We start from the raw sequence: 115343 nt of genomic DNA, 5'->3' as shown, positions 1-115343 counted from the left end.
ATTCCAGCGTCCTTCGTTCCTTGGAGTTTCCTGTGCCGTCGAAACCGAGGTCGTGAATGTCATATCTCCCCTCTGCGTTCCTGTATGCCCCCGTCACAGGTGTGCATATGCTCATGTCTATCTGCCATATTGTGAAAGGCGCAAAGCACGAGCTGTCCAGATATTCCCTCATTCCGTGGTAAAAATCATGGACGCCGCCGGCAAAAAGGGCATCGAGAAGTTTTTTAGGAAATATCATTATCCGCTTGCTCCGACTCAAGCACGGGGTCAACCGCCTCGTGCAGCTTTTCCAAAGGCACTCCGAGCGCGAAAGCGCAGTCCGAAATGGTGTCTTCCAGTGTTTCTGGGTCTTCTATGTTTTTGTGCATCTGGTTCGCGAAATAGAGTATCTGGCTGAAAGCGTCCCTGCTCATATGGTGGTGGTGGCGCACAGCCTCGGCAATGTCCTTCATGACAGCCCATTTTGTAAGCACAAGTTCGCCAACGGCGCAGTGGTCTGTGCCGAGTTGGTTGCGTTCATCCTCAATCGTAACCGCCTCTTTAACGAGGAAATCAACTATGACCGTCTTGCCCATGTCGTGCATAAGCCCTGCCAGATAGAGAGCATCCTCGTCCTCTCCCGTCAGCTTAGCTATGGTTTCGCAGAGCCTCGCAACCACAAACCCGTGCTGCCATATCTTCTGACCTGTTGTTTTCAGCAGACTGAAGTTTTTATTATAAAAAGACTCCGTGGATACCGCCAGCGCAAGGTTTTTAACAGTGTTAAGCCCAAGAAGCACCGTCGCGCGGTCTATGCTGGATATCTCCTGACGCACCCCGTAAAACGGGGAGTTCACAAGTTTTATTATGCGGGAGCTGAGCCCCTGATCCTTTTTTATCTGATCAACGAAATCCTTTATCCTTGTCTTGTCGTTGCGGGTGAGCCGAACAAGCTCCCTTGCAAGGGAAGGCAGCGGCGGAATGTTCTCCGCCTTGGCTATTATTTTCGCTTTCAGAGTGTCGAATCCGCTGCCGTTAGCGGCCGTTGTCTGTATGTTCCCCTGAAACATCTTTTTAACTATCTCATCAGGTTTCAGAGGGGGAAAGAAAATGCCGGATATCTTAAAATCCGTAAGTGCATCAAGAAGCTGTCTGTCTTTCTTTGTTATATAAAAAAAAGTCGGTACAGGAAATTTTTTCGGGAGTCTGAACAGCGTCTGGGTTTCCGCTATCTCTATGACGCAGCAGTCCGCATTTTTGTCGGAGGTTATCTCTCCATGCCCCGCCAAAGCTGCCTGAAACAGATTTCTGCTCTCCTGAGAGCCTATGAACAAAACCCGCATCATGTCCTGCTTTTTATAATATCTATAAGCTCTTTGGGACTGAAAGGCTTGGTAAGGTATTCATCTGCTCCCGCCTCTCTTCCCTTTTTAATATCGTCGGATTCAGCCATAGCTGTGAGCAGCACAACAGGTATGGACGCAAGCTCCTTTATACCTTTAATCTCCGCACACGCCTCAAGTCCGGTTTTCTCCGGCATCATAACGTCCAGCACTATGATGTCGGGAACCAGCTCCTTTGCCATGTCAACCGCCTGCTGACCGTTACCCGCCTCATAAACATCGAACCCGCTCTTTTTCAAATGCAGCGACACCACTTTGCGGAGGCGAAGCTCATCATCGGCAATTAATACTCTCATCTTGGAACCTCAAAATAATGGAAGTTTTGTCGTAACTCATCACGATACCGGTTCTTTCAAAAATCTCCGCAAAAATGGCAAAAATAGGCTGTATCTCGTTATATCCCTTATCGGGTAGAATATATATTTTGTTTGAATCATGGGTAATTTTCAGCTCATCTTTTGAGGAGGAAAGCCCCTCCTGCAAAAGAATCTGGAAAAGGCTTTTAAATGAATACGCGTCGCAGAGCACCTTTACGCCTTTGAGATGGCTTGTCACGGCCGCCCCCTCTTCCGACACGGCATTTTTGACATAAAGTTCAATCAGATGGCTGATGTCCATCTCTTCAATCTCTATGCCGTGGGGTTTCCCAAGCACATGATTAAAGCAGACACTCATGCCTCTGTCGTATATGTCGAGCAGATAGCCGGATTCCATTATCATGTCAGTCATGGACTTGTCCGTAAGCCCTTCGGCAACGGCATCCAGCATCGCAACGACAACGGATGTGCACGTTCTTATATGGTGGGAAAAATACCGGTATGTAACATCCAGACGACGCTCAATATCCGAAGATGAAGTCATCCGCACTCCTTATAAATTTCCACACGGCAAAAAATAAAAGCCGCGGTTAACAGCATAGTAAAATTATTTTACACGAATTTTCAGTAAAATGCTCGGAATAATTTCAGGCTGCGGCACGCATTTACATCTGCATGGAAAAACTTACCGCCCCGAAACTCTGATATCTGCTGCCCTGTTCCTCAAACTCGCGCGAACGCATCACCTGAGTGTAGCCCAAACGATATTCGCGCCACGAAGCGACGACGCCGAACTGGACGTCCATGACAAAAGGTTCCCTGTCCGCACTGGCACTGTCGCGAAAGGTATTGCCGTCTATAAATATATTACGTGCGACAGCCCTGCCGTCCGCCCCGGCGAAAACATACCACCGGAACCTGTTCTCAGGCACGAAAAAACCGGAACCGGGCATACTGGGCTGTATCCTCGGCGGACCGTAATCAAGGTCAGGCTGCTGACCGTAGCGAACCATAAACCCTGTATTTGCATAGGTGAATATGTTGCCGAACGCACCGCCCATATGGGGAGTAACATCCATAGGAAATCCGAACGCGCCGTTTGTTATGAGACTGCGCCAGTTCCGCTGGTACATCAGTATGAACCCCGGTTCGTCCTTCAACTGCCCGTCCCAGCCCTGCGGGTTGTCGGAGCCGATAAGCCTGTGCACCGCCTTCTGTGTGGGTTCCGCAAGGGACGAAGGACCGACCGTTCCGATGCTCAGTTCAAGCTGGTCAAGACGTTTACCGTCTTCGGCAATAAGTCCGACGGAGCCGTAAAGCCATCCGGCATATGGCCTGTCTCCCTCCGGAGGATCCTCCTGCGTTATGCTTTTCGGAGTATACATGTTCTGCCCGACGGCATAGCTGGTTCTGACAGTAAATTCCTCCGGAAAAAGCGGGAAAAGACGTGCCGCCTTCCGCGCAAGACTGCTGCCGCCGTTCGGCGCGCTGAGCCACGAAGCCCTTATACCGTTAGTGTAATATCTGTCGCTGTGAAATATGTCGTTTTCCGCCACCAGACTGAAAGTCCCCTTTTCCTCCGCATATGCGGAAGCGGAAACCAGAATGACAAAAAACAATATCAAAAGTCTGAACAAAAAATACCCCCGCTTTAAATAACGGGGGTATTTTAACATCATATTCATGAGTCTTCCAGAGGATTAATCTATCGGGCTGGACACCCTTTAAGCCCCTTCAAAGAAGCATCGTCCGCTTCAAACCTGAACTCCAGAGCGCCGTCGGTCTTCTTACCAAGATTATCAACGGCATACTTTGAAAGCACAGCCGCTGTCTCTGAAAGTTCACCGTCGCGGGTAAATATCTTACCCTGCCATACGGGCGGCTTGTCCGTATTTCCGGCAGCAAACAGCTTTATGTCCAGATAGCTGGTATCCTTCTCGCCGGAAACGTCACGCCCCACAGCGGTGCCCAGAGAAAATCCCGAACCCAGACCGCCGGAAAACATCCCTATACCGCCGCCGACACTGAATCGCGGCTCAGCCGGTGCGTTGCCCGGAATCACCCCGAACACTGGCGTTATAGCATAAGCCGGATTACGCGTATCTCTTCTCCAGCCTGTGCAGTTCAACTGCGCCTCAAGCACGCCGACGTATTTCATCATCTCAAGATCTGTTTTTATATTCGCAGGAAGTGCGAAATCGTAGGTTTTGTTTCTGAAAGTTTCCTGTCCGCCGTATCCCGTAAGGTTCACATCATACTTTGAAGCGCACCCAAAAAGGACGGACATTACTATTATAAATGTGATTACTTTAAACATACGGTTCTCCTTAAATACTAATTTAAGAAGCTAACCGCACAATACAAGACTAATGTAGTCTGATTCAAGCTCCGGCTAGCAGTCTCTCAGTTTCTTCAAGAGACGGCATACCGTCCTGCGCACCGGGTTTCGTAGTGGAGATAGCGGCAGCGGCGTTCGCAAAGCGTACCGCATCAATCATCGAAAGCCCTCTGCCAAGTCCGAAAGCAAGCCCCGCGTTGAACGTATCCCCTGCGGCGGTGGTGTCAACTGCGGTGACAACGAATCCCTCAACATGAGTAAGAGTGCTGTCCGCAAAAACATATGCGCCCCTGTTCCCCGCCTTCAGCACCGCAGTTTTGACACCCATCTCTATAAGTCTCTGTCCGGCGGCGGCGAATCCCGCCTCGTCCGCCGGTTTGACTCCGGTTAAAATCTCCGCCTCTGTCTCGTTCGGCGTGATTATATCGACATATTTAAGAAGCTCACCGCTTATCGGCACTGCAGGCGCAGGGTCAAGAATGACCACAGTTCCCGCCTCCGAAGCGCTCCTTGCCGCCTGAACAACCGCGTCCATGGGCACCTCCAACTGTAAAAGCAGATAGTCAGAGCCTTCGATTATTCCGCGGTTTTTCAGTATGTAATCCTTATCAACCTTAGCATTGGCACCCGGCACAATTATTATGGAGTTTTCACCCCTGCCGTCCACCGTGATTACAGCAATCCCAGTTGATGTTTCCGCTCTCTCAACACCTCTGGTGTCAACACCCAGCCGTTTGAAATACGCCAGATAATCATCTGCATAGATATCGTTTCCGGTCATGCCCACCATGGCAACGTCCGCGCCCAGCTTAGCAAGGGCAACAGCCTGATTAGCCCCCTTACCGCCTGTAAAGGTGCTGAAACGCTCGCCGTACATGGTCTCTCCCGGTTTGGGGAATCTTGGAGTCTTTGTAACAAGGTCTGTGTTTATGCTCCCCGCCACGCAGAATCTGCTCATGCCTCTTCCTCCCCGATAAGGTTTCTTACGCTTCCGCGCTCCACAACCTCACCGCCGATGACCGTCTTTTCATAAGGCATCCCGCTGCCCTCTTTTATCCTCTGCACAAGTATGCGAACCGCCTTTGTACTGATGCTCCTTTTTGAAACGTCCACAGTGGTCAGCGGCGGCTCCGCCATTGCGCTCATGGGCAGATTATCATAACCCGCTACGGAAATATCATTCGGAATTGAGTGCCCCGCCTCTTTCAGAGCGCGCATACACCCCAGAGCTATGATATCGTTCACACAGAACAGCACCGAAGGGAGTTCCTTCTGTTTTTTAAGCAGAGTGCGCATGTCCTCGTATGCGCCTTCATAGGTCGATTCCACCGTGAATACCATATCCTTGCGTAATTTATGCCCGAAATGCTTCATAGCTTTTTCGAAAGCATCCAGACGCTGCTGAAAGTTTATCGTCTCTATGCGTCCGGTAACTATTCCTATTTCGCTGTGCCCCATGCGGGTCAGATACGACATCATGTTATAAACCGACGACGCGTTGTTCATATCAACGAAGTCATACGGCATGAACGGACAGAAAATATCTATAAAGACCAGAGGAATATGGATTTTTAGAAAATGCTCCACATCCGCCTCGTCAAGCTCAGTTCCAAGAATCACGGCACCGCTTGCGAAAGAGTTGTTAACATAGCCTGTTATCTCCGAAGGGTCGAACCTGTCGAAGACCGCCACCTCAAGGGAATAGCCCTTTTTCGAAGCCTCCATCTGCGCACCGTTGATATAGTCCGCCACGAAAGCCTGATGGTTCATGTTAAGTATATGTCCGTGTTTGACAATATTCACAAAGAGGATGGTCTTGTGCCGTCTGTTCAGCCCGCTGTCCGTGGTACCTTTGTACCCGTGTTCCCTTGCGATGCGGAGCACACGCTCTCTCGCCGCGGGACCGACCCCTGTTTTTCCGTTCAGCACCAGAGAAACTGTGCTGACAGACACTTCTGCCATTTTAGCTATTTCGGTTATTGTTATATTTTTTTTCATATTTATTACTAAAATTTACACATGAGCAAATGCTGCCATAGATTTTTCAAATACCTTTTATAATCGCGCATTATGCTCACTGCCTATATTTCTTATTATAGCATATTTCAGTGAACGGCAACTAAAATTTTAGTAAAATTTGCTAATATTTTTACTTGATATCTTACAGCGCTCTGGTATTCTTAATGTTATAGAGGGTGACATGAAAAAAGGAAAACTGCTCAACAGCCGTATTTCGGCGGTCATTTCCGAAATGGGACACACCGACACTATAGTTATTTCCGATGCCGGACTGCCCATACCAGACAGCGCGGAACGCATCGACCTTGCCCTTTGCGCAGGAGTGCCTGATTTCGTCACCGTCCTTAAAACCGTTCTCGAAGAACTTCAGGTGGAACAGTTCACAATCGCCTCTGAAATCTTTGACAAAAATCCAGATGTGGAATCGGCAATAAAAGACATGCTGAAAGGCGCGAAGATGAATACAGTTTCCCATGAGGAGTTCAAAAAACTCACAAAAACCGCGAAAGCCGTTATCCGCACAGGGGAATGCACCCCCTATGCAAACGTGATACTTCATTCGGGGGTGGTGTTCTGATGTCCGGTTCACCCGTTCTGCAAATGAAAAATATCTGTAAATCCTTCCCCGGCGTAAAGGCGCTGGACAACGTATCCCTGAACATCTACTCAGGCGAGTCCATGGCGCTTCTGGGCGAAAACGGAGCCGGTAAATCCACTCTCATGAAGATACTCAGCGGAGTCTATACGAAAGATTCCGGCGAAATGATTTTCAAAAGCAAGCCCCATACACCAAAAGACCCCAAAGACGCCATGAACAAGGGTATTGCCATAATCCATCAGGAGCTTAACCTTATTCCCGAACTCACCGTTGCAGAGAATATTTTCATCGGACGGGAGCCTGTGAACGCTTTTCTCAAGGTAAAATATTCACAAATGAACGCCGAAGCCAAAAGGTACCTTGAACAGCTCGGCGAAAAGACCTCGCCCACAGCAAAGGTATCCTCCCTCAGTGTCGGACAGGCACAGATGGTTGAGATAGCAAAGGCGCTCTCCATGAACGCGGAAGTGATAATCATGGACGAGCCTACGGACGCGCTCACAGACGTTGAAACGGAAAATCTTTACAAGGTCATCCGCAGCCTGAAAGCAGAAGGAAAGGCGCTCGTATACATATCCCATAAACTCTCCGAAGTTTTTGACGTGTGCGACAGGGCAACCATCCTTCGGGACGGAACCTTTGTTGACGAGAAACCCGTTTCGGAACTTGACGAGGAGAAAATAATTCAGCTCATGGTGGGGCGACCCATCAGCGACAGATACCCTAAATGCGACTGCAAAGCAGGAGACGTGGTCTTCACAGCGGAAGGACTGACCAACAGCCGTATCACCGACGTATCGTTCAGCATCCGAAGCGGCGAGGTTGTCGGCATAGCGGGACTTATGGGTTCCGGCAGAAGCGAGGTCGCAAAGTCTATATTCGGTGAAATGCCGCTGAAAAAAGGTAAAATCTCCCTCGCAGGCAAAGAATTGCGCATAAATCACCCATCGGAAGCCATCAAAAACGGGATTTCATACGTTTCCGAGGACAGAAAACAGCTCGGTCTTATCATCGGAATGACCATAAAGGAGAACATCACCCTTCCGGCACTGAAAAAATTTCAGACCGCCCTTTCGAAGATTTCCTTCGGAAGAGAGGAGGAGGTCTCCAAAGAATATATAGATATGATGTCCATCAAGACCACGGGACCATCCCAGAGGGTTGTAGACCTCAGCGGCGGCAACCAGCAGAAGGTTGCCATTGCAAAGGGACTCGTCACGGCACCCAAGGTGCTCATTCTCGACGAACCCACCCGCGGAGTGGATGTCGGCGCGAAAAAAGAAATCTATGAGCAGATAAATCTCCTGAAAGCGAAAGGAATGTCAATCATTCTAATCTCGTCAGAAATGCCCGAAGTCATAGGCATGAGCGACCGCATACTCGTCATGAGCGCGGGACGCATAGCCGGCGAGGTTTCCGGTGCGGAAGCCACTCAGGAGAACATAATGAAACTCGCCATAAGCAATATAAAGAACGCCGTATAGATTCGGAGAAGTTATGAAAATAGATATGAAAGACGTTTTGAAAAGGTCGCGCCCGCTCCTTGGGCTTATCATCCTCTCGGTGATAGTGTCGCTCATCAGCCCCGACTTTCTCACCGTCAGCAACATACTGAACGTTATGCGCCAGACATCAATAAACGCAGTCATAGCGGCGGGCATGACATTCGTCATCTTAACCGGAGGCATAGATCTCTCCGTCGGTTCTATTCTGGCTCTATGCGGCGCCATAGCTGCGACTATGATATCCAGCGGATTCGGCGTTGCGGCAACGGTTTTCGCCACTCTTGCACTGGGTATACTTCTGGGCGTTCTGGCAGGTATCGCCATCACAAAGGGCAAAATCCAGCCGTTCATAGCTACTCTTGTGGCAATGACCCTTCTGCGTGGCGCGACACTCGTGCATACTGACGGCAAGCCCATCTCCACAGGTTACGACGCGGCTGCTGACGCTTTCGCATGGTTCGGCACCGGCTACGTCTTCGGAATACCCGTTCCAGTCATACTCATGATAGTCGTCTTCCTTGTCTCCCATTATGTTCTTAAACACACCCGTTTCGGGCGCTACGTTTACGCCATAGGAGGCAACGAGGAAGCGTCAAGGCTTTCAGGCGTGCGGGTGGACAGGATAAAAATAGCCGTTTATGCGCTGTGCGGGTTGGTTTCGGCAATCGCCGGCATAATCCTCACTTCAAGACTCTCCTCTGCTCAACCCACAGCCGGAGCGGGATACGAGCTTGACGCAATCGCCGCAGTGGTTCTCGGCGGAACAAGCCTTGCGGGCGGCGTAGGTACGATATTCGGCACCTTCACAGGTGCGCTTATCATAGGCATACTGAACAACGCGCTCAACCTTCTCAATGTTTCCTCGTATTATCAGATGATTGCAAAAGGTGCGGTGATACTTATCGCCGTTCTTATGGATAGAAAGAAGTAACGGGACCGTTTCGTCGCCGACGCGGCAGTCCCATTTAAGGAGTGACGTATGAAAAGATTATTTGCTATTTTCGCAGCCCTCATGGTCATCCCCTCCATGATGGCATTTGCGGCACAGAAGACTGTGGGTCTCGTGGTCTCCACGCTGAACAACCCATTCTTTGTGACACTTAAAGACGGTGCAGTTGGCGAAGCAAAAAAAGCCGGCATCAACCTTATAGTTCTGGATTCACAGAACGACCCTGCAAAAGAGATCGCAAACGTTGAAGACCTCCTGTCTAAAGGCGTTGCGGCAATACTCATCAACCCCACAGATTCCGACGCTGTGGGCAACGCAATCAAAATGGCAAACAGAGCAAAAATCCCCGTTATCACACTCGACAGAGGCGCTAATGCCGGAACAGTAGTTTCACACATCGCCTCCGACAACGTTGCAGGCGGCAAAATGGCAGGGAAATTCATCGCCGATAAACTCGGCAAAAAAGGAAACGTTGTCGAGCTTGAAGGAATACCCGGAACATCCGCAGCAAGAGACCGCGGCAAAGGCTTTAACGAAGCGCTTAAAGGTTCGGCTGTCAAAGTTGTTGCACGTCAGGCGGCAGATTTCGACAGAACAAAAGGTCTGAACGTAATGGAGAACATCCTCCAGTCACAGCCCAAAATAGACGCAGTTTTCGCACATAACGACGAAATGGCGCTCGGTGCTCTGCGCGCTGTTCAGGCGGCTAAAAAGAATATAATGGTAGTGGGATTTGATGCGACAGATGACGCTGTTAAAGCTGTTAAAGACGGCAAAATGGCGGCTACAGTTGCACAGCAGCCCGCATTCATCGGCGCGAAAGGCGTTGAAACTGCAAAGGCAGTACTTGAAGGCAAAAAAGTTCAGGCATACGTCCCTGTTGGTCTGAAACTCATCGTAAAATAGTAAGGTATTGCAAACACCATACTTTTAAGAGGCGGTCAGGCGACCGCCTCTTTTCATTTGTAAATCTATTTGAGTACTTCTTTCCTGTGAGCAATGCGAAGGGCAAGAACTATAAGCTCATCATCCTGAATATCACATATGATACGATAATCCCCGACTCAGTAACGACAGAACTGACACATTGAACCTGCCAGCTGCTTTCCTAAAGATTTTGGGTTATCTGAAACAGAAAGACGTTCTCGCAGGAATTTAATTATCCTGACAATAACTTGCTTGTCCAGCTTTGCAAGTTCTTTTTCTGCTGTTACGGTCAGCTTGATTTTATAAGCCAAGGCGCTTCTCAACCTCTTCCAAAGCTGAAACATCCTCTTTGCTTTCCAATACTCTGCGATAAACTGTCTCAGCAGTATAGATGTCTTCAATGTCTTCCGGATAGTTTTCCAGCGCTTCACGAACATAGTAACTTTTGGGTCTGCCTGTCTGCTCTGCAAGGGCAGTGAGTCTGTTATCTATTTCATCCGGCAACCTTACGGTCAGCATATTTTCACCTCATGCCTGTATTATATGTAATACACATATGCTGAGTAAGGCTATCTTTCATTTTATCTCTTTTATAACTTTGTCCAGTTCGGCATCCGTGATGCGCACGGGGGGCATCACAGCCAGTTTATTAACGCTTCTGGGGTTCTTTATCCACTCCCGCAGGCGCTTTTCCGTCCAGTTTTTTTCGCCCGCAGGCAGTACGGACGGTACAAAATATTTAGTGAGCAGACCGGAAAGGTTAGCCCCCTCAATACCCGTCCCTTTTCCGCCGCCGCTTCTGGTTATCATTCTGTGACAGCCGCCGCAATGCTTTTCAAACGCTCCTTTTTTCGCGGGCGTGATATACGCGACATACGGCTCGTTCGCCTTTTTCGGCTGTTTCGATGCGGCGTTCAACAGATAGAGTATCACAAGCCGCCTCTCCCCATCGTTAAAGTGGAAATCGGGCATATATTCGTTAACGTTTTTCAGTTTATCGTCCAGATATTCGCCAGTGTATTTCATGGCGGACGCGTTAAGGTCTGCGGCGGCTGTTCCGCCCTCCGCACCTATGGCGTGGCATCTGCGGCAGGCTGAATCAGACACTATCTTTTCGCCTGCGGAAACCGATTTTTTATCCGTATAAAATGACGAGTATTTCGCAGTTATCAGCCCTGCATGGGCGACGTTTTCGCGGGATGAGCGCATCTCGCCTCTGTGGCACGCCGAACAGGTACCTACCTCAGTATAGTGCGGCTCATGGCATTTCACACACGCGAAAACCTCCGCGGCGGACATCAGAAATATCAGTAATAAAAAGGCACGAGCTCCCAATTCGCCCCCCTGAAATATACTGCAATTATTGTCAGCACAAGTATAAACACCGTTAACACAAGCATGGACACCCACACGGGTTTTCCGCTTCTGCCGAACCAGACGGCGCGTTCAGTATGCTCTTTATTAAAAGACGGAAGAAAATAGCAGAGTATAAAAACCACGGCAACGGCGTTGAACAGCGAAGCGCGCCAGCTCACAACTTCCTGAATCCACAGCAGGAACCATGCACTTTTTGCGGGGTTCGGCGGCGAAGCGGGATCAGCCGGAAGTTCCAGCGGGCTTTTGAATATCACAGAAAGCAGGATAGCGGCAGCAACTGCGGCAAACGATATGATAAGAGAAAACCGCACGAGCTGTTCGCGGGATTTCACCTTTTCAGGCTCAAGCATTGGCACAAGTCCGCCGTCCCTGCGGATATTATAAAGATGCGCCGACAGCAGCGTCAGCGTGATGGTCGGCAGAAAGACTATATGCAGAGCGAAAAAGCGCAGAAGGGTGAGCCGCCCGCCAACGTCGTCAGGCATCAGCAGATTTTTAAGAAAAACGCCTGCGGGCAGGGTGTTCATCAGTTCCATGCCTGTTTTGGTTGCCCAGAAGGAGAGCTGATCCATAGGCATAAGATATCCTGTATAAGCCTCGAAAACTATAAGCCCGAATACTATATAACCAAGCTGCCAGTTCTTTTTCCGCGCGGCATAAACACCTGTAAACACTGTTCTTAACAGGTGCAGTGCAGCAAAAACCAAAAGCATGTGGGAACACATGCGGTGGAGCGACCGGATAAAGGCTCCGCCAGCGACGTGCTCTTCAAGAAACATGACGGAACTGTATGCTGCCGTAGTTTCGGGGGAATAGTAAAACAAAAGCAGCACGCCCGTCAGCCCAAGCAGAACGAACAGGGCGGTGCATATTATACCGAGATACCCTGTTTTACGGAAAAGCAGGGTGTCTTTATTAAACGTTACGGGGAAGAGGTGGGCAAAAAAGCGGGATATCATACCGCGCTCCTGCGGTAGACCGTTACCTTGCCGTCCTTCTCCTCTGCGGCGAACACCGCAAGTCTTTTCACCGCAGGTCCTTTGATAACATCGCCGTTAAGTGCAAAAATACTGCCGTGGCACGGACATGCGAATCTGTCTCCGTCCAGCGCAACGGTACAGCCCAGATGGGTGCAGGTCAGAGACATAGCGGTTATCTTTCCGTCCAGCTTCATCACGGCGGTCTGTTTGTCCGAAAATATCAGCGCGCCGCCTTCGGGCACCTTCGCGCTTTCGATGCTTAAAATAACGTCACCGCCCTCAACATCGGGGGTCAGAAACCTGTACAGACCGAAAGCCGCAAATGCTCCGCCTATGAAAACGGACAGTTTTTTGATGAAACCGCGCCTGGTGACGCTTTCAGCAAGGGGCATGAAAGAACCTCTGATTTTTTGAATATCATAATATAAATAATTGAAAAACGGGAGCCTTTTTGAAGACTCCCGTCCGCCGTAAAAACCTACTGGATATAGTCCGTAAACTTCTGGGTATAAACCCCTGCGTGGACTATAAGGAAACGCAGGAAATAGCCTCCCAGAAGTACCAAAGCCTCGAAAAAGATCAGTTTTCCGCCTGTAACGTGCATCTTTCCGCTTTCGCCTAGGCCGAAAACGACAGCCGGAACAAGCAGACCGAGAAACACAAGCACAGCCCAGAACTCGATGGCAAATTTGCCGCTGAGAAGGCTCTTTGCGGAATACTGCATCTCCGGCACGCCCTGCATGGCGATGAGGAACATGCCGAACAGAAGAAGAATCTCAAGCACTATCAGATAAAAGTGGGTAGTCTCTATCTTGTGCATACTGTCTTCCGTTTTGAAAGCCAGCTCGCGCACTATCATAGCTCCTGAGATACCTGTGGATGTCGCGGAGATTATGAACAGGATAGGCAGAGACGTCTGGTGCCAGAAGGGGATTGCCCTAAGAACACCGAGCAGAACCGCCGTGTACCCTGCAGTACATATCCCCGTGAGGATAAGCATCCATTTTATCCATTTGCTGCTTCCCATACCGTCAACGAGCTTAGGCAGCCAGCCGCCCATGAAGCGCAGCAGTCTTGAAAGTCCGAGGTTGTACATCGCGTACAGCATCGAAAAAATTATGAAAAGTGTCAGTATACCCGTACCCCATGATATAGCCGACGTGGGGTTGACGAACAGAAGGATGAGCAGCCACGGCTTCCACATACCCTGTCCGAGGTCTATGTACAGAAAGAATATACCTATCGCAACCAGCGGCATACCTATCACGCTCGCCGATTTTATAAACGAAATATATTTCTCTCTGTCATACATATCCGCCAATACAGCCGCAACTATCGAACCCGCGCCGACTCCGGCGAGGAAAAGATAAACGGCGATATACCATTCAAATGCTTCCTGAAAAACCATACCGCCCTCCTACTTCTGCACGTAATAGATATTCGGCTCTGTGCCGAGGTCCTGACGCAGTTTCCACACCTTATAGTGTTTCTCCGCGGCATCTCTCAGCAGAGCGGATATTTCGCTCTTGGGGTCGTTAACGTCCCCGAAGACCCTGACGTTGCCGGGGCAGGTTGTAACACATGCGGGGGCAAGTCCTTCAGCTATTCTGGGCAGGCAGAAAGTGCATTTCTCCGCCACGCCTAGTTCGTGGTTAAAGAATCTCGCGTCGTAAGGACACGATACTATACAATATTTACAACCGACGCATATCTTCTGATTGATGGACACTATGCCGTCTTCCCTTTTATAGCTTGCCTTTGTGGGGCATACGGTGACACAGGGCGCATCGTCGCAGTGGTTGCACTGGTGGGGAAGGAAGTGCAGCCTCAGCTTGTCCGTGTAGTCGGGGCTTTTGCCCGTGTCTATGTGGGTGCGGAAATCTTCGTCCGGAACATGCCATTCCGCTTTACACGCCACCATACAAGCCTTGCAGTCTACACAGCGGTCAACAATATATGCCATTGCGTATTTCTTTTTCATCTTTGCATCCCCCTTATGCCTTTACAACTTTGACGAATCCGTTATGGAAGCCTGCCGAGCCGCTGACGGGGTCTGTCACGTCCGATGTGAAATCGGAGTCTCGCGCGCCCACACCAACCACTCTGGTCAGCATCTTGCTTACGGAACCGAAGCCATGGGGAATGAATATGGCGTCTCTGTGGATATAGTCCACAACCTTTGCCTTGCACGGATTGCTCTTCTTTTCACCTTTGACAATGCAAACGTCGTCGCCGTTTTTAATGCCGAGGTTCTTCGCGCGCTCGCTGTTTATCCACAGCTCAACCTGAGAATGGTGCAGGGCAAGCAGCCAAGCGTTGTTCTGTGTTCTGGCGTGGGTGTGGAAGCTGAGACGACCGAACAGAAGCCTGAACTCATCTCCTTTGGGCATGGGAGGCGCTTCATAAGAGGGCAGAGCCTCGTAACCCAGATCGCTCATCATGCTGCTGAAAAGCTCCGCTTTGCCGGATGGCGTGTGGAACTCAGGTTCAGCGCCGGAAGCCACAGGGAAGGGGTCTCCCTCTGCACCAACGAGGCATCCGTGTTTCTTCATGTTTGCCTCTGTGAGACCGATGGAGTCAAGAAACTCTTTATTATACTCGCGTACATCCATGAAATGGTTTTCATAGCCCATTGCTTTTGAAAGCCGCGCCGCAATTTCCCAACCGCCCAGAGTGTCGTACAGAGGCTTGACTGCGGGTTCGCGATACTGGATGTAACCGCTCTTTCTCGATGTGATGATTATAGGGTCATACCTTTCCAGATATGTGGATTCCGGCAGAACAACATCTGAATACCATGCGGTATCCGTCATGTATATCTCACAGGTTACGATAAGCTCGCTCGCCTTGATAGCCTTTTCCACGGTCTCCGTACTGCCCTGGTTATGGAACGGGTTGCAGCCGTAAACGAACATCCCCTTGAGAGGGTGTTTCTGTTCGGCGATAGCCTGCATCATTTTGTTCGCAAGACCAAGGTCTGTTGACGCTATGGGGAAATCAGTACCTGCGCCGTCGGCTCTGTCCGCCTCAACACGTTCAAGGTCGTGAACCATATGGGGCTGGTCGAGTTTCAGAGGGACGGGTCTGTATATACCGCCCGGCTGTTCCCAGTTGCCCATAAGAGCGTTAAGAATTGCGATTGCCCTTACAAACTGGGTGTCCGTACCGTATCTGGTAAGACGGCGCCCGGGGTGGATATAGCAGTGGGGTGCTGCCGCACAGAGTTTTTCTGCGGCTTCGATAATATCTTTTTCGGGTATCTCGGTTATCTCGGATGCCCATTTCACGGTATAGGGGCGGACGTGCTCGCGCAGTTCCTCCAGACCGGAAGTGTAGTTTTCAACGAAATCTTTGTTATATATCTCTTTTACGAGGATATAGTTTATCATCGCCAGAAGCAGAGCTGTGTCCGTTCCGGGTTTGATCATCATAAACTTGTTGGATTTTGCAGCGGTTTTGCTGTATCTGGGGTCAACATAGATAACATAAGCACCATTTGCACAGCCGTTTATGAAATCCTGAAGCTCGCCGACGTGGAGAGCCTCCGCTATGTTACGTCCGAGGAGCATGATACATTTTGCGTTCTCGGAATCCACAGGTTCTTTTCCGCCGACAGGTTTTCCGTATGTAAGCGCCCAGCCGATATCCCTGCTTCCAGTACACTGGGAATAAGAAGGGATACATATATTTGGAGAGCCCATTATATGAATAAGATCAACAAATGAGTGTTCACCGGAACCATGGGCAAAAAGAGTAAACGTTTCAGGACCGTACTTAGCTTTAAGCGCGTTCGCTTTTTCAGCGATATACTTAATCGCTTCGTCCCATGAGACTTCTTTGAACTGACCTGACCCTCTTTCACCCGTGCGGATGAGAGGCTTTTGCAATCTGTCGGGGTCGTAAAGCTGGAAAACGCCGGAGTTGCCCTTTGCGCAAAGTTTTCCGAAGTTGCTGGGGCAGTCCTTCTGTCCTTCCAGTTTCGCTACTTTCCCATCGACAACCTTCGCCGTGAGGCCGCACTTCCAGAAACACATTTCGCACCAGTTTTGGGCGTATGTAATTCCGGATGGGGTAGAGTGCTCAACCTCTCCTGCGACAAGACTGAGTGACGGCAGAGTCGCCGCCGCCGCACCAGCGGCAAGGGTTCCCTGTATAAACCGCCTGCGGGAGATTTTGCTTTTCATCTTGTGTCCCTCTTGATTTTTGCGTGATGAGGGACATTTGTATCTTGCTTGAACTAAATACAATAATAAACATACCAGTGGATTTGTCAATAGTTATAAGTAAAGAATATGAAGTAAAAATACTGTATACAATTTTACTTTGAATTAAATCGAAATATAAAAGAATTAGAAGATATCAGACTCTCAAGTATTGTATAGCAAATGCCAATACATAAATATGGTTTCCATATTCATCACTATTTCCCTGCACTTTCCACAACGTCTGTCACCTGGCGCCATTTTTTCATGGACGCTTTCTTATATTCCTTATTTTTGTTCACAATTCTTTTGTATTCAGAATCATTTATAAATCGACCATTCACAACCTTGAACCCTTTGAAATTGTAAAAACTGTCAAAAGGCAGTCCGTCCTTATCTGTGAGATAGAGCCTGTCCTCTTTCCGCTCCCGCATCAATCTGCGTTCGTCTGCGTGGCAGCTCTCGCACATCACGGTTTCCCGCCTCACAGTATGGGGAAAAACAGCTCTGAAATCAGCCGAAAGCATCTCGTTGTCTCTGCCGACAACCTTGTCATCCTTAATATGAGTGACAAAAGCTATGTATTGCGGGCGCAGCGGCGAATATTTTTTTCGCGCGTTCACACCTATTGGGAAATCAGCATATTGCTTGGTGTGACTGCTCTTTGCATAATCGAGGTGAGGGCGCTTTACCCATCTGAAATACTCCGCAAATTTAGTATTCTGCAAATATATCCAGAAGGTGCCGTACTCCTGATTAGCCCATGCGGAGTGGCATGTGTAACATTCCATGCGGCTGTGCTGGGGTATCGAGTGTTCCACGGATGAATTTTTGTTCATAACATGGCAGTCGGTGCAGGTTTTTGAAAAGGTTCTGCCCTCCGCAAGACTCTTCATGGAGTGACATTCGCCGCACTGCATCCCCTTGGTGTGGTGCACGTCCGGCAGCATGGAGGCATATTTGCCCCCCTTGTGCTCCTTACCCCTTGAGTAGCGTTCATGGTCTTCACGCTGTCCGTATCCGCTGTATTCTATGCCTGTATAATAATCCCTGTGGCACTCCTGACAGTTGTCGGTCGAAGGCTTCTTTATCGTGTGAGGATTTCCGCCGTCGTGACAGTTCATACAGCTCTGCACATGGCAGTTCTGACAGTTCTTATTCCAGAACTGTCCGTCAATGCGTCCGTATGTCTTCTTCACATAAGCCTTTTCAGCGCTTCTGTGCACCATAGGGTTTTTCAGTATTCCTGAGTATTCCTTATGACAGTTAAGGCATCCCTTAGCCGAAACGGAGAAGTCCGCAGCTTTATCGTAATGCTCCTTATTGGGAGCGTGGCAGGTTTCGCACTTCTGCTTTCCGTGCACCCCCGCAACCCTTTCCTTATGGCAGGCGGCACAGTTTTTATCGCTTTTTTCCAGCGCAAAACTGCTTTCAGCGAAGCAAAGGCTTATGCACAGGGTCAGAAAGAACACTGTCGTATGAAAACTTTTTGCCATATATCCTGCCTTCTCCTTTTTCGTGGCACACAATGCACTGGTTCGCACGAACCATGGAAGCCAGCTCATTGTTGTTCAATATCCTTGAATGGTCGCGGACAACATCGGATATCACATCCTGTTTGCCGCCCTTTATGCTGTACAGCGAATCCAGCGGTTTATCGCACTTATCGCACAGATACGCGCTGTTGATGTTCTTTTTACTAACGGAAACAAGACCCTGACCATAGCCGGCGAACGCCAGTTTCCCATGGCACGTTTCGCAGCTTACCGCTTTTTTGCCTGTGTTGTGGCTGTAAAACGGTGCAAATTTGAAATTCTTTTCGCCTCTGTAGTTAAAGACGTAATCGTCCATAACCATCTCGCCCTTTTCGTCCATAACAGTCAGAAACGTCTGACAGCCTGGAGTTACAGGTGATATCCTCCCGCGCTGGTTAACTCCCAGAGGAAAAGGGAACAGGGTGCGGAAATCCTCTTTTTCACTGAACGAGCCGAAGGTGTCCTCCCCCTTTATAAGATCGGTCATCTTCTCGCTCTTGTCGTATGAAGTGTGGCATCCGTAGCACTGGACAACGGTATTTGAGTGGCATGTGTAACACTCCATCCGGTCGTGACCGTAAACACCGTGGTTGTCCTTGCCCTTAACCGTCTTTATCTCTATGCGCTTGCCCTCGCGCTTTGTGTACAGATAATATTTCCCGTTCTCTTTGCGCACGTTGGAATACATGCGCCCTTTGGAGGTGAGCACCATCTCGTCACCGTAATTAACCCTGAACGCATAGTTCTGCGATTCGCGGACAGGTCTGCTGTTCTCCTTCGTAACCTTCTGCGTTTTCGGAAGCTCTTTTTCCGTGCCGTGGCAGTCCTCGCAGGCGGTCTCTATCTGCATGTACATGTTCTCGTACATATATCCGTCGCCCATCATATCCGCGGAGGTGTGGCAGTCGATACACTCCATACCGAAATCGAAGTGGATATCCGCCTGCATGTGTCGGACGTTTCGCACACCGTCTATCAGATCCGGTCCCGGATAGCCGTCCTTCGTGGGCACAAGTGAGTTGTTGCCATCGTAAAAGCCTTCGTAAGAAAGAGCTATGCGCCCGCTTCTGTTGTGGCATGTGAGGCATACGTCGTTTGACGGAAGTGCCGATATCTCGTGTTTCTCAGGATAGGGTCCCTTGCCGTGGATACTCTTGTCGCCGCCTTTGTATGTGCCCTCAACAGAGTGGTTGAAGTGGCAGGCGGAACAGCCGGAAGAGTGGTGGGCGCGGTAGCCCTCCAGCTTGTCATAGCCAACGTGGCAGGCAGCACAGAATTTTCTGTAAAGCTCGCCGGAAAGCTCCTCAAGCTCCGCAACGGACGGTCTTTTCTGCGGATTGCCCTCCGCGTCGAACCCATCCGCACCGTGGGTGCTGTACAGCTTGCCTTTATAGTCGTCCCACGCCTGCTGTGAGTTTTTTATCATTCCGGTGGCGGTGTACATCAGTGTTCTGGAGACCCGCTCAAGCTGATACTGGTGACACTGACCGCAGGTCTTGTCCCAGACGGAAGGATCGCCGGGATTGCGCCCGCCAAGCATATCAGCATGGGCAACGGTCTTGTCCGCAGCCTTAGGGTCGCCTCCGTGGCATTGTTCGCATGGGATCTCATGATTCTTCGAGGGATATTCTATCCCCGCATGGCAGTTTTCGGACATACAGCCGACGACTGTCTTACCTGTGTGATAGAACCCGAAATACACAAACGCCGCAGCGCACACTGTCAAAGAAATTCCTGCAATTATGTATTTCAGCATCTGCCCACCAAAAGTTTTTTCTGATTATATGAGAAGTTGAATGGAAAATAAAGCGGGGCATAAAGCCCCGCCGAAAATAGATCAACAGCCTTGAAGTTTGAAGCCGGGTTTGCCGCCGACAGCTTCCACCTTCACTGCGTCGCCAGCCTTAACATCAATTGCGCTGTCCAGCTTAATGGTGATGTTAGTTCCGTCAACGCTTGTAACCTTACCTTTGGAGGATTTTGCAGCAGCGATCGCTATTCCCGCTGTAACAACCATCACTGCCAGCACGATAATTCCGAGTTTCTTTTTCATTTCTTCATCTCCTTTTGCTTGTTTTCAATTAGAATCTGACCTGCATATACAGTTCTACAGTATCGAAATCCTGTGAGTTAGTATCCGAACCGACCTCTTTGTCAAAGTCTGTTTTAGAATACTGAGCAGTCAGTTTAATTTTGTCTTCATCAATGTAGTAGTTCACACCGGCAGCCATGAAATCCACAGAGTTGTCTTCGTAACCGTTAAGTTTTGCGAAGTCGAAAGAATCGTAACGTCCGAAGAACTGCACTTTGCCGGGACCGACGTTAAAGGGAAGCATATAGCCGGCTTTAACATAGTAACCGTCACGCTGACCGTTCAGACCGTATGAGTTAACGTCTGAGTCTGTGCTTTTGTATGCGTCGTCGAAATCTACGTCAAGATATGCTGCAGACAGTGTGAATACGCCCGCTTTTGTGGGGAGTTCACCGAAGATATCATATGAATATGCTTTGTAGTCTTTCGCATCTTCAAGGTTGTCCACGTCAGCGTACACAGCATCAGCTTCATACTGATATGAGGCGCCCGCTGTCAGGACTGTTTTCTGACCGAAATATGTGCCTTTGTAGCCATAACCGGACTCTTTGTCAAAGAAAGAGAAGTGAACACGACCGGTATAGCGGAGGTTTGAACCGGGATCGGGTGAACCTTCAGAAGCATCACCTGTACGACCTTCCTGAATTTCGCCTCTTACCTGTATCATGTCGTCAAGGAACTCGGCGCGCGCACCGATACCTTTGTCACGGCTTGTTTTAAAGGGTGCGTATACAAAGAACGAACGGTCGAGTGTCAGAGGGTTGAAACATCCTTCAAGGTTTTCCCTTGTGAGTGAGTGTTTGAACTTACCAAGCACTATATCAAAGTTCTCATAGGGGGTATATCTGATCTGGGCATCCAGAAGATAGAAATTCTGGCTGTCGTCGTCAGATATGTCAACGTACAGAGGGTTGATGTTTTTGTCCTCAACATACTCTGTCTGAACATAAAAGCTCAGCTGATCGTTATATGTTCCGATGAAACCGATTCTGTTCCTTCTGAAGTTGAACTCGTTGGTGTCATCCTCGCCTGTGTCACCGCTGCCTGTGTTTCTTCCTGTGTAGCCGAACTGTGCGTCATAGAAGAACTGCAGATATTTTCCGTCGCCAAGATCAATCGGTTTGAAGGCGAAGGCGCTTCCCGCGCACATAAGCATCAGCATAAGTACTGTTAATATTTTTGTCTTAAACATAATTACTCTCCGTTTTTAATCAGCAAGAACCGCCGCCACCGCCAACGTTGGTGACTGATTCGTCAGAACTGCCTGTACTGCGTTTTTCAAGATACTCTTTGTCGATATCGTTAAGCATTTTGCCGTCGAAGTCCGTGTCCACGCTTACAGGGCTGTTGCAAACATTTGTTGTTGTGTATTCCCTGCACCAGAACTTGGTAGCATAGGTCAGGAAAGTTGTTTCGTTGGTGATTGTGGTGTAAGGTGTCGTGTTGAACTCAGTGAATTTACCCTGTGCATAAACAGCACCCATGGGGCTTCTGTCGGTATAAACACTCCACTGGCTCCATGAACCGTCGAACATTGCAACATTTTCGTTGCCTGTAAGCGAGGGAAGTATCTCTTTCGCAAAGTAGAAAGCGGGCGCAGCAGCGTTACCGGCTGCGCAGTGAGTGATTATCTTTTTAGTTTTCAGAAGTTCATAAGCTGCAGCTCTTTTCTCTTCTGTTGTTGTGAGGTTCGCAAGAACCTTGCCTATACCGTCTGTGGTGCTGAGACCGTTTGTGGGGTCTATCATAGCGGTAAGCAGAGCGTCAAGAATTACGTTGGGGTCTTTATAAGCGCCGCCGGTGTAAAGGTTGCCCTGACCATAGAAGAATCTGTTTTTGGCAATCTTGCTTCCTGCGTTGCTATGGCTTCCCCATGAGTCCCATATTATGGCTGAATCATCTTCGAGAGATTGAATCACATCTTTAATGGTTGCTCTTGCTGAAGAGTGAAGCTGGGGCAGCTTGTTAACGGAAAATGTGCCTTCTTTTGCTGCTGCGTAGTTAAGAGAAACTGCGGCAGTAGCAACATCTGTTACGTTTCCGTCAAGTATTTTAAGTTTTGACTCAGGAAATCCCCAGTAGTAGAACATCTGCCAGACTCTTGCAAGTCCTGTGTTTATACCGGTTTTCTGAGCGAAAACGATAACAGTGTCCTGATCTGCGCCGATTTTTGAAAGGATGGTATCCACCATTTCACCGGTAAGAACCATTGATGCTGCTGTTCTGTTATCTACAGTTTTGGTGGTATCAGAAGGGTTAACTCCGTTATACGCTTCGGACGCATTCAGCGGACCTTCGTCTCTTGTGTAGCTGTTATAATAGCCCACATCGGCGCCCTTGTAAGAACCGGGAATAGTCTTGTCAGTGCCGAAAGTTGAGCTGATGTCAATGATAACAACAGGCTCTCCCGCATCAGTTTTAAATCCGTTTGCGATCCATGTGTCAAGAGTTGCCACGCTGACGTTTGTGTCAGCTTTCTGGTCGTAACCTGTCCACCAGGAATAAAGGGGGGGGTTGTTTTCAACAGAGGTGTCTACCGAGCCGCCACCTCCGCCACATGCTGTCAGTACCGCCAGCGAAAAGGCAATGACAGCAGCTACCGCAAGAAAGCGGTACTTTCTCAATAAAGAGTGCTTCATAAAATCCTCCAATTCAGGCAAATGCCCATACGTGTTACTGGTTTTGTTCAAGTTCAGCCGGATACAAAATGTCCTGATCACGCTTTTAGTTACGAACCACTCAGGGCGAAGGTTCACGCAACTGACCCCCGCCCGGATTTATATGCTTGTTCAAATTCAAGCATACGAAAATCTTACAGTCAACAAAACTTGGCATATGCCCAATACGGTTAACTCCTGTTATTCCATAGATTTAGATATCTGAATGTTCTTATGTAAGGCTGTTTTGGAGGGGCATATGCCTATAAGGACTGATTACGTCTTTTTAAAAAGTATGAAAGTTTTTTTCATGTTCAGACCGGATGAATATTTCAAACAAAAAATTTTCTGAATAAAATAAAAAAAACCATATGTGTTTCTGAATAAAGAAATAAATGAATCTACTAATTTTTTGTAGGATTTTACCTAAATTTAACCTAAATTTTACCTAATCAAAAGCGTAACGTTGATACATAGAAAATATATACACATTAGAAATAGTTAAAACTTGTTTTCCCACAGCGATATGCTAGAATAATATGTAAATCGGAAGAGGTGCTTTTATGGACTGTATATTCTGTAAAATAATCAGCGGAGAAATTCCATGCAGTAAAGTGTATGAAGATGATCTCTTCATCGCTTTTCTGGATATCAGACCCATCAGAAAGGGACACACCCTTATAGTGCCGAAAAAGCATTTCGAAAATCTATTTGATACGCCGGAAGAGGAGGCGCAAGCTATCTATCAGGTTACGGCAAGGGTTGCCGCAGCTGTTAAAGAAGCGACAGGAGCATCCGGCATAAACGTTATACAGAACAACGGGGCGGACTCCGGACAGGAGGTTTTCCACTCCCATCTTCATATCATCCCCAGAAAAAAGGACGACGGGCTTAAATTTGACCGTCAGCACGAGGAATATAACGGATTTGAAGAGATGGGCAAGATGGCGCACAAAATACACGGTCTGGTGAAATAAATCTAATTAAGCCTTTTCAGCTTTCTGATAAGCGCATGGCGGCTTATTCCCAGCAGCTTTGCTGCGCTCTGTTTGACGCCGTCTGCGCGTTTCATGGCATCGGCAACCATTTCCTTCTCTATTTCCATAAGCACATCGTCAATGCTGCCGCTGAACGGGCTGACTCTGTCCATTGTCATTCTGAAATAGACCTCCTTTCCAAACATCTCCTGCGGAAGATCGGCAGCGGCAATAACCCGCTTAGTTGAAAGTATTGTTATCCTTTCACATATGTTTTTGAGTTCTCGGACATTTCCCGGCCAGCTGTATGATATGAAGCTGTTTTTGGCGTCATCGCTTATCAAAGGCGCCGGCTTGCCGAACTTCTTTGCAAAAAATGAGAGATAATACTCCGCCAGAAGGATAATGTCCTCGCCTCTCTCCCTTAAAGGAGGAATTTCCAAAGGAAAAACACTCAGCCTGTAATAAAGATCACTTCTGAACTCACCGGATTTAACAGCCTCTTCGAGATTTTTATTAGTGGAGGAAATAACACGCACATCAACCTTTATTTCATTAACTCCGCCAAGTCTTCTGAAAGTGTGAGATTCCAAAAATTTCAGAAGTTTTGCCTGCATAAAAGGAGAAAGCTCTCCTATCTCATCAAAAAATATAGTACCGCCATCAGCTATTTCAATCAGACCATTCTTCCGTGTTTTTGCGTCTGTGAAAGCACCTTTCTCATAACCGAAAAGTTCCATTTCCAGCAGATTTTCAGGAAAGGAGGCGCAGTTAACCTCAATAAACGGTTTGGACGCTCTTGCGGACATGTTATGAATTGTCTTTGCCAGCAAGTCTTTTCCTGTTCCGCTTTCTCCGCGCATGATAACTGTTGTGCTGTCAGCGGAGGCGACGGTTTCTGCTCGTTTAAGGAGTTCATTCATAGCGCCGCATGAAATAACCATATTTTCTCTGACCCAATATTTATATTCTCTCTCACGCCTCATCTCCACTTCTCTGTAAAGGCGTATTTCACATAATATTTTTTCTATGATCAGTTTTATTTCATCCATCTCAAAAGGTTTGTTAAGATAATCGTATGCTCCAAGTTTTATCGCCTCTATTGCGGTGCGGACGTTTCCGTGAGCTGTTATCATTACGACCGAAGAATCAGGTGATTTTTCATTCAGCACCTTCAGAACATCTATTCCGTTTGAATCCGGAAGACATATGTCTAAAAATACTATATCAGGACTGCTTGTTTTTAGATGTTCAAGGAAGAGGCTGCCTTTGTCAAAAACAGTCACCCTATAGCCCCAGTACTCCAGCGTCATCTTTAAGGAATGAGTAAGGACATCTTCATCATCCACTATTGATATATCAATCATACATATTTCCCTTTAAATAGCATACAGACCTCCGTGCCTTTGCCTTCAATGCTGTTTATAGCTATTTCAGCATCGTTCTGCTTCAGCAGCGAATATACCACTGACATGCCAAGCCCGGTTCCTTTTCCCGAAAGACTGAAGAAAGGGTCGAAAATCTTACCTACAAACTCTTCCGGAATTCCGCAGCCGTTATCCGCTATTTTCAGCAGAATTCTGCCGCCCTCCTCACCTGATGTTATTCTGATAACACCATCAACATGATCTATCGCGTTTGAGGCGTTCAGAAGAAGATTTATAAGCACCTGTCTGACCTGTTCTTTATCGGCATATATTTTATAAGCGCCTATTTCTGTTTCAGTTTTTATATTTCGCTTAAAAAGAGTATTTGCAACCAGCCCCACAGAACTTTCAACAACTTCTGTCAGTTGGAAAAGAGTCATAACCGGATGTTTGGGTCTGGAAAAGTCCAGCATCTCCGAAACAATTCCATTCAATCGATCCACTTCTGACTCAAGTTTTCTGCTTATAGTTTTCACAGATTCATCTTTAATCAATATGTCAATAGCCTGCGCGGCGGCTTTCAACCCTGCCAGCGGATTCTTTATCTCATGCGCAATTCCTGCCGCCATCGTTCCCAGAGCAACCAGCCTGTTTGCCGTGGCAAGCTCGTTCTGTCTTGAATTCATCTGTGCCGCCATTATATCAACGGCATCAGCAAGTTTTTTCAGTTCTGTCCCGCCGGACATATTTATTCTGTAGTCCAGATTCCCGGAAGCAAGCTCTTTGGTGCCGTCAACTATCATACCTATTGGAACAGTCAGCCGCCTGCTTATAAAATATGCACCCACTGCGGCTGCGGCTGTTACAACCGTCACAAAAGCCGCTCCTTTCTTTTTAATTTCGTCAGTCTTTCCGTAAATAACGGGATAGGGTATCCCCGCCTCAAGTCGCCATCCCAAAGGTTTAAGCTCGGTTCCGTAAATCTGCAAATCATTCACGAACCTGTCCGTAAATATTTCAACACCGCTGCTGCCAACGATTTTTAATGCAGAACCGACCGGAAACTCGGCACTTTTGACCGCTTCCGTCAGCTTTTGAGTGGGGACATATCCTTGAATATATCCCACAAGCGTACGATTATCCTGGAAACTGTTTACTCTCACAGTTACTATACAGTAGCCTTCTGAAAAGACTTCAATAATTGTATTTTCACTCTTAGATGGTGTCACTACCCGTGTTTTCTTTATACTTCCGGCGCTGTCAGCCAGAATCTGTCCACCGAGAGAAACCATTACAAACCTGTCAAAAATCCCTGATTTTTCAGCTTCTTCTCTGAGCTTGTCTTCAAGAGTATCTCTCACAGGAGCTGTCATGTAACCTGAAAAGGCTATCCGGATATCTCCGTTTTCCGCCAAAAACTCAATGGCGTCCCCGGCTCCTTTTACCTTCTGTTCAAAATTATCTGCGGCTTCGTTTACAGCCGCTTCCATTTTTTTCTCGCTTTCCGATTCAATAAGAGATACATATTCGCCAAATGATACTGTAAAGAGAAGCACAAGCGGAACAAGACCAAAAAAAACATAGAAAGCAAATATTCTGTGACTGAATTTCATCTGAACGCATCCGATGTGTTAACAATTTTGTTATAATATCATGTTAATATGAATCTGATTGTTTAATAATTATAAAATTTTCTGACAGGATAACCCTATGCGTATTACGGTTTTAATTTTTTCCGCACTTCTGTTTGCATGGACAGCTTTCGCAGAAAGCACACTTGAACGTATCGAAAAATCAGGCAGATTAAAAATAGGGTTTCGCCCGGACGCGTATCCATTTTCGTATTTCAATAATAAAACAAAACAGCATGAAGGCTTTTCTGTCGATATGGCAAACATGCTGGCAAATAACCTTTCCAAACGATTCGGGAAAAAAATCACAATAACAGCTATTGGTGTCAAAGCTGACCAACGTCTTGAAGCAGTGATTTCCGGAAAAGTCGATATTGAAATGGGGTCGTCAACATACAGTTTTGAAAGGGAGAGAAACGTGGATTTCAGTCTTTTTTTCTTCCAGTCTGAAACAACTTTTATGACACTGTCAGATTCAGGTGTCACGAAACTGAAACACCTGACCGGCAAAAAGATAGGCTGTGCGAAAGGAACATCCACCCTGAGCGAAATACAACATCTGGTCAAAAGCGGACACATCCACAAAGGGAGCATAAAAATTTTCCCCACTATCTCATCCGGTATAAATGCTTTAAAAGACAGGACAATTGACGCATATGCAACCGACAGGTCACTGCTGCAGGGGATAAAATCCTCTGACAGAAACCCGGACTCACTGCATATACTTAATGAAGCGGTTGCATATGACCCCTACGCATACATTGTTAAAGAGAACGATTCCGATTTTCTTGATTTCGTAAACAGCACGATAAGATGGTCGGTTCTTTCAGGTCAGTACAGAATCATGTATGAAAAATGGATGGGAAAAACCAGTGCATCCGAAATAAAAATGCCGCCTTCTCTCAGGGAATACCTGAATATCGTTTCCATACCCATGGAAAACGACTGGTACAAAAAATAGCTGACCGCACCGTAGATGGAATGTGAACATTTTTCCGGTTATAACTATTGATATCTTACCGGCAAAAAGCATCCATGACAAATAGTTAACAAGAATCTCCTGTGTGCGCCTACAGCGCTCAGTGTTACATAACCGCACACTCAGTATTAAATTTTAGCCCCGTTTGAAACGGGGCTAAAGCAAAAAGTTAGTTTGAAACGGTTACCCTTCCGTCCTTAACCGCTCCTGTGGCCGATGATACTGTTTTAACAGTTCTTATGTATTCAATTAATTCGTTTCTGTAAATAAGCCCAGTATCGTCATATGTGAGAGCTTTGATGTTAAATCCGATTATTCCGGTCGGAAGACCTGCACCGACCTCTGCCCCCTTCCAGCCCTCGTTTCCGCCGGCAATATAATCACTGAAACCCACACGGAATTTTGTACTAAGAACAGTATCTATGGGGTACCCGTGCAGAGAGATGTCTCTGGCTGTTGCTGCAGTGGCGTCTGCGCCTTTGCTTATAGTATATTTTATACCGCTGGAAAAATGGAGATATCCTCTGGAGATAAATCCGCTTACATCTACCGTTGTCTCTTCACTTCTGACAATCCTTTTGGCATTACTTATAAGCATGTCCTTAATCTGCTGTCCGGTCATTTCTATGATACGGATTATATCTGCGTAAGGCATTACAGCGTACCAGTCATTGAACGTAAGCTGGGCGTTCAGAGGCACGCCTGCCGCAACACCGGATGAGTTGAACACAGCGAAATCGACCTCGCCTCCAGGGAATGTCTTACTTCTGGCAACAATGGCATCGTTCATGAAATTCGCCATGGCACATTCACCTATATATCTGTCAGCAATAGTTGTTTCAGTTGACATCACTGCATCATCGGATGTGCTGCCTATAACCTCTGTCAGCTTGGAACTGAGACTGACAAGCATAGGGTCTATAACCGTCGTCTGAAAAGCGGTGTCCACATCAGAATCCTGTTCGTATGATGAATAGTTGTCGGCGGTGGATGCTACACGTTTATCTCTCGGTTTAAGGGCGTAAAGACTTGCAGAGGAAACGGAAACATTGAGTTTTTCAGATGTTTTCTCAAACTTTAAGTTAATTTTGCCGAGATACGCACCCCAGCTTCCGGCCTGAAATATCGGTACGCCGTTAACAACGTTCACATCGCTGAGAGCCGTTGTGTTAAGAACAGAGTGTGTGTGACCTCCGATTACTATCGACGGCACTCCAATACTGCCCATATATGTAGCAATCTCAATATCGCCTTCAGGAATAACATGTCGGGTGTTGTTTGCGTCCGTTCCGTTAAAGCCCACGTGTGAAATTATCATAATAAAATCGCAAGCACTCTTAATAGCAGGAATAACGTTTTTAAGAGTGGTCATAACTCCGCCGAATGCAAGTCCAGCGTCTTCCGCAAGACCGGTTTTTGTCTCCTCCGGAGTCGTTATGCCGATAACACCGATCCTTACTCCTTTGACAATACCTATAACACCAACATGAACATATTCATCGGTCAGTATTGTTGAGCCGTATTGATTGGCTGAAAGAACCGGAAAAGATGCGTTGTCGGATATCATTTTTTTGAGAACACTGCTCCCTTTGTCGTATTCGTGGTTGCCAAGTACTGCAAAATCAAGTTTTGCCGCACTGTACGCTTTATAAGCAGGACTCATCACAAATGTGGAAGTATCGGTTCCCATAAGTTCGTCCAATGATGTACCGATATGGTCATCCCCTCCGGATACCAGCATAACTCTGTCAAGATCATTTTCCGTGTACCTTGTTCCGTTGATTATCTTCATCATCTGAGCCATATACCTTGTGTTACCCTTCGTTGCACTTGTAACAACATGGCGGTGATGAAAGTCATTGAAATGGAATACAGAAAGATTAAGCACACTGCCAACGGCAAGAGCGGACACTTCTTTTGTCTTAACAGCAGAATCCATTGCGGCATATGCCTTTATTGCCGGCGTTCCGTTGAGAACATACATTGAGTCAAAAGCACTCCCGGAAGGGGTCGTCTCTGAAACTTTCAGACTGTTTCCGGTAGCCGGCTCTGTTGCCGTTTCACCACTGCTGTCATCGGATGAACAACCTGTTAGCCCCAGAGAAAGACCTGCGCCTAGAACAATACCTGATCTCACAAAACTTCTTCTCGTCACATCAAACATAAACATCTCCTATTTTAAAATAAATTTCTCAGGACGCCATATATACGCAATAGTCATGCCAATATATAAAAGATGTTTACCAATATGTTATAAATATGGAGATGTTCGAAATCCGCACACATGCAAATCTCAGAACATAAAAAATGTCAGAAAACTACCGCATAAAATATTCGCATAGTCCGATTGAATATGATAAAAATCAATGCCTATTGTTTTCATTGAGTAAAATGATAGAATGACGAATGGAGGTGTATGGGGTGCTGGTGTCCCCCGCGGTCTTCAAAACCGATTGTGACGTACTTGTGCGTCAGGCAGGTTCGATTCCTGTGCACCTCCGCCAATATAATTATTACGGCATCAGCTTTTCAAGACGCCTCACTTTTGAAAAATTCCTCGACTATTCTATTGCTGATTTTCTGTATTCTTATTTCAAAATCCAAAATATTACCGTTCGGGTATGTACTGGAACCACTACAGAACAAAGTAAACCAGCCTTCAACTCTGCATACAGCTTTTCCGCTTTCAACCATCCTGCCTCTCAGACATTCGTTAATTGGTTCTGAATCCGGAAGTTCAATTTCAAAACTACTGAAAAACTCTTCCCCTTTGAAGCCGTAATACATCTTTTTAGGCTTAACTCCTTTATCATCAGTCGAATACACTTTTCCGTCCCCATCGTTCCATTTAAGATATTTGACCACATATGTGCCGTCAAATGATTTGCGATTGTCCGGTTTTATCACTGAAAGACCAAAAAAGACAAAGAGAATCAATCTGAGGAATAGCGGAAGAGAAAATTTCAGTATGTAAAAGACTGCGATTACGGCATACATCACAATAGCCAGAAAAATGCTGCTAAAAATGAACAAGCATACAATGATAAAAAACATCTCTATCATACGAGCCTCCTAATAACATTATTATGGAGGCATTAAGCGTCAGTTCCTGTCGTGATGTCTCAATTAATTTCTACAGTTTTTTGACGAATTCGGATTTCAGCTTCATAGCGCCGATACCGTCAATTTTGCAGTCGATGTTATGGTCGCCGTCCACAAGACGGATGTTTTTGACCTTTGTGCCGACCTTGACAACCAGCGAAGAGCCTTTGACTTTCAGATCTTTGATAACTGTAATGCTGTCCCCATCCTGCAAAACGTTTCCGTTCGCATCTTTAACGACTGTTTCACCGGAATTTTCAGTCTGTTCCGTTTCGCCGCTCCATTCGTGGGCACATTCGGGGCATATGAAAAGTCCTCTGTCTTCATAGGTATATTCAGAAGAGCATTGCGGACATTTAGGCATTGATGACATAGATAAATCCTTTCTTTTTTTCAGCGTTTCCAAAGACAATAACCGGAAAACCGTGGTGATTCAAGGAATTTATACAAAACTGTCTACTGCTCGTCCTCGTGCACAGCGGCAGAGCGGGCGATTATAAGTTCCTTCAGTTCACCGTCCTGCTTGCCAAGTCTGTAAAAGCTCCAGCTTCTGCCGCCTATTGAGGAATATACGGCAATCCTGTTTCCAGCAAACTCTGCCGGCACTTCGTCCTGCTCGCTTGTAACGAAAACTGCGTCCGCGGAATCCGCAGGCATTTCATTTACAGGACGCACCTTTCTGCCGATTGCCCACACCTCTTTTATGCCCAGATCTCCGTAAAAAACTTTATATTGCGAAAAAACCCTGTCGTTTCTGATCTTTTCGAGAACTCTGAAATCCTGACCGGATCTTTTAACAAACGGTGCCGCCAGAAGAAACGTAAGACACATACAGGCTATCACATATGGAATAGCCCTTACTGCACCTCTCTTTCTTATCTTCTGCACTGAAAAATACAGAATAAGCGCCGAAACAAGCCAAAAAACGGCAAAATGCACCCATGAAACATAACCTTTCGATATCTGTAGATAAAGAGTGCCTGCCACAGCACCGAAAAGCAGTGAAACGCCCAGAAAAGCCCATAAATTCACTATATATCTGTCGGCTTTTACCAGCCGGATTTCTTTAACAAGACCTGCAAGATATTCGCCCACAAGAAAAGCGGACGGCAAAACGACAGGCAGCAGATATCTGTCCTTTTTTTCCGGAATCACAGAAAGAAGGACCAGAGCGGAAAAAAGCCATATGAGGTAAAATTTCGCTCTGACGGGGTCTATTCTTTTATATGCAAATTTCGGAAAGAGCAGTGGAATAAGCATAACGCACCAGATTCCGAGCATTGCCGGAAACTGTACATAATACCAGAACGGTTTCATATGCCTGCTAACCCATGCAGTGCTCTCTGCGGAAACGGTGTTGATGACGGCATGTGTTTCATGCAGATAAACATACAGAGGCCAAAGGGACGAGAAGACCACCGTAAAGGCGGCGCACAGCAGTATTCTGCCGTAATATCTGCGGATGAACAACAGCGGTGAAAATGTTAAACAGGCGGCGCACAGCAGAGGTATAAGAACTGTATAGAATGACACGGGACCTTTGCTCATGGACGATCCGGCAAACATCAGCCCGGCAAAAGCGTAATGCGGCAGTGCATTTCTCACCTTTTCCGCGTGTGCATAGACAATGGCTGCAAGCCCCGCAGCCATAAAGGCATGAGCGTATATGTCCCATGTATTTTTCCTTGCCATAAGCATAAAAAGAAAACCTGTTGAAAGGATAATCACAGTGTAGAATCCCACGTCTTCGGAGCCGCTGAAAAAGCGGGCGAAAACATACACCCCCGCCAGCATCAGAAGCCCGGCAAAAGCTGCGGGCACCCGAACGATACTCATTGCGTTGTCCGTTCCGGCATACGCTACACAGGCGGCGGTCAGCCATGTGGGCAGAGGCGGTTTCGCAAGGCGCAGTTCGCCGTTCATGGTGGGTATAAGCAGACTTCCTCCGTCCGCCATCTCCCTTGCCGCAACGAAATTGCGCGCCTCCATGATATCAACATCAATGACGCTTCTGTATGCAAAAGTTCCGGTGAACACCGCGAGGATAATTAATAGAAATATTCCGTTTTTGTTTGATGTTTTCATATTCATGGAGCACAGATACTCCATTGAACATGAAGAATTGATGAATTATCAGGCTGACGGCAGAATAATTTTTACGACAGTTCTCTTTTCATCCGAATTTTCGAGTGTAACGATTCCTCCGTGCAGTTCCACAGTTCTTTTAACGATTGCAAGCCCAAGCCCCGCGCCGCCATATCCGGAAGCTCTGGACTGCTCCACCCTAAAGAACTCCTCAAATACTTTTTCCGTATCCTGTTCGGGTATAACACATCCTCCGTTGGTCACCTCTATAACCACAGAACCGTCCCCGCGTCTGCCGGATACCTGCACAACTCCGCCTTCATCACTGTATTTAACCGCGTTGTCCAGAATGTTTGAAATTGCTCGCGTCAGTTTACTCCCGTCTCCCTTAACAGTAAGACCGGCAGACAGCATACAGTTAACAGATATCCCTCTGTCTTCCGCGATGATACGGTAGTCCTCCGCCAGAACCTCTATAATGCTTTTAACATCAACCTGTTCTGTGCTTACCGAGCCAGTAAGCTCAAGTGCCGACAGATTAAGGATATCTTTAACCAGCCTGTCCATACGCATGACCTGATCTGAAAGGCGGCGCAGGTCTTCTTCGGGGATGTCGGCTCCTGAAGCGTCAAATTTACGCTGCAATCCATCCGCTGCCAGCCGCATGACGCTGAGAGGCGTTTTCAGTTCATGTGAAACGTCTGCAATAAGCCGTTTCTGTCTTTTAAACGCGTTCTCAAGACGGTCAAAAAGCCCGTTAAGCGTTTTTGCAAGTTCGTTAAACTCGTCATTCTCTCCCCCTTTCTCTCTGAATGGGAGCCGCATATGCAGGTGTTTTTCAGTGATGTTTTTCGTTCTGTCGTTGATTTCTCTGACGGGTTTAAGTATAACTCCGGCAAGAAAATAGCTGCCTCCGAAATAAAGCAGCAAAGCAAGCACCAGTCCGCCTGCAAGCCCTGCCGTAAGCTCTATAAGCTCACCGCGCATATATTCCACCGGCGCACCGGTATAAACAACGTATGTTATCCCGTTATGACTGAGTTCTTTCATGCGCATGTGAAAAAATGATGTGCCGTCGCGGCTCTGCCTGGCATATGGCGCTTTACCGTCAACCTTTACACTTTCATTCCAGTGTCCGGATGAGCGTTTGGCAATGGTCAGCCGCTTTGCAAGTTCCGTCCGGAAAACAGGAGTGTCTTTTCCGCTTTCATATATCTCCATCCAGTATTTATTGCTGTCATATTTTGATATTTCATCAGGACTGTCTTCAAAAAAGGCGCGCTCCGCCTCCTCTGAAAACATTTTGAGGTCGTGGTCAACACTCTCAGTATATTCATGGATAACCTCGTGCATCATCCATGCAGAGAAGATAAATCCCGAAAGAAAACCTGCAAGCGCAATGAGTATGGATATTTTAAACCGTATGCTCATTCCTGTTCATCCCTGATTATATAGCCCATGCCCCTTATGGTGCGAATGACGGAACCCTGAGCGGAATCGCCCAGTTTTCGCCGGAGATTTTTCATATGAACGTCAATATAGTTGGACATGCTGAACGGGTCGAAATCATCACCCCATACGTGCTCTGCAAGACTGAATCGTGAAACGGCTCTGTTCCTGTTATAAAGAAGAAACTCCAGGATTGAAAATTCCCTCGCGGTAAGCTCCACCGGTGCGCCGTTCAAGGTCACTTCGCGGCTCACGGTGTCCAGCCTCAGCCCGCCGGACTGAATAACGCTGTCCGCCTGATTGCCTGATCTCCTGAAAAGCGCTCTGACACGCGCCATCAGCTCGTCCGTATAAAACGGCTTCGTAAGATAGTCGTCCGCGCCAAGATCGAGTCCGCTTATTTTATCCACTGTGCTGTCTCTTGCAGTGAGCATCAGAACAGGCGTCTTTATACCTGCCTTGCGCATCTCTTTCAAAACCGAAAGCCCATCGCGCAAAGGCAGCATTATGTCGAGAACTACAAGATCGAACGGAACGTCGAAAAGTCTGTTAAGCGCTTCTTCGCCGTCGCTGGCGGTCTCCGCCGTATACCGCTGTTCCTCAAGCGCCTGTTTTATCTGCTGCGCAAGTTCCTTTTCGTCGTCAACAATCAATATCCGCATCACTGCTCCGCACTTTTTTAAGTATGGTTAATAATAACAAAAAAGTCCGTCAGGGTGCATTAAAAATTGAAGAACTTCACAGCGTCTGGGGAACCGTCTCCTCAACGCCTTGCGGCTGTCCGGCACTTCTTCCGTGTATGAAATAATAGAGCAGCATACAGAGAAGAGCAACCGCAGCCAGAAGAAAATACATCCCCTTGTATCCGGTAAAAGGGATAACAAGACCCAGAATAAGAGGTCCTATGCCGACACCTGCATCCACGAACGAATAGAAGGTGGAGTTTGCCAGAGCCAGTCTCGACGGCGGGGTCAGCTTAACGGCTATCGCGAGACCGCAGGACTGCACAACACCTATACCGAAGCCTATGAGCGCCGCCGATGCGAGAACACCGGCAGCGCCCTTTGAGACTCCAAGAAGACACATACCCGCTGCAACTGCGACAAAGGACGGGTACATGGAGATATTTTCACCTCTGGTATCGAAAAGCCTGCCCGTATAGGGTCTTGAAACCAGAATAACAACAGAGTAAACAACAAAGAACATCGACGCGGCGGCTGTAAACCCCTCCTGTTTCGCAAAAGGAGTGATAAACGCCATAACGCCTGAGTAGCAGAAATACATAACAAGACACACTAAGCTGATGGGAACGGCGGCAAATTCGAAATATGACGACAGCCCCCCGTGTGCGGTCGTTTGCACTGACACCGGACGTTTTTTGCAGTCCCTGCCCATGAAAGCCGTCTGAACCACACATATCAGGGCTGCAACCGTACACACAGCAAAGATCGTTTTAAATCCCCAGCGGGAGATTATGACCATTCCGATGAATGGTCCCACTGCCGAAGCTAGTGTGATGCTGAGCAGATAATACCCAAGCCCTTCGCCTCTTCGCTCCGGAGGTATCATTCCGGCGACAATGGTTCCAACCGCCGTGGCGGCTGCGCCGTATGCTATCCCGTGAACAAGGCGCACGGCATAAAGCATAACAAGGCTGTGCGCGAAAAAATACAAAAGCACCGCGGCAAGGCAGACCACAGTGCTGTAAAAAAGCAGGTTCCACCTGCCCGTGTATGACATCCATTTTCCGCAGGACATTCTTGATATCAGCGCTCCGATTACAAAAAGCCCCGCCGCCAGTCCCCCTTCGCCGATTGAGCCGCCGACGGAATCGGTGACATAAAGCGTCATCACCATCATGGGGATATAGTAGCCGAGCATCAGAAAGAAATTAACCGATGCGCCGAGAATAAAGTCCTTTGTGAAAACACCGGAGGTCATATAGCAGCCTGCTCCTTAATTATCATAACAGGCACTCTTGCGTGCTGAACAACGCCGTGACTGACACTGCCCAAATATTCTTTGATACCCGTAAGACCGCGGCTTCCCATCATAATGAGATCACTGCCGGTCTTCTCCGCCTGTTCAAGAATAACGTAGGAAGGCGAGATACCGGTTATCATCATGAACTTCTGTCTTCCTTTGAATCTGTTGAGGATGGCGAGCGCACGCTCCTCAATTTCACATTCCTGATCGTAAATTTCTGAAAGTTCGGCTGACGGAGCGCCGACAACCACATGAATAGCCATAATCTCGGCACTGCACGTTTCCGCAAGAGCAATCGCCCGTTCCAGAGAGCTGTCGGACGCAGCGGAACCGTCATAAGCAACCATTATCCTTTTACACCACATGGTCAGTCCCCTTATGTTTTTCTGACAGAATATCACCGCTGATTAATAATTTGAAATACATATTTTATCATGATAATATAGCTTTAAAGTTATATATAAGGTGATTTATGGAACATATTCAGCTCAGATATTTCCTGACGGTTGCGGAACACGAAAACATCACCCATGCGGCGGACGAGCTGAACATCACCCAGCCTTCGCTGAGCAAAACCATATCCAGACTGGAAGAGAATCTGGGCATGGCTCTTTTCGAAAGGAAGGGTAAGCGAATTCTGCTGAACCCTTACGGAAAAATATTCGAAAAACGTGTGCGCAGAATGTTCAGCGACATGGAGCAGGCACAGAGGGAATTGAAGGATATGGCAAAGCTGGAACAGAACCGCATAATAATCGGTTCCACAGTAGCGCGTATCATGCCAAAACTGCTCACGGATTTCCTTGGAACCCATCCCGATATCCTGTTCAACCTGATACAGATAACAAACCATGAAATGATACGTAAAAACCTTCTTGACGGTGACATAGACCTGAGCGTCTCCATCATGCCCATAGACGAACCAGGGGTGGAATGCCGGAGACAGGCGTCCGACGAGATACTCATTGCAGTTTCGAAAAATCACAGACTGGCAGGCAGAAAATCCGCCAGCCTGCTTGAGATAGCGGACGAGCCGCTGGTCTATCATTCATACGAAACGGGGCTGCGCAGGATAACAGATGCAATTCTTAAACAAATGAAAATCAACCCTAAAATATCTTTCGAGTGCACCACGCCGGAGATAATCTGCGAGCTTGCGGGGCAGGGGTTCGGCAACGCCATAATACCCGCTTCGTGGCTGGGGATGGTAGGAATGACGTCGCTTTCTGTCATGCACATAAGCGATTTCAAATGCGAAAGGGGCATATGGCTCTCCTGGGTGGAGGGCAGATATATGCCGCCGTCAGCGGAGGACTTCATAGTACATGCGGGGAGGCATTTTGCAAAAGGATACAGTCTCGACCGGTCACATATTTAAACAAAGTTAAAAGCCTGCACACGTAACGCATAGCTTCATCTATATTACTAAAAAGATAATTTCATGATTGACAAATTAAACAGATGCCGCTAAATTATACGGATACAAATATATATATTTTTCTATTTAAATAATTGCACATCAGCACAAATAGGCTCGATAATAAAAACATCGGGGTTAAAATGATCAGGTCTCTTTCTTCAAAACTTTTGTTCTTCATTCTGATTCTTCTCGCGCTCATGCTTGCTGCGGGAGGAGCATACTACTTCATTTTCCTGCACAATCTGAGGGAAACAAGAGCTGCCGCATTTTCAGCCGAAATGGCTCAAGGCGTCGAAAATGCCGTTAAGATTAAGCTGGATACAATCCAGACGCTCTCAATAACGCTCAGCCACAACAGAAAGATCATCGAATCTCTTGAATCCGGGGATCCGAAAAAGGCTGTCAAAGAACTTGCCCTGATAGAAAAGGAATATCATTCAGTGGATTTTAAAGGTACAGGATTTCATCTTATCAGAGCGGACATGCACAGCTTTTACCGTAGTTTCGACCCGAAACGCGGCGACGACATTTCATTCCGTTCCATGGTAAAGAAAGTTGTCGAAACAAAAAGCCCCGTTTCCGGAGTTGAAATCGGAAAAGCCGGAATGGGTCTGCGCGCGCTCTCACCCATATTTTCCGAAGACGGACGCTTCATAGGCATAATGGAACTGACCATGGGTGTCGGAAGCATATCAAGACAGTTTGAAAACGAAAAAAACTTCTTCATTCTGCTTGTTGACAAAAACGCTGTGGATACTGCCGCATACATGGAAAAGGCTTCCGATGTTGAAATAGGCGATAAATATCTGACTGCGAACAAAAAATGGTTCAGCGACAAAACTGTGACATGGGCGGAGAAAGCTCCTTTTGAGGAACTGGAAAGAACCGGAAAAGCTCTGAACGACGAGGCTCTTTACGGTCTCCATGAGATGAAGGACGCAAATGGAAAAGTTTACGGTGCGGCTCTTGTCGGAACAACCAGAGCAGAGTTTGACGCACGAACGGCGACACTAATAAACGCAGTACAGTTCATGTTTCTTATCAGCGGTTTCATGATATTGATCATGGTTGCGTTCATCATGTTTGTTCTGCGCAGAATGTTCATTGCACCTGTGAAACAGCTTGGAGATTTCTTTGCAGGCATGGGCACGGATCTGACAGTGCGGTTCGGGTATACGGGCAGAGACGAAATCGGCATGGTCGCGGAGAAACTCAACGAATTCATTGCGAATTTCCGCCAAATAGTCATAGAGATAAAAAGTGCATCCAGAGAGGTACAGTCCTCCACAGACACAATAAACAACATGGTTGACGCTGTAATAGGCGATTTCCGTGTTCTTTCGGACAAATCGGAAAGCATTTCTGCATCTTCTCAGGAAATGACTTCAACATCCACCGACATAGCCAAAAGCTGCCACATATCGGCAGCGGCCTCCAACAATACAACAGACACAACACAAAAAGGCATAAAGGCTGTCAACGATTCAGTCGATCAGCTTATGCTTATATCCGACAGAATTGCCGGAACATCGGAAGTTGTCAGCAAGCTGGATGAAAAATCTAACGAGATAGTATCAATAATCTCTGTTATCAAAGACATAGCAGATCAGACAAACCTTCTCGCACTGAATGCCGCCATTGAGGCAGCAAGAGCCGGTGAGGCTGGACGCGGTTTCGCAGTTGTCGCGGACGAAGTGAGGAAGCTGGCTGAAAAGAGTGCAACAGCCACTAAAGAGATAGAGGCGATGCTTTCGGGGATCCGAAAGGATACGGATACCGCCGTAAGCCAGATGTCAGAGCGTGTTGCCGAAGTCAAAGAGGGTTCCACACAGGCGGACACTGCAGGCGAAAACCTGACTGTCATACTTTCCCAGATTTCAGAGGTTGCGGCTCAGATAAACCAGATTGCAGCAGCCGCAGAAGAACAGAACGTTATAATACGCGGAATTTCGGACGACATCACCGAGGTTTCTCATATCGCAAAAAACAGTACCGACAGAGTTTCCAACCTTGTCGCTGAGTCCGAAAGCATGACAAGGGTCAGCCGTCAGCTTGAAGGGCTTGTAAGCAAATTCAAAGCATAACACCTGAGGCTCCGGCGTTCCTGCCGGAGCTTCTTTTTTTTCACGGCAACTCAAAAATATACATACATTAAACCGTCAATTATTTAATCATATGATTAATTACCAAGCTCACTTTTTTTATTTACTTGCCATGTTTAACATGCTAATGGTTGTTGTCCTGTACTGCAATACAGGGTAGGAGTTGTTTCAGGGGTAAACCAAACGGCGAAACACGTTCAGTAGACAACGCACAGCCTGCTGTCTATCTCACGAATACACATAGGTATTTTGTAAACATCGGAAACGGCTTCGCTTTTCAGACCCATGCACGGACAGAAATCCGCCTGCCTGCCGTTGTCCAGAAGAAGAATACTGTCCGCATAGCGCAGCGCAAGGTTAAGGTCGTGAATCACAACCAGTGTGCTCAACCCGGATTTCTGCGTAAGCTGTCGCGTGGTCTCCATTATATCTATCTGATTCTTCACATCAAGGTGGTTAACCGGTTCATCAAGTATAAGAACGGAAGTTTCCTGCACAATGGCGCGGGCTATCAGCACCTTCTGAAGCTCACCGCCGGAAAGCTCCGTGACATTCATTTCAAGCATATGGGTCAGCCCCAGCCTGTCGGCAACCTCCGCCACTCTTGCTCTGTCCTCTGCTGACGGATACCAGCTTATATAAGGCTTTCGGCCCAGCAAAACAGCATCCGCAACCGAGCTGGAAACTGCATCTGTCACCTGCGGCAGATACGCCACAACCTTTGCGCGCTCCCGCGGACTGAGCAACGTAAGTTCACTGCCCATATAGCCTACTGAGCCGCTCTCAGGCTTAATAAGCCCACTAATCACCTTCATCAGCGTAGACTTTCCGGCACCGTTAGGACCTATAACTGCGCAAAGTTCCCCAGTCCCCACACTGAATCCTATACCGTCAAGTATCTTTCTACCGTTTTTCAGGCTGTATGAAATATCTTTGACATCAAGCATTTTTAATCGACCTCCGCAAAAGAAGCCCAAGAAATACAGGCACTCCGGCAAAAGAGGTTATTACTCCGACAGGAAGCGCCGTCGGATAAAGTACCGCCTGTGCCGCAATATCCGCCGAAAGCAGAAGCACGCCCCCCAGAAGTCCCGCGGCAGGTATCAGAAATCCGTGCCCCGCCTGTCTGAAAACAAGCCTCACCATGTGGGGCGCTAGCAGCCCTATGAAACCTATGACACCGTAAAACGCAGTGGCAAAAGCCGCCATAACCGCTGTTACAACAAGCGAATACACCCGCACCTTTCTGACCTCGACCCCAAGCCCCGCCGCATAGGATTCACCCCACGCCACAGAGTTATAGTCCCAGCTGTATCTAAGCACGAAAAGCGTACCCGCAAGACAGACTCCCGCCATTGTGAGAGCCTCTGTCCAGCCTCCCTTCCCAAGGTCGCCGAACGTCCAGAAAACAGCCGCCGCAAGCTGGCTGTCCGTGGAAAAATACTGCAGAAGCATCGTGCAGGCTCCGAAAAAGGAGGAGACCGCAACACCTGCCAGTATAAGACCCTGAGGTGTCATGCCCCTTACGAACGAGAACAGCAGAATGACTGCGGAAGCCGCCAGCGAACCCGCGAAAGCGCCCGCCGCGACATAGCCCGGATTTCCGAGCACAACGCCGGAACCTGTAAACTGCGTACTGCCCGCACCGAGCACTATTATCGAAAATGCAGCCCCGAAAGCCGCACCCTGAGAAAGCCCAAGTGTGAACGATGAGGCGAGCGGGTTATTCAGCACATTCTGCAATATAACCCCGCACACCGCAAGGCTCATGCCTGTGAACACCGCTGCTGTTATCCTCGGCAGCCGCAGATAATATATAAAATATTCAAGATCTTTGTTGTCGCCGCTCAGAAAAAGTGCGGAAACGGTATCGCTCCACGAACCGCCTCCCTCGCCCCTGTGCAGCCCCGTCACAGTGGCGGCGAAAAGCAGCACAGCCATAACGGTGAAAAAAACTGCCTCTTTTCTCATTTTCCAAGTGGTTCCGTTCTCAGCCCGCCATCTTTCAGCACGACCTTACGGTAGCCGCCCGTATCTTTCTCAAACTGCTTATACAAAGGCACGCCGACAAACGCTGTAAATACCCTGTCCGCCTCAGCGGCAGGATCTATGTCTGCATATTTCTGCGGATAAGCCGCTTTCGCCGCCATAAAGGAGTTTGCGAGCATCACTTCAGGATTAACGTAATACGCGGTGTTGGGCAGCATCAGATATACTCTGCCATTTTTGAAAGCGGGTAGTTTTCCGAAAAGCTGCGGGTCGTCCCTGAACTGCTTCTGCATGACTGTGAGCCCTTCCGCATCCAGAAATACCAGAGGTGGCGAAATGCTCACGATAAATTCTTTATTTACGAACATCTGGCTTCTTTTTCCAGCTTTATGGGCTAGGTTTGAAATCTTAGCAATATTGAACGGCAGAAAATCACCCGCCGTGCTGTCTATCCCCTGAAACCCCTTATATGCTATACCGCCGACATATGCCTGAGTTTTCTGCGGAACATCAATATTAAGCCGGCTTATTATCTTCTTTATATACGCGTTAAGCTCCGCAGCACGCTTCTGCCTGCCAAGCACCTCACCTGTAAAGGTGATGGACTGCATATAGGTTTTAAGATCGAAAGAGCCTCTGCCGTAGCTCACGGCAACAACAGGTATCTTCAGCTTTCTGTAAAGCATGTCGGCAACGGTTCCGTCTTCGGCATTTATAAACACCACGTCCGGTTTAAGACCGATGATGGCTTCAACATTATAGCTCTGCGCAGGACCGCCCCTGCCCACCACGGGCAGATTTTTTACCATCTCCATGTTCGCATAGATATACGGCTTAGGAAAATTAGCCCGCTTATCAATATCCTCAACACCTACTGCAAGGTTCTGCGCCTTCATATATGTTACGAAGCTCATGCTGCTGCCGAGGGCTATCAGCCTTTCAACCCTGTCCGGCACCGTAACCTTGCGCCCCTGCATATCGGTAACTGTTTTTGCCTGTGCTGAAAAAACAGCGCAGAGCATCAGCAGGATGATTGTTAAACGTGCCATACGATTACCTCTATACGGTATTTCGTCCTGTCGATATACTCGCCCTTGCCGTTTCTGAACTGTTCAACGTATTCCCTGATATACTGTGCATCCAGAGGCACGTTATATGTAGAAAGCATGTCGTAAGCGTTCTTCGCCATCTCATCCAGAGTGCGCACAACCACCCATTCGCCGTCAACAACCTCCGCCGAATAGGCGTATTTATTACGATCCAGCCACTCTTTCATTTTGTATGAATCGCTGAAATCTCTCTGTTCTATGCCGAACTTTCCGTAAAGTCCGTTCAGCACTGCGGAATCCATTTTTCCTGCGAACCCCATATATGCTGCGCTTTTCAATGAGCAGTCTGTGACTTTGCGTCTCGCCTCGTCGGACTGAATGGCGGGTGTCATGGAACAGAAAACAACGTCATATTTCCTTTCAGGTGTAAAGCCTGCCCAGTCGGTGTGCACAGTGGTTATGTTGTTAACGCAGTACGCCTTCGCATCCTCACTCATGATGCGCAGCATCTCGCCGGAGATGTCCGTACCCGTGACGGTTTTCGCCTCTCTGGCTATGCGGATGGTATACATACCGCTGCCGCAGCCAACGTCCAGCACGTCTGCGTCTTTGAACACCACGCCCATCCGTTTTATCCTGTCCAGCATACCGGATTCGTAGTTATTCTCTTTATCCTCATATCTGGGAAAGGTCTGCGCCTTATTGTCCCAGAAATTCACCTGCTGATCTTTCGTTAAAGTGTCCATTTCACACTTACCCCCATGTTAAATCCAAGTGCGGGATATCCCCACGATTCCTCATAGTCCTCATCGGTTATGTTGTCCGCATACAGCTCAAGGGTGAGCTTTTCGGTCAGCTTATGTCTTATGCTGGCGTCAAACGTGGTGTAGCTGTCAAGTGTGGCAACGTCTTCGGCGTTGATTGCATATTCCCTTTCGCCGATGTACGTTGCGCCAACATCAAGCCACGTCTTTTCGGTTATCTTCCAGCTTAACCCCGCCTGTGCCTTATAGTCGGGAATATAGTCCACCTTTTCAAGATTATTGTCGGGATCTGCGGGGTCATCCTCTTTCTCAGTTTTCTGATACGTTACGCCGAAATTACCGGAAAGGTTTTTGGTTATGCCGTGTGCGCCTGTCAGCGTTAAACCTAAAAATTTCGCCTGCGCGTTGTATGCCGCCCACGACGTTTTTGTAGATGTCAGCGAAACGGGGACAGACTTGTGCATAATGTAGTCGTCAACGTCATAGTAATAGGCTGAGAGCTGAATGAATTCATCACGGGAGAAACTGTGTCTGAACGCTGCATCGATGGCATTTGCTTTTTCAGGTTTAAGCCCGCCTTCAAGATACGCTATCTGCCCTGCATTTGACTGTGAGTTCCAGTAGACTTCAGGCAGCGTGGGCGTTCTGTAGTTCTGATAAACGAACAGGGAAACCTTGTCCGAATGGGTTATAGCATAAGTTGCGCCGAGTTTCGGGGTTACCGCAGATTCCGTGAAGTCGGCTCCCTCCACGTCGGAATCGAAAACATCGTATCTCGCACCGAAATTCAGAGTCAGCCTTTCGGTGACGCTGTAAGCATCGGAGATGAAAAGTCCATCCGTACGGGCATCGTTTCCGCCGGAATCAGACATAGTACCTTTCCAGCCGTTCTGTACCGCGCTGTTATAGTTGGTATCGACATAATTAACATCAATGCCGCCGGATTTCAGGTGTTTCTGTTCAGCGCCCGCAACGATAAAATGGCTTCCGGCAGTAATCTCCGTTTTCAGTTTGAACCCGTAGCTCCTGTCAACCTCAACGTCCCTGTCCAAAACAAGGTCGCCTTCGGCTGTTTCTGTCGCATCAAAATTGTCCATGGGACTTGTCTGGGCAAGGAGTCTTGATTCTATGTCGGCATAGTTCTTCTCTGTCCTGTCCTCAATGTTTTTATATGCAGATGCCTCCACATAAACGTTCTGCCCTAAGAACTGGGAATATTTCACATCGAGCAGCTGGCGTATCTTCGTCCAGTATGCGCCGTCGCCTATAACAGTCATTGATGGTGTCGGCGTGCCTCCTGCGAATGTCTCCCCGCTTGAAAGAGGATAATCGCCGTATATCTTCGTATTGAATCCTGCAAGATTGGGATCCGAATCGCTTCCGGGAACGCCGTCCGCACGGTTGGTGCGTATAAGTCCGCGCCTGGTTTTGGTATAGTTATAGCCGAACACCAGTTCGCCGCCATCCCAAGGTGTTTTCAGATAGACTTTGGGAGCGATATGGAACGATTCATAATCGTTGTTGAGAAGGTATTCCTCCGCCTGCTGGTGGCTGACACCGAGACTGACCCCAACAGCCCCGAACTGCTGTGAATATGCAGCACGGACATTGTGGAAATCGTCGGCATTGTCCCATCCGCCAAGGGTGCCGTAAATGCTGAGTTCGGGCTCCTTTGCCGGATGTGCCGTGTATGCGTTGATAACGCCGCCGAGGGCGCTGTTGCCGTATTCCGCAGAGCTTCCGCCCTTGATTATTTCAATGCGGTCAATGCTGTCCAGCGGGATAGTTCCGAAATCTATATAGTTGCCGCCGACGTTACCTGTGGAGCTTATGCTTCTGCCGTCCAGATTGAGGAGTATCCGCTTGCTCTCCATACCTCTTATGGAAAGCACGTCACCGCTGTCGCCGAACGCAGCTTTACGCTTCATGGAAATTTCAGGATCTTTTGAAATGAAATCCGCGATATTGTTGCTGCGGTTTTTTTCAACAACCTTTGCGTCGGTCTTGTCCAGAGTATCTGTTCCGCCTGAATATGCCGTATCTTCATAAGTAATACTGTCGAGATAGTAGGTGTCCTGCATAAGACTGTCCGCCATCGCTGATGCAGCTATCATAATCATTAAGCAGGTCAATAACTTTTTCATATTGCCTCCTCCGGTTCTTCAGAAAATTAAACAACCGTACAGAGGCAATGTCAATACAAAAGTATGACTTTTTTTAAATTAGTATTACCATGAAATCAGCAATATATGGTATTTTATTGCGGAAAAAGAATTTTTTCAGTTTACATATTTGATAAGAAGACCGATGATCACAACAACCAGCAGCATGAACAGAAGTCTCCCGTTATAATGTTCATCATGGCCGTATTGTTTTTCATCTTTTTCTTTGTCTTCGTCATGCACGGAAAGCATCTGGTTACCTCGAAAATTAAAATAAAGCACAATTTTATAGTTAATGCTCCGGCGTGTAAAGCGGAATAACCGTATCAACGATTCCATTAAACCATATATCCGCACATATCGCATTAATTATTGACAATACGGGGTAATTACAAAACAAGCCAAGTTTTGTCAATAATTTAGATTTTGAATACAAAGTCTTTGTTAACTTTTTAAAATAAAATGTCAATTCTAGTTATATAAAATTTTAAATCCTGATTCTACAATATTAACAATACAATATGCCTCAATATATCTGCCGCAGTGCTTTTCCGATACTTTTTATTATTATTTTATTAAAAATATAATACTATTGATAAATATAGTATATTTTATCTTATTATACTCTTGTATAATAACTTTTCTAAATTGATAGTCATCCTTACTTAAATTACAGGTAAAATTCACTTTGCCTCCATAATCAAATGTTTTATTATAAATAATTGTTAAATTTAGATTATTTTTACACCTACCACTACTGATAGCCGTATTTTTTTGTATACAAGCATTTGTTTTTCTGTTTAAACTCCATAATTATTACTGTTATTGTCAAGGGGTGTAAAACATGAAACAGTTGCAGGCCGTAGTCGGCAAGATAAGCGGCAATTACTATGCCAGCACGCCGGAAGGCGAGGTAAGACTTCTTAAAGAGGGCGATCCTGTTTATGAAGGGGAAGCTGTCTATTCACAGAACGAAGGTTCAGAAGGCAACTTCATCGAGCTTAACCGTGTCAACGGCGAAACAGTTGTTCTCACAGATACTTCATATTATCTGGTTGAAAACAACGTAACCGGAAACGACCAGACGGAAAAACCTCAGACAACGCGTGTGGACACGCAGGACACAGAGGAAACCGTGCGCGGGCGGGCTCGCGACGATGCACCCCGCGGACAGCAGCAGGAGGAGACTGCAATCTCTTCCGAACAGTCATCAGGGGAACAAATTCAGCCAGCCATCATAACCGTAAACTATCAGCCGGAACCATCCGCACCTGCAATCGTGGACGAAACAACCGGAACGGGACAGGAAACTCCACAGTCTCCGGTTTCCGAGGCGGCAAACAATGCTCCCTCTTCCTATGACAGCGTTGTCACAGGAACGGAGGACACTCCCTATGTATTCACACTTTCAGATTTCGGATTTGCCGATATTGACGGCGATCTTTTGCAAACCATACGGATAGATACGCTGCCTGCTGACGGCACACTGCTCATCGGCGGCGTACCCGCTCCCGCAGGAACAACGGTCACACCTGAACAGATATCTTCGGGGCAGCTCACTTTTATGCCGGATACAGATGAAAACGGGCAAAACTATACTACATTCCTTTTCAGCGTGTCGGATGGGAAAGAATACAGCGCACAGCCGGGAAATATGACAGTGCATATCGTGCCTGTGGACGACCCGACGGTATTCACCAACGGCACTATCAACCCTGCCGTTTTCACAGAGAACGGTTCCGCAACTGCAATTGCGGACGGAATAACACTCAAAGACACTGACTCAGGCATAATCAGCACAACTGTAAAGATAGAAGGGCTCACCGCAGGGGATATCCTGCATTGCAACCCGCCTGCGGGCAGCGGGCTTACAGCCTCATACGACGCTGCAACAGGCATATTGACAATTACCGGCACAGCGGCACCGGAGGTTTACAGTTCAGTTCTTTCATCCATCACTTTCAGCACCACATCCGAAGACCCCACAGACAACACTGAAGCCGGAACCAGAACAATCACATGGACAGTTACAAACTCTGAAAACCTAATAACCACATTAAATTCAATAGTAACCGTAATACCCGCAACGGATAATCCTGAACTGACTGTCAGCGGCGACGCAGACTACAAGGCAGGAGGAAGCGATATTACCGCGCTTTCGGAAATCACCATAACCGACGTTGACGATACACATATGAGCGGAGCTGTGGTGCGCATAACGGATGGTTTCACAAACGGGGACTACCTCACCGCAATTACAGCCGGAACGACCATAACAGCCGTATACAACGCTGCCACCGGAACCCTGACGCTTACAGGAACCGACACAACAGAAAATTACCGCACGGTTCTTGCAGGCATCAGCTTCGGTTCGACCAACCCAGCGCCCACAACAGACAGCGCCACGCGTGAGATAACATGGGTGGTGACCGATGCGGACAGCGACCTTGCGGGAGCTGGCACAAGTCAGACAGGCACAAGCACAATAACAATAGACGGAGTCCCGCTGGCAAATCAGGCGGACGATAAAGAGATAGCCGAAAGCGAGACGGCAACAGGAAACCTCTTCACAGACGGTTCCGACTATGCCGACGGAAAGGATTTTGTTCCGGAAAACGGTACTCCCCAAGTCTATGAGGTGCGCTATTACGACACCACAGGTCAGCAGCAGACAATCGGGCTTACGGATACCGTAACGGTTATCGAAACGCTTTACGGCGAACTGACCATAAACAAAGAAACGGGGGAATATTCCTTTAAAGCGGACGACGTACTCAACCACCCGTCGGGCAACACCCTTACGGAAACTTTCAGCTACAGCATAAAAGATATGTCCGACGGCGATATTTCAAACTTCGCCGACCAGAATATAGTCATTTACGACGGAGACGACCCCGCCATAAGCCCAGAGAACTCCGCAGTAAGCGAGATGAACCTGCCCGGCGGTATAACACCAGATCCGTCGGCTCTGATTAAAACCGGAACTCTCGGCGTTGAAGGCGGAAGCGACGATTTCTCCGTGCGTTTCGGCGACAATATCGTAACACAGCTCACGAACATGGGGCTTACATCAGGCGGTCACGACGTTACATACGAACTCTCCGCGGACGGACTTACAGTCACGGCAACGGCAGACGGCACAGAGGTCTTCACAATAACCATCACAAACCCGACGACTGAATCCGCGGGCTACACGTTCGAGTTGAAACAGCCGCTGGACAGCAGCGAGGACGTGATATATACCTTCCCCGTCACAGTCACAGACTCCGACGGCGACAGCGTTGACGGCTCTTTTACAGTGACGGTGAGCGACGAGGCTCCCATCGCCAATCAGGCGGCGGACAAGGATATCACCGAAAAATATTATGACGGCGCAGACGTTAGCGTTACAGGCAACCTGCTCACAGACGGGGCTGACTATGCCGATGGTCAGGACTATGTTCCTGCAGGCGGCACAGCGCAGATAAATCAGATAAAATATTACGACGAAAACGGCGTTCAGCAGACTTTTACGCTGACAGAAACAACAACCGTACTGAACACAAAATACGGCGAGCTGACCATCAACCGCGAAACGGGAGATTACAGCTATACCACTGACACTCCCGCAGACCACACAGGTTCCGACGCTGTAACGGAAACGTTCAGCTATAACATCAAAGACATCACCGACGGTCAGGTTTCAAACTTCGCAGATCAGGACATTATCATCCGCGACGGCAACGACCCGGTCTTCGTTTCCGCAACAGACGTCACAGTTGAGGAGACCGATTTCACAGGCGGGCTTGCCGGAGAAACCAATGCGGAGCTTACCGAAACAGGACTGATAAACGTGACAGGCGGAAGCGACACTTTCGACGTCACAATTAACGATAGTATCGTGAGCCAGCTTGAGGCGCTCAACATCACCGCCGGCGGACAGACTGTAACATACGCTCTGTCTTCGGACGGACACACTCTGACTGCGACCGCCGACGGTACGGAAGTTTTCGTGCTGACGCTCACCGGAACGGATACGGACACAGCGGGCTACAGCTTTACACTGAAAACACCCATAGACCGCGCGGACGACCTTACGTTCACTGTGCCGCTTGACATCACCGATGCTGACGGCGACACTGCGGCGGGTTCTTTTGACATCACCATAGTTGACGACGAACCAGTGGCGTATACATCCGCCGACGTGAACGTAACTGAGCGGTCATACGACGGAACGGCAAACACTGTGGACGGCAATCTATTCACCGACGGCAGCGACTTTGTGCCGAACGGCGGCACTGGACAGATATATCAGGTGAAATACTACGATGCGGCGGGGGATTTGCAGACAGTAACCCTCACCCAGACGGAAACCACACTTGATACAGAATACGGCAGCCTGACAATCAACCGCGACACAGGCGCATATACCTTCACAGCCGACCAGACAATCGACCACCCTGTCGGCAACGAAGTTACTGAAACGTTTGAATATAACTTCAAAGATACGTCAGACGGCGACGTTTCAAACTTCGCCACCCAGAACGTAATAATAACAGATGGTGCGAATCCGACGATAGGGACACCAGAATCGTCAACAGTTTACGAAGCATCTCTGTCAGGCGGCTCTGACCCCGATGCGACGGCACTCACGCAGACGGGAAGCCTCAACGTTGCAGGCGGAAGCGACACGTTCGATACCGTCTTCACTCAGGGCACTTTGGACTATATGAACGGTCTCGGACTGACAACGCCCGACGGCACCTCCATAACCTACAGCATCAGCAACAACGGTCACACTCTGACTGCATCGGCAGGAGGAAGCACCGTTTTCACCTCTGAAATAACAGATCCGGCGGAGGACACCGCCGGATACAGCTTCAGCCTCAGCGGATCCATCAAAGATTCAGGCGACGTCACTCTCGCGATCCCGTTCACAGTGACCGACCACGACGGCGACAGCGTATCATCATCGTTCGGAGTGACCATCGTTGACGATGAACCTGCTGCATATCAGGCGGCCGACAAAGAACTTTTTGAGAAATCATACGACGGTTCCACAAACACCGTAACAGGCAACCTGCTCACAGACGGCGCGGACAGCAGCGAAGGAAAGGACTTCCTGCCTGTGGGCGGCACAGGACAGATATATCAGGTAACGTATTACAATGCAGCAGGTGTGCTGACAACTGTAACGCTGTCAACCCTCAACACGACACTTGATACCCGATATGGAAGTCTGAGCATTAACCGCAACACAGGCGCATATACCTTCACAGCCGACCAGACAATAGATCACCCTGTCGGCAACAGCGTAACGGAAACTTTCAGCTACAGCATAAAGGACACATCCGACGGCGATATTTCAAACTTCGCAACCCAGAATATCATAGTTAAGGATGGCACAGATCCCGACATAGAATCAGGAGCATCCGCCGAACTTTATGAAGAGAATCTGGAAAACGGCTCCGACCCCGACGCGGCGGCGCTGACCAAGACAGGCAGCCTTAACGTTACGGGCGGAAGCGACACGTTCGATACGAAATTCACCGAAACCACAAAAGCGTATGTAGCAGGTCTGAACCTCAGCTCCAACAATTCGGACATAACAGCGGATACGATAACCATATCCGCAGACGGGCACACCATGACCGTTAAGAACGAGGCGGGAGAAACCGTTTTCACAGTGAGCATCACCAACCCGACAGCGGACAACGCCGGATACACATTCGTTCTCAGCGATAACTTTGACAAAGGTTCGGATGTTATCCTTGAACTGCCCTACACGGTCACAGACCATGACGGCGACAAAGACGACGGCACGCTCACCGTTACGGTGCATGATGACGCGTCGCCCGAAACCATGAACATATCGCTGGACGAGGACGATTCCATCACGTTCACAACAAACGCGGACGTTAAACAGGGTTCAACGGACATAACTCAGGGCGGGCACGGGACAGCCGTAATAGACGCTGACGGAAAGATAACCTATACCCCCGATGCAAATTTCAGCGGCACCGACAGTTTCACCTATACAACAACCACAGACAGTGGCGTTGAGAAAACCACAACCGTTTATGTCACTGTCAACCCCGTATCAGATGCTCCTACATGGACAGGCACGACATCCTACAACACACCTGAGGATACGAACGTCACCCTCACCGGACTCACAATCCCCGTAATATCTGACAACACTGACCAGAGCACAGGTGCGGGCGACCACGGGGAAAGGCTGGGCTATATAACGCTCACAGGCATAGACAGCGGAGTGCTCATAAAGAACGGCAGCGACACGATATTCACTGCAACAGGCTCAAATACCCTTACGGTGGTGATTGTTGACGGCAGCGGCAACCTTGACACAAACTATCACTACACAGACCTCGACGAAAACGCGGCGGGAGTCATAAAGCTCACCGCGGCAGAGTATCAGGCGCTAACCTTCGTTCCGCCTTCAAACAGCGGCACGGACGTTACCTTCACTGTTCACGCCACCAGTTATGAAACCGATGACGACGGCAACAGGCTTGCAGGTGTTGCAGGTGCGGAAAGCACCAGCAACGTTCGCGTGGATGTCTACGCCGTGACAGATCCGGTTGATATAGCGCTTGCGGGCGGTGCAACAACGACTGTTGACGAGGACAGTTGGGTAAGGATAGACAACCTTTTCACCCAGACCAAAAACGACACGAACTCGGAAACCTATACAATAACCATCTCAAATCTTCCTGCGGGATGGACATATAAGATAGGCGCTTCCGGCACGGAAACCTCCATCACCGGAGGAACCTTCACTGTGGCTGCCAACTCGCAGATATATCTTAAACCGCCCCACAACGATTCAACGGACGTTACAGGACTGCGGGCGACGCTCACCGCTCTGGACAGCGACAGCGACCACAAAACCGCCATAACTCCTACATCGGACTACGTTGACTTCGGCATCACCGTAAATCCCGTTTCCGATAAACCCACAATAAGCGGTTCAGGCAGCGGACAAGAAGACACGAAAATAGCCTTCACCATAACCGCCGCCATAACCGATACCAGCACTGCAACGGGTGACGACAACTCGTCCGAAACACTTAAAACCGTTACGATATCGAATATTCCGCTCGGCGCGAAACTTTACAGTGCTGACGGACTCACACAGCTTACCGATGGTACTGTAACAAGCTACGTCGTCCCCGGCGACGTTGACGCTACGACCTATTCCGGTTCGTTCAGAATACTGCCGCCGCAGGATTCAAACACCGATATTAACCTCACAGTCACCGTTACTGAGACTGAAAGCGATTCAGGCGCAACACTTGCGACAAACTCCGCAACGGTGAAGATAGACGTTATCGGAGTTGTGGACACCATCGAAGGCGACGCGGATTACGACGATTCCGGCAGACTGTACGTTGAGATTGACAATACGCTCACCACAGGCGCAACGACCACACTTTCAACAAACGAGGATACGAAAGTTGACCTCGGCATTAACCTTAACAGCTATGAAAACGAGACCAACGGAACAACAGACAGTTCCGAGAAGATAACCGTTATCATTCAGAACAGCGACACCGGTAACGGCAGCGGGTTCACCGTTGTTGACGTAAGCGGCAACAAGATCGGAACGCTCACAGCAACCGGATGGCAGCTTACAAAAGAACAGGCTGAATCGGCACATATAATGCCCGAACTGAACTACAGCGGAACGCTCAACCTGAACGTTATCACAACCATTAAGGATATGAATGCTTCCGGCGGCACAGACGACACCAACATCCAGACGGATGCTGTTCAGATAACCGTCAATCCTGTCACGGACGCGCCTGACATTGCAGTCCGCGAGGTATTCACAAAAGAGGATCAGACCGTTGAACTGGATTTCCGCCCCGTCATAACCGACACTTCGGAAACACCTCTGTCCGTCACCATTGCGGACATCCCCGCAGGTGCCGTGCTGAAACTGGCTGACGGAACTTCACTTGACGTAAGCTCAGGTTCGATAGTCCTTAATATAGGAACAGTCAGGAACCTCGGCACAAATACGCTTACCATGGAAGACCTCTCCACGCTCCGGTTTACACCGCCCGCCGAATCAAACGGCGACATAATACTGAAGGTCACTCCCGAAATTCAGGATGAAAGCGGAGCGGCATCCGAAAGCGACGTTATAGACGTAACAGTCCACGTTCAGGGTGTTGCGGATATGCCCGAAGTTACATTCACAGACGCACCCAACAGCGATCCCTACGTTGACGGTTCACCCGTTTCCGACGGCGACACATATACATCAGGCGATGTAAGCATCAGAGGTCTTGAGCTGACAGGTTCCGGTTTCAACGGAATATCTCTGGGCATGGTCGGTGCCAGCGGCGAAACAGGCTCTGACGGCTCCGAAACCATCTCCTACCTCATAGACAACGTTCCGTCAGACGTGAAACTCGTAGCGGCGGACGGGACCACAATAGTTGGAACATACATGGGCGCGGGAACGGACGGCGGCAGTAAATGGTCGCTCACTCAGGCGGAAGTTGCGGGGCTTATGTTCAAAACACCGACAAACTTCTCAGGTATCATATCCGGTATAACCCTTTACACCATAGCAACAGAGAACGACGGCGATTCTATTAAAACAGAGATGCCCATCACGCTGGAAGTGCAGTCGGTGATAACCACTACAAACAGTATAATCGGCACCGCATCCGGTGTTGAAGACGAAAACATTTCACTCGGCTTCGGCGGAACGGCGGAAAGCAGCGAGATTATCACTGAAATACGCATCCCCGTTGCCAGCATAGACGCACTCGGAGTGACCCTGTACCACAACGGTGTGGAGGTCACAAACATAGCGGGCGGCTATTACATTATCACTGACGATTTCGACAAAATAACCATATCAAACCCGCAGGCGCAGTATTCAGGCAGCGGCGATTACACAATAACAGGTGTTGAGGTGGACATCAAAGACCTCACGGATACCGACACGGCGTCGCTTGTTACTGAAACCACAGTAATAAACGACATGCCCATCGTCATTTCGCCTGTTGCGGACGTACCTGATATATCAATAGCCGACGACACCCTTGACGGCGCTTGCAGCAGCGGAGTTATCCCCCTCGGTCTCAGCGCAACATACGCCGACAGCGACGGTTCGGAAACCCACTATTTCATAATCAAAGGGGTACCGGACGGATGTCTGCTCACCAACGCAAGCTACAACGGCGACGGCACATGGTATGTTGACAAAGCTGACCTTTCATCCGTCGGGATCGACGTTTACCCCGGCGCTGTCGCAGGAGACTACACGCTTACAGTGGAAGGCTACTCCATAGACGGCGAAAGCACTGACAGAGGCAGCGAAACCATAGACTTCACAATCACGGACGGTTCCTGTACCGGAGGACCCTCCGACGACCACACGGTATTCCCGCCGTTTCTGACAGTCGTCCCCCAAACGGTCAGCGAAGATTCCGCATCTGTTCTTCTTGGCAGCTTCGTGACACAGGCGGAACTGGATGATGCTTCCGACCCCACAGGAACGGAGACGCTCAGCTTCGTAATAAAAGACGTGCCCGAAGGCATGACCATATCTTCGCTGGACGAAACCAAGGTTCGTCTGGTGGACTACATCGATGAAGAGGGCGAACCAGCCATCAGGGTGTTCATGGTGGGCGGAACCTCCGTCACTGAAGCGCTGGACAATGTTCAGATTACAATCCCTGCGGATTTCAGCGGCGATACGAAATTCACCCTTATTGCAGCAGCGACTGAAACAGGCGACGGCTACCCCGAATCGGCATTCACCGAGCGGGAGATAACAGTCCACGTCAATCCGGTTGCGGACGCTCTTACAGCATCCGCAGGCGTTTCATCAGTCGTTGAGGATGCTGTTACACAGCTTAAACTGAGCCTCGGCACAGCAGACAGCAGCACTGACGTTAACGATGGCGGTCTGGAAACCGTCAGCAACGTAAGCCTTACCATAACAAACGGCTATTTCACAAAATCAGACGGAACGCATCTTTCAGACACCATAGCGGTGACTGTGGAAGCCGACGGAACCGTGAAATACGGCACTGAAACAGTATATATAGTGTCCAAAGAACAGGATTCCGGCACTATATCAATAGCAGTTGAAGCGGATGTAACCGACACCGGCGTGGTTGATTCCGTCACTCAGACCGACACGGCTATAGACCGGACGGCTACAGTAACCATAGACGTTACGCCTCAGCCCGACCCCGCAGGTGCACCCGACGGAACAACCGTTCCCGCGGAACTGAGCGTCGAAAATGCAGTAACGAATGAGGACACAAAGGTGCTTCTGGATATCACAGCGGTGTTCAGAGACACGGACGGTTCAGAGATACACTCACTCAAACTCACGGGAATACCCCTTGGCGCGCTCATTGTTAACGCGGCTGGTGAGCTTGTGGGGCAGAACAACGGCGACGGCACATGGAAAGGCTCCGAAGCGGACGTTGCGGCGGGCATATATTTCGTGCCGCCTGCAAACTGGAGCGGAACGCAAACCCTCGGTCTGACGGTTTACGCCATTGAGCAGGAGACATTTGAAACCGCCACAAACTCCACTGCGTTCACAGTGACGGTCAACCCCATAGCCGACGGCGTGGTGGCTACGCTGCATCAGGCGTCAGGCGATCAGGGCGATTTCATCCGCCCGGCAGGAGACACAGGATTTTTTGAAGGCGCGCTGATAGAGACTGAAGTGTTCAAGCAGTCTCCATATTACGCCGACGCGCAGCCGGATGATTCCAGATTGGACGAGCTTTACACAGTATCGTTCAGCGGAGTGGACAGCGGCATGGCGTTCTATTACGAAGACGGAAACGGGTATCACCTGCTTAAAGACGAAAATTCTGCGGACGACGTTTACACCGTCAGCAAACTTACGCAGGAACAGCTCGATTCACTCAGCTTCGTTTCCAAAGACACGTCAGGCACCATAGGGCTTGACATAAGCATCGCCTCTCAGGAGGTTGACGCAGACGGAAACGTTGTAAGTACATCCGCGGCATCGACAGGAACTCTGGTGGTAACAGTGAACGAAGCCGCCGATACGCACCACATTGACACGCTCAGCGGAAACACATTCACATTCGACACGGCAATTGCCCACGCAACGTCCACTGACGACGCAGCGGGGCTGAACGTTTCAGGCTCCACCCTGACCGTTACACCGTCCGGCACGGAAGCCTTCGACGTGACGGTTTCCGACAGCGCGGACACCCACCTTGCAACCATCCACTACGGAACATCCGGTGCGGATACGTTCAGCTATAACAGCAGCGACGTTTTTATGGGGCTTGGCGGGAACGACACCATTAAACTTTCCGACAGCATAGATCTGGATTCTGCAAAATCGCAGATGTCTTCCATAGAGAAGATTGACATGGCTAACGGAAGCGCAAACAGCATCGATAGCCTTTCTGTGGAGAATGTTAAAGATATTCTCGGAGATTCCACAACGCTCACAATCGAGGGGGATTCAAGCGACAGCGTTTCCCTTGACGGCGACTGGGGAACGGCGACCACAGATGGCAGTTATAACGTTTACACCGCAGGTTTAGACGGCGTTGATTATACGATAAAAATTCATAATGACGTTAACGTAGGATAGGAGGAGTGATGAAAAGGGTTATTGCAGGCATAGTGGGGCTGCTCTGTGCCACAGCACACGGAATGACATTACAGGAAATGGCGAACGAGGTTGTTAAAACCAACCCCGCTGCGCAGGAACAGGTGAAGAGCTACAACTCGCTGTATCAGGAATACAGAAAGGCGAAGGGAGGATATCTCCCCCGTCTGGATATCTACGGCGGGATAGGTCACGAATGGGTGAACAACTCAAACACCAACTGGGAGGACTGGGACACGGATTTCTACTCAGGCAAAGTTGTACTGAGACAGGATCTCTTCAAAGGTTTCGGCGTGCAGAACGAGGTGAAGAAACAGCTCTCGAAGATACGCTCAACCCAGTATCTGTATTACAACGAGGTAAACACCCTCTGTTTCGAATCGGCGCAGCAGTATACGAACGCGCTTAAAACAATGACCATACTGGACATCTCCAACAGGAACATAAAACAGCAGGAGGAGTACCAGAAGCTCATAAAAGAAAGAGTCGATTCCGGTATTGACAACGGTTACGACCTTGAAAGAGCCAACGCAAAGCTGGCTACACTGCAAACGGACAACCTTGTCAAACTTAACGATTACAAGGAAGCTGTTATACGCACCCAGAAACTTCTGGGCAGGTTCCTCGACGGGCTGGACATGACCCGACCGGAACTTGACAGCGCACTTCTGCCATATTCCCTTCAGGAGAGCGTTGAGATACTAAACAAGAACAACCCGATGCTCGTTTCGTCCATATACGACATCGAATACTACAAAAACAGCCAAAAAGAGAGTAAAAAAGACTACTGGCCTGAAATATATGCGGAGCTGAGCCACGACCTTTCAAACGATATGGGCGGCACGGACGGGCTTGAAAGGGAGACGAAGGCTTCCATAAACCTTCACTATAACCTGTTCAACGGAACAAAGGACTACAGAGAGGTGCAGAAGAACATAAGCCTTGTCCACAAAGCTGTTGAAACAAGAAACCGCGTGGCAAGAGACCTTAACAACGACCTGCAGCTCACGTGGTCTGCCCACAGACTTCTTGCGCAGCAGCTCACCCTTCTGCAAAAGAACAGAAACGCACTGGTCAAAGTTCAGAAAGCCTATAAATCAGAATTTAAGATAGGCAAAAGAAAGGTAATCGACATAATGGATCTCGAAAACGAGATATACAACATTGACGTGAAGATAGCCGCCACGAACTACGAACTGCTTCTGTTCAAATATAAACTGCTTTACACCACAGGGAATCTGCCTGAGGTAATGGGCGTTAAACTCGCCATAACAGAGAAAGAGGGCGACAAGCTCACAGTTATAAAAGACACCCTGCCCGTAAGCGACGACAAGGATACGGACAAGGTTGGCGACGCAAAAGACTTCTGCCAAAACTCACAGGGAGACACCGAGATAAGCGGATGCGACGCTAAATCCACAGCAGGGTTCCTTAACGACAGGTTCGAAGAGCCGAAAGCGGTCATAAAGTCCAATTTGATAAGAAATACGGGCGAGCTTAAACAGAATAAAATGACCAAAAACACTCTTACAACCATAGCTCTCACGTTCTTTAAAAACAAAGAGAACGAGTTCACACCCGAATCCGTTGAACTTATGCGCGAGATAGTTACCCAGCTTAAAGAGGCATCCGCCGACAACAACATAGACATCTTTGTCTATTCAAAGGACAACGGAAACGGAAACGAGGACTATATCCTCTCTTCAAAACGAGCATACAACATGTTCCGTGTGATGCTGAAAAACAACATCGTTATGTCCAGCCTCACGGCATATGGCAAAGCATATCCTTCCGGCACAACCGACATGCCGGAAAACTATATCCAGATAGCTGTTACAGACCAGAACAACGCGCAGGAGGACGTTTACGAACTGTTCTCAACATCCGCACTCTCCTTTAAAGGAGCAAAACCGGAAAAAGCAGACGACACGGGCAGATTGGACGAAGTTGCTCTGGACACCATGAAACACTTTGCAGCAATGGCAAGAACTCAGGCGGCAAACGTTAAGGTTGACGTCATAAATTTCAGCTATGACAAAAAGAACGCAGCCGCAAATAAAAGCGTAAGTGACGCACGCGCTGCACTGGCTGCGAAAGAGCTTGAAAAAATGGGAATGGATAACGTTATCATCACAAGTTTCGGCATCGACCACGAGTTGAATGAGGACGATATCACGGCGGACAGGAACACGCCCAAGAACAGAACTTATATCATTATGCACAAATAATAATTTTAAAAGACTCGGGGTGCTCTCTGCAATGGGTGCCCCGTGTTTTATATGCGGGCTGAAACAAGATGGAAACAAAAGTATCTGCTATCGACAACGGGTCGTTCTTCAACGCCCTGCACCTATTTATCTGCCTCTATGAAAGGCAGATAAACCCCGCCGTGCTCATTTCCGACATCCCCATGGAAGAGGGAAAGACCATCCCAGACATGCTGGGAATAACCGGAAAGAGATTCACAGCACAGCTCATTGCTGAAAAATTCGGAATGAAATCACAGTTCATCAGAAAAAATATCGCGGATATCCATCCCGACGCCGCTCCCTTCATCTTTTTTATGAAAGACGGAACGGCTGCAGTTGCGGACTCATTTGATAAAGAGAACGGTACCGTCAGAATAATCACAAAGGACGGCGAAACGGTCTGTAAACCGGAAGAGGCAAATTCCGCAGATGCCGCATTTCTTCTTAAACGGGAAACGGTTTTCAACGATTCACGGATAACTGAAAAGAAGAGCGCGTGGTTCTTCGAAGCTGTGAAAATGTCCGACGGAATCTATGCAAACGTTCTGCTTGCATCGCTGTTCATAAACATCTTTGCGGTGGTCACGCCGCTTTTCACCATGAACGTTTACGACAGAATAGTGCCCAACAACGCTGTGGAATCGCTCTGGGCGCTCTCAATCGGTGTTGTTATAGTCTTCGTATTCGATTCGATCCTGAAATACCTGCGCCACCACTTCCTTGAAGTTTCAGCGAAAAAGACCGAGATGATGCTGTCCAGCAGGCTGTTCGGAAAGGTCATGGACTACAGACTTTCAGACAGACCCAAGGTCATAGGTTCTTTCGCATCGAACATAAAAGATTTTGACATGATACGGAACTTCCTCTCCTCCTCCACTCTGGCGGTGTTTGTGGATTTCCCGTTCATGGTTATATTCTTCGCGGTAATAGCCTACATAGGCGGCACTCTGCTGTTTTTCATACCGCTCATCATCTGCATCCTGATACTCGCATACGCCTTCATAATCCGCAAACCTCTGCAAACTCTCATTCAGGACAGCTATACCATATCCGCCCGAAAGAACGGACTGCTCATAGAATCGCTCAAGTGCCTTGAGACGATAAAGTCTTTCAACTATCACAAGTTCCGCCTCTGGGAATGGGACAGCATCGTGGCGAAAGCCGCCAGCCAGTCAAAAGCCGTTAAGGGCTATTCCTATACCATGAACACCTTTTTCGGTGCCATGGTGTCCTTCAACACGGTCTGCGTTATAATCGCCGGCACCTACCTGATAGGCAACAACGAACTCACCACGGGCGGGCTTATCGCCGTTGTAATGCTCTCATCCCGCGCTCTCTCCCCCGTCGGGCAGGCGATATCCCTTATCACCACCTACGATCAGGCTAAAGTGGCGTATAAAGGCATAGACGACATCATGCAGAAGAACACCGAATCGGAGAACAGGAAAGACCTTGTGGCACCTACGGATTTCAAAGGCGCAGTGGAGTTTCGCAACGTTACGTTCAAATATTTCGAAGAGGGCGTAAGCGTCCTGAAAAACGTAAGTTTCTCCATTAAGTCCGGCGAAAAAGTTGCTATTCTGGGCAAAATGGGCTCAGGCAAGACCACCGTAATGAAACTGCTCATGGGTTTCTATAAACCCGCCGACGGCGAGGTCACGATGGACGGCATCTCCGTAAGCCAGATAAACCCTGCGTCCCTCCGCTCGGCAATGGCATACGTTCCACAGAAAATAGAGATTTTCAGAGGGACACTGCGTCAGAACATCACCATACGAAAAACCGACGCGGACGACGATTCCGTTCTTAGGGCTGTGGAAACGGCAAGCCTTCAGAATATGGTAAACAGGCACTCCAAAGGACTTGCAGGGGAGATAGAAGAGGACGGAAACAACCTTTCCGGCGGGCAGAAACAGGCGGTGGGCATCGCCCGCGCATTTGCCGCGCCATTCCGCATAGCCCTGCTGGATGAACCAACCGACGGTATCGACCACAACGCGGAGAGCCGCATCATAGATAACCTCAAAACCGCGCTGAAAGATTCCACAGTGGTGCTGATAACCCACAAAAACAACCTGCTGGCTCTGGTTGACAGAGTTATCGTTCTCGACGAAGGGCAGATAATCTTTGACGGTCCCAAAGAAAAAATGTTTAAGAACAACGGATAGCAACATGTTTTTTAAGAAAGACAGAAACAGGGAGGAACTGGACTTCCTCCCCATAGAAACTGCGTCCTCAGTTGAGGGCACTTCATACAAATCAAGAATGATACTCTTTGCCATAGCGCTTTTCTCCTTCTGCGCGATAGTCTGGGCGTCCTTCGCCGAGGTGCAGGAGGTGGTGCGCGGATTCGGTAAGATAATTCCCTCACGTCACGTTCAGGTCATCCAGAGTCTCGAAGGCGGGATAGTCGCCGAAATCCCTGTCAAGGCGGGGGACATAGTGGACGCGGGACAGCTTCTGATACGCATCGACAACAAACGGTTCGTCAGCAGCCTAGGCGAGAACACCGTCAGCCTCGGCAGGATGAAGGCAAAGGCGGTCAGGCTTTATGCCGAAAGCTACGGTGCGAATTTTGACGAGGCGCTCAGAAAGCTGAACTTCAAAGATATCCCCTCCGACGCATTGCAGGAGGAGCGCAGTCTGTTCGGAAAGAACGCCGCATATACATCGAACGACGCAAGCATCATCCGCGAGCAGATAAATCAGGTGCACATCCGCAACAAAGAGCTTCAGGAGCGTATAGCGAACCTCAACTCCGCTCTGACACTTACAAAAAAAGAGATAGCAATGACCGAACCGCTCATATACAGCGGCGCGGCATCACAGGTTGACCTCTTGAAACTGAAAAAAGAGGCGAACAGCACCCAGTCCGAAATAGATTCCGCACGCACCCGTATTCAGGAGAACAACGCGAACATAGCCGAATATTCCCGCAAGCTCGCCGAGGTCTCCATGAACAGCAGAAGCACCGCCCAGAAGGACTTCAACGATATAATGACCGAGATAGGCAAAACGCGTGAAACCATAACAGGCGTTAAGGATCAGGTGGACAGAAGCAAAATCACCTCACCTGTCAGGGGTGTTGTGAAACAGATATTCACGAACACCATCGGCGGCGTTATTACCCCCGGAATGGACATCATGGAAGTTGTACCCCTTGAGGACAAGCTGGTTGTGGAGGCGAAGATAAAGCCTTCGGACATAGCCTTCATCAAAGAGGGGGACAGAGCGCTGATAAAGCTCACAGCGTATGACTACAGCATATACGGCGGACTGCACGCCACCGTAACACACATCAGCCCCGATACCACCGTTCAGGAAAAAGAGGTGTTTTACAGCGTTCAGCTTACCACCGATAAAAACTCCATAGAGAAGAACGGCAAGACCCACAGGATAATCCCCGGAATGGTGGTTCAGACGGACATCATCACCGGCAAAAAGACCGTTATGCAGTATATACTTAAACCAATCATCAAAACTAAACAGTCGGCTCTCACCGAGAGATAGTTTTGATTTTGACGGTACTGCGTGCTATATTACCTGATATGAAAATGAAATATGCTCTGCTGATACTCTTCGTGCTGATAACTGCCTCCGGATGCTTTTCGGGAAAACAGACCGTGCTGGTACCCACTCCCGACAACGGATTCACCATCGCACCTGAACAGAAGAAGTTCATAGACTACTACCTGCGCGAGCTGGACAGCAGCGAAAAGACCGCTTTGATAGAAACCGTGAAAACCGCAGCCGGAACAAAATACGTCTGGGGCGGGAACGAACCGGAGGGCGGCATAGACTGTTCCGGTCTCCTCGTCTGGGCATATTCAAGACTCGGCTACACAGGTTTCCGCAACGACGAAGACGTTGTTGACGACATAACGTCAAACGACATGTACGTCTATGACACGGCGGCTCCCTCACCAATCACAGATATGAAACAGTTTCTGGACTATGAAACAGGAGATTTCCTCTTTCTGGACGTAAACCACGACGGCAGGATAGACCACGTTGCTGTTTTCATGCACTACGACACTGAAACGGAGACAGTCTGGGTGTGGGACGCATCCACAAACACCCGGATGGTTGCATACCGCCCCGTTACAGGTATCCTCAGCAAAAAGCCATACATGGGCAGACCCATGGTGCTTGAACCCAAACAATCTCCTCTCGCTTCAACATCCGAATAGCACCTCCGTGTAAAAAGACAAAAAAACTCATAATTAAACTGTTGTTAATGAATTTAATCGGGTGTAATATTGGCATAAGCCCAAATCAACTTGACAACAGGAGGCAGTCTGATGGACGCAATAGCATTGTCCAGACTCCAGTTCGCGCTTACAGCCGGTTTCCACTGGCTTTTCGTGCCGCTGACACTGGGTCTGATAATTCTGGTCGCCTTTATGGAGACCATGTATGTCCGCACAGGAGACAGAGTTTATCTGAACATGACCAAGTTCTGGGGAAAACTATTCCTGATAAACTTTGCCGTCGGTGTCGTTACGGGCATTACACTTGAATTTCAGTTCGGAATGAACTGGGCGGAATATTCAAAATACGTCGGAGATATCTTCGGAGCACCGCTCGCAATTGAGGCGACTGTGGCGTTCTTCCTAGAATCAACGTTCCTCGGCATATGGATATTCGGCTGGAAAAAGATAAGCAAAAAAGCACACCTGTTCGCAGTGTGGATGGTGGCGCTTGGTTCAAACCTATCCGCACTCTGGATTCTCATTGCAAACGCATGGATGCAGCATCCGGTGGGCTACATTCTCAAAGACGGCAGAGCGGAAATGGTGGATTTCGGAGCACTTATTTTCAGTTCCCACGCATGGGCAAAATTCTTCCACGCCGTATCTTCCGGCTGGGTTGTGGCTTCATTCTTCGTTATGGGCGTTTCAGCCTATCACCTTCTTAAAAAGAACGAGACTGAATTTTTCAAAAAATCACTTAAATTCGGCGCGGTATTCGGTCTGGCGGCATCTCTGTTTCTCGCACTGATAGGCGACACGAGCGGTGTTCAGGTTGCAAAGACCCAGCCTTCGAAATTCGCCGCAATGGAATCGCTCTGGGAAACCCAGTCCGGCGCTCCTGAATACATTCTCGCCATACCCGACAGCAAAAACGAGCGCAACACCATAGAGATTCTCCCGATACCTAAACTGGCGAGCTTCCTTGCCTTCCACGACTGGAATGCGGAAGTTAAGGGACTTAAAGAGTTCGCACCCGATATGCGCCCGCCCGTGGGTCTGACATTCTTCAGTTTCAGGGCGATGGTGGGGCTTGGCACCTACTTCATTCTGGTGACTGCGCTTGCTCTGTTCTTCATCCGCAAGGGCAATATACAGGACAAGTCATGGTTTCTTAAAGTCCTGCTGTTCTCCATACCGCTGCCATACATAGCCGGAGAACTCGGCTGGATAGTGGCAGAGGTGGGCAGACAGCCGTGGATTGTCTACGGGCTGATGAAAACCGCGGACGCGGTGTCCAAAAACCTGTCGTCGGCGCACGTTGTGCTTTCGCTGGTGGGTTTTGTGGCGTTTTACGGCTTGCTGGGCATCATAGACTTTATGCTGCTCATTAAATATTCCAAAAAAGGACCTGAAAAGGCATAAGGAGGCGCAAAGATGGAACTTTCTACCTTACAGATCATCTGGTTTGCCCTCTGGGGGCTTTTGTGGGCGGTCTATTTCATGCTGGACGGTTTCGACTTCGGTGCGGGTATGCTTATGCCCGTTCTGGCACAGTCCGACACCGACAGAAGGGTTATCATAAACACTCTGGGTCCCGTATGGGACGGAAACGAGGTATGGCTTATAACGGCGGGCGGCGCAACCTTTGCGGCGTTCCCTACCACATATGCTTACATGTTCAGCTGGCTCTATCTGCCGCTGCTGGCAATTCTTTTCTGCCTGATTTTCAGAGGAGTTGCCTTTGAGTTCCGCGGCAAAAAGGATTCAGACGGCTGGCGCAAGGCGTGGGACACAGCAATAATTCTTTGCAGCTTCCTTGCCTCGCTCCTTTTCGGTGTGGCGTTCGGAAACATCTTCCGCGGCATACCCATAAACATGGTGAACGGAGAGTTCGTATACGAGGGCAACTTCTTCCTGCTGCTTAACCCTTACGCCCTTCTGACAGGCATAATGTTCGTGCTGATATTCGCCTTTCACGGCGCTTTGTGGGTCTCCTGCAAAACAACGGACGCTTTGCAGAAAAGAGCGGAAGCCACATACAAAAAGCTGTTCATCCCTATGCTGGCGGTGATAGTGCTTTTCCTTGTCTACACATGGTTTGAAACAGATCTGTTCGCCAACTACATGGCTTTCCCTGCATGGTTCGCGGTTGTTGTTCTGTGTGCGGCGTCATTTATAGCGGCTGGATTTATGAAGGGCGCAAAGGCGTTTCTTCTGTCCTGTCTGGGTATCGTGCTCACTGTGTTCACAGGCATCATCGGTCTTTTCCCGAACCTGATACCTTCAAACATAGCACCTGAATTTTCGCTGACGGCGTTCAATACGTCGTCCAGCCAGTATACCCTGACCATAATGACCGTCGTCGTGCTTATCTTCGTACCGATAGTCATTGCGTATCAGATATGGACATATTACTTATTCAGGCACCCCGTGCGTCCGGAGGACGTTGCGGATCCCGACGTTGAAACCTACTGACATTAAGGGGCTGCGATGCAGCCCCTTCTTTATTTCAATGCCATGTCGGCGGCAGTATGCGCGTGAATTACCGTGGTGTCAAACACAGGCACAGGACTGTCTTCCGGCTTTATCAGAAGCCCTATCTCCGTGCAGCCGAGGATAACACCTTCGGCACCACGCTTCATAAGACAGTTGATAATTATCTGATAGCGCAGGCGTGATTCATGCTTGACAACACCCTGCACCAACTCCTCATAAATTATGTTGTGCACGGTATCCCTGTCCGTCTTTTCGGGGACTATCACCTCAAGCCCGCTGTCGATCAGCCTCTGTTTATAGAAATCCTGTTCCATGGTGTAACGCGTGCCGAGAAGGGCGACCTTCTTTAAGCCCTGTGCCTTAACGGCTTCGCAGGTTGCATCCGCTATATGCACAAAAGGGATGCTCACGCTTTTCTGTATGGTATCCGCAGCCTTGTGCATGGTGTTAGTGCAGAGCAGGATAAAATCAGCACCGCCCGCCTCAAGCCTTTTCGCCGCATCCGCGAGCAGTTCCCCCGCCTCGTCCCAGCGATTCTGCACCTGAAGCGCCTCTATCTCTGCAAAATCCACGGAATACATAAGGCTTTTCGCAGAAGAATATCCGCCGAGCCTCTCTTTAACCCGCTGATTTATCAGCCTGTAATACTCCGCTGACGATTCCCAGCTCATTCCGCCGATCAATCCTATGACTTTCATATGCACCCCCGCTTACTATTTTAGAATGAGTTTATTTTTTTCGCAAGAATCGGGTGGAAATATCTGAGGTTTGGCTTTAATCTGTACAACCGTCAGGAGAAACTTATGAAAACAATATTTGCACCAGGCTGTGCGCTCTTTATTCACAACATAGAACTGGCAGAAAAAATTTCAGCATATCTGAGACACAGATACAACATAGACGAAGTACACTCAACCTGCTGTCACCACGACCCCGGCGCAAGCGAAGAGACGAAAATAGTCTGCGTCTGCTCCGGCTGCATAAGGCGCTATGACACCCTCTACAGCGATGTTTGCGCAATATCCCTGTGGGAGCTTGTCGACCGCGACCCAGATTTCAATTTCCCGGATTACGGCGGAATGACTATGACGGTTCTTGATGCCTGCCCCACAAGGCTTTATCCGCAGATGCACGATGCGGTACGCTCAATACTGAAAAAGATGAATATAACTGTTGTTGAACCCATACGCACCGGGACAGAGGGCAAATGCTGCGGCGACAGTTTTTACGGTGTTCTGCCCAAAGATAAGGTATTGGAAAAGATGAGCGAACGCGGAAACGAGATGCCCGCGGAGGATGTTGCCGTATACTGCGTTTCATGCGTAAAGGCTATGAAGAACGGCGGCAGGATTCCCCGCTATCTGCCGGATCTTCTATTCGGCACAGACACGCCCGCAGGCGAGTGCGACCCTGACGCATGGCACGCACAGATTGACGATTTCATTGAGAAACACTAGATTTGAGATATTTCGCGGGGGGACTTCCGGTCTCCCTGCGGAAAGATTCTATGAATGCGCTGATGCTCTGATAGCCTAGGTCATACGCCGACTCGGTGACTGATTTTCCACTGATAAGCATCTGGACAGCCTTAATGATTTTCAGCCTCTTCCGCCACGAACCGAATGTCATTCCCGTCTCTTTCAGAAACGTTCTGGCAAAATTGCGAGGACTGGTGTTCGCCTCCGCAGCCCATTCGTCGAGCGTCCTGCGGCACGAAGGATTTTCATCGAGATACCTCATGATACGCACAATAGCTGGGCTTGATGCGGCGGGCAGAGAGAACGGTTCCTCCTTCGCATCCGCTGTCTCGTCTATAATCACCGCTGACAGATTAGCCAGCTTATCAACATCATCCGTAAGGCAGAATTTAGCTATCAGTTCCCGCAGAAACGGGCTGACAGAAAGCACAAAACACCTGTCTGGCAGTCTTTGGGAGCAAGAAGGATCGAAAAACAGATTTTTCACCAGAGTTCTGCCTGAAAATTCTGCTCTGTGGGATACTCCGCCGGGAATCCACACCGCCTGAAGAGGCGGAACCAGCCATATGCCCTTCTCCGTTATGACTTTCTTCACACCTGAACTGGCATACATAAGCTGCCCTCTGGGGTGCTCATGAAAATCCGGACATATCTGCCCGCTGATTTCCGCAACATAAGCTATCACAGGTCTTGACGTGTCAATTATGTATCCCGTTTCAACAGGTTTATAAGTTGTCTGTTTTCCGATATTCATAGTCATATTATCGTTAGATTTTAATATCCCGCAAGGTTTATAATCTTTCCCACAGGAGGACGACATGAAAAAAACACCTGTCTTTCACGACACGACACTCAGAGACGGCAACCAGTCACTTGCAAAACCATGGAATCTTGAGGAGAAACTGGAAGTGTTCGGACTATTGAAAGCGCTAGGTGTTGAAAAAATAGAAGCCGGCTTTCCTTCGGCATCGGCGATGGATTTTGAAACGTGCAGAACCATTGCGCAGACAGCTGATGGAAAAACCACCGTCGGCGCGCTCACAAGGGCAGTGGAAAAGGACATAAAGACAACATACGAAAGCATTTCATGCGCTGTAAATCCCCGCATACACATAGTGCTGGCGCTCAGCCCGTTCACTATGGAACACGTGCTGAAGATGCAGCCTGAAAGGGTGAAACAGCTCGCAGTGGAATCTGTGGCTTATGCCCGCTCACTCCTCAAAAACAAAGGGGAGGTGCAGTTCACCGCGGAACATTTCGGCGACTGCATGGAAAATCTTGATTTCGTTACGGAGACGTTCCTTGCCTGTGCAGACGCGGGCGCGGACATAATAAACATGCCCAACACAGTGGAGCGCTACCGTCCGTATCTGTTCACAAACATGGTGGAAAGGGTGGTTACAGCTCTGCCGCAACGGGTTACCGCTTCTGTCCACTGCCATAACGACCTCGGCATGGCGACGGCAACATCGGTGGAGTCATATTTCGCAGGTGCTGTTCAGATTGAGACCTGTATGAACGGCATAGGCGAGCGGGCGGGCAACGCAAATCTTTTTGAGATAGCGGCGGTGCTGAACAACTGCGGCGTGGAAACCGGACTTAACATGAAGCTGTTTGCACAAACGGCAGAGCGGATGGCGGAGCTTTCCGAAACACCCATACACATTAAGGCACCACTTTTCGGCGAAGAGGCGGTGATGCACCGGAGCGGCATACATCAGGATGGAGCGGCGAAGACAAAAAATATGACAAAGGGCGCATACCGTCCCATGGATTTCAGCGCCATAGGCAGAGAGCAGAACGACAGAATGGGCTTCACCAGCCAGTCTGGACGTTCAGCTCTCACAGAGATACTTGCACAGGCGGGCATAAGTCTCACCGCACAGCAGGCGGCGGAATTTATAAAGATATGCAAGGCGGCATCCGAGACCGAAGGTGAGCTTTCCCACCGCCGGATACTGGAACTCTACTGCGCGGAAAATCCGCAAGAATCGGGTGGAAACATCCGTTAAGGCGATGTAATGTATCCCTATGGGAAACTATGAACGCATTGAACGGGCTATAAAATACATAGAGGCGAACGCGGAGAACCAGCCTGCGCTGGACGACATCGCAGCACATATCGGTCTCAGCCCGTACCACTTTCAGAAACTTTTCACGGACTGGGCGGGAATAAGCCCCAAGAGGTTCATGCAGTGCCTGACCATTCAGGCGGCGAAGAAACTTCTGGACGAATCCCGCCCCGTTCTGGACGCCGCTCTGGACGTCGGACTGAGCAGTCCTTCAAGACTGCATGACCTGTTCGTTGGCGTTGATGCGGTCACTCCCGGCGAATATAAATCCATGGGCGCAGGACTTGAGATAACCTACGGTTTTCAGCCCACACCATTCGGCGACTGTCTGACAGCACTGACAGAGCGGGGAGTATGCGGACTGTATTTTCTCCACGACACAGACGAAACCGGAGAAACGGAAAGACTCAGGGCGCATTGGCAAAACGCAAAACTTACAAGAAACGACAGCGCCGTAAAAGAAGTGACCGAAAAGATATTCTCAAACGAAACCAGCGGTATAAAGATATTTATGAAGGGCACCAACTTCCAGATAAAAGTCTGGACGGCGGTGCTGAACCTTCCTGCCGGTGTATTCGCCAGCTACGGAGACGTGGCGTGCATGATAAACATGCCGAAAGCATCCCGCGCGGTGGGAACCGCGCTGGGACAGAACGGCATAGGCTACCTTATCCCCTGCCACAGGGTTCTGCGTGAGACAGGAGCTGTGACAGGCTACCGATGGGGCACAGAACGCAAAAAAGCCATGATGATTTTTGAATCAGCAATTAAGTAAAACTAAACTTGTTTCAGTATCTTCAAAATAAAATTCAGCCTATATATCAGATGAATCCGCACTTCTTAATATATTGAGATTTTCTATAATTAATGGTAAGTTTAATCCAGTCAAAATAAGGAGGCTTTATTTGGAACAGTTTGAGAACATACTAAATACTATCGGAGGCTTTGTATGGGGCGTTCCGCTCCTTGTCCTTCTGGTTGGTACGGGAATCTATCTTACGATTAATCTTCGTTTTCTTCAGTTTACAAAACTTTTCTATGCTCTCTGGCTCGCCCTTGTCAAACGCAAAGAGGATGACGATGAACCAGGCGACATCACACACTTTCAGGCGCTTATGACTGCAATGTCAGCGACTGTCGGAACAGGCAACATAGCCGGTGTTGCAACCGCAATCGCCATCGGGGGACCCGGTGCGATGTTCTGGATGTGGGTGACAGGTCTTGTGGGCATGGCGACAAAATACGCAGAGGCTGTTCTCGCCGTTAAATACCGCGAGGTGGACGCAAACGGCAATATGAGCGGCGGTCCGATGTATTACATTTCAAACGGTCTCGGCTGGAAATGGATGGGCGTTCTGTTCGCTGTTTTCGCGGTGATTGCATCCTTCGGCATAGGCAACATGGTTCAGTCAAACTCGGTCGCAGACGCTCTGCGCTCGACATTCAATGTTCCGACATATATCACCGGGCTTGTGCTAATGGTTTTCACAGCTCTTGTTGTTCTGGGCGGAATCAAATCCATCGGCAGGGTGACAAGCGTTCTTGTCCCTGTCATGATAATTTTCTATGTAATAAGCTCGCTTATTATCCTCGTTATGTTTGCTGACAGGATACCCGCGGCGTTCCTGCTCATTTTTGAAGAGGCGTTCACCCCTACGGCGGCATCAGGCGGTTTTGCAGGGGCAAGCGTTATGCTGGCTATCCGCATGGGCGTTGCACGCGGTGTTTTCTCCAACGAATCCGGTCTCGGCAGCGCGCCCATCGCAGCGGCAGCGGCACAGACCAAGCATCCTGTTGCGCAGGCTCTGGTTTCCATGACACAGACGTTCATAGACACTCTGGTGGTCTGCACCATGACAGGTCTTGTGCTCATCTCCACAGGCGCATGGAACATAGGAAAGAACGGTGCGGATCTTACGAACCACGCCTTCTCCCTCGGTTTTTCCTCTGGTCCCGTAGTGGTTGCGATAAGCCTTGTACTGTTTGCGTATTCAACCATCCTCGGCTGGTGCTATTACGGTGAAAAAGCTATGGAATATCTGTTCGGAGTGAAGTCCATCACCCCTTACAGAATAATTTTCATCCTTTTCATCGGAGTCGGCGCCATGGCGAAGCTGAACATAGTTTGGCTGCTTTCCGATATTTTCAACGGACTTATGGCACTGCCCAACCTTATAGGTCTTCTGGGTCTCTCCTCCGTTGTTTTTGCTGAAACCAAAGACTATTTTGCCAATTTAAAAAAATAATTCTTTAAAAATTTCAGGCGGTCAGCCCTTCTGACCGCCTTTTTTAACATCTAAATCATTACTGATACTCATTTTCATACTATAAAATAAAGTTGACTTTTAGTGTTCGCGGTGCTTAACATTGGATAAGCGTTCGGGTTGACACATTAACAAATCTGCTCCCCTTCGGGCACGGGGCGCACAGGGCGGTTAGTGTGTTAAAGATTGCTCATTCCTCCCCAAACAGGGTAAGGCTTAAATATCCGATTCTCAAAACAGAACAGAACCTCTGTTCGTCCATAATCAGCGTCCTTTCATCGAAAAATGGCATAGCGTCCGTTCGGTGCAACAGAAAATGCGCAAGTCTCATCGTTGCATATGACGGCGGTGTTCTCTCCGTTTCGGATATAGTAAATGCTGTTTCCGTTATAAAACCCGTTAAGCTGGTTCCGGCAGAAGCGGCAAAAGCGGGCTGTGCATGTTCCGATGCGAAGGACGGTCTTGCTCTTCTAAACAAAAAGACCGAGTTTGCGGCGCTCACAGCAATGACAGGCGCGTCGTTCATTTCGAAACGTCTGTTCGGTAAGGTCATTTCTCAGGCAGTTTTCAGCCCTATGTGGTTTCTTACGGCGTTTTTTGCCGCTCCTCTTGTATATGCTGCGGTTTCAAAATCACTTAAAGACAAAAAGATCGGTCTGGACGCATTTCTCGGTGCAGGTGTCGGCGCGGCGCTTCTCACAGGGGAAACCATGACCGCCCTTGAGATACTCTGGGTGAACAGCGGCGCAGAGCTTATGCAGGAGCACATCACAGAGAAATCACGCGCATCCATAAAAAACATCCTCGACATAACCGCGAAAACCGCCTTTATACTGGTAAACGGACGCGAGATAGAGGTTCCCGTTGAAAAGGTTGAACAGGGCGCAACCGTCATCGTACGCACGGGTGAAAAAATATCAGTTGACGGTGAGATAATTCGCGGCGAAGCCATGGTTAACGAAGCTCCCATAAACGGGCGGCAGGAACTTATTCATAAAGTCAAATCCGAATCGGTCTACGCCGGAACCTACGTTCAGGACGGACTGATCTATATCCGCGCGGACAGGGTCGGCGACAGCACATACCTTGCGCGCATATTGCAGGCGGTGGAAACATCACTGGAAAACAAAGCACCCATTGAGCTTGAAGCGGACAAGCTGGCAAAGAAACTCGTGGGCATCGGATTCATAATGACGGCGGGCACCTTTGTGCTCACCCGCAGTCTGTACAGAACACTCTCCGTCATGCTCGTTATGACGTGTCCCTGTGCAACTGCTCTGGCGGCATCCTCCGCAGTGAGTGCATCCATCGGCAATGCGGCATCCAAAGGGGTGCTCATAAAGGGCGGACGCTACCTTGAAGACGCCGGCGAACAGGAATCGTTCTGTTTCGACAAAACCGGCACAATCACCACAGACATGCCGGAAGTCATAGACATCTATCCGCTTAAAGGCTCATCCGAACAGGATCTGCTCATGCGTGCATACGCGGCGGAACTGCACAACAGACACCCCATGGCAGCGGCGATACGCAAAAAAGCGGAACAGCTCTGTCTGGAAAAACCGGACCATGCCGTGTGCGAAACCATCCTAGGCATGGGGGTTGCGGCGGACACAGCGGAAGGCACCGTTTGCGTGGGCAACAGAAAGCTCATGGATCGGTTCAGCATAAAAACCGGCACAGTTAAACGCCGTGCTGAAAAATGGGCGGAAGAGGGCAAAAGCGTTCTCTACGTCGCAGAGGACAGCAGACTCCTCGGCATCATCTCCATCCGCACAAAGGACAAAGAGGGCGTTGCCGAAACAATAGAGTTTCTGCGCAGAGACGGCGTTAAAAACCTAATTATGGTAACGGGCGACGAGCGGCAGTCCGCGGAACCGCTGGCACAGCGCCTCGGTTTCGACGAATGTCACTACTCCGTTCTGCCTCAGGACAAAGCGGACATCATCCGTCAGATTCAGAAAGAGCACAAGGTCACAATGATAGGCGACGGAATTAACGACGTTCTGGCTCTTGCACAGGCTGATCTCGGCATAGCAATGGGCGCGGCGGGTTCCGACGTCGCAGTGGAAGCGGCGGACATAGCGCTGGTGGACGACGACCTGAACAAGATAGTCTTCCTGCGTCAGCTCAGCAAAAAGACAAAAACCATAGTTCATCAGAACTTCACCCTAGCAACATCAACCAACATCGCCGGAGCCGTGCTGGGCGCACTGGGCATACTGAACCCCGTTATGGCAGGTCTTCTGCACATAGCCCACACAGGCGGCATAATGGTGAACTCTTCCAGACTTATGAACTACGACGGAGAAAAGGAATGATAGAAGAACTTCTGGCAGTAAAAAAATATGTTTCAGTCGTGCACCACGTCGAAGGTCGAATCAGGCTCAAGGTAGACCCTGCCATCATGAAAGACCCTGTGAGTAAACGGCTGGAGGAGATAAGCGCGTCCATACCCGGCGTGCTGGACAAGCGGGTGAACATGCTTGCCCGTTCGGTGGTGCTGCGTTATGACCCAGCGGTGATACATCCTGCGGACATGGCAACTCTGCTGGGGGCTTCCGACGGCGAAAGCCTCGAAGTGCTTAAAAAATATAAAGAATTCATAAAATAAAAGGAGGGTTTTGTGGAAGAGAAAGAAACAAACGAAACTTCCGGACAGCAGGAAGCGGAAGAACAGATGCAGAACCCATACATGGGCGAACCGCAGATGCAGCAGCCTTTTATGGGCAACCCATATATGTATAACCCATACATGTATCCGCCCCCAAGCTACCCGCCCATGCAGGGTTACGCACCATATCCGCCTTATCCGCCGTATATGCCGCCCTATCCGCCGCAATACGGATTTCAACCCGCACCGCCTCCCCCACAGCAGGGCGAGCATTGCGGACACCATCAGCAGGAAGATCCTATGAGCGGAATTATGGGAATGTTCGGACAGATGATCGAGGGCAACCCGCAGCTTTTGGAGGTGAGCCGCATGGTGAACGCCACAGGAAGCGACTTCATCAAAGGGCTTGTGATGGGTGCGGGACTTGCGATGCTTTTAAGCAGCGAATCGGTGCGTTCGGCACTCAGCGACATTCTGGGAAAAACGGTAAGCATGTTCACAGAGGACTCGGAGGAACAGATATGAGCAAGCATATAGGACCATCAATAGGCAGGGCGACGGTGTCCGGCGCTCTGGCAGGCGCAGTCATAGGCGGCGCGGTATCAGCCGCAAAACAGACGAAGGACTTTAAAGCCGGAAAGATTACAAAAGAACAGGCGGCTGAAAACGTTGTTAAAGAAGCGGCAGGAACAGGTATAGCAACGGCAGCAGGCGTTGCCGCGGCAAGCATGTTCGGTTTCGGGGTCTTCATGTCCCTGATAGCCTTCACGGCGGCGTCAGCAGGCGCGAAATATCTTTGGGATTCATCAGTTAAACCGACAAATACAGCTACAGTTAAGGAGAGCTAATCATGGAACAGCAAAAAGCACCCGAAGCAGCACAGGGACAACAGCAGCAGCATTACTACGCACCTCAGTATGCACAGCAGGCATACTATCCCCAGCAGCACACAGCTGCGAGCCATCTTAAAGAATGGTTCAACTTCCGCGAGCCGTCATACGTTAAAGGTTTCGTAATCGGCGCAGGTGTTGCGCTGGTTCTCACAAACCCCGCAGTAAAAAAAGCCATAGTGAAGGGCGTTGTTAAGCTCTGGGGCGGTCTGCAGGGCGGAGTTGAAGAGCTGAAAGAACAGATAAGAGACGTTCAGGCGGAGATGGGCGGGGAATAATATGCCCGAAGAAAAAAAATTAAGCCCCATGCAGAAGAAACGCAGATACACCAAATACGCCATGACGGCGGCGCTTGGAGTTCTTGTGGTTTCAGGGTTCAACAAGGGTAAAACCTCAAGAAACATCCACTCCATCGCAGGGGTGGCTCTGGTGGGCTTGTCGGTTTACCACACATTTTTATATAAAAACAGGTCATGACGAAGAAAAAACACTATCCGACCGGATTTGAAAGCGTGAGTATCGCTCACAAAACTGATACGAGGATACGGCTGAAGGCGGGGGTGCTAGGCAACCCCGCCCTTGACTGCACTCTTCTGGAATCGACCCTGGAGTGCATCAGCGGCGTAACTGCCGTCCGCGTAAATCAGCGTGCAAATACCCTTGTGGTTGAACACGAAAAGGGCACAGAGATAACCGAACCGCTCCTTTCGACACTGCAAACCTTCTCCCATGCCGTTTTTCAGGCGGAGGAGGAGCTTGTTGACTCACCAGATCTGATAAACGTCTACTGGGCAGGTTCAATGTGGCTTTCAAAGCTGATTCTGCCACAGTGGTTCCGTACTCCTCTGACATTCGCAGGTGCAGCCCCCGTGCTTCTGAAAGGTATAGACACTCTCGTGAACGAAGGACTTAAAGTTGAAGTGCTTGATGCGGCTGTTGTATCCATGCTGCTTGTGCGCAAAGACTATTTCACAGCGGGCTCAATCACCTTTCTGCTGAATCTCGGACACTATCTTGAGGCTTCCACCCAGTACAAATCCGACAGGATGCTGAAAAGCCTCATTAAGCCCGATGCCGAGCACGTCTGGATTCTGGAAGGACAAACCGAAAAAAAGGTACCCATCGGCGAGGTGCTGGTCGGCAGTCTGGTCATAATCGGATCGGGCGAAATGATACCTGTTGACGGCATTGTAAGAGGCGGCGAAGGGCTTATCAATCAGGCATCAGTAACTGGCGAAAGCCTCCCTGTGACCGCGGGATGCGACAGCGAGGTATACGCAGGAACCGTCGTGGCGGAAGGCAGGCTCATAATCGAAGCCCGCAAGGTGGGCGCTGAAACAACAACCGCCAGAATAGCAAAATTCATCAATAACTCACTGAAAAACCGCTCCAATACGGAGGTTCAGGCGTTCAAAATAGCCGACAGAATGGTTCCCGTCACCTTCGGCATAGGGCTTGCGACATTGCTTCTGACACGGGATTTCCGCAGGGCATCATCCGTGCTGTCCGTGGACTACTCCTGTGCCCTGAAACTCGTAACCCCCACCGCCATAAAATCCAGCATGTACTGCGCCGCATCTGAAGGCATCTTCATCAAGGGCGCGCAATCACTTGAAAACATGGCGCAGATAGATACCATTATATTCGATAAAACGGGAACGCTGACAAAGGGTACCCTTGAGGTTTCGGACATAATTACCTTTTCGGAGATGGACGAGCGGGAAATTCTCAGAACCGCCGCCAGCGCCGAAGAGCACTACAGCCACCCCATAGCGTCGGCTGTTGTTAAAGAAGCGGAAAAAAGGAACATCCCCCTTGAAGAGACTGGGGAGGTGGACTTCATCATAGCTCACGGCGTTTCGGCGTACGTCGGCAAAAAGCACGTTCTTGCAGGCAGCAGACACTTCATCCACGAGGATGAACATATCGACTGCTCCGCCGCAGACGAGATATCCGATAAACTGCGCAAGACAGGTAAAAGTATCCTCTATGTGGCATGTGACGGCGTGCTGGCAGGCATAATAGCACTGAAAGACGTTCCCCGCAGTGAATCAGCGCAGGTTATCAAAGACCTGAAAAAACGTGGAATAGACCGTGTTGTCATGCTTACCGGCGACCACAGGGACACAGCGAAACACATAGCAAAGGAACTCGGCATCAGCGAAGTATATTTCGAGATGAAGCCGGAAGACAAACTTGAGGTTGTGAACAGGTTCAAAGCGGAGGGACGGAAAATCGCTTTTGTGGGGGACGGCGTGAACGACGCTCCGGCTCTGCTTTCAGCACACGTGGGGATAAGTATGCCGGAAGGCGCTGACCTCGCAAGGGAAACATCCGACGTTATACTTCTGCGCAACGACCTCAGAGGAATACTCACAGCGCGCATCACAGCGGAACGAACCATGAAGGTGATCAAACGCGTGTCCGTCGCTAATATAGGCATAAACACCGTAACGGTACTGCTGTCCGTCATGGGGCGCATAAGCCCGCTGCAATCCGCTGTCATGCACAACGGTACAACACTCGGCACACTGCTTTATGCTCTGAGCCTTTCTCAGAGCGGGAGAACGAAATGAAATTATCCGATGCAAAAAGCGGAGGCTTCTATAAAATAATATCCGTGAAAGAGCCGGAGCTTGCCCGCAAACTGGGCGCATACGGGATATTCGCCGGAAGTATCGTTTCAAAGGTGGGACGTGGCGACATTGAGCTTGCCACGCTGAAAATCGGTACGAAAGACGGAACAAAAGCCCTGAGCGGATCCCTTGGTCGGCACCTTTTCTATAAATCACCCTCCGGAGAAAAACGCAGCATCTACGAACACGAAACAGGTTCGGGCTTCATTGTCGTCGTGCCTAAGATGGCGGCAAAAGATATGTCAAAGCTCGGCATAAACGGCGGAGACACAATTCAGGTGATAAAAAAACTTCCCCACATGGAATACATAACTCTCATAGGACACAAAACAAGATGCCGCCTCTCCGAAGCCCATGCCGCATGCATTCTTGGTGACGGAAAACAGTTCTCCTTCGCGTCGAAAAATAAAGATTTCATCGTTGACGAGCTTTTAAGTCAGGAGACCTACAGTCAGGTGATGGCGGTGAACGGTATCCAGAAAGGGACAATCCTCACCCTTGAGGGCATAGAAACAGGGAAATCAATACATCTGGATGACTACCCCGACATGGTGATATGCACTGCTGAAGGGCTCAGAGTGTTCATTTCCGAAAAAACAGCCGAAAAAATAACAGCCGAATAGATTTCCGCTTGAAATCACAGCAGGATAATGATATTCATTATCAACACTGCCCGAGCGGCATTTTAACGGGGTGCCCGAGCGGGCTTTCGGCAGTATTTTCCACGATTGTCAACCCAACGCTAACTGGACGAAATCTCCGATTTCAGACCATCGCAGAATGCCTGAAGCCCGTACCCCGGCCACAAAGTTAATTATATGATTTTAACGATATATCTCAAACCTTTTCTTTAATCTTGCGAACATCCCTACAGCCTCCGATATTAGTTAATATTTTATTCGGAGGTAAACCATGAAAAACACTATTACTGTCGGCACAACCGCTGAAATTGAATTAACCGTCACTGAAAATAAAACCGTTCCAAACCTCTATCCCGAATCAAAACTGTTCCAACCCATGCCAAAGGTGTTCGCCACGGGCTTTATGGTAGGATTTCTGGAATGGGCTTGCATGGAGGCTCTCGCGCCGCATCTTGATGAAGGGGAACAGAGCGTCGGCATAAACGTCAACGTCACCCACAGCGCCGCTACGCCAGTGGGCATGAAGGTGCGCGCAAAAGCAGTCTGCACAGGCGTTGACGGACAGAAAACATCATGGGAAGTCGAGGCATGGGACGAGAAAGAACTTATCGGCAGGGGCTCCCACGAACGCTTCACAATAAACACCGACCGTTTCAACATAAAAATGGCAAAGAAAGCTGATTCTCTGCTAAGGCTTAACTGCTAAAGCGTATTTCATAAGTTATGTCGCATATAGAAAAGACGAGACTGCTTTAGCTTGCCGCAAGCGGCTTCGTTCAGCCTTTGGCTAGTGTAACTTCATTCCTCTCAGAGACATGACCTTTATTTCGTCTTAGTGAGGGATTCATACTTCTTGCGGTTTTATGTTGACCTTATGCACTCTTTTCATTATACTAATAACAGATAATATATATCTGCAATATCTTACTAGGTGGTATAAAATGATAAACGAAACATTCAGAGAAGTATTGAGAAATGAAGGGGTCGTGTCCGTAGTCACATGGGGCAGAGGAGAGGCGAACGTCGTAAACACATGGAACTCTTACATTGTTCTGACGGATGACGGCAGACTTCTTGTTCCTGCGGCGGGAATGACCAGCACGGAGGCAGATCTTGCGGTGAATAATAAGGTTAAGCTGACTCTGGGCAGTAAAAACGTTCAGGGGCTTTTCGGCATGGGCACTGGCTTCAGGGTGGAAGGTACGGCAAAACTCGTGTCGGAAGGCGCGGAGTTTGAAATGATGCAGGCGAAGTATCCGTTTCAGCGCATGACGCTGGAAATCACTCCCGAACATGTGAAACAGACCGTATAAAAAACCAGATCGCTTCGTCTCTGCGCTTCTCTCGAAGACAACTGCCGTCTCTGCGAGGGCTTCAGCCCGAAGCATTCTCATTTTTATCGGTACAATGTCGGCTTATCATCAATAAAAGACCTCCCTGTCAGATGGAGGTCTTTCTATGCTTAAACCATTCTTCGGTATCTTTTATCTGTTTCGGGTCGAGCTTTTTCCTGAGCTGTGAGTTCAGCCAGCCGATTGTTTTTGACCTAAGATAGTCCCGCATCTTCTCTTCCGCCTCAAGCATGACCTTTTTTATTGTACACGGCTGTTTGCAATAGGCATCAGGCAGATTGTTTCTGTCAACGATAGCGCTGTGCTGGCGTATTTCGCAGCACTGAAACAGCGGCGTTTCACCCTCGATTGCCTGAATAACGTCCCAGAAGGTGATCTCGTCCGGTTCGCGGGTAAGCTCATATCCGCCGTTCACCCCCGGAATAGACCTTACTATACCGGATTTCCGCAGCTTTGTGAGCATTTTTGACAGATAGGTTTCGGAAACGCCCTGATATGCCGCAAGTTCCTTAACACCGACAGGTCTCTCTCGACCTATGAAGCAAAGGCAGTGCAGTGCGTATTCAACTCCAACGGAAAACTGCATATTAATTCCTCAGTCAGCCTTCAGCCAGACCTGTGTGCGGTAAAACGGTCCGAGATATCCCCTCAGCTCAAGTTTCTTTCCGCCGTCAATAACTTGTATGCGGGCTTTGTACACTTTGCCGTTTTTCGGATCGAGAACTGTCCCGTTCTCCCAAACGTCGGCATCGCCCGCGCTCCGTTTAAGTCCGCGGATTATATTCAGTCCCGTAATTGGTTTTCCTTTTCTGTCGTCAGGACACTCCCTGCATACAGCGTCTTTCTTAACGTTCGGCTCAAGCAGTTTTTCAATATTTCCGCTGAGTACGCCGTCGTTTTCGGATATCCTGACAATGGATTTTTCTTTACCTGTTTTGTCGTCAACGGTCTTCCAGAGACCGGCAGGTGTCGCTGCAAAGGACAGAGCAGGAAGCAATATCAGAGCAAAAACTGTTTTTCTTATCATAAACTACCTTCATTGATCGCTTCGCCATATTAACCCCGCACTCATGTTTCGTCAATCTGGCTTTTGCTGAGAAACTTCTCCGCATACCGCATGTAAACTTTTTCTCTGATAAAGATTTCGTAAACATCTTTGTCGATATGCCCGTCTTTTTTCATATATTCCATTATCTTCAGCGACTCTGAAAGTGTTTTCGCTCTTTTATACGGTCTGTCGGAAGCTGTCAGAGCTTCAAAAATATCCGCAACTGCAATTATTTTCGCCGGAATCGGAATATCATCCGATTTAAGCCCTCTGGGATACCCCGTTCCTGTCATAGTTTCGTGGTGCCCGCCTGCATATTCCGGCACGCGATCAAGCTCGCTTGGCAGTTTTATGCCGGACAGCATTTTTATGGTCATAATAATATGCTCATTTATCTTATAACGCTCCTCCTCCGTAAGAGTTCCGCGTCTTACGGACAGATTGTAAATTTCTCCTGTGTTATATGCGAATTCCGGCACAGAGACATTGAACCCGAAACTTTCGTATTCATCTTTGTCAATGGTGCTTTCTCTTGGAATAAGATGGTCTTTTCTGTCGGTAAGCAGATTTTCTTTTGCCGGAGCCGGAACCTGTTCAACATCTTTAAGCCTAAGCTCTTCTGCTATGCTCAGTCCTTTTCTGTCGCAAAAATACCTTGTCCAAGTTCTCTTCGCAATGACGTTAAGTCTGAGAATATCTTCATCGCTCATGAACTCCCCGCCTATGTTGCATTTTGCGATAAAGTCAAAATCATCGTAAAGCTGTTTCCTGCGCTCAAAAAGCTCGGATTCAAACTCCTGCCTCTTTTCAGGCTGCGCCGCCAGCTTTTCGTAATAATCTATAATATCATCTCTGTATAACACCTCAAAACGCGTGCGTATCTCGTGTATTCTGTTATAAATTGTTTCCAGTTTCGTTGCTTTATCAACAACATATTCAGGAGTAGTCACTTTTCCGCAATCGTGCAGCCATGAAGCTATCTTAAACTCGCGCCAGTCTGATTCAGTGCGCAGATTGAGTTTACCGGCAAGCCCGCCGCCTTTCTCGGCAATAGCTTCGGCAAGCATAACTGCAAGCTGCGGTACTCTTTCGCAATGTTCGCCTGTGTATCTGGATTTGGCATCGATAGCTCCCGCCATTATCTTTATGAACGAATCGATAAGATCTCTTTCCGCCTGCTCGTGTCTTTTTATGGAAACCGACATATTGACCATTGAATCTGAAAGGCTGTGAAATTCACTGACAATTGTCTCGATATTCTCAACACTGTCATACCTGTTTCCCGCAACGGCATCTGTCATCAGCTTTAATTTATTTATAGGATTTATGAAAAGTTTTTTAAGAATGTACAGAACGGGGAAATACGTTATTCCGACAATAAAAATTGAAATCAGCAGAGTCGTAAGCATAGTTGCCTTTATTTCGTCAAGAATAACACTACGTTTAACAAACGATGCGATATACCATTCTTTCCCTATGTATGACGGAAGTTTTTCCACGAAATATTCGTAGGTCTGCCCGCCGCCTTTTTTGCTTCCGTTGAATCTGCCTTCGGCAACCGAGCCGAACGCAGCGGAATACACAGGGTTGTTCAGGCTTTTCAGTTTAATTATCTCTTTTCTGTCGCTCATTCCGGCAATATCAAAAGACGCGGCAATAACATCCGCATCTTTAGAAAAAAGAATGATATCCCCGTTGATACTGCCTGCTTTCTCTTTAAGCAGCGCCGAAAGGGAGCCAAGAGAGAAATCCGCCGCCGCAACCTTTATCTTTTTTCCGTTTCCATCGTATGAAGCAGCAGAGAGCGTTATTCCAGGTCTGCCTGTCGAGGCAAAAATATACGGATCCGTCCAGGTAATTGTTTTTCCTGCGGTTTCGTACCACTTCCTTTTTCTGGGGTCATATTCCGCCGTAACAGCTTCTTCAGAGACAGTCGCGTATCCGGTATCCTTATAATAATAGATATCCTGAGGTTTTTCTCCGGCACAGTCAATTACGCGCACGGCGAGCTTAGGAGAGCGTCTTGCCTGCAAAAAACTGCCGTCTTTGTCAGCGATAAAGATACTTGAGATGTGGCTGCCGTCCATCATCTGTTCCCATAGAATTTTAAGAAGTATTTCCCTGTTCTCTGTAACAGGTTTTTCCGAGCCGACGGTGAGCAATACCGAAAGGTCGCTTGAAATTGACTGCAAACTTTCAGTCATCGTAAGAGTGATGTTTCTGTTTGATTCGTTAATCTTATCTTCGGTTATCTCGTAAGCCTGTTTAATCCCTCTGAGAAAAAAATTGCCCATAAGAAACAGGGAAAGGATCAGGGTGAGTCCCGCAAAAAGCAACAGAATACTGAATGTGAAGGTATATTTTTTCATATAGACCTGCAACTGTTTAAACTTCACATATCATAACATAATAATTTTAGGAACATAACAGATAAGCATGATAAATGGAAAAGGGAGTTCGCCGTGCAGATGTACCCCATACACTGCATAGAAAACTCCCGCATCCAACGATAACCAAGAGGTCCCTAGTCTTTGGTTCTTTATGTCTGGCCGTCTTTATAAGCGTTATATTGTTGCGTATATAACGATCTCTGACAATCTTTTAATTTACAATAGCTACAGGGTCAAGCAATATTTTTATGAAGAAAGCGGAAGAATAACGCAGATGAACGCAAAACCATACCGTATCACCGAAAGAATTTGCTGAGGAATCGCGCCGGAATAACAAAAAAACGGACAGAGGAATTGTTAACCCCTGTCCGTTTTGCTACGATTTAATGTGTATGGACTCCGGATATTATCTCTGTCAGAGCTTCGGCGGTTATAACACCGTAGTTCTGTGCGGCAACCTTGCCGTCGGCATCGATGATAACAAAACCAGCCTGCTCCATGTTATATCCCGCAGCGGATTTTTCATTCTCTTTGAAATCGAACGTTTTAAGAACGACCTTAGTTGGGGCTTTTTCATTGAAAATCCTTGCCGCATCCTCCGCCGCTTTCGCCTGTGCATTGTCTGTAACAAACTGCACAACGGGTATCATACCCGATTTTTTCTCTTTCGAGATGAACTGGTTCACGGGCATTCTGGATTCGACAACATAGGGCCATGTGCTGACAAGTATCATGGCGACAATAAATACAAGAAACACCGGAATCATCTTTTTGTTCATCATAACTCTCCGAATAAATAAATTGGCGGACAGGGCACAATGATACCCGCAGCCTTCAGGTTTATGCTCCGACCTGATTTATGCATAGAAAGTTCATAATAACATAAAAATACTGTAAAATGTCACATATCGGTTGAAGCAGGAACCAAACAATGCTAGCATTCGTCTCTGCTATGCATATATTGGAGGGCATAAAACCGCGAAACACCGGTTTTATGGAAATACGCATAGGCGGGCACGGAATTTCGTGCCTTCCGCAATAATCTGGTGCACAATGATTAGTTATCTGCTGACAGACAGCCGGATAAGAGAAGCCAGAGAACTGCTGATTGATTCAGGTCTTGATTTTGACCCAAATTTCGACATCTTTCTAGGCTATTATGAGGGCGGATGCCTTATCGCCGTGGGGGCGAGGCACAAAAACGTCCTGAAGATGGTTGCCGTTGAGCCCGAACACAGGGACACGGGGATTTTTGCCGAAATAATCAGCGCTCTGGTTAAAGACGCTTTTCAGGCGGGATACGAGCACACGTTCGTTTTCACCAAACCTGAATATTCGCAGAGTTTTCAGTATCTGAACTTCCGCCCGCTGGCGCAGACAGGCAGCACGGCAGTTCTTGAATACGGCTACAGCATTCAGGACTATCTGAACAAATGGAAAAGTATCGTCCGGCAGGGTACAAACAGCGGCATCGTAATGAACTGCAACCCGTTCACCTTCGGACACCGCTACCTTATAGAGACAGCCGCCTCGCAGTCAGACAACGTATATGTTTTTGTCGTTGAAGAGGACTCTTCGCTCATACCATTCAGTAAACGCATGGAACTGGTCAGAAAGGGCACTGAAGACCTCTGCAACGTACATATCCTTTCAACGGGACCCTATGCCGTTAGCCGCATAACATTTCCGTCATATTTCCTGAAAGATGCGGACAAAGTGACACAGGAACAGCTTAAAACCGACCTTTCAATCTTCTGCAGATACATAGCTCCCGCGTTCGGCATAAAGAAACGCTTCGCCGGACAGGAACCGGTTTGCAGACTCACCGCCATGTACAACGATGCCATGCGCAAATCACTTCCGGAAAACGGGATAGAATTTGTTGAAATTGAACGCAAGACGGCGGGGGGGCGCATAATCAGTGCTTCATCAGTGCGGGAGATGCTCCTCTGCGGGGAAACTGAAAAACTGCGGGAGATGGTTCCCGAAGCGACATACAAATATCTCACCGAGAACACGGGGGTTCTTGCGAGCAAGAACGCAACTCCGGTTCTCAATTCATAGGTGCTTTATGGTAATACTGAAAAAGGCGCAGGCGGGGACAATGCAGTCCAGCGACCTGATGGTGTTCACAGAGCCTTCGGACGGGCTTGAAATAATCATCGACTCAACGGTGGCAAAACAGTACGGACACCTTATCCGCGCAAAGGTGGAAGAGGTTCTGGACAGAATGAGCGTTACACAGGGAACTATCCGCATCAAAGACAGAGGCGCGCTGGACTATGCCATTGACGCAAGGGTTCAGGCGGCTGTTCTGCGCTCGCAGGGGGCTTAATATGGAAGGCTTGTGGTATAAAGAGGCGAAAACCGACCGCAGTTTCATGGTGAAAATTCTGCCCGGCGAATCCATAGTTGAAAAGCTCACGGAAGCTGTCAAAGAACTGGATGTACAATACTGCGTGATAGTATCCGCCGTCGGCTCCGTAACAGACGTGAAGTTCCGCGGTATCAAAACAGGTGCGAAACTGCCTATCACCAGACCCCGAATGACAGTACACGAGATAGAGTATCCCATGGAGCTTCTGGGGCTTAACGGCAACATCTTCCCCGATGAAAACGGCGAACCGGACTGTCACCTGCACATCCAGATGTCGAAATCCTCAGGCGAGGTTCTGGGCGGACACCTTTTCAACGCAAAGGTCTTCGCATCATGCGAGATAATGATAACTGAGCTTTCCGCCATGGGTATTGAGCGCCACGTCTCAAAATCCGCCGGAACGCCCACCATCTTCATAGAGGAATAACATGGAAGAGACATTATCCATACGACGCTCACTGCTTTATGTGCCGGGCAACATGCCCTCAATGCTCCAGAACATACCGATATTCAACTGTGACGCGGTTTTCATAGACCTTGAGGACGCTGTGCCCATGAACGAGAAGGACGCGGCGAGGCTGCTGGTGAAATCTTTCATCCAATCGTACAAAAACCGCAACAAAGAGGTCTTCTTCCGTATGAACGCACTGGACACGGAGTGGGGCTATGACGACCTGCTTACCGTGCTTCCGGCACTGCCCGACGGAGTCCGCCTGCCGAAGGCGGACACGCCTGAGATTGTGGAGCGGCTGGACACCTTTCTGACAGAGTGCGAAGAGAATCTCGGTCTTGAAATAGGCAGATTCAAGATAATCCCGTCCATCGAAAGCGCACTGGGCGTTATCAACTGCATCAAAACTGCAAGATGCTCATCCCGCGTGATTGCCCTTGCGTTCGGCGCGGAAGACTATACAACCAGCATGGGGATTGAGCGAACAAAAACGGGCGAAGAGCTGTTTCAGGCGCGCAACCGCGTAGTCTGGGCGGCGAAAGCGGCGGGAATACAGGCTATCGACACCATCTTTGCAGACGTTTCCGACGAGGAGAGCTTCACCCGTGAGGTCAGGCTCATAAAGGGTCTGGGCTTTACCGGCAAATCGCTCATCAACCCCAGACAGATAGACATAGTTCATAAAATATTCGCACCAGGAAAAGACGAGATAGAATATGCCCTTGAAATCATAGAGGCAATAAAACTTGCCCGCGAGATGGGAACAGGCGTTATCTCTCTGCGGGGTAAAATGATTGACGCGCCCATCGTTAAACGCGCCGCAAGGGTACTGCGCACGGCTGCGTCCCTCGGTATGATAGACATAGAGATAAGCGACGAGGTTATCCATGGTACAAAATAGTCTGGGGCGCTTCATCCCCGAAATTTATAACGGCAAAAAACGCATTCCTTATAAAACACCGAACACAATAATACCCGTCGGGCGGGAATACGCGCGCCCTGTAAAGGCGTTCCGACCCGGCGACAGAAAACTTCTCGGCTCTCTGCGGGAAGCCATCATAGCTTCCGGTCTGAAAGACGGAATGACAATATCCACCCACCACCACCTGCGCAACGGCGACTTTCTGCTGAACGCCATCGTGAAAGAGCTGGACGAACTGGGCATCGGAAACATCACCATAGCATCAAGCTCCGTACATCCCGTCCACGCGGAACTGATACCCTATATCCGCAAAGGCGTAATAACAAGCCTTGAGTGCGGAGTCAACGGACTCATAGGCGAGCTTGCCACCAAAGGCGAGCTGGACATACCCATAATCGTCAGAAGCCACGGCGGACGCGCCCGCTCCATGATGACAGGGGAAGTGAAAGTGGATGTGGCGTTCATAGCCGCGCCCTGCTGCGACGAATACGGCAATATGAACGGATATTACGGAAAATCTGCCTGCGGCAGCCTCGGCTATTCCCATGTGGATGCGCGATATGCCGACAAAGTGATAGCCGTCACCGATAACCTTGTCCCGCACCCCGTAAGCCCCATAGCTATTTCCCAGACCTGTGTGGACTACGTCGTCGCGGTGGAATCCCTCGGCGACCCCGCAAAGATAGTCTCCACAACAACAAAAGTGACCAAAGACCCTATCGGGCTTATGATTGCGAAAAACACAGCCGACGTTATAGATGCTTCAGGTCTTCTGAAAGACGGATTTTCATTCCAGACGGGTGCCGGCGGAACATCCCTCGCCGTGGCAGAAAACGTCCGCCGCAAGATGCTTGAGAAAAATATCAAAGGCTCGTTCGGTTCCGGCGGCATAACCGGATATTTCGTGGAGATGCTAAGAGAGGGGCTCTTTCACACACTCATGGACGTGCAGTGCTTTGACCTGAACGCAGTAAAATCCATCGGCGAAAACTTCAACCATCAGGAGATAAGCGCAGACCTTTATGCAAACCCATTCAACATGGGCTCCATAGTGAATATGCTGGACGTGGTTATCCTCGGCGCAACGGAGATAGACGTCAACTTCAACGTGAACGTCAACACCGAGTCCAACGGATATCTGCTCCACAACACAGGCGGGCACACAGACACGGCGGCAGGAGCCAAACTCGCCATAATAGTCGCACCGTCCATACGCGGCAGACTGCCCATAATCATGGATGACGTGATAACCGTCACCACGCCCGGCGAGAACATAGACATAATAGTCACCGAGCGGGGCATAGCCGTTAACGACAAGCACCCCGAACTGAAAAAGGAACTGCTGAAAGCTAAGCTGCCCGTCAAAAACATACACGACATCAAAAAGGAGATCACCGACATCACAGGAGTCCCCAGACCCGTGCAGTTCACCGACGAGATAGCCGCGCTTATCGAATACAGGGACGGGAGCATAATAGATGCAGTACGCAGAGTTAAGGAATAGCATCCTCAAAGCCCGCCAGCAGAGGTGGGACACTCTTCTGAACATGGCGGATAACCTTGAAAAAGGGTGCATAGTCACCATAGCGGGCAACTGCGCAGGAGCTGTTAAGGACTCTCCCGTCCTGCGGGAACTGATAACCCATGCCGAAAAGCACATGGCACAGGATGCAAACGCCCTCACCATCGGCTCATACGGCGATGCTGCGGGATATATAGTCTTTATGCGCAGCTCCCTGAAAACGGCACAGGCAAAGGAAAAGGCGGTCGCCATAGAGTCCTCATTCGAATGGAACAGGCTGCTGGATATAGATATTTACGGCAAAAAAGGTTCGCCTGCCGACAGAAGCGCAATGGGGCTTGCTCCGCGCAGGTGTCTTCTGTGCGGTGAACCCGCAGCCGACTGCATAAGGACGCAGAGACATGACTATTGCGACATTATCGCGGAAACGGAACGTCTTCTTAAAGGATTTCAGAGGGCTTGCACAGGCGCTCACTGAAGGGGCGATGCTTGAGCTGACACTCACGCCGAAACCCGGTCTGGTGGACTGCTTCGACAGCGGTTCACACACCGACCTCAGTTTCGGAATAATGGAGACGTCTGTAAATCTGCTCCCCGCTTATTTTGAAGAGCTTGGCAACTGCTGTCTTGCAGGCGGCGGAATAAAAGATTTCCGCTCGGCGGGACTTGCGGCTGAGCGGCGGATGCTTCAAGCCTGCGGGAGCAACACTCACAAAGGCTATATCTTCCTCAGCGGTCTTGCTCTGCTCTCACATATCATGTACGCGGACGTCAGAAGCGGCATAAAAGAACTCTCCGCAGAATTTTTCTCATCCTCCCTGCCGCAGTCCAACGGATCACAGGCAAGGCGGGATTACGGCACGGGAGGCATCATAAGCGAATGTCTGAACGGGCTTCCATCGGTGTTTGACGCGGGTATCCCCGCTCTGAAAGCCATGCCGGATAAGCCCCACTACGCACTCGCCTGCATAATGGAGCGGGCTGAGGATTCCACCAGCCTACACAGGTGCGGTGAGGCGGGGCTCGAAACAGTGCGCAGCGACGGCAAACTGCTTAAAATCATGCTGGAAAACGGACAGAACCCGGAGAACTGGCTTTTCTCCCGCAACGAATACTATAAAAAAATGAATCTGACCATGGGCGGCTGTGCCGATCTTCTGGCGCTCTCCTCTGCCATAATAAAAATTATCTGATAATATATCATTTCTGCTATCTTTTCCTTTTTTTCCGGAACGAATGACCTATAATATGATTATGATAATCATTACAGGAGGTAGACATGCCTGATTTCGGGAATTCGTTCAGCGGGCTGCAAAACGGCAGAAAGCTGACAGACAAAGAACTTATCAGGGCGGTAAGGTTCATGGTCGCCGCAGAATATGAAGCTATCCAGCTTTATGAACAGCTTGCGGAATCCACAGACAACAAACTGGCTCAGCAGGTGCTTCTGGATATCGCGGATGAGGAGAAGGTTCACGCAGGTGAATTTCTGCGGCTTCTCAAAGAGCTGGCGCCGGATGAAGAGGGCTTTTATCAGCAGGGTTATGCAGAGGTTGAAGAAGAATTTTTGTCAGGCTCTGCAGAGACAGACCCCAAAGACGGTGGTCTGGGCATAGGAAGCCTGAAGAAATAAGGAGAAACTTATGAATTTCTTACGGAAGGAATTCGCTCCGATAAGCGAAGAAGCATGGAAAGAGATTAACAGACAGGCGAAAGACACACTCATGGCTAACCTGTCTTCAAGAAAATTTGTAGACGTTGACGGTCCCAAAGGACTGGATTTCTCGGCGGTAAGCCTCGGAAGGCTGTTCCTGCCGAAAGCGCAGAAAGGAGCAGTTAAATACGGCATCAGCACAATACTGCCACTTATCGAGATAAGAACGCCGTTCTCACTCGGTCTCTGGGAACTTGACAACATTGAAAGAGGCGCGAAAGACATAAATCTCGACCCGCTGACAGAAGCGGCAAAACAAACGGCGGCATTTGAAGAGACAGCCGTTTACAACGGATTTAAAGAGGGCGGAATAGCAGGTCTGAACCAGCTTAACGTTCCTAAGATAGCTATGACCCTCGACAAAGACAGCGTTACAGACGCGGTTACGGAAGCAGTGGCTATGATGAGAAAAGAGGGTGTCACAGGCGGAGCAAACCTTGTGGTCAATCAGGATATCTGGAAGTTCCTTGCACATGTAGTTCCCGGAGGCACACTCGGCGACACTGTTAAGACTCAGATAGGCGGATCAATAATCTACTCCAATTCCGTAGACGGAGCCATGCTGGTTTCAGCCCGCGGAGGCGATGCGGAACTTACGGTCGGACAGGATTTCGCCATAGGCTACACCAGCCACGATTCGGAGAACGTCAACCTGTTCATGACTGAATCTTTCACTTTCAGGGTAATCAACCCCGAAGGGTTCGTAAGATTTACGGTTAAATAGAAACGCAAAACCGCCGTGCCGACCTGCTGAAAAGCAAGCTGACGCGGCGGTTCTGTTTTTTGTAAATTATTTTATCTTAAACTGATTTATGGTGCTTAAAAGCTCTTCTGCGTTTTTGTGCACCTGTTCCGCAAAGTCGGAAACCTCCGCAAGCTCGCGGCTGTTCTCCTCGGCTATACGGTTTATCTTCTCAACGTTTCTGGCTATCTCCGTTGTGGTGGCAGCCTGTTCCTCCGCCGCGGAAGCTATCTGGTTTATCATATCCGTCGTGACAGAGGTCTGTTCCATGATGAGCACAATGGATTTCCCTGCGGAATCGGCGGACTGAGTGCCCGCTTCGACCTGACCCACGCCGCTTTCAACCTTCACAACGGCGTTTTTGGATTCGTTCTGGAGCATGGTTATCATGTCCGATATCTCTTTCGTGGCGGACTGTGTGCGCTCAGCAAGTTTGCGCACTTCATCGGCAACAACGGCGAACCCGCGTCCTGCCTCGCCCGCTCTCGCAGCCTCAATGGCGGCGTTCAGTGCCAGAAGGTTTGTTTGATCTGCAATATCATTGATAACATTGATTATATCTCCAATCTGAGCGGAAGACGCCCCAAGTCTTGAGATAACCTCTGAAGATTCCTTAACGTTCTCGGCAATCTGCTGCATCTTGGCAACCGTATCCATAACGGAAGCCTTGCTGCCCTGCGCACTGTTTATTGTGGCGTTAGCCTGAACGGAGGTTTCGTTTGCGCTTTCGGCTATCTGCCCTATGGTCTGGTTCATCTCCTCAACAGCAGTGGCAAGGCTGTTGGTCTCGTCGGTCTGGCTGTGCATCCCTGAGGATATCTTGCCGACCGTCGCAGAGAGTTCCGAGATGCTGCCCGCCATACCGTGGGAAAGCTGAGAGACGGATTCAACAATGTTCTTCATCCGTCCGATGAATTTGTTAAAGAGTCTGGCTACCTCGCCAAGTTCGTCCTTTCTCGACTGGTCGAGAGTTTTCGTGAGGTCAGCCTCGCCCTCGGCAATATGCCTTAGCCTGTCGATGAGATTATCTATGGGTCTGAGCTGTCTGTTCACAAGCACATAAAAAAGCGCTATGCCTATCAGAACGGGTATCAGTGATATCAGGATAAGGCTGTACGCCTGTTTTCTGACAGGTGCGAAGACTGCATCCTCGTCCACCATCATATAAGACACCCAGCCCAGTTCCGGTACCTTTGAAAACGCAAGAAGCATATCCTTTCCGTCAACGGAACAGGGTACTATGCCGCTCTCCTCAGCCGATATTCTGTCCATGACACCGGACAGGGACGGGTCAAGTTCGGATACGTTCTTTTTAAGCACGGATTCTTTGTCGTCGTGAATCAGTATCTTGCCGGTGTTGTCGGTAACGAACGGTCTGCCCGCACTGCCCGCACCTTCATTCATAACCTTTTCGATTATCGACGTAAGGGGGATGTCAGAGCCGAGCACTCCGGCGAAACCGCCGCCGGCGTTGACCTGTGAAACAATGGAAACCACCAGCGCTCCGGTGATGGCATCCACATACGGTTCAGTGAACTGTACGCCTTTGCGGTCTCTTCCAAGCTGGTACCATGGTCTTCCGCGTGGGTCGTAATCCTCCGGAAGCTGTACGGGTTTGGATGTTGTGAAATTACCGTCGGAGTCCTGTGCAAAATACACAAGGTCAAAGGCGTTTGCATCGGCAACCAGCGCATAGTCCACTGTGTTTGCCTCCGCATCGTCATTAAACCCTGCACCCTTCGCCTCCAGTCTTCTCGCCTCCGCGGCAATGGCGTTCTTCTTTCCGTCTGCCCAGAGACCGATAAGCGATGCAACCTGTCGGCTCCTGTCGATCTGTTCATTCTCAATCATACGGGTCGCTATGGATTCCGTGTAGAAATAGGAACGAACCACAAGTGTCGTCACGATGGCGAGGAATACCGCCAGAGCCGTGACAATAATTTTAAATTTCAAGCTCATAAACCTCTCCGGTGCGGGCGCGCAGACAAAGCCGCCCGATATAAATCATTCCGTTTAAAACAAAAGACAAAATTCCCGATAAAAAAAGTAATTAAGAATACAAACGATATATTACAATATTTTGATAAATATCATATATAACAGTAAGTTATAATAGCATGAGGCATTTTGGATGTCAAATGTACATAATTGAATCAGCCGCGGAACAGATGTCAGGAAAGCTCATCGTGTCTGAAACAGCCGACAACGTGGTCATTGACAAGTCCTGTCGCCTGCATATGGGCATAGATAATCGTCGTGCCGACGAACGTCATTCCGCGTTTTTTCAGGTCTTTGGAAAGAGCGTCGGATTCTGGTGTGGATGCCGGAACTTCTGAAAGGGTTCTGCGTCTGTTCTGAATCGGTTTCCCGCCGACAAAACGCCAGACGTAAGCGTCAAAGCTGCCGAACTCCTCCTGTATTTTCAGAAAAGCAACTGCGTTCTTACGCGCACCGAACACTTTCAGGCGGTTGCGTATTATTTCGGGATTATGCAGAAGAGCCTCAAGCTCTTCGTCTGTCATGGAGGCGACGGCGGAAGGGTCAAAGTTTCTGAACGCCCTGCGGTAGCCGTCCCGTTTTTTCAGGATGGTGTCCCAGCTTAATCCTGCCTGTGCACCTTCAAGGATGAGAAACTCGAAATGTCTTCTGTCGTCGTGAACAGGTACTCCCCATTCCTCGTCGTGGTATTTCTCGTAATAATCCTTTTCGGCACACCAGCCGCAGCGTGTTTTTCCGTCCATAATGCACTCCCTTTATTCTGTTTCGGCGGCGGCTTCCATCTCATCGGTCATGGTTTTCAGTGAAACGATATATACCGTTACCCCGATACCGACAGCGAAAAGAACGCCCGCCACATGTATCTTCTGAACAATCAGCGCCGACAGGATGAGCGAACCCCAGAGAAACAGCACCGCGCGTATCTTCATATCCTTCCGGACAGCGCGGTATTTCATGTAGGAACCGATATATGCGCCGAATATTCTGTGATTTACAAGCCAGTTATTAAGTCTTTCGGAGCTTTTTGCATAGCAGACTGAGGCGAGAAGCAGAAAAGGCGTGGTGGGCAGAACCGGAACGAAAACACCGACCAGCCCAAGAAGCGTGAACAGTGAACCTGAGAAAATAAGCAGACCTTTTTTCAAACGAAACTCCGCAGAACAAATAAAAGGGGGCGGGGTGCGCCCCCTCTGAAAATTATATCATAGGAACATCACTTCACTTTATCAAGTGAAATCCCCATGGCGTCTGCAACGCCTTTACCGTATGCAGGGTCGGCTTTCAGACAGTTGCCGATATGTCTGACTTTTATCATCTCAGGAGCGTCGCCCATGGCTCTCGCCGTGTTTTCACAGAGAACTTTCTGCTGTGCCGGGGACATAAGGCGGAAAAGGAGTCCCGGCTGTGTGTAGTAATCGTCGTCATCCTCGCGGAAGTCATACTGATAAGCGTCTCCCTCCAGCGCCAGCGGAGGTTCCTTTATCTGCCACTGATCTTTCCACTCGCCGTAGCTGTTCGGTTCATACGCCAGAGTTGAACCATGATTTCCGTCAACTCGCATCTGTCCGTCCCTGTGGTAGCTGTGGAAAGGGCAGCGGGGTCTGTTAACGGGTATCTGGTGATGGTTCACGCCGAGTCTGTAACGCTGGGTGTCGCCGTATGAGAACAGCCTGCCCTGAAGCATCCTGTCGGGGGAAAAGCTGATGCCGGGAACAATATTCGCAGGATTGAAAGCCGCCTGCTCAACGTCCTGAAAGTAGTTTTCCGGGTTTTTGTTCAGCTCGAAATATCCGACCTCCATAAGAGGAAAGTCTTTTTTATACCATACCTTTGTAAGGTCGAACGGGTTATACGGCATTTTCCGGGCCTGCTCCTCTGTCATAAGCTGAATGTACATTTTCCATCTGGGGAAATCACCCTTTTCTATGCTGTCGTAAAGGTCTCGCTGATGGCTTTCCCGACATTTGCCTATGACCTTTTCAGCCTCTTCGTCGGTGAGGTTTGCGATGCCCTGCTGTGAAACGAAATGAAACTTCACCCACGTGCGCACATTGTCCGCACTGATAAAGCTGTAGGTATGGCTGCCGAAACCGTGCATGTTCCTGTAGGATTTCGGTATTCCTCTGTCGCTCATAGTTATCGTAACCTGATGGAGCGCCTCCGGCAGCGAAGTCCAGAAGTCCCAGTTGTTCTGTGCGCTGCGCAGGTTTGTGCGGGGGTCGCGTTTGACTGCGTGATTAAGATCCGGAAATTTCAGCGGGTCGCGCAGGAAGAAAACAGGGGTGTTGTTGCCCACAAGATCCCAGTTGCCCTCGTCAGTGTAAAACTTCATGGCAAATCCGCGGATGTCCCTCTCCGCATCTGCCGCGCCGCGTTCCCCTGCAACGGTTGAAAAGCGGACGAACATGTCCGTCTTTTTGCCGATGGCAGAGAATATCTTTGCTTTCGTATACTTAGTTACATCGTTTGTAACGGTGAACGTTCCGAACGCACCGGAGCCTTTCGCGTGCATCCTTCTTTCCGGGATGACCTCTCTGTCGAAATGCGCCAGTTTTTCAAGAAACCATATGTCCTGAAGGAGCATGGGACCTCTTTTCCCTGCTGTGGCGACGTTCTGGTTGTCCGCAACGGGAACCCCCGCCGCAGTGGTGAGATGCTTTTCCTCTTTCTTACTCATTTTTGCCTCCTGAAAGCCGGTTTACGCAACGGAACCTGCCGCTGTGAAAAACCGACATAAGATATTTTAAGACAACTTTTTTCCACTGGCAACAGATTGTAGTAAAATGCTTGAGAAAATTTTTGTTATTAAAATTATTTTACCGGATGGAAAAAGGTTACAACTGTTTAACATAAATGGTAAAAAGACCTTTTTTATATCGATTTCGGTGTTAAAACATCCTTTATTCAAATGACAGACGAAACTTTTTTTGATATATTGGGGCAACTTCATTATCGGAGCTTTAACGTGAAAATACTTGTGGTAGACGATTCAGGATTTGCCCGCAGAGCGCTCATAAAACTTCTTAACGAACAGCTTGAAGGCTGGGAGATTGTTGATACAGGAGACGGAAAAGAAGCTGTTCCGCTTTTCAGACAGCATAAACCGGATCTTACTTTTCTGGATCTGACAATGCCGGAAGTGCGCGGAGAGGATATCCTCGAAGAGATACGTACTTTTGACAGGGAATCCAAGATAATCGTCGTTTCTGCGGATATCCAGCTTAAAACGCGGGAAAACGTCATCGCTTTGGGAGCGGATTACATGGTGAACAAACCCATTAACGCCGAAAAGATCGCCCAGGCTCTGACTGCCGTTATGTGCTGATGCACAAGGGGTTTCAGTAAAAATGAATCATCTCTCAGAAATTCAAACGGAAGCGATGATTGAGCTTTTCAACATCGCATACGGCATGGCGACTTCCCTCATATCCGATTCCATCGGGATGCACTCAACTATGTATGTGCCGGAAATGGAGATTGTCAGTATTGACGAGTTCACCAACGTTGCATACAACTCCATAGATAAAAACAAAGGATACTTCATCGTTTCGCAGGTGTTTCTGAACTATCTGGAGGGCGAAACAGTTATGCTGATGAGCACCCGCTCCGCGAAAGCTCTCACTGAGTGCTACGCTAAGATGGACGACAGCCTTAACCCAGACGATCCGGATGATGTTAAAAGCTGCACTCTGGAAATAACCAACATCGTTTCATCCGCTCTTCTGGGCAGGATAGGCGACCTTACAAACACTGAAATCTATTTCCAGCCTCCGGAAATACGCATTTTTGACCATACGAAACTGAGCGAAATGAACCGCAATCAGGAGTTTACTCAGGTTATCGTCATAAAGATCATAATTGATGTGGACACCACCGAAGTTAAAGGAAACATGTATATCCTTCTGAAAGAGGACTCATTTGAAAAGTTCAAGCTGGCTCTCGACTATTTTATTGAAAGCTACTCCGGATAATATATGACATCCCTAAACTATCTTGATCACATCCTGAACGGCGCTATGGTTCTGGATGAAAATCTGACCGTTCTCTATTTCAACCACTGGCTTGAACTTCAGACGGGCATCAAAAAGAGCGAGATAGAGGGGCAGAAAATCACCGAACAGTTTCCCGATGTCAATGCAAACATGCTTAAACGCAAGCTCCGGCAGGTTTTTACCCTCAACTCACCCGCTTTCATAAGCGCGGAGGCTGAAAAGTACCTCATCAAAGTGCCCAGCAAAAAGCTGACAGGCAGCCTGTTCCCTTTTATGCTCCAGAATGCCGTAATCACCATTTACGACAAACCCAAAAAACAGGTTCTCTGCATGATATACGATCAGACGTCACTTTTCGAGACAAGGGCGAATCTGGAGATAAGCGCGTCCAAGCTCGCCGAACAGCACGTCCTGCTGCAAAACACCATGGATTTCCAGACGAACATCATCTTCGTTATGGACGAAAGCCGCATAATCAACTGGAACTACAGCTTTCTTGAGCTTTTCGGATACGACATAGTCGACAGGATAAATTCCGGTTCCGCCGACCTTATGAGCTTTGTCACCCACGACAGTTATCTCATGACAAAAGAGACCAGCTTCTATAACTTCATACGCACCAGTCTGGAATCGGACATCACCAACCGCATAAACGTTTTCGACCGCAGCGGCAAAGAACGTTCTTTCATATTCAGCGCCAGAAAAATGCCCGAACGTGAAAACTACATTATCGTATCCATGACGGACATCACAAGGCTGAAAAACAAGGAACGCCTGCTTCAGGACATTAACAACGAACTGAGCCGGAAATATGACGAGAAGAACCTTGAGCTTAAAAAGCTGAACTTCGAACTGAGCCGCAGCCGCGACCAGCTCCAGCTTGCGCAGGAGGTTGCCAGATCCGGCAGCTTTGAATATTTCTGCTCCGACGGAAGCATAAAGGTCAGCCAGGGAATGAAGAACATCCTCGGTGATCCGAATTTTAAACCCGAATCAGTTGACGACATACATAAATTTTTCCACGGCTCACACGCGGAAGGGATAAAGCAACTGTGCAAGAGGACACTGGAAACGGATACGGGAAACTTCTCCGTCTTTTCAGAGATTGTCAGCATGAGCGGCCGGAAAAAACCGGTGGGCATATACGGCAGAGTCTTCGGAAACGAGAGGGAGGGCAAACGCCTCCTTGTGACCATGCAGGATCTCACAGATATCCGCGAGCTGGAAAAACAGGTCAAAGACAAAGAAAGGCTGCTGGCGTCGCTGTTTGACATTGCAGACATCGGCTTCGTGATTCTCGACGCGGATGGAAATATTATCCGCGTAAACAAAGAATTTGCCGATATAACAGGCTACGGCGAACAGGAGATACTCGGCAGAAAACTAGACTATTTCAATATCTCTTCCCATAAAAGCGACTATGAAAAATACGTCCGCACCTCTTCCGGCGCAATAGCGGAAGTGATGTTCAGAAACAGAAACGGTGAAACACGCTACGCATATATGAACGTCACAGTGTATCCCGTTGACGAAAAAACGTCCTACAGCGTTTACGCCTTTACGGATATCACCGACCGGATATCAATTCTTTCAGAGCAGAAAGATCAGGAACAGCTCCTCATACAGCAGTCCCGAATGGCTGCCATGGGCGAAATGATAGGCGTTATCGGGCACCAGTGGAAACAGCCTTTGAACGTCCTTAACCTTGTTCTGGAAAACATAAAAGAGAGCATTGACAGCGGACATGCCGAACTGAACGAGATAAACAGAATGACAGAGACCTGCACAGAACAGGTTAAATTTATGGCGGAAACCATAGAGGATTTCAGGAACTTCTTCAGCCATGACAAGAATCCGCGCCCCTTCGACCTGATAGGCACACTGAACAACACTGTGCGGCTGCTTTCGCCCCTTTTCGGCGTGCGCGGCACAAAAATAGACATAACCAACAACCTTTCCGCAAGGGAGGCTGTTTACGGTGTTGCAAACGAGTTCCGCCACTGCATCATGAACATACTGTCCAACTCAAAGGATGCTATTCAGCAGAAATCCAACGGAAACAGCAGCTTTAAAGGGCATGTCAACATAGATATTTCAGGAAACAGCGACAGAATATCAGTCAAAATATCCGATAACGGAGGCGGTATACCCCAGAACGTTATAGAACATATCTTCGACCCCTACTTCACCACAAAGGGCGAAAAAGGCACAGGCATCGGTATGTATATGGTACGGCTCATCATTAAAAAAATGAACGGCGACATAACCGCAAACAATATCAACGGAGGCGCCTGCCTCACCATCACCCTCCCCAGAATACAGCCTAAGAGGAACTGATGCCCGCAAAAAAACTTATAAGTCTGCTCATTTTGCTGAGTATAGCATGTGCAGTATCCATTATTTTTCTCGACGTACCTGTTGCCGGATTCTTCAAATCACACGAAAACAAGGTTTTTTTTCGTTTCAGTGCAGATATCACTGAGCTTGGCAAATCCGACGTATATATTCCCGTTTCGCTGGGTGTCTGGCTGATATTCAGAAAACGCAAACCGCTGATAGCAAAGATAGCACTTTCAATATTTCTTACGGTGGTCATTGCGGGGCTTGCATCCAACCTTTCCAAATTCTTTTTCGGGCGTAACAGACCTGTGATGCTTTACGATTTCGACACATACGGATTCGAATACTTCCACACGAAATACTACAAAACATCATTCCCGTCCGGTCACACCACAGTTGCGGCGGCGCTGGGTTCAATGCTGGCGCTCCACTGGCGGAAACTGACCTTTCCTGCGGCTGTTTTCATAATACTGATGGCTGTTACAAGGCTGGCGACGCTGAATCATTTTTTAAGCGACACTCTGGCGGGGATGGTGCTCGGAATAGGCACCAGTCTTCTGATATATAAAAAGATGTTCCCTCAGAAAAGATTATAGAGCCGCCCGAACTTCTCCGTACAGTCCTCAATGACATACCTGTCGCGCTCAGGCGACGGCATGGGCAGGATACCCAGAAGAACAGGCCAGAAGAGCGCCTCCTTTATCATCCCAAGATACTGTTGCGCCGCCAGAGGAATATCCTCGATGGGCTTTCCCGCGGCTTTCAGATACGCCCCCAATGAATCAAGAAGTGAGCGGATGCCGTTCTCCGAATAAACAGTTTTAAGCTCCGGAAAGCGTCCCGATTCTCCCAGAACCAGCCTCAGCAGCTTTGTGAAACGTTCGCTGCGGAGCATCACAAGACATTTTGCCGCATAGTCCTCAAGGTCACGCCTTATATCCGCCCCTTCGCGGTAAATAAGCGCGGGAACGCCGAAGTCAGTCCAGATATCCTTCACTATCTCCGAAAAAAGCAGTTCCTTCGAGGGAAAATGATTATAAACTGTACGTTTTGATACACCGGCAAGGGCGGCTATGGCATCCATACTGACACTGCCGTACCCCCGTTCAAGAAACAGCTCCGCCGCCGCAGAAACGACAGCTTTTCTCTTTTTCTGGGTGAAACTCTCTTCCAATTTGCTCTCCTTCCGCGGTGATTATAACCACCGGAGTGTATAATTACAATAAATTGTGTTGACTTTTCCGGCAAGGAACATAAACTACACCGTATAGTTTACTTTTATGGAGGAGAATATGGAAAAGAGAAATCTCGGTCAGCTTTCCGTTTCGGCGATGGGGCTTGGGTGCATGGGGATGAGCGAGTTTTACGGACAGGCGGACGACGCACAGTCCATTGAGGTCATCCATGCGGCGCTGGACAGCGGAGTGACAATGCTGGACACTGCGGACATGTACGGGACAGGGCACAACGAAGAACTTATTGGCAAAGCTGTGAAGGGGCGACGGGAGAGCGTCGTCATTGCCACCAAATTCGGCATAGTGCGTCAGCAGGGCAGATACGAGCGCTCCATATGCGGAACGCCGGAATACGTCCGCTCCGCCTGTGAAGCCAGTCTGAAAAGACTCGGCGTGGATACCATAGACCTTTACTATCAGCACAGAAAAGATCCGGACGTAGCCATTGAGGAGACTGTGGGGGCAATGGCGGAACTGGTAAAAGAGGGCAAGGTCAGATATCTGGGGCTCTCCGAGTGCGGTGCGGAAACGCTGCGCCGTGCATCCAAAGTGCACACAATAACAGCTCTTCAGACTGAATTCTCCCTGTGGACAAGGGACATAGAGGCAGAGATACTTCCCGTATGCCGTGAACTTAGCATAGGTCTCGTGGCTTACAGCCCGCTGGGACGGGGGTTTCTCACCGGAGAGGTATCTTCTAAAGAAAATCTTGATGAAAAGGACTTTCGCAGACTCAGTCCGCGGTTCAGCGACGAAAATATCGCCGAAAACGCGAAGATGGTTGACGAGCTTTCAGCCGTGTCTGAACGGCTTGGCTGCACAAACGCACAGCTCGCGCTGGCTTGGGTGCTTGCAAAAGGTCAGGGCATAGTGCCCATTCCAGGCACGAAACGTATTAAATATCTGAAAGACAATCTGGATGCCTGCAATATAAAACTCTCTGCGGATGATCTTGCAGAGATGGAAAGGATTGCAGCACCGGAAAGGATAAAAGGGGCGAGATACCCAGAAGAGGGCATGAAAGGGCTTAACGGATAGACATCGTCGGGCGGGTGCCTGCCCGCCCTATCTGCACGCTCCGCAGTTCAAAGCTGGCATCTCTATTAAAAATTCGACACCGCCTTCAAAATTTCTGAAGGTCAGCTTACCCTTAAAGTGATCGTTTACTATCAGCTTACTCATATACAAACCGATACCAGTTCCCTGTTCCGGTCCTTTTGTGGTGAAATAAGGATCGAATATTCTGTCTTTTATATGGTCCGCTATTCCTCCCGCATTGTCGGCGACATAAACTCTCAGGGTGCAGTCTGAACAGGTTAACCTTATATTTATCCGCGGGTGCACGACATTCGCGCTGAGAAAAGCATCCTTGCTGTTTGTAAGCAGGTTCAGCATCACCTGTGCAAACTCATTGGCGACACCGTAAACCTTCGCATCGCACTCTTTTTCAACTGAAACGTTTATGCCGTGGGCAAGGAGCTGCTGGTTAACCAGTCCGATGACAACATCCACCTGTTCAGCAGCTGAAAACTCAGCCCGTTCCTTGTCTGTGCGGAAAAAGTTGCGGAAATCGTCTATGGTGCTGGACATGAACAATATCTGTTTCATGCCTATATCAACGAATTCATCCATTATCTCGCTGTTCAGCGTACCCAGTTCGTATTCTTCCTGAATGTTCTGAACCATGAGTGACATAACGTTGAGAGGCTGTCTCCATTGATGGGCTATGGCGCCGATCATCTCACCCATGGCGGCAAGTCTGCCCTGCTGCATGAAAAGCCTCTCCTGCTCCATGCGGCGTTTTGTCTCCTCCACAACCTTCGTTTCCAGATCAACGTTAAGTTCCCGCAGTCTGTCTTCCGCCTGTTTCTGTTCGGTGACATCGGTTATAACCCATATTGAATATGGCTGCGCGTCCTTCTCTTCGATCAGTTTTCCTGCAATATCCACCCATGCGAGGCATCCGTCCCTTTTGCGGAACTGCACGCGCGCCTGCGCATAGCCACTGATCTTCATAAGCGCTTCTGAATCAACAAACCTGCCGAAATCCGCATAATGCTTTTCATCAGGATGGATCACTATTGTGGACTGCCCGATTATTTCATCCGCCTTATAGCCGAACATATCAAGAAAGGCGTTGTTTACCCATTCAAATTTTCTGTCTTTAACCTGAATAATGGCGACGAGGGAGTTCTCTATTATTGCCGACTGACGCAGGTTAAGCGCCAGAAGCGCCTCCTCCGCCTGTTTTCTGCGGGTGATGTCCTCAACGATCATAATGATGAACATAGGCGTATTACTTTTGTCTGTCAGAACCGATGCGGTTATCTCGACCCAGATAATGCCCGAATCTTTACGCACAATGCGCCTTTCTGAGACATAGGTGTCTATCGATCCGCTGAGAAGTCCCGACGCACATCCGTCGCCTGTGTATAAGTCGTCAGGATAGGTTATGTCCAGCATCGTTTTTTTGCGCAGTTCATCCTTGCTGTAGCCAGATATCCTGCTGAAACACGAATTAACCTTTATAAACCTGCCATCAAGGGTGGTCATAACAATTCCCACGGCAGCCTGTTCGAAAGTTCTGCGGTACCGCTCCTCACTCTCATAAAACTTCTGCGCCATCTGCTCTGCCATTTCGAACGCTTTGCTTCTGGTTTTCAGCAGTATATATATCAGAAGAGACAAAAGAACGCCCGTAACAACGCCTCCGATAAGCAGAAGAAGAGGTTTGTTCATATCGAACTTTTCAAAGAACGCTTCTCCTGCCTGAAACTGCAGATACCAAGTTCTGCCGTAGATATTCAGAGGAACGGTTTTGGAAAGGCCTGCTTTGACAGGCGTCCTGGTTTCGAACATCAGGTTTTCGTCCGCAACTGCGTTATCGTATATTTTAAGTGAAACACCTTTTGCATAGCTGCCGAAAATGCCGCGCATGAGATCGTTCACGCGGAACGGAGCCGAAACGTAGCCGTAGAGTTTTCCGTTGCGGAAAACGGGCATGGACATAAGTATCCCCGCAGGCGCCTTCTCCGTGACAGTCTCCTGACGGAGCACCATTTTTCCGGAAACGGCTGTTTTGCCTGTTTCTGCTGCCCTTTTAAGCATAGATTCCCGCACAGACTCACTGGAAAGGTCGTACCCCATCACACGCATGTTCTGGACATTTTCAGGATACATCATCGTTACGACAATATACTCGGACTTGTCATTTACCGGATGAACAGTATAACCAGCCAGACCGGAAGTCCTGCCCTCTCTGATATGCTGTTCCAGCCCTTCTCTGGCGACAACTCTGGCAAAACCGATCGCCTGAATACCGGGATAAAGCCTGTCCAGTTCAAGAGACCGGGCATACTCCATCCACATCTTTCTGGTAACCCTGTCACCGTTTGCCATGAAAAGCCCTTCTCCGCCGCGAAGCACCTGTTCATATGTACCCATACGCACGGATATGGCGTTGCTCATCTCATTTACATAGATATCGAAAGTGTTGTTTATATTTTTATTCAGAGAGTCGGCGGCTGATTCATAGAGCATTATTGACAGGGCGATGGCGAAGATAAAAACTGCTGTAGGAATGAATCCGGTCAGAGACCGTAATCTGTCCATCGTATACCCCGCTGCGGATAATCATTGTCTATGCTTTTATGATAACATAAATAACACAATTTACCATATTTTCAGGATATTTTCAGACAGACCGTGAACCGTTTATGACCGGCAGAGGTATCCTCTGCCGGTCATATTTTTATGCGTACATATCAACGGAAGAAAGCCCCTGAAGAAGCGCCTCCTCCGTACTTGTTCCTGATATTTTGAGTTTCTCTATCGCGGACGACGAAGCCGCTGCCGTCTCGTCCGTTTCCTCCGTCTCTTCTGTTTCCGCCTGCTGGTCGGCTTCGTATGCCGCCAGTTCGTCCTGACTTATCTGTCCGTCTCCGTTTGAATCGTATTTTTCAAATTCAGACTGGCTGACACTGTTATTTCCTATCTTATAGGACGATGTTGAGATGGAAACCGTATCCATATCAGTTTTCTTAACCGAAGTGTCTTCGTTGTTCTGCTTCTGTGCGGTCTGCCCCTGACCTTTTATGCTCATGGTGCCCGCTGTCAGTTCGGAATATGAAACGGAATAGTTCGTAGAGATGCTCATGACTTCCTCCTTGGTGGATAGATGTTCGATGTCCCTTATATCGCCGCAAGGAGGAAAAATATAAATTCCTTAAAAATACATATTGTGTTCCGAATATGTGCAAAATGCGTCTGTAAACCATTGAAAAATACTGAATAAAGGAGAGGCGCACACAATTGGCACACATAAAACCGCATATGACGCCTCAATAAAACACATTTTCCACACAAATATGTGCAGACGAAACAGATGCGTATTAAACGTCTCCATAAATCATTTGTGCCATATTATCATTCGGCTAAAGCTACTTACGCATAAGCATTATAATAATTTCCGTAAGGCATATACCCTGCTGGGGCAGAAGGCATACAGCAGCAGCCGGAGGCGGGTGTATATGAAGAAAACTCCGACACGCTCATAACGCCGTCGCCGTTGCTGTCATAAGCATTAAATTTCGCCATAGTTTCCGCGCTCACAGAAGATTTATACGCAGGAATCTGCGAGACTGATGCTGCCTGAGTGTTCTGTGCCGGAGCCGTCTGTATCTGAGCTGCGGACTGGTTTCTGCTTTGTGCACCGGAAGTATCCGCTCTGCCGACCGTGTTATAATATTCGGGTGAGTTTGCAGGTGTGATTATCATGAGTTACCTCCGTATCATCTTTTCTGACCTTCTAATCGCACAAATTCCGATATTCACAAGTTTTAACTAAACAATCATTTAAACAAAACCATAGCACGAAGGATCTTTTTTTTATCTTGATTAACAAGTCTTTATAATACCGCATAACCGGACGGATAAAAAACCCAGCATTTATACGCAATTGAAACATGAAACAAACATAATTCTCTGTTGTATTAATATGGTACGAAAGTGCGCAATATAAGGAGAATAATTATGATATCTGCCGGATATTTCAGACAGTACACGAGTCTTGTTCTTGTTTTTTTTATCATGTTCATGTCCGGTTCCGCCCGTGCAGCGATGATAACCTATCATACGGAAAACATTGACACAGCCGCACAGACAGCGAGACAAACCGTAAATACGTTCATGGCGAGAGAGGATGTTAAAAACGCCCTCATCGGCATGGGTGTTAATCCTGAAGAAGCGTCTGGCAGAATAAAAGCTCTTTCAGACAGCGAAGCCATTGCTGCGGCGCAGAATATCGATAATGCGCCTGCCGGTGCGGGAGGATTCATAACCGTCATCGCGGGGCTTCTGGTTCTGATAATCGCTGCGATACTGGATCTTACCAAAGTAATACTGTCGTGAATATTCACTTCAATTGTTTCCGATAACTCCTATAATATATTCATCAATATGAAGGAGAGACCTATGAATATGTTAAGGAAACAGAGCAGAACCATCGGACTTCTGCTGATATTCAGCCTTATGTTCCTCGCAGGTCCTGTTCACAATGCACAGGCGGCAATGATAGGCACACAGACGGTCATCGACTCCGCAAGAGCGGAGCAGGCGAAGACACAGATAAACGCTTTTCTCGCCCGCGAGGACGTACAGAACACACTTACATCCATGGGCATTTCACCTGACGAAGCAGTCAAAAGGGCGCAGTCCCTTTCCGACAGTGAAGCGATAGCCTTTGCAGACAGCATGGAGAACGCTCCCGCGGGCGGCGACGGTCTCGGACTTGTTGTAGGCGCGGCTCTGTTCGTGTTTATTGTGCTTCTGATAACCGACATACTCGGCTTTACGAAGGTGTTCAAGTTCACCAAAGCGGTAAGATGATAAAACAGCTTTTACTGCCCCTTTGTCTGTTTCTGATCATGACAGGGTGCGCGGCAAAGGTTTCATCAAGATGGGACAGCGTGATATCAAAACAGCAGGATATAGCGCTGTCCGTCCCTTTTTACGCCCAGAAAGACTATTACTGCGGTCCGTCATCTCTCGCCATGATGCTTGAACAGAGCGGTATTAAGGCTGACCCCGACGAACTTGCGAAAAAGGTCTTCACCCCATCCAAAAAAGGATCTTTCAAAGAGGATATGCTCACCGGAGCACGCAGGAGCGGACGCATACCGTATCCGGTAACTTCTCCCGCTGACCTTTACTCTTCACTGCGGGAAGACAAGCCCGTCCTTGTGTTCATGAACATGGGACTGGATTTCTATCCCGTGTGGCACTACGCAGTTGTCACAGGCATAGGCGACGGATACCTTCTTCTCCATTCAGGGGTGACCCCCAACGAAAAATTCAGAACTGCAACCTTCGACAAGGTCTGGGCAAGGGGAGGCTACTGGGGATTCATACTCCTTCGTCCCGGCGAGATACTGAACGATGCTGATCCTGTGAAACTTGCTGATGCAGCGTTCGCATATTCTCTCACCGACGCCGACGGAGCGATAGAAACACTTAAAAACGCCTATGATGAGTTCGACAGCAAACCAGTGATGTTTGCATATGCGAACGCACTTTATGCCGCCGGCAAAAAAACCGAATCAATGGATATATTCCGCTCAATTACTGAAAAATATCCTGACGACGGCGACGGCTGGAACAATCTTGCCCACGTTCTCAACGAAACGGGACTTAAAAAGCTCGCACTGTATGCCGCGGAAAAAGCGGTATCAATCGGCGGAAATAATCTTTCCGTTTACGAAGAAACGCTGAAATCTGTTCAAACGCCTTGATTTTATCCCGCTATAATATAAACTGTGCATACTAAGGTACATGGAGTAGTTATGCGAACCGTATTCATGGGTACGCCGGAAATGGCTGTGCCGACACTTAAAGCACTGGTGGAAAACAACATAGAGGTTTGTCTGGTCATAACACAGACAGACAAGCCGAAAGGCAGGGGAAACCAGATGCAGTCCCCGCCTGTTAAAGAATATGCTGAGTCCGTCGGCATAGAAGTTATCCAGCCAAAAAGCCTGAAAAACAACGAAGAGGTGCTTGAAAAACTGAAAAGCATCGCGCCGGATTTCATCGTTGTCGCCGCATACGGAAAGATACTCCCGCAGGCTGTTCTTGATGTGCCTGAGAAAGCGCCTGTAAACGTACATTTCTCTTTACTCCCCAAATACAGAGGAGCGGCACCCGTGAACTGGGCTGTTATAAACGGCGAAGAGGAGACCGGAGTCGCCACTATGCTTATGGACGCGGGACTGGACACAGGCGACATTCTGCTGGTTGAAAAGACACCCATAGGCAGAAAAGACGCTGTGATGATAGCCGAGGAACTCTCTGAAACAGGTGCGAAACTCCTTATCAAAACTTTGACGGAGTTCGAAAGCATCACTCCCGTTAAACAGAACGATGCGGATATGACCTATGCCCCTATGATGAAAAAAGAGGACGGGCACATAAAATGGGCGGAAAAATCCGCAAAAGAGATAGAGTGCATGATACGCGGTTTTGTGCCGTGGCCTGCCGCCTACACCTTCCTCGACGGCAAAATGTTTAAACTTTTTGCTGCGGAAATTGTCACTATAGAAAATAACACTGAACCCGGCACAATATTCGATGTCACTAAGAAGAGCTTCTGTGTCAGATGTGCAAAAGACGCGCTGATGATAACCGAGCTTCAGCCGGAAGGCAAAAAAAGGATGCCTGCCGTGAGTTTTCTTGCCGGAGCAAAGCTGGCGGGCGGGGAAAAATTTGAATAAACGGATGTCCAAAGACAGAGCCATATTCATGGCGCTGTTCTTCCTCTGCGGATGTGTGATATTCGGCGCCGGACTGGTGGTCTGGTTCCTGATGATGCTTGGCGCCGCTACTGTTTCACCGCTGGCGGCGGAGATAATCACTGCGCTGTTCGTCATCTTCTCATTATCAGTGACAGTTTTCACCCTGATTTTCGCATATACAGCGCTGACAGGCAGAGACCTGAACATGGTGAAGGGTCCCCGAAGAGTGGCGACAAGGCTTACGCTGCCTTTCATGCTCAGGGTCGCAAAACACGCGCATATCGACAGAGACATGCTGGTGCGTGCGTTCGTTAACATAAACAACGACATGGTTCGCGGCATCATAAAACGGAAAAAACCGGATAAGCTGCTCATCCTGCTGCCACACTGCATACAGCTTGAAGGATGCGAACTGAAACTGACAAAGGACATCACAAAATGCACAGGCTGCGGACGCTGCGATGTAAAAGAACTTGTTAAGATAGCCGACAGGCATAATATTTCTATAAACATTGCCACAGGGGGCACCGTGGCAAGAAAAATCGTTAAGGAAACACGCCCCGATCTGATTCTGGCTGTGGCGTGCGAGCGGGATCTTTTAAGCGGTATTCAGGACACATATCCCCTTCCCGTGATCGGCTTCTGCAACAGGAGACCAAACGGAGAATGTGTCAGCACCCGCATAGACACCCGCATGATAGAGGATGAAATAAATAATATATATAATATCAAGGAGGCAATATGAACACCTTAAAGACTGTTCTGCTCATGACTGTGCTGATGGTCTTCTTCGTGTTTGTGGGAGGACTCATCGGCGGCAGGAACGGAATGTACATCGCATTCGGTATCGCTTTTGCAATGAACATCTTCTCATACTGGTTCAGCAGTTCCATCGTGCTTAAAATGTACGGAGCCAAAGAGGTTACAGAGGCGGAATACCCCGCGCTGCACCGTCTTGTGCGAAACCTCGCCACAAGAGCAAATATACCCATGCCTAAGGTCTGCGTTATGCAGAGCGCAACACCCAACGCGTTCGCAACCGGCAGAAACCCCCAGCACGCGGTAGTGGCTGTCACCACAGCAATAATGGGAATACTCTCCGAAGACGAGCTTGAAGGCGTTCTCGCCCACGAGCTTGCACATATAAACGGACGCGACATCCTCATAGGAACCGTTGCGGCAACCATGGCGGGAGCCATCATGATGCTTGCCGACATGGCACGCTGGGCTGCCATCTTCGGCGGCGGACACAGCAACGATGAAGAGGGAAACAACAACCCGCTCGGCATGGTGGGCATGATAGTCGTATCCATACTCGCACCTCTGGCGGCAACCCTTATTCAGATGGCGATATCCCGCTCAAGGGAATACAGAGCCGACGAAGAGGGAGGGCGCCTCTGCGGAAGACCGCTTTCGCTGGCATCCGCGCTGGAAAAAATATCCAAGGGCGTGGCATATCACCCCATGGAGGAGGCAAAACCCGCAACAGCTCACATGATGATAATGAACCCCTTCTCCGCAAGCGGTATGCTTAACCTTTTCTCCACCCACCCGCCTGTTGAGGAGCGCGTTAAAAGACTCCGCGAACAGGCAAGGGGAATGCGTTAATGGCGGACAGGTTCCGTTACAGACTTTACGACATCCTGAAATCCTATTATCTTGGCAGTCTGAAAGAGGACTATTTTCAGGATTCCAGTGAAAAAAGACTGTATCGCAAAATATATTTCGAAACGTTCCGTCATCTCGGCTTCATAGAAAAGGCACTGGGCAAGCTCTATTCCCGCCCGCCGGAAGCCGAGATTCGCGCCGCACTGGCTCTTGGCGCCTGTCAGATAATGTTCATGGACGACATACCCGAATACGCCGCCGTGAACGAAAGCGTCTCCCTCGTGCCGAAACAGAAACGCAGCTTTGTCAACGCAGTGCTGCGAAATCTGGCAAGGCAGAAAGAAACGCTGATGAAAGATTACTCCATCCGTCAGGATTTCCCTGACTGGTTCGTTAAAAGATGGGAAAAACGTCTGGGGGCGGAACTTGACGCTTTTCTGGCGGATTTGAACACCAAGCCGTCGTTTTACAGCGTCGATCCCGCCTCCATGACCATCGAAAAAACCGAAGGCGAATCCGAAGGACACATTATGGACCTCGCGTCATTCAGCGTGGCACGCCTTGCCGGAGACGCAGACCCGCTCTCCATTCTGGACTGCTGTGCGGCACCCGGCGGTAAAACGTTCGTTCTTTCGCAGACCTACCCCCAATCCCGCGTGTTTGCAGTTGAAAAAAATAAAAAAAGATACGAACAGCTTAAAGCCTCAATGGTGCAGTATGCCAACGTAGACTGCATCTGTGCGGATATTCTGGAGCTTGATACGGAAGCGGAGTTTGACCTTGTTCTGCTGGATGCACCCTGCACCGCTCTGGGCACCATAAAACGACACCCCGAAGTGCGCTGGCTTCGCACAACAACGGATATTGACGATTGTTCACGAAGACAAAAAGAAATGCTTGAAAAAGCAGTGAAATTTACAGGAAAAGGCAGTACAATAATCTATTCGGTCTGCTCGCTGGAACCAGAAGAGACAACAGACGTTGTCGAGTGCTTTCTGAAAGAGCATCCGGAGTTTAAAATTGTTAAACCAGTTTGTGCAGAGCAGTTTCTTGACGAAGGTTATTTCGTCTCGCTGCCCTACAAAAGCGATGCGGACGGTTTTTTTGCCGCCGTTCTGAAAAAGAAATAAGAGGCTCTGCTTGTTTGAAACAATTCTGATTCAGCTTGGCGCTTTCTCTGTTAACGTCTCCATATCGGCAGCACAGTTGTTTCTGGCTCTGCTGATAATTTTTTCGGCGGTGAAACTTTATAAAACTAAAGATTTCTCACCCATAACATCATGGCATACAAAATTTTTCATCCTGATGGTCATAACAGAGACAATTTCGGCATTTGCCGGAACAAATATTCAGAAATCACTAAGCGAAGTGCCTTCCATATGGACATACATGTATCTGTACTCCTGCCTTATACTCTTTAACGGTGCAAACCTTAACAGAGTGCTTTACGCTTTTTTTGCCGGAAGCATACTGAATGCCATATCCGGCGTTTATGACGTATTCGCGGCTGGCTTCGACCGTGCAATAGGCTTTTATACCCACGCGCTTACATACGGCAATGCGGCGGCGGTGGTTTTCATCTGTGCGCTCGGACTTCTGATATTCGTTAAAACTCAGCCTCCGAAACTGCGTATTCTCACCGCAGCGGCGGTCTTAATGTCCGGTTTTGCCCTGCTTCTCTCCGTCAGCAGAGGTCCCATGCTGTATGCCTCTGCCACGGCTGCGCTGATGTTCATCTATCAGTATAAGATGAAAGCGGCTGCAGCGGTGACCTGCATCGCAATGATCATCGCAGTGATTATATATTTTGACGATCCACTGCGTGAAAGAATATTTACCGACAGGGGCGGGAAAGACACGGCTTCCTCCGTGGGCACCCGCATGGTTCTCTGGGAAACAGCCATCAAAGCCATAGCCGAACGTCCTGTCCTTGGTTTCGGCAAGGGCAACTTCACCCAGTATGTCAAAGATAACGTAAAGGTACCACTTTCAAGCACGGCACATGCCCATAACTCATACCTGCACTACACATTCAACAACGGACTCCTCGGACTTGTGTTTCTGCTTGGTTTCCTTATCAGTCTTTTCCGCTTTATCCACAGGCGCTCAAAAGAATATCCTCCTGCAAAGGCTGCTCTTTTCGTTTTCATCGTATTCCTCATGGAGGGGCTAACCGAAAACAATTTCGGCGACTCAGAGGTGGTCATGCTCACAATGCTTCTGATAGCCGTGCTAACAGCCCCCGCCGCACTTTATAAAAACCTTTGACAAACTCCTTTTTTCCGTATAACCTGTCAGAACTTATCCAGAGTAGCGGAGGGAAAGGGCCCTGTGAAGCTACAGCAGCCGGTCGGCAATATAATCCGATGTCTGGTGCTAATTCCTGCCGATGAAGGAAAGATAAGCCTATATGTATAACAAGCATAAGCCTCTTTCCCATACGGGAACAGAGGCTTTTTTTGATATCCGGAGGAAATATGAGCAAGCAGAGATTTGAAACCATTGCAATCCACGGCGGGTACAGACCCGATGAAAAAACCGGGGCGACACAGGTTCCCATATACTATTCAAACGCCTACCAGTTTAAAGATGCACAGCACGCAGCAGACCTCTTCGACCTGAACGTCGGCGGGCACATATATACCCGTCTTTCAAACCCGACAGTTGAAGTTCTTGAAAACCGTATTGCAATGCTTGAAGGCGGTTCAGCCGCCGTTGCAACGTCCGCCGGACAGTTCGCAACATATATGGTGATAACAACTCTCGCCGAAAACGGTGACAACATAGTGGCTTCCGCAAAACTCTACGGAGGAACCTACAATCTTTTTACACAGACATTCAAGAAACTCGGCATAGAAATCCGTCTTGTGGATCAGGATGATGTGAATGCTTTCGATGCGGCCGTTGACGAGAACACCAAAGGCATCTACATCGAATCCGTCAGCAACCCCGGCAGTGATATCCCCGACATTGAAAAAATAGCCGAAGTTGCGCAGAAACACAGAGTACCCCTAATAGTGGACAACACATACACGACGCCCTATCTTTTCAGACCGCTGGAGCACGGCGCCAACATCGTTCTGCACTCGATGACAAAGTTCATCGGCGGGCACGGCGCGGCAATGGGCGGCATAGCCGTTGACGGCGGAAACTTCGACTGGTTCGCCAGCGGCAGATTCCCTTCGTTCACTGAACCCGACCCAAGCTACCACGGCGCTGTTTATGCGGAAAAATTCGGCAATATGGCGCTCGCCGTAAAAATGCGCGCACAGATACTGCGCGACGTGGGCGGATGCCTCTCCCCTATGAACGCGTTCATGATAATGAACGGGCTTGAAACGCTTCACCTGCGTATGCCCCGCCACTGCGAAAATGCAAAAAGGCTGGCGGGCTGGCTCCTCAGCAACGATAAGGTGGCATGGGTAAACTACCCCGACCTGCCCGACAACAGGAACTATCAGGCTGTTAAAAAATATCTGCCAAAAGGCTCCGGCGCAATGATGTCCTTCGGACTGAAAGGCGGGCTGGAAGCCGGCAGAAACTTCATTGAGAACGTGAAGATAGCCATCCACGCAACAAACCTCGGCGATGCCAGAACCATCGTTACGCACCCGGCGAGCACAACACACCGTCAGCTCTCCACAGAGCAGAGAAAGAGAGGCGGTATTCCGGACGAGCTTATCCGCGTTGCTGTGGGCATCGAGAATATTGACGACATAATCGAGGATTTCGAACAGGCTATGAAGGCGGTTAAATGACGAACAACGGTTCTGTCGGGATTGTAAAGACCCGATACGTTACATTTAAAGACGATTTCTTTTTCGAAAGCGGCAGGGTCGTTTCGTCTGTCACTGTCGCCTATGAAACATACGGAAAGCTGAACGAGGCGAAGGACAATGCCATCCTCGTCTGCCACGCGCTCACAGGTTCCGCCCATGCGGCGGGCTTTAACCGTGCGGACGAACAGCGCCCCGGATGGTGGGATTCCATGATAGGTCCCGGCAAGGCGTTTGACACGGATAAATATTTCGTCATCTGCTCAAACTTCCTGGGCTCCTGCTTCGGCACCACAGGTCCCAGTTCCATAGACCCGTCCACGGGAAAACGCTACGCACTGCGCTTTCCCGTCGTAACAGTGCGCGATATGGTGCGCCTGCAGAAAAGGCTCACCGACCATCTCGGCATAGAAAAACTGCTCTGCGTGGCGGGCGGCTCCATGGGCGGGATGCAGGCTCTGGAGTGGGGTGCAACCTATCCGGACAGCGTTAAAAGCATAATACCTATAGCAACAGGCGCATATATTATCCCCATGTCCATTGCATTTAACGCTATTGCGAAATTCGCCATTATGAAAGACCCCCGCTGGAACGGCGGAGACTACTACGACAGCGAGATACCCGTTGACGGGCTTGCCATAGCAAGGATGGCGGGACATATAACCTATCTGTCCGACCCGGCGTTCCACAACAAGTTCGGCAGACGATATGCCAACTTTGAGGGTATTTACGACTTCAAAGGCATGTTTGAGGTGGAGAACTATCTGCGATACAACGGATATAAGTTCACAGAGACATTCGACGCGAATACATACCTTTACGTGCTTAAAACAATGGACATCTTCGATCTGTCATACGGCAGGGGCAACCTTGAAGAAGCGCTGTCGCTTATAAAAGCTAAATCTCTTTTTATGACATTCACTTCCGATTTCCTCTTCCCCTCATATCAGACAGAAGAGATAGTCGGAATACTTAAAA

103 protein-coding genes, 1 tRNA gene, 1 pseudogene and 1 riboswitch (2 of these 106 cut by a window edge) are annotated in these 115343 nt (G+C 48.9%); of the genes and pseudogenes, 54 read left to right on the top strand and 51 right to left on the bottom strand.

Annotation, left to right across the window (positions count from 1 at the left end; translation table 11 throughout):
• From Q7P67_RS02375 to Q7P67_RS02340, 8 genes are all read right to left on the bottom strand, one after another.
• Nucleotides 1–238, bottom strand: the 5' portion of a protein-coding gene (locus tag Q7P67_RS02375) for a PP2C family protein-serine/threonine phosphatase (RefSeq protein WP_303850282.1). It extends 1328 nt beyond the left edge of the window; the window shows 238 of its 1566 coding nt (coding positions 1–238); its start codon is at nt 236–238; its stop codon lies beyond the left edge, outside the window.
• Nucleotides 225–1325 carry an HDOD domain-containing protein gene (locus tag Q7P67_RS02370; protein WP_303850281.1) on the bottom strand — a complete coding sequence of 367 codons (1101 nt, stop codon included), beginning with the start codon at nt 1323–1325 and terminating at the stop codon, nt 225–227. Before Q7P67_RS02370 ends, Q7P67_RS02375 begins: the two co-directional genes overlap by 14 nt.
• On the bottom strand, nt 1322–1678 hold the full coding sequence (locus Q7P67_RS02365) for a response regulator transcription factor (protein WP_303850280.1): 357 nt from the start codon (nt 1676–1678) through the stop codon (nt 1322–1324). Before Q7P67_RS02365 ends, Q7P67_RS02370 begins: the two co-directional genes overlap by 4 nt.
• A complete protein-coding gene (locus Q7P67_RS02360) occupies nt 1656–2243 on the bottom strand; it encodes a hypothetical protein (protein ID WP_303850279.1) in 588 nt (195 codons plus the stop codon). The genes Q7P67_RS02365 and Q7P67_RS02360 overlap by 23 nt, the downstream gene beginning before the upstream one ends.
• A 121-nt stretch (nt 2244–2364) precedes the next feature.
• A complete protein-coding gene (locus Q7P67_RS02355; protein WP_303850278.1) occupies nt 2365–3336 on the bottom strand; it encodes a lipid A deacylase LpxR family protein in 972 nt (323 codons plus the stop codon).
• Between the two features lie 68 nt (nt 3337–3404).
• Nucleotides 3405–4016, bottom strand: a complete 612-nt coding sequence (locus Q7P67_RS02350; RefSeq protein ID WP_303850277.1) for a hypothetical protein — start codon at nt 4014–4016, stop codon at nt 3405–3407.
• Nucleotides 4017–4080: 64 nt separating this feature from the next.
• Entirely contained in the window at nt 4081–4995 is a 915-nt protein-coding gene (gene rbsK / locus Q7P67_RS02345) for a ribokinase (protein WP_303850276.1), read from the bottom strand.
• Complete coding sequence (locus Q7P67_RS02340; protein WP_303850275.1) at nt 4992–6035, bottom strand: LacI family DNA-binding transcriptional regulator; 1044 nt, start codon at nt 6033–6035, stop codon at nt 4992–4994. The genes rbsK and Q7P67_RS02340 overlap by 4 nt, the downstream gene beginning before the upstream one ends.
• Before the next feature lie 202 nt (nt 6036–6237).
• On the opposite strand from Q7P67_RS02340, the gene rbsD reads away from it, so the two are divergent.
• From rbsD to rbsB, 4 genes are read left to right on the top strand one after another with little or no spacing between them, the layout of a single operon-like run.
• The gene (gene rbsD / locus Q7P67_RS02335; protein ID WP_303850274.1) at nt 6238–6633 is read left to right on the top strand and encodes a D-ribose pyranase; all 396 of its coding nucleotides are present in this window, start codon (nt 6238–6240) and stop codon (nt 6631–6633) included.
• Entirely contained in the window at nt 6633–8138 is a 1506-nt protein-coding gene (locus Q7P67_RS02330) for a sugar ABC transporter ATP-binding protein (protein ID WP_303850273.1), read from the top strand. Before rbsD ends, Q7P67_RS02330 begins: the two co-directional genes overlap by 1 nt.
• 13 nt (nt 8139–8151) lie before the next feature.
• Nucleotides 8152–9090: a ribose ABC transporter permease gene (gene rbsC / locus Q7P67_RS02325; RefSeq protein WP_303850272.1), complete on the top strand. Its 939-nt coding sequence runs from the start codon at nt 8152–8154 to the stop codon at nt 9088–9090.
• A gap of 48 nt (nt 9091–9138) precedes the next feature.
• Complete coding sequence (gene rbsB, locus Q7P67_RS02320; protein WP_303850271.1) at nt 9139–10014, top strand: ribose ABC transporter substrate-binding protein RbsB; 876 nt, start codon at nt 9139–9141, stop codon at nt 10012–10014.
• A gap of 65 nt (nt 10015–10079) precedes the next feature.
• On the opposite strand, the pseudogene Q7P67_RS02315 reads toward rbsB, so the two are convergent.
• The 13 genes and pseudogenes from Q7P67_RS02315 to Q7P67_RS02255 all read right to left on the bottom strand — a co-directional run.
• Nucleotides 10080–10160 (bottom strand): annotated as a pseudogene (locus Q7P67_RS02315) (type II toxin-antitoxin system RelE/ParE family toxin); the annotation flags it as partial.
• A 175-nt stretch (nt 10161–10335) separates the two neighbouring features.
• Complete coding sequence (locus Q7P67_RS02310) at nt 10336–10554, bottom strand: DUF6290 family protein (protein ID WP_303850270.1); 219 nt, start codon at nt 10552–10554, stop codon at nt 10336–10338.
• A 57-nt stretch (nt 10555–10611) separates the two neighbouring features.
• Nucleotides 10612–11334, bottom strand: coding sequence for a selenite/tellurite reduction operon c-type cytochrome lipoprotein ExtS (gene extS / locus Q7P67_RS02305; protein WP_303850269.1), 723 nt, complete (start codon nt 11332–11334; stop codon nt 10612–10614).
• 8 nt (nt 11335–11342) lie between these two features.
• Nucleotides 11343–12371: a cytochrome b N-terminal domain-containing protein gene (locus Q7P67_RS02300; protein ID WP_303850268.1), complete on the bottom strand. Its 1029-nt coding sequence runs from the start codon at nt 12369–12371 to the stop codon at nt 11343–11345.
• Complete coding sequence (locus Q7P67_RS02295; RefSeq protein WP_303850267.1) at nt 12368–12784, bottom strand: ubiquinol-cytochrome c reductase iron-sulfur subunit; 417 nt, start codon at nt 12782–12784, stop codon at nt 12368–12370. Before Q7P67_RS02295 ends, Q7P67_RS02300 begins: the two co-directional genes overlap by 4 nt.
• An 86-nt stretch (nt 12785–12870) precedes the next feature.
• Nucleotides 12871–13800: an NrfD/PsrC family molybdoenzyme membrane anchor subunit gene (gene nrfD, locus Q7P67_RS02290; RefSeq protein ID WP_303850266.1), complete on the bottom strand. Its 930-nt coding sequence runs from the start codon at nt 13798–13800 to the stop codon at nt 12871–12873.
• Between the two features lie 9 nt (nt 13801–13809).
• The gene (locus Q7P67_RS02285) at nt 13810–14373 is read right to left on the bottom strand and encodes a 4Fe-4S dicluster domain-containing protein (RefSeq protein ID WP_303850265.1); all 564 of its coding nucleotides are present in this window, start codon (nt 14371–14373) and stop codon (nt 13810–13812) included.
• A 13-nt stretch (nt 14374–14386) separates the two neighbouring features.
• Nucleotides 14387–16576, bottom strand: coding sequence for a molybdopterin-dependent oxidoreductase (locus Q7P67_RS02280; protein WP_303850264.1), 2190 nt, complete (start codon nt 16574–16576; stop codon nt 14387–14389).
• Nucleotides 16577–16812: 236 nt separating this feature from the next.
• Nucleotides 16813–18090, bottom strand: a complete 1278-nt coding sequence (extO, locus tag Q7P67_RS02275; RefSeq protein WP_303850263.1) for a selenite/tellurite reduction operon b-type cytochrome iron-sulfur cluster-binding subunit ExtO — start codon at nt 18088–18090, stop codon at nt 16813–16815.
• Nucleotides 18026–19885 (bottom strand): selenite/tellurite reduction operon c-type cytochrome ExtM, encoded by a 1860-nt coding sequence (extM, locus tag Q7P67_RS02270; RefSeq protein WP_303850262.1) that lies wholly within the window; start codon nt 19883–19885, stop codon nt 18026–18028. Before extM ends, extO begins: the two co-directional genes overlap by 65 nt.
• An 81-nt stretch (nt 19886–19966) precedes the next feature.
• Nucleotides 19967–20182 carry a selenite/tellurite reduction operon protein ExtJ gene (gene extJ / locus Q7P67_RS02265; protein ID WP_303850261.1) on the bottom strand — a complete coding sequence of 72 codons (216 nt, stop codon included), beginning with the start codon at nt 20180–20182 and terminating at the stop codon, nt 19967–19969.
• Nucleotides 20183–20210: 28 nt separating this feature from the next.
• Nucleotides 20211–21413 (bottom strand): selenite/tellurite reduction operon porin ExtI, encoded by a 1203-nt coding sequence (gene extI / locus Q7P67_RS02260; RefSeq protein WP_303850260.1) that lies wholly within the window; start codon nt 21411–21413, stop codon nt 20211–20213.
• Between the two features lie 19 nt (nt 21414–21432).
• Nucleotides 21433–22860, bottom strand: a complete 1428-nt coding sequence (locus Q7P67_RS02255; RefSeq protein ID WP_303850259.1) for a hypothetical protein — start codon at nt 22858–22860, stop codon at nt 21433–21435.
• 581 nt (nt 22861–23441) lie between these two features.
• Between Q7P67_RS02255 and Q7P67_RS02250 the strand changes: the two genes are divergently transcribed.
• Nucleotides 23442–23855: an HIT family protein gene (locus Q7P67_RS02250; protein ID WP_303850258.1), complete on the top strand. Its 414-nt coding sequence runs from the start codon at nt 23442–23444 to the stop codon at nt 23853–23855.
• 2 nt (nt 23856–23857) lie between these two features.
• On the opposite strand, the gene Q7P67_RS02245 is transcribed toward Q7P67_RS02250, so the two are convergent.
• A complete protein-coding gene (locus Q7P67_RS02245; protein ID WP_303850257.1) occupies nt 23858–25222 on the bottom strand; it encodes a sigma-54 dependent transcriptional regulator in 1365 nt (454 codons plus the stop codon).
• Nucleotides 25219–26835, bottom strand: a complete 1617-nt coding sequence (locus Q7P67_RS02240; RefSeq protein ID WP_303850256.1) for an ATP-binding protein — start codon at nt 26833–26835, stop codon at nt 25219–25221. Before Q7P67_RS02240 ends, Q7P67_RS02245 begins: the two co-directional genes overlap by 4 nt.
• Nucleotides 26836–26932: 97 nt before the next feature.
• Between Q7P67_RS02240 and Q7P67_RS02235 the strand changes: the two genes are divergently transcribed.
• A complete protein-coding gene (locus tag Q7P67_RS02235; protein ID WP_303850255.1) occupies nt 26933–27814 on the top strand; it encodes a transporter substrate-binding domain-containing protein in 882 nt (293 codons plus the stop codon).
• Nucleotides 27815–28001: 187 nt separating this feature from the next.
• On the opposite strand, the gene Q7P67_RS02230 is transcribed toward Q7P67_RS02235, so the two are convergent.
• A complete protein-coding gene (locus Q7P67_RS02230) occupies nt 28002–29996 on the bottom strand; it encodes a bifunctional UDP-sugar hydrolase/5'-nucleotidase (protein ID WP_303850254.1) in 1995 nt (664 codons plus the stop codon).
• Between the two features lie 244 nt (nt 29997–30240).
• On the opposite strand from Q7P67_RS02230, the gene Q7P67_RS02225 reads away from it, so the two are divergent.
• Nucleotides 30241–30336 (top strand) — tRNA-Sec (locus Q7P67_RS02225).
• Nucleotides 30337–30361: 25 nt separating this feature from the next.
• Here Q7P67_RS02225 and Q7P67_RS02220 read toward each other — a convergent pair.
• The 7 genes from Q7P67_RS02220 to Q7P67_RS02190 form a co-directional block, all read right to left on the bottom strand.
• Entirely contained in the window at nt 30362–30895 is a 534-nt protein-coding gene (locus tag Q7P67_RS02220) for a hypothetical protein (protein ID WP_303850253.1), read from the bottom strand.
• A 70-nt stretch (nt 30896–30965) separates the two neighbouring features.
• Entirely contained in the window at nt 30966–31307 is a 342-nt protein-coding gene (locus Q7P67_RS02215; RefSeq protein ID WP_303850252.1) for a zinc ribbon domain-containing protein YjdM, read from the bottom strand.
• Between the two features lie 83 nt (nt 31308–31390).
• A complete protein-coding gene (locus Q7P67_RS02210; protein ID WP_303850251.1) occupies nt 31391–33025 on the bottom strand; it encodes a glycosyltransferase family 39 protein in 1635 nt (544 codons plus the stop codon).
• Nucleotides 33026–33067: 42 nt separating this feature from the next.
• Nucleotides 33068–34450, bottom strand: a complete 1383-nt coding sequence (locus Q7P67_RS02205) for a HAMP domain-containing sensor histidine kinase (protein ID WP_303850250.1) — start codon at nt 34448–34450, stop codon at nt 33068–33070.
• Complete coding sequence (locus Q7P67_RS02200) at nt 34447–35130, bottom strand: response regulator transcription factor (protein WP_303850249.1); 684 nt, start codon at nt 35128–35130, stop codon at nt 34447–34449. Before Q7P67_RS02200 ends, Q7P67_RS02205 begins: the two co-directional genes overlap by 4 nt.
• 76 nt (nt 35131–35206) lie before the next feature.
• Entirely contained in the window at nt 35207–36409 is a 1203-nt protein-coding gene (locus Q7P67_RS02195) for an MFS transporter (protein WP_303850248.1), read from the bottom strand.
• The gene (locus tag Q7P67_RS02190; RefSeq protein ID WP_303850247.1) at nt 36406–36819 is read right to left on the bottom strand and encodes a universal stress protein; all 414 of its coding nucleotides are present in this window, start codon (nt 36817–36819) and stop codon (nt 36406–36408) included. Before Q7P67_RS02190 ends, Q7P67_RS02195 begins: the two co-directional genes overlap by 4 nt.
• Before the next feature lie 107 nt (nt 36820–36926).
• On the opposite strand from Q7P67_RS02190, the gene Q7P67_RS02185 reads away from it, so the two are divergent.
• Complete coding sequence (locus Q7P67_RS02185) at nt 36927–37832, top strand: LysR family transcriptional regulator (RefSeq protein ID WP_303850246.1); 906 nt, start codon at nt 36927–36929, stop codon at nt 37830–37832.
• 182 nt (nt 37833–38014) lie between these two features.
• Nucleotides 38015–39958: a methyl-accepting chemotaxis protein gene (locus Q7P67_RS02180; RefSeq protein ID WP_303850245.1), complete on the top strand. Its 1944-nt coding sequence runs from the start codon at nt 38015–38017 to the stop codon at nt 39956–39958.
• A 215-nt stretch (nt 39959–40173) separates the two neighbouring features.
• Here Q7P67_RS02180 and Q7P67_RS02175 read toward each other — a convergent pair whose 3' ends face one another.
• The 6 genes from Q7P67_RS02175 to Q7P67_RS02150 form a co-directional block, all read right to left on the bottom strand.
• A complete protein-coding gene (locus Q7P67_RS02175) occupies nt 40174–40923 on the bottom strand; it encodes an ABC transporter ATP-binding protein (protein ID WP_303850244.1) in 750 nt (249 codons plus the stop codon).
• Nucleotides 40916–41947: an iron ABC transporter permease gene (locus Q7P67_RS02170; RefSeq protein WP_303850243.1), complete on the bottom strand. Its 1032-nt coding sequence runs from the start codon at nt 41945–41947 to the stop codon at nt 40916–40918. The genes Q7P67_RS02175 and Q7P67_RS02170 overlap by 8 nt, the downstream gene beginning before the upstream one ends.
• On the bottom strand, nt 41944–43014 hold the full coding sequence (locus tag Q7P67_RS02165; RefSeq protein WP_303850242.1) for an ABC transporter substrate-binding protein: 1071 nt from the start codon (nt 43012–43014) through the stop codon (nt 41944–41946). Before Q7P67_RS02165 ends, Q7P67_RS02170 begins: the two co-directional genes overlap by 4 nt.
• On the bottom strand, nt 43002–43760 hold the full coding sequence (locus Q7P67_RS02160; protein WP_303850241.1) for a class I SAM-dependent methyltransferase: 759 nt from the start codon (nt 43758–43760) through the stop codon (nt 43002–43004). Before Q7P67_RS02160 ends, Q7P67_RS02165 begins: the two co-directional genes overlap by 13 nt.
• Complete coding sequence (locus Q7P67_RS02155) at nt 43748–45922, bottom strand: TonB-dependent siderophore receptor (protein ID WP_303850240.1); 2175 nt, start codon at nt 45920–45922, stop codon at nt 43748–43750. The genes Q7P67_RS02160 and Q7P67_RS02155 overlap by 13 nt, the downstream gene beginning before the upstream one ends.
• Before the next feature lie 135 nt (nt 45923–46057).
• Nucleotides 46058–46192 carry a hypothetical protein gene (locus Q7P67_RS02150; protein ID WP_303850239.1) on the bottom strand — a complete coding sequence of 45 codons (135 nt, stop codon included), beginning with the start codon at nt 46190–46192 and terminating at the stop codon, nt 46058–46060.
• Nucleotides 46193–46784: 592 nt separating this feature from the next.
• Between Q7P67_RS02150 and Q7P67_RS02145 the strand changes: the two genes are divergently transcribed.
• The 7 genes from Q7P67_RS02145 (at nt 46785) to cydB (ending at nt 66495) form a co-directional block, all read left to right on the top strand.
• Complete coding sequence (locus Q7P67_RS02145) at nt 46785–57560, top strand: Ig-like domain-containing protein (RefSeq protein WP_303850238.1); 10776 nt, start codon at nt 46785–46787, stop codon at nt 57558–57560.
• Between the two features lie 8 nt (nt 57561–57568).
• Complete coding sequence (locus Q7P67_RS02140) at nt 57569–59806, top strand: TolC family protein (RefSeq protein ID WP_303850237.1); 2238 nt, start codon at nt 57569–57571, stop codon at nt 59804–59806.
• 68 nt (nt 59807–59874) lie between these two features.
• Entirely contained in the window at nt 59875–61995 is a 2121-nt protein-coding gene (locus Q7P67_RS02135; protein WP_303850236.1) for a type I secretion system permease/ATPase, read from the top strand.
• Between the two features lie 4 nt (nt 61996–61999).
• Nucleotides 62000–63337: an HlyD family type I secretion periplasmic adaptor subunit gene (locus tag Q7P67_RS02130; protein ID WP_303850235.1), complete on the top strand. Its 1338-nt coding sequence runs from the start codon at nt 62000–62002 to the stop codon at nt 63335–63337.
• A gap of 38 nt (nt 63338–63375) precedes the next feature.
• Entirely contained in the window at nt 63376–64017 is a 642-nt protein-coding gene (locus tag Q7P67_RS02125) for an NlpC/P60 family protein (protein WP_303850234.1), read from the top strand.
• 111 nt (nt 64018–64128) lie between these two features.
• Nucleotides 64129–65442 carry a cytochrome ubiquinol oxidase subunit I gene (locus tag Q7P67_RS02120; protein ID WP_303850233.1) on the top strand — a complete coding sequence of 438 codons (1314 nt, stop codon included), beginning with the start codon at nt 64129–64131 and terminating at the stop codon, nt 65440–65442.
• A 12-nt stretch (nt 65443–65454) separates the two neighbouring features.
• The gene (gene cydB / locus Q7P67_RS02115; protein ID WP_303850232.1) at nt 65455–66495 is read left to right on the top strand and encodes a cytochrome d ubiquinol oxidase subunit II; all 1041 of its coding nucleotides are present in this window, start codon (nt 65455–65457) and stop codon (nt 66493–66495) included.
• A gap of 29 nt (nt 66496–66524) precedes the next feature.
• Here the strand turns inward: cydB and Q7P67_RS02110 are convergent, their stop codons facing one another.
• The gene (locus Q7P67_RS02110; RefSeq protein WP_303850230.1) at nt 66525–67214 is read right to left on the bottom strand and encodes an aspartate/glutamate racemase family protein; all 690 of its coding nucleotides are present in this window, start codon (nt 67212–67214) and stop codon (nt 66525–66527) included.
• Between the two features lie 105 nt (nt 67215–67319).
• On the opposite strand from Q7P67_RS02110, the gene Q7P67_RS02105 reads away from it, so the two are divergent.
• Nucleotides 67320–67973, top strand: coding sequence for a (Fe-S)-binding protein (locus Q7P67_RS02105; protein WP_303850228.1), 654 nt, complete (start codon nt 67320–67322; stop codon nt 67971–67973).
• Here Q7P67_RS02105 and Q7P67_RS02100 read toward each other — a convergent pair.
• Complete coding sequence (locus Q7P67_RS02100) at nt 67957–68748, bottom strand: helix-turn-helix domain-containing protein (protein WP_303850226.1); 792 nt, start codon at nt 68746–68748, stop codon at nt 67957–67959. The two genes, Q7P67_RS02105 and Q7P67_RS02100, sit on opposite strands and share 17 nt — an antisense overlap.
• A gap of 64 nt (nt 68749–68812) precedes the next feature.
• On the opposite strand from Q7P67_RS02100, the gene leuA2 reads away from it, so the two are divergent.
• From leuA2 to Q7P67_RS02035, 13 genes are all read left to right on the top strand, one after another.
• Nucleotides 68813–70006 carry a 2-isopropylmalate synthase LeuA2 gene (gene leuA2 / locus Q7P67_RS02095; RefSeq protein ID WP_303850224.1) on the top strand — a complete coding sequence of 398 codons (1194 nt, stop codon included), beginning with the start codon at nt 68813–68815 and terminating at the stop codon, nt 70004–70006.
• Between the two features lie 19 nt (nt 70007–70025).
• Entirely contained in the window at nt 70026–70841 is an 816-nt protein-coding gene (locus Q7P67_RS02090; RefSeq protein ID WP_303850222.1) for a bifunctional transcriptional activator/DNA repair enzyme AdaA, read from the top strand.
• Between the two features lie 130 nt (nt 70842–70971).
• Complete coding sequence (locus tag Q7P67_RS02085) at nt 70972–72312, top strand: sodium:alanine symporter family protein (RefSeq protein WP_303850220.1); 1341 nt, start codon at nt 70972–70974, stop codon at nt 72310–72312.
• Nucleotides 72313–72506: 194 nt separating this feature from the next.
• Nucleotides 72507–74651, top strand: coding sequence for a cation-translocating P-type ATPase (locus Q7P67_RS02080; RefSeq protein ID WP_303850217.1), 2145 nt, complete (start codon nt 72507–72509; stop codon nt 74649–74651).
• Nucleotides 74648–74944, top strand: a complete 297-nt coding sequence (locus tag Q7P67_RS02075; RefSeq protein WP_303850215.1) for a hypothetical protein — start codon at nt 74648–74650, stop codon at nt 74942–74944. The genes Q7P67_RS02080 and Q7P67_RS02075 overlap by 4 nt, the downstream gene beginning before the upstream one ends.
• Before the next feature lie 12 nt (nt 74945–74956).
• Nucleotides 74957–75469 (top strand): hypothetical protein, encoded by a 513-nt coding sequence (locus Q7P67_RS02070; protein ID WP_303850213.1) that lies wholly within the window; start codon nt 74957–74959, stop codon nt 75467–75469.
• Nucleotides 75466–75792, top strand: coding sequence for a hypothetical protein (locus tag Q7P67_RS02065; protein WP_303850211.1), 327 nt, complete (start codon nt 75466–75468; stop codon nt 75790–75792). The genes Q7P67_RS02070 and Q7P67_RS02065 overlap by 4 nt, the downstream gene beginning before the upstream one ends.
• 2 nt (nt 75793–75794) lie before the next feature.
• Entirely contained in the window at nt 75795–76112 is a 318-nt protein-coding gene (locus Q7P67_RS02060; protein ID WP_303850209.1) for a hypothetical protein, read from the top strand.
• A 1-nt stretch (nt 76113) separates the two neighbouring features.
• Nucleotides 76114–76311: a hypothetical protein gene (locus Q7P67_RS02055; protein ID WP_295223432.1), complete on the top strand. Its 198-nt coding sequence runs from the start codon at nt 76114–76116 to the stop codon at nt 76309–76311.
• Nucleotides 76308–78410 carry a heavy metal translocating P-type ATPase gene (locus Q7P67_RS02050; protein WP_303850205.1) on the top strand — a complete coding sequence of 701 codons (2103 nt, stop codon included), beginning with the start codon at nt 76308–76310 and terminating at the stop codon, nt 78408–78410. The genes Q7P67_RS02055 and Q7P67_RS02050 overlap by 4 nt, the downstream gene beginning before the upstream one ends.
• On the top strand, nt 78407–79093 hold the full coding sequence (locus Q7P67_RS02045) for a ferrous iron transport protein A (RefSeq protein WP_303850203.1): 687 nt from the start codon (nt 78407–78409) through the stop codon (nt 79091–79093). The genes Q7P67_RS02050 and Q7P67_RS02045 overlap by 4 nt, the downstream gene beginning before the upstream one ends.
• Before the next feature lie 289 nt (nt 79094–79382).
• A complete protein-coding gene (locus Q7P67_RS02040) occupies nt 79383–79817 on the top strand; it encodes a thioesterase family protein (RefSeq protein WP_303850201.1) in 435 nt (144 codons plus the stop codon).
• Between the two features lie 235 nt (nt 79818–80052).
• Nucleotides 80053–80424, top strand: a complete 372-nt coding sequence (locus tag Q7P67_RS02035) for a pyridoxamine 5'-phosphate oxidase family protein (RefSeq protein WP_303850200.1) — start codon at nt 80053–80055, stop codon at nt 80422–80424.
• Between the two features lie 127 nt (nt 80425–80551).
• Here Q7P67_RS02035 and Q7P67_RS02030 read toward each other — a convergent pair whose 3' ends face one another.
• The 4 genes from Q7P67_RS02030 to Q7P67_RS02015 form a co-directional block, all read right to left on the bottom strand.
• The gene (locus Q7P67_RS02030; protein ID WP_303850199.1) at nt 80552–81049 is read right to left on the bottom strand and encodes an Rrf2 family transcriptional regulator; all 498 of its coding nucleotides are present in this window, start codon (nt 81047–81049) and stop codon (nt 80552–80554) included.
• A gap of 9 nt (nt 81050–81058) precedes the next feature.
• Nucleotides 81059–81490, bottom strand: a complete 432-nt coding sequence (locus Q7P67_RS02025) for a DUF2147 domain-containing protein (RefSeq protein WP_303850198.1) — start codon at nt 81488–81490, stop codon at nt 81059–81061.
• A gap of 41 nt (nt 81491–81531) precedes the next feature.
• Entirely contained in the window at nt 81532–83880 is a 2349-nt protein-coding gene (locus Q7P67_RS02020) for an HD domain-containing phosphohydrolase (protein ID WP_303850197.1), read from the bottom strand.
• Nucleotides 83881–84284: 404 nt separating this feature from the next.
• Complete coding sequence (locus Q7P67_RS02015) at nt 84285–84683, bottom strand: hypothetical protein (protein WP_303850196.1); 399 nt, start codon at nt 84681–84683, stop codon at nt 84285–84287.
• 271 nt (nt 84684–84954) lie between these two features.
• On the opposite strand from Q7P67_RS02015, the gene citC reads away from it, so the two are divergent.
• The 9 genes from citC (at nt 84955) to Q7P67_RS01970 (ending at nt 91611) form a co-directional block, all read left to right on the top strand.
• The gene (gene citC, locus Q7P67_RS02010; protein ID WP_303850195.1) at nt 84955–85965 is read left to right on the top strand and encodes a [citrate (pro-3S)-lyase] ligase; all 1011 of its coding nucleotides are present in this window, start codon (nt 84955–84957) and stop codon (nt 85963–85965) included.
• Nucleotides 85966–85972: 7 nt separating this feature from the next.
• Nucleotides 85973–86236, top strand: a complete 264-nt coding sequence (citD, locus tag Q7P67_RS02005) for a citrate lyase acyl carrier protein (RefSeq protein WP_303850194.1) — start codon at nt 85973–85975, stop codon at nt 86234–86236.
• A gap of 1 nt (nt 86237) precedes the next feature.
• The gene (locus Q7P67_RS02000) at nt 86238–86705 is read left to right on the top strand and encodes a PPC domain-containing DNA-binding protein (RefSeq protein WP_303850193.1); all 468 of its coding nucleotides are present in this window, start codon (nt 86238–86240) and stop codon (nt 86703–86705) included.
• Nucleotide 86706: 1 nt separating this feature from the next.
• Nucleotides 86707–87630, top strand: a complete 924-nt coding sequence (locus tag Q7P67_RS01995) for a CoA ester lyase (protein WP_303850192.1) — start codon at nt 86707–86709, stop codon at nt 87628–87630.
• Nucleotides 87617–89155, top strand: a complete 1539-nt coding sequence (gene citF, locus Q7P67_RS01990; protein ID WP_303850191.1) for a citrate lyase subunit alpha — start codon at nt 87617–87619, stop codon at nt 89153–89155. The genes Q7P67_RS01995 and citF overlap by 14 nt, the downstream gene beginning before the upstream one ends.
• Nucleotides 89130–89651 carry a citrate lyase holo-[acyl-carrier protein] synthase gene (locus Q7P67_RS01985; RefSeq protein ID WP_303850190.1) on the top strand — a complete coding sequence of 174 codons (522 nt, stop codon included), beginning with the start codon at nt 89130–89132 and terminating at the stop codon, nt 89649–89651. The genes citF and Q7P67_RS01985 overlap by 26 nt, the downstream gene beginning before the upstream one ends.
• Nucleotides 89575–90366, top strand: coding sequence for a triphosphoribosyl-dephospho-CoA synthase (locus Q7P67_RS01980; protein WP_303850189.1), 792 nt, complete (start codon nt 89575–89577; stop codon nt 90364–90366). The genes Q7P67_RS01985 and Q7P67_RS01980 overlap by 77 nt, the downstream gene beginning before the upstream one ends.
• Before the next feature lie 86 nt (nt 90367–90452).
• Nucleotides 90453–90806, top strand: a complete 354-nt coding sequence (locus Q7P67_RS01975; protein ID WP_303850187.1) for a ferritin family protein — start codon at nt 90453–90455, stop codon at nt 90804–90806.
• A 10-nt stretch (nt 90807–90816) separates the two neighbouring features.
• Complete coding sequence (locus tag Q7P67_RS01970) at nt 90817–91611, top strand: family 1 encapsulin nanocompartment shell protein (RefSeq protein WP_303850185.1); 795 nt, start codon at nt 90817–90819, stop codon at nt 91609–91611.
• Between the two features lie 66 nt (nt 91612–91677).
• Here Q7P67_RS01970 and Q7P67_RS01965 read toward each other — a convergent pair whose 3' ends face one another.
• From Q7P67_RS01965 to Q7P67_RS01950, 4 genes are all read right to left on the bottom strand, one after another.
• Nucleotides 91678–93588 (bottom strand): methyl-accepting chemotaxis protein, encoded by a 1911-nt coding sequence (locus tag Q7P67_RS01965; protein ID WP_303850183.1) that lies wholly within the window; start codon nt 93586–93588, stop codon nt 91678–91680.
• A gap of 212 nt (nt 93589–93800) precedes the next feature.
• Entirely contained in the window at nt 93801–94370 is a 570-nt protein-coding gene (locus Q7P67_RS01960) for a DNA-3-methyladenine glycosylase I (protein ID WP_303850181.1), read from the bottom strand.
• A 12-nt stretch (nt 94371–94382) separates the two neighbouring features.
• On the bottom strand, nt 94383–94772 hold the full coding sequence (locus Q7P67_RS01955) for a YbaN family protein (protein WP_303850179.1): 390 nt from the start codon (nt 94770–94772) through the stop codon (nt 94383–94385).
• 68 nt (nt 94773–94840) lie between these two features.
• Nucleotides 94841–96304, bottom strand: coding sequence for a catalase (locus tag Q7P67_RS01950; protein WP_303850177.1), 1464 nt, complete (start codon nt 96302–96304; stop codon nt 94841–94843).
• A gap of 288 nt (nt 96305–96592) precedes the next feature.
• Here Q7P67_RS01950 and Q7P67_RS01945 point away from each other — a divergent pair, with 288 nt between their 5' ends.
• From Q7P67_RS01945 to Q7P67_RS01930, 4 genes are read left to right on the top strand one after another with little or no spacing between them, the layout of a single operon-like run.
• Nucleotides 96593–96952 carry a response regulator gene (locus Q7P67_RS01945; protein ID WP_303850175.1) on the top strand — a complete coding sequence of 120 codons (360 nt, stop codon included), beginning with the start codon at nt 96593–96595 and terminating at the stop codon, nt 96950–96952.
• Between the two features lie 22 nt (nt 96953–96974).
• A complete protein-coding gene (locus Q7P67_RS01940; protein ID WP_303850173.1) occupies nt 96975–97598 on the top strand; it encodes a hypothetical protein in 624 nt (207 codons plus the stop codon).
• A 3-nt stretch (nt 97599–97601) separates the two neighbouring features.
• The gene (locus Q7P67_RS01935; protein WP_303850171.1) at nt 97602–99956 is read left to right on the top strand and encodes a PAS domain-containing sensor histidine kinase; all 2355 of its coding nucleotides are present in this window, start codon (nt 97602–97604) and stop codon (nt 99954–99956) included.
• Nucleotides 99956–100555: a phosphatase PAP2 family protein gene (locus tag Q7P67_RS01930; RefSeq protein WP_303850169.1), complete on the top strand. Its 600-nt coding sequence runs from the start codon at nt 99956–99958 to the stop codon at nt 100553–100555. Before Q7P67_RS01935 ends, Q7P67_RS01930 begins: the two co-directional genes overlap by 1 nt.
• On the opposite strand, the gene Q7P67_RS01925 is transcribed toward Q7P67_RS01930, so the two are convergent.
• The gene (locus tag Q7P67_RS01925) at nt 100540–101133 is read right to left on the bottom strand and encodes a TetR/AcrR family transcriptional regulator (protein WP_303850167.1); all 594 of its coding nucleotides are present in this window, start codon (nt 101131–101133) and stop codon (nt 100540–100542) included. The genes Q7P67_RS01930 and Q7P67_RS01925 overlap by 16 nt on opposite strands.
• Before the next feature lie 118 nt (nt 101134–101251).
• Between Q7P67_RS01925 and Q7P67_RS01920 the strand changes: the two genes are divergently transcribed.
• The gene (locus tag Q7P67_RS01920) at nt 101252–102232 is read left to right on the top strand and encodes an aldo/keto reductase (RefSeq protein ID WP_303850165.1); all 981 of its coding nucleotides are present in this window, start codon (nt 101252–101254) and stop codon (nt 102230–102232) included.
• Nucleotides 102233–102259: 27 nt separating this feature from the next.
• Here Q7P67_RS01920 and Q7P67_RS01915 read toward each other — a convergent pair whose 3' ends face one another.
• The 3 genes from Q7P67_RS01915 to Q7P67_RS01905 all read right to left on the bottom strand — a co-directional run bounded on the left by Q7P67_RS01915 (nt 102260) and on the right by Q7P67_RS01905 (nt 105970).
• Nucleotides 102260–104806 carry a PAS domain S-box protein gene (locus Q7P67_RS01915; RefSeq protein ID WP_303850163.1) on the bottom strand — a complete coding sequence of 849 codons (2547 nt, stop codon included), beginning with the start codon at nt 104804–104806 and terminating at the stop codon, nt 102260–102262.
• A gap of 139 nt (nt 104807–104945) precedes the next feature.
• Nucleotides 104946–105350, bottom strand: coding sequence for an EF-hand domain-containing protein (locus tag Q7P67_RS01910; protein ID WP_303850161.1), 405 nt, complete (start codon nt 105348–105350; stop codon nt 104946–104948).
• Between the two features lie 287 nt (nt 105351–105637).
• On the bottom strand, nt 105638–105970 hold the full coding sequence (locus Q7P67_RS01905; RefSeq protein WP_303850159.1) for a hypothetical protein: 333 nt from the start codon (nt 105968–105970) through the stop codon (nt 105638–105640).
• Nucleotides 105971–106225: 255 nt separating this feature from the next.
• Here Q7P67_RS01905 and Q7P67_RS01900 point away from each other — a divergent pair, with 255 nt between their 5' ends.
• The 10 genes from Q7P67_RS01900 to Q7P67_RS01855 all read left to right on the top strand — a co-directional run.
• Nucleotides 106226–106603 (top strand): PA2779 family protein, encoded by a 378-nt coding sequence (locus tag Q7P67_RS01900; protein ID WP_303850157.1) that lies wholly within the window; start codon nt 106226–106228, stop codon nt 106601–106603.
• A gap of 63 nt (nt 106604–106666) precedes the next feature.
• Nucleotides 106667–107080 carry a PA2779 family protein gene (locus Q7P67_RS01895; RefSeq protein ID WP_303850155.1) on the top strand — a complete coding sequence of 138 codons (414 nt, stop codon included), beginning with the start codon at nt 106667–106669 and terminating at the stop codon, nt 107078–107080.
• Complete coding sequence (locus tag Q7P67_RS01890; RefSeq protein WP_303850153.1) at nt 107077–107982, top strand: PA2778 family cysteine peptidase; 906 nt, start codon at nt 107077–107079, stop codon at nt 107980–107982. Before Q7P67_RS01895 ends, Q7P67_RS01890 begins: the two co-directional genes overlap by 4 nt.
• Before the next feature lie 51 nt (nt 107983–108033).
• Nucleotides 108034–108960 (top strand): methionyl-tRNA formyltransferase, encoded by a 927-nt coding sequence (fmt, locus tag Q7P67_RS01885; RefSeq protein ID WP_303850151.1) that lies wholly within the window; start codon nt 108034–108036, stop codon nt 108958–108960.
• Nucleotides 108953–109726 carry a DUF116 domain-containing protein gene (locus Q7P67_RS01880; RefSeq protein ID WP_303850149.1) on the top strand — a complete coding sequence of 258 codons (774 nt, stop codon included), beginning with the start codon at nt 108953–108955 and terminating at the stop codon, nt 109724–109726. Before fmt ends, Q7P67_RS01880 begins: the two co-directional genes overlap by 8 nt.
• Complete coding sequence (gene htpX, locus Q7P67_RS01875) at nt 109723–110589, top strand: zinc metalloprotease HtpX (protein WP_303850147.1); 867 nt, start codon at nt 109723–109725, stop codon at nt 110587–110589. Before Q7P67_RS01880 ends, htpX begins: the two co-directional genes overlap by 4 nt.
• Entirely contained in the window at nt 110589–111719 is a 1131-nt protein-coding gene (locus Q7P67_RS01870; protein WP_303850145.1) for an RsmB/NOP family class I SAM-dependent RNA methyltransferase, read from the top strand. Before htpX ends, Q7P67_RS01870 begins: the two co-directional genes overlap by 1 nt.
• A 10-nt stretch (nt 111720–111729) precedes the next feature.
• On the top strand, nt 111730–112857 hold the full coding sequence (locus tag Q7P67_RS01865) for an O-antigen ligase (RefSeq protein WP_303850143.1): 1128 nt from the start codon (nt 111730–111732) through the stop codon (nt 112855–112857).
• Nucleotides 112858–112887: 30 nt separating this feature from the next.
• Nucleotides 112888–112996, top strand: a riboswitch (SAM riboswitch).
• Between the two features lie 70 nt (nt 112997–113066).
• Nucleotides 113067–114347 carry an O-acetylhomoserine aminocarboxypropyltransferase/cysteine synthase family protein gene (locus Q7P67_RS01860; RefSeq protein WP_303850141.1) on the top strand — a complete coding sequence of 427 codons (1281 nt, stop codon included), beginning with the start codon at nt 113067–113069 and terminating at the stop codon, nt 114345–114347.
• Nucleotides 114344–115343, top strand: the 5' portion of a protein-coding gene (locus Q7P67_RS01855) for a homoserine O-acetyltransferase (RefSeq protein ID WP_303850140.1). 116 nt of this gene lie beyond the right edge of the window; the window shows 1000 of its 1116 coding nt (coding positions 1–1000); the start codon lies at nt 114344–114346; its stop codon lies off the right edge, out of view. The genes Q7P67_RS01860 and Q7P67_RS01855 overlap by 4 nt, the downstream gene beginning before the upstream one ends.

The organism is Seleniivibrio woodruffii (genome assembly GCF_029267515.1).
GTDB classification, from domain to species: Bacteria; Chrysiogenota; Deferribacteres; order Deferribacterales; family Geovibrionaceae; genus Seleniivibrio; species Seleniivibrio woodruffii_A.
Note: the sequence above shows the minus strand (reverse complement) of the source record. Positions and strands in the feature narration are given on the sequence as shown.

Coding starts and splice junctions, on each gene's coding strand:
- Q7P67_RS02370 (WP_303850281.1), bottom strand. CDS start 1,325: ATGATGCGGGTTTTGTTCATAGGCTCTCAGGAGAGCAGAAATCTGTTT.
- Q7P67_RS02365 (WP_303850280.1), bottom strand. CDS start 1,678: ATGAGAGTATTAATTGCCGATGATGAGCTTCGCCTCCGCAAAGTGGTG.
- Q7P67_RS02360 (WP_303850279.1), bottom strand. CDS start 2,243: ATGACTTCATCTTCGGATATTGAGCGTCGTCTGGATGTTACATACCGG.
- Q7P67_RS02350 (WP_303850277.1), bottom strand. CDS start 4,016: ATGTTTAAAGTAATCACATTTATAATAGTAATGTCCGTCCTTTTTGGG.
- rbsK (WP_303850276.1), bottom strand. CDS start 4,995: ATGAGCAGATTCTGCGTGGCGGGGAGCATAAACACAGACCTTGTTACA.
- Q7P67_RS02340 (WP_303850275.1), bottom strand. CDS start 6,035: ATGAAAAAAAATATAACAATAACCGAAATAGCTAAAATGGCAGAAGTG.
- rbsD (WP_303850274.1), top strand. CDS start 6,238: ATGAAAAAAGGAAAACTGCTCAACAGCCGTATTTCGGCGGTCATTTCC.
- Q7P67_RS02330 (WP_303850273.1), top strand. CDS start 6,633: ATGTCCGGTTCACCCGTTCTGCAAATGAAAAATATCTGTAAATCCTTC.
- rbsC (WP_303850272.1), top strand. CDS start 8,152: ATGAAAATAGATATGAAAGACGTTTTGAAAAGGTCGCGCCCGCTCCTT.
- rbsB (WP_303850271.1), top strand. CDS start 9,139: ATGAAAAGATTATTTGCTATTTTCGCAGCCCTCATGGTCATCCCCTCC.
- Q7P67_RS02310 (WP_303850270.1), bottom strand. CDS start 10,554: ATGCTGACCGTAAGGTTGCCGGATGAAATAGATAACAGACTCACTGCC.
- extS (WP_303850269.1), bottom strand. CDS start 11,334: ATGTCCGCCGCGGAGGTTTTCGCGTGTGTGAAATGCCATGAGCCGCAC.
- Q7P67_RS02300 (WP_303850268.1), bottom strand. CDS start 12,371: ATGATATCCCGCTTTTTTGCCCACCTCTTCCCCGTAACGTTTAATAAA.
- Q7P67_RS02295 (WP_303850267.1), bottom strand. CDS start 12,784: ATGCCCCTTGCTGAAAGCGTCACCAGGCGCGGTTTCATCAAAAAACTG.
- nrfD (WP_303850266.1), bottom strand. CDS start 13,800: ATGGTTTTTCAGGAAGCATTTGAATGGTATATCGCCGTTTATCTTTTC.
- Q7P67_RS02285 (WP_303850265.1), bottom strand. CDS start 14,373: ATGAAAAAGAAATACGCAATGGCATATATTGTTGACCGCTGTGTAGAC.
- Q7P67_RS02280 (WP_303850264.1), bottom strand. CDS start 16,576: ATGAAAAGCAAAATCTCCCGCAGGCGGTTTATACAGGGAACCCTTGCC.
- extO (WP_303850263.1), bottom strand. CDS start 18,090: ATGGCAAAAAGTTTTCATACGACAGTGTTCTTTCTGACCCTGTGCATA.
- extM (WP_303850262.1), bottom strand. CDS start 19,885: ATGCTGAAATACATAATTGCAGGAATTTCTTTGACAGTGTGCGCTGCG.
- extJ (WP_303850261.1), bottom strand. CDS start 20,182: ATGAAAAAGAAACTCGGAATTATCGTGCTGGCAGTGATGGTTGTTACA.
- extI (WP_303850260.1), bottom strand. CDS start 21,413: ATGTTTAAGACAAAAATATTAACAGTACTTATGCTGATGCTTATGTGC.
- Q7P67_RS02255 (WP_303850259.1), bottom strand. CDS start 22,860: ATGAAGCACTCTTTATTGAGAAAGTACCGCTTTCTTGCGGTAGCTGCT.
- Q7P67_RS02250 (WP_303850258.1), top strand. CDS start 23,442: ATGGACTGTATATTCTGTAAAATAATCAGCGGAGAAATTCCATGCAGT.
- Q7P67_RS02245 (WP_303850257.1), bottom strand. CDS start 25,222: ATGATTGATATATCAATAGTGGATGATGAAGATGTCCTTACTCATTCC.
- Q7P67_RS02240 (WP_303850256.1), bottom strand. CDS start 26,835: ATGAAATTCAGTCACAGAATATTTGCTTTCTATGTTTTTTTTGGTCTT.
- Q7P67_RS02235 (WP_303850255.1), top strand. CDS start 26,933: ATGCGTATTACGGTTTTAATTTTTTCCGCACTTCTGTTTGCATGGACA.
- Q7P67_RS02230 (WP_303850254.1), bottom strand. CDS start 29,996: ATGTTTGATGTGACGAGAAGAAGTTTTGTGAGATCAGGTATTGTTCTA.
- Q7P67_RS02220 (WP_303850253.1), bottom strand. CDS start 30,895: ATGATAGAGATGTTTTTTATCATTGTATGCTTGTTCATTTTTAGCAGC.
- Q7P67_RS02215 (WP_303850252.1), bottom strand. CDS start 31,307: ATGTCATCAATGCCTAAATGTCCGCAATGCTCTTCTGAATATACCTAT.
- Q7P67_RS02210 (WP_303850251.1), bottom strand. CDS start 33,025: ATGAATATGAAAACATCAAACAAAAACGGAATATTTCTATTAATTATC.
- Q7P67_RS02205 (WP_303850250.1), bottom strand. CDS start 34,450: ATGAGCATACGGTTTAAAATATCCATACTCATTGCGCTTGCAGGTTTT.
- Q7P67_RS02200 (WP_303850249.1), bottom strand. CDS start 35,130: ATGCGGATATTGATTGTTGACGACGAAAAGGAACTTGCGCAGCAGATA.
- Q7P67_RS02195 (WP_303850248.1), bottom strand. CDS start 36,409: ATGACCTCCGGTGTTTTCACAAAGGACTTTATTCTCGGCGCATCGGTT.
- Q7P67_RS02190 (WP_303850247.1), bottom strand. CDS start 36,819: ATGTGGTGTAAAAGGATAATGGTTGCTTATGACGGTTCCGCTGCGTCC.
- Q7P67_RS02185 (WP_303850246.1), top strand. CDS start 36,927: ATGGAACATATTCAGCTCAGATATTTCCTGACGGTTGCGGAACACGAA.
- Q7P67_RS02180 (WP_303850245.1), top strand. CDS start 38,015: ATGATCAGGTCTCTTTCTTCAAAACTTTTGTTCTTCATTCTGATTCTT.
- Q7P67_RS02175 (WP_303850244.1), bottom strand. CDS start 40,923: ATGCTTGATGTCAAAGATATTTCATACAGCCTGAAAAACGGTAGAAAG.
- Q7P67_RS02170 (WP_303850243.1), bottom strand. CDS start 41,947: ATGAGAAAAGAGGCAGTTTTTTTCACCGTTATGGCTGTGCTGCTTTTC.
- Q7P67_RS02165 (WP_303850242.1), bottom strand. CDS start 43,014: ATGGCACGTTTAACAATCATCCTGCTGATGCTCTGCGCTGTTTTTTCA.
- Q7P67_RS02160 (WP_303850241.1), bottom strand. CDS start 43,760: ATGGACACTTTAACGAAAGATCAGCAGGTGAATTTCTGGGACAATAAG.
- Q7P67_RS02155 (WP_303850240.1), bottom strand. CDS start 45,922: ATGAAAAAGTTATTGACCTGCTTAATGATTATGATAGCTGCATCAGCG.
- Q7P67_RS02150 (WP_303850239.1), bottom strand. CDS start 46,192: ATGCTTTCCGTGCATGACGAAGACAAAGAAAAAGATGAAAAACAATAC.
- Q7P67_RS02145 (WP_303850238.1), top strand. CDS start 46,785: ATGAAACAGTTGCAGGCCGTAGTCGGCAAGATAAGCGGCAATTACTAT.
- Q7P67_RS02140 (WP_303850237.1), top strand. CDS start 57,569: ATGAAAAGGGTTATTGCAGGCATAGTGGGGCTGCTCTGTGCCACAGCA.
- Q7P67_RS02135 (WP_303850236.1), top strand. CDS start 59,875: ATGGAAACAAAAGTATCTGCTATCGACAACGGGTCGTTCTTCAACGCC.
- Q7P67_RS02130 (WP_303850235.1), top strand. CDS start 62,000: ATGTTTTTTAAGAAAGACAGAAACAGGGAGGAACTGGACTTCCTCCCC.
- Q7P67_RS02125 (WP_303850234.1), top strand. CDS start 63,376: ATGAAAATGAAATATGCTCTGCTGATACTCTTCGTGCTGATAACTGCC.
- Q7P67_RS02120 (WP_303850233.1), top strand. CDS start 64,129: ATGGACGCAATAGCATTGTCCAGACTCCAGTTCGCGCTTACAGCCGGT.
- cydB (WP_303850232.1), top strand. CDS start 65,455: ATGGAACTTTCTACCTTACAGATCATCTGGTTTGCCCTCTGGGGGCTT.
- Q7P67_RS02110 (WP_303850230.1), bottom strand. CDS start 67,214: ATGAAAGTCATAGGATTGATCGGCGGAATGAGCTGGGAATCGTCAGCG.
- Q7P67_RS02105 (WP_303850228.1), top strand. CDS start 67,320: ATGAAAACAATATTTGCACCAGGCTGTGCGCTCTTTATTCACAACATA.
- Q7P67_RS02100 (WP_303850226.1), bottom strand. CDS start 68,748: ATGAATATCGGAAAACAGACAACTTATAAACCTGTTGAAACGGGATAC.
- leuA2 (WP_303850224.1), top strand. CDS start 68,813: ATGAAAAAAACACCTGTCTTTCACGACACGACACTCAGAGACGGCAAC.
- Q7P67_RS02090 (WP_303850222.1), top strand. CDS start 70,026: ATGGGAAACTATGAACGCATTGAACGGGCTATAAAATACATAGAGGCG.
- Q7P67_RS02075 (WP_303850215.1), top strand. CDS start 74,648: ATGATAGAAGAACTTCTGGCAGTAAAAAAATATGTTTCAGTCGTGCAC.
- Q7P67_RS02065 (WP_303850211.1), top strand. CDS start 75,466: ATGAGCAAGCATATAGGACCATCAATAGGCAGGGCGACGGTGTCCGGC.
- Q7P67_RS02060 (WP_303850209.1), top strand. CDS start 75,795: ATGGAACAGCAAAAAGCACCCGAAGCAGCACAGGGACAACAGCAGCAG.
- Q7P67_RS02055 (WP_295223432.1), top strand. CDS start 76,114: ATGCCCGAAGAAAAAAAATTAAGCCCCATGCAGAAGAAACGCAGATAC.
- Q7P67_RS02050 (WP_303850205.1), top strand. CDS start 76,308: ATGACGAAGAAAAAACACTATCCGACCGGATTTGAAAGCGTGAGTATC.
- Q7P67_RS02045 (WP_303850203.1), top strand. CDS start 78,407: ATGAAATTATCCGATGCAAAAAGCGGAGGCTTCTATAAAATAATATCC.
- Q7P67_RS02040 (WP_303850201.1), top strand. CDS start 79,383: ATGAAAAACACTATTACTGTCGGCACAACCGCTGAAATTGAATTAACC.
- Q7P67_RS02035 (WP_303850200.1), top strand. CDS start 80,053: ATGATAAACGAAACATTCAGAGAAGTATTGAGAAATGAAGGGGTCGTG.
- Q7P67_RS02030 (WP_303850199.1), bottom strand. CDS start 81,049: ATGCAGTTTTCCGTTGGAGTTGAATACGCACTGCACTGCCTTTGCTTC.
- Q7P67_RS02025 (WP_303850198.1), bottom strand. CDS start 81,490: ATGATAAGAAAAACAGTTTTTGCTCTGATATTGCTTCCTGCTCTGTCC.
- Q7P67_RS02020 (WP_303850197.1), bottom strand. CDS start 83,880: ATGAAAAAATATACCTTCACATTCAGTATTCTGTTGCTTTTTGCGGGA.
- Q7P67_RS02015 (WP_303850196.1), bottom strand. CDS start 84,683: ATGATGAACAAAAAGATGATTCCGGTGTTTCTTGTATTTATTGTCGCC.
- citC (WP_303850195.1), top strand. CDS start 84,955: ATGATTAGTTATCTGCTGACAGACAGCCGGATAAGAGAAGCCAGAGAA.
- citD (WP_303850194.1), top strand. CDS start 85,973: ATGGTAATACTGAAAAAGGCGCAGGCGGGGACAATGCAGTCCAGCGAC.
- Q7P67_RS02000 (WP_303850193.1), top strand. CDS start 86,238: ATGGAAGGCTTGTGGTATAAAGAGGCGAAAACCGACCGCAGTTTCATG.
- Q7P67_RS01995 (WP_303850192.1), top strand. CDS start 86,707: ATGGAAGAGACATTATCCATACGACGCTCACTGCTTTATGTGCCGGGC.
- citF (WP_303850191.1), top strand. CDS start 87,617: ATGGTACAAAATAGTCTGGGGCGCTTCATCCCCGAAATTTATAACGGC.
- Q7P67_RS01985 (WP_303850190.1), top strand. CDS start 89,130: ATGCAGTACGCAGAGTTAAGGAATAGCATCCTCAAAGCCCGCCAGCAG.
- Q7P67_RS01980 (WP_303850189.1), top strand. CDS start 89,575: ATGACTATTGCGACATTATCGCGGAAACGGAACGTCTTCTTAAAGGAT.
- Q7P67_RS01975 (WP_303850187.1), top strand. CDS start 90,453: ATGCCTGATTTCGGGAATTCGTTCAGCGGGCTGCAAAACGGCAGAAAG.
- Q7P67_RS01970 (WP_303850185.1), top strand. CDS start 90,817: ATGAATTTCTTACGGAAGGAATTCGCTCCGATAAGCGAAGAAGCATGG.
- Q7P67_RS01965 (WP_303850183.1), bottom strand. CDS start 93,588: ATGAGCTTGAAATTTAAAATTATTGTCACGGCTCTGGCGGTATTCCTC.
- Q7P67_RS01960 (WP_303850181.1), bottom strand. CDS start 94,370: ATGGACGGAAAAACACGCTGCGGCTGGTGTGCCGAAAAGGATTATTAC.
- Q7P67_RS01950 (WP_303850177.1), bottom strand. CDS start 96,304: ATGAGTAAGAAAGAGGAAAAGCATCTCACCACTGCGGCGGGGGTTCCC.
- Q7P67_RS01940 (WP_303850173.1), top strand. CDS start 96,975: ATGAATCATCTCTCAGAAATTCAAACGGAAGCGATGATTGAGCTTTTC.
- Q7P67_RS01935 (WP_303850171.1), top strand. CDS start 97,602: ATGACATCCCTAAACTATCTTGATCACATCCTGAACGGCGCTATGGTT.
- Q7P67_RS01930 (WP_303850169.1), top strand. CDS start 99,956: ATGCCCGCAAAAAAACTTATAAGTCTGCTCATTTTGCTGAGTATAGCA.
- Q7P67_RS01920 (WP_303850165.1), top strand. CDS start 101,252: ATGGAAAAGAGAAATCTCGGTCAGCTTTCCGTTTCGGCGATGGGGCTT.
- Q7P67_RS01915 (WP_303850163.1), bottom strand. CDS start 104,806: ATGGACAGATTACGGTCTCTGACCGGATTCATTCCTACAGCAGTTTTT.
- Q7P67_RS01910 (WP_303850161.1), bottom strand. CDS start 105,350: ATGAGCATCTCTACGAACTATTCCGTTTCATATTCCGAACTGACAGCG.
- Q7P67_RS01905 (WP_303850159.1), bottom strand. CDS start 105,970: ATGATAATCACACCTGCAAACTCACCCGAATATTATAACACGGTCGGC.
- Q7P67_RS01900 (WP_303850157.1), top strand. CDS start 106,226: ATGATATCTGCCGGATATTTCAGACAGTACACGAGTCTTGTTCTTGTT.
- Q7P67_RS01895 (WP_303850155.1), top strand. CDS start 106,667: ATGAATATGTTAAGGAAACAGAGCAGAACCATCGGACTTCTGCTGATA.
- Q7P67_RS01890 (WP_303850153.1), top strand. CDS start 107,077: ATGATAAAACAGCTTTTACTGCCCCTTTGTCTGTTTCTGATCATGACA.
- fmt (WP_303850151.1), top strand. CDS start 108,034: ATGCGAACCGTATTCATGGGTACGCCGGAAATGGCTGTGCCGACACTT.
- htpX (WP_303850147.1), top strand. CDS start 109,723: ATGAACACCTTAAAGACTGTTCTGCTCATGACTGTGCTGATGGTCTTC.
- Q7P67_RS01870 (WP_303850145.1), top strand. CDS start 110,589: ATGGCGGACAGGTTCCGTTACAGACTTTACGACATCCTGAAATCCTAT.
- Q7P67_RS01860 (WP_303850141.1), top strand. CDS start 113,067: ATGAGCAAGCAGAGATTTGAAACCATTGCAATCCACGGCGGGTACAGA.